67 protein-coding genes, 2 tRNA genes, 1 other RNA gene and 2 pseudogenes are annotated in these 89386 nt (G+C 43.3%); 45 read left to right on the plus strand and 27 right to left on the minus strand.

The window, feature by feature from the left end; translation table 11 throughout:
* Nucleotides 1-116: pseudogene (locus EYW48_RS12590) on the plus strand (IS630 family transposase); the annotation flags it as partial.
* A gap of 341 nt (nucleotides 117-457) precedes the next feature.
* On the opposite strand, the gene EYW48_RS12595 reads toward EYW48_RS12590, so the two are convergent.
* Nucleotides 458-3757, minus strand: a complete 3300-nt coding sequence (locus EYW48_RS12595; protein ID WP_277432496.1) for a hypothetical protein — start codon at nucleotides 3755-3757, stop codon at nucleotides 458-460.
* 231 nt (nucleotides 3758-3988) lie between these two features.
* On the opposite strand from EYW48_RS12595, the gene EYW48_RS12600 reads away from it, so the two are divergent.
* Nucleotides 3989-4291 carry a hypothetical protein gene (locus EYW48_RS12600; protein ID WP_176245789.1) on the plus strand — a complete coding sequence of 101 codons (303 nt, stop codon included), beginning with the start codon at nucleotides 3989-3991 and terminating at the stop codon, nucleotides 4289-4291.
* Between the two features lie 201 nt (nucleotides 4292-4492).
* On the opposite strand, the gene EYW48_RS12605 is transcribed toward EYW48_RS12600, so the two are convergent.
* From EYW48_RS12605 to EYW48_RS12620, 4 genes are all read right to left on the minus strand, one after another.
* A tRNA-Ser gene (locus EYW48_RS12605) sits at nucleotides 4493-4583 on the minus strand.
* 152 nt (nucleotides 4584-4735) lie between these two features.
* A tRNA-Pro gene (locus EYW48_RS12610) sits at nucleotides 4736-4812 on the minus strand.
* A gap of 62 nt (nucleotides 4813-4874) precedes the next feature.
* Entirely contained in the window at nucleotides 4875-6680 is a 1806-nt protein-coding gene (locus tag EYW48_RS12615) for a DUF3413 domain-containing protein (protein WP_171980564.1), read from the minus strand.
* A 24-nt stretch (nucleotides 6681-6704) separates the two neighbouring features.
* Nucleotides 6705-6929 carry a YejL family protein gene (locus EYW48_RS12620; RefSeq protein WP_053311775.1) on the minus strand — a complete coding sequence of 75 codons (225 nt, stop codon included), beginning with the start codon at nucleotides 6927-6929 and terminating at the stop codon, nucleotides 6705-6707.
* A gap of 84 nt (nucleotides 6930-7013) precedes the next feature.
* On the opposite strand from EYW48_RS12620, the gene yejK reads away from it, so the two are divergent.
* Both yejK and EYW48_RS12630 read left to right on the plus strand, forming a co-directional pair.
* Nucleotides 7014-8015, plus strand: a complete 1002-nt coding sequence (gene yejK / locus EYW48_RS12625) for a nucleoid-associated protein YejK (protein ID WP_053311774.1) — start codon at nucleotides 7014-7016, stop codon at nucleotides 8013-8015.
* 87 nt (nucleotides 8016-8102) lie between these two features.
* Nucleotides 8103-9377: an Hpt domain-containing protein gene (locus EYW48_RS12630; protein ID WP_277432497.1), complete on the plus strand. Its 1275-nt coding sequence runs from the start codon at nucleotides 8103-8105 to the stop codon at nucleotides 9375-9377.
* 58 nt (nucleotides 9378-9435) lie between these two features.
* Here EYW48_RS12630 and nhaC read toward each other — a convergent pair whose 3' ends face one another.
* Complete coding sequence (gene nhaC / locus EYW48_RS12635; protein WP_168521536.1) at nucleotides 9436-10878, minus strand: Na+/H+ antiporter NhaC; 1443 nt, start codon at nucleotides 10876-10878, stop codon at nucleotides 9436-9438.
* Between the two features lie 426 nt (nucleotides 10879-11304).
* Here nhaC and asd point away from each other — a divergent pair, with 426 nt between their 5' ends.
* Complete coding sequence (gene asd / locus EYW48_RS12640) at nucleotides 11305-12420, plus strand: aspartate-semialdehyde dehydrogenase (RefSeq protein ID WP_053311772.1); 1116 nt, start codon at nucleotides 11305-11307, stop codon at nucleotides 12418-12420.
* Nucleotides 12421-12458: 38 nt separating this feature from the next.
* On the opposite strand, the gene EYW48_RS12645 is transcribed toward asd, so the two are convergent.
* Both EYW48_RS12645 and EYW48_RS12650 read right to left on the minus strand, forming a co-directional pair.
* The gene (locus EYW48_RS12645; protein ID WP_192076043.1) at nucleotides 12459-13322 is read right to left on the minus strand and encodes an ion transporter; all 864 of its coding nucleotides are present in this window, start codon (nucleotides 13320-13322) and stop codon (nucleotides 12459-12461) included.
* A gap of 50 nt (nucleotides 13323-13372) precedes the next feature.
* Nucleotides 13373-14011 carry a YchE family NAAT transporter gene (locus tag EYW48_RS12650; protein WP_053311770.1) on the minus strand — a complete coding sequence of 213 codons (639 nt, stop codon included), beginning with the start codon at nucleotides 14009-14011 and terminating at the stop codon, nucleotides 13373-13375.
* Between the two features lie 625 nt (nucleotides 14012-14636).
* Here EYW48_RS12650 and adhE point away from each other — a divergent pair.
* On the plus strand, nucleotides 14637-17312 hold the full coding sequence (gene adhE / locus EYW48_RS12655; protein WP_274672051.1) for a bifunctional acetaldehyde-CoA/alcohol dehydrogenase: 2676 nt from the start codon (nucleotides 14637-14639) through the stop codon (nucleotides 17310-17312).
* A 113-nt stretch (nucleotides 17313-17425) separates the two neighbouring features.
* Here adhE and EYW48_RS12660 read toward each other — a convergent pair whose 3' ends face one another.
* The 3 genes from EYW48_RS12660 to rne all read right to left on the minus strand — a co-directional run bounded on the left by EYW48_RS12660 (nucleotide 17426) and on the right by rne (nucleotide 23173).
* On the minus strand, nucleotides 17426-18301 hold the full coding sequence (locus EYW48_RS12660) for a DMT family transporter (protein ID WP_053311768.1): 876 nt from the start codon (nucleotides 18299-18301) through the stop codon (nucleotides 17426-17428).
* A gap of 116 nt (nucleotides 18302-18417) precedes the next feature.
* Complete coding sequence (locus EYW48_RS12665) at nucleotides 18418-19977, minus strand: SulP family inorganic anion transporter (protein WP_053311767.1); 1560 nt, start codon at nucleotides 19975-19977, stop codon at nucleotides 18418-18420.
* A gap of 250 nt (nucleotides 19978-20227) precedes the next feature.
* Nucleotides 20228-23173, minus strand: coding sequence for a ribonuclease E (rne, locus tag EYW48_RS12670; protein ID WP_277432498.1), 2946 nt, complete (start codon nucleotides 23171-23173; stop codon nucleotides 20228-20230).
* Between the two features lie 614 nt (nucleotides 23174-23787).
* Here rne and rluC point away from each other — a divergent pair.
* On the plus strand, nucleotides 23788-24735 hold the full coding sequence (gene rluC, locus EYW48_RS12675; protein ID WP_053311925.1) for a 23S rRNA pseudouridine(955/2504/2580) synthase RluC: 948 nt from the start codon (nucleotides 23788-23790) through the stop codon (nucleotides 24733-24735).
* 60 nt (nucleotides 24736-24795) lie between these two features.
* Here the strand turns inward: rluC and EYW48_RS12680 are convergent, their stop codons facing one another.
* A complete protein-coding gene (locus tag EYW48_RS12680) occupies nucleotides 24796-25377 on the minus strand; it encodes a nucleoside triphosphate pyrophosphatase (RefSeq protein WP_168521545.1) in 582 nt (193 codons plus the stop codon).
* Between the two features lie 146 nt (nucleotides 25378-25523).
* Between EYW48_RS12680 and yceD the strand changes: the two genes are divergently transcribed.
* The 14 genes from yceD to ptsG all read left to right on the plus strand — a co-directional run bounded on the left by yceD (nucleotide 25524) and on the right by ptsG (nucleotide 37922).
* Nucleotides 25524-26048, plus strand: coding sequence for a 23S rRNA accumulation protein YceD (gene yceD / locus EYW48_RS12685; protein WP_168786617.1), 525 nt, complete (start codon nucleotides 25524-25526; stop codon nucleotides 26046-26048).
* A 33-nt stretch (nucleotides 26049-26081) separates the two neighbouring features.
* Nucleotides 26082-26252 (plus strand): 50S ribosomal protein L32, encoded by a 171-nt coding sequence (gene rpmF, locus EYW48_RS12690; protein ID WP_053311763.1) that lies wholly within the window; start codon nucleotides 26082-26084, stop codon nucleotides 26250-26252.
* Nucleotides 26253-26261: 9 nt separating this feature from the next.
* Nucleotides 26262-27287 carry a phosphate acyltransferase PlsX gene (gene plsX / locus EYW48_RS12695; protein ID WP_053311762.1) on the plus strand — a complete coding sequence of 342 codons (1026 nt, stop codon included), beginning with the start codon at nucleotides 26262-26264 and terminating at the stop codon, nucleotides 27285-27287.
* A gap of 5 nt (nucleotides 27288-27292) precedes the next feature.
* Nucleotides 27293-28243, plus strand: coding sequence for a beta-ketoacyl-ACP synthase III (locus EYW48_RS12700; protein WP_053311761.1), 951 nt, complete (start codon nucleotides 27293-27295; stop codon nucleotides 28241-28243).
* Between the two features lie 63 nt (nucleotides 28244-28306).
* A complete protein-coding gene (fabD, locus tag EYW48_RS12705; protein WP_274700279.1) occupies nucleotides 28307-29230 on the plus strand; it encodes an ACP S-malonyltransferase in 924 nt (307 codons plus the stop codon).
* A 19-nt stretch (nucleotides 29231-29249) separates the two neighbouring features.
* On the plus strand, nucleotides 29250-29984 hold the full coding sequence (gene fabG / locus EYW48_RS12710) for a 3-oxoacyl-ACP reductase FabG (protein ID WP_053311924.1): 735 nt from the start codon (nucleotides 29250-29252) through the stop codon (nucleotides 29982-29984).
* Nucleotides 29985-30217: 233 nt separating this feature from the next.
* On the plus strand, nucleotides 30218-30451 hold the full coding sequence (gene acpP, locus EYW48_RS12715; protein ID WP_053311759.1) for an acyl carrier protein: 234 nt from the start codon (nucleotides 30218-30220) through the stop codon (nucleotides 30449-30451).
* Between the two features lie 91 nt (nucleotides 30452-30542).
* Nucleotides 30543-31787 carry a beta-ketoacyl-ACP synthase II gene (gene fabF / locus EYW48_RS12720; protein ID WP_053311923.1) on the plus strand — a complete coding sequence of 415 codons (1245 nt, stop codon included), beginning with the start codon at nucleotides 30543-30545 and terminating at the stop codon, nucleotides 31785-31787.
* Nucleotides 31788-31866: 79 nt separating this feature from the next.
* Nucleotides 31867-32670, plus strand: a complete 804-nt coding sequence (gene pabC, locus EYW48_RS12725; protein ID WP_168780581.1) for an aminodeoxychorismate lyase — start codon at nucleotides 31867-31869, stop codon at nucleotides 32668-32670.
* Nucleotides 32667-33677, plus strand: coding sequence for an endolytic transglycosylase MltG (gene mltG, locus EYW48_RS12730; protein ID WP_053311757.1), 1011 nt, complete (start codon nucleotides 32667-32669; stop codon nucleotides 33675-33677). The genes pabC and mltG overlap by 4 nt, the downstream gene beginning before the upstream one ends.
* Nucleotides 33678-33679: 2 nt before the next feature.
* On the plus strand, nucleotides 33680-34309 hold the full coding sequence (tmk, locus tag EYW48_RS12735) for a dTMP kinase (RefSeq protein WP_168521563.1): 630 nt from the start codon (nucleotides 33680-33682) through the stop codon (nucleotides 34307-34309).
* Nucleotides 34310-34319: 10 nt separating this feature from the next.
* A complete protein-coding gene (gene holB, locus EYW48_RS12740) occupies nucleotides 34320-35288 on the plus strand; it encodes a DNA polymerase III subunit delta' (protein WP_277432499.1) in 969 nt (322 codons plus the stop codon).
* Complete coding sequence (locus tag EYW48_RS12745; protein ID WP_274700282.1) at nucleotides 35279-36046, plus strand: YchF/TatD family DNA exonuclease; 768 nt, start codon at nucleotides 35279-35281, stop codon at nucleotides 36044-36046. The genes holB and EYW48_RS12745 overlap by 10 nt, the downstream gene beginning before the upstream one ends.
* Nucleotides 36047-36491: 445 nt before the next feature.
* Nucleotides 36492-37922: a PTS glucose transporter subunit IIBC gene (ptsG, locus tag EYW48_RS12750; RefSeq protein WP_176245801.1), complete on the plus strand. Its 1431-nt coding sequence runs from the start codon at nucleotides 36492-36494 to the stop codon at nucleotides 37920-37922.
* 554 nt (nucleotides 37923-38476) lie between these two features.
* Here ptsG and EYW48_RS12755 read toward each other — a convergent pair.
* The gene (locus EYW48_RS12755; RefSeq protein ID WP_141652904.1) at nucleotides 38477-38578 is read right to left on the minus strand and encodes a MetS family NSS transporter small subunit; all 102 of its coding nucleotides are present in this window, start codon (nucleotides 38576-38578) and stop codon (nucleotides 38477-38479) included.
* A complete protein-coding gene (locus EYW48_RS12760) occupies nucleotides 38578-40038 on the minus strand; it encodes a sodium-dependent transporter (protein ID WP_053311752.1) in 1461 nt (486 codons plus the stop codon). The genes EYW48_RS12755 and EYW48_RS12760 overlap by 1 nt, the downstream gene beginning before the upstream one ends.
* A gap of 836 nt (nucleotides 40039-40874) precedes the next feature.
* On the opposite strand from EYW48_RS12760, the gene EYW48_RS12765 reads away from it, so the two are divergent.
* Complete coding sequence (locus tag EYW48_RS12765) at nucleotides 40875-40964, plus strand: YnhF family membrane protein (protein ID WP_141652903.1); 90 nt, start codon at nucleotides 40875-40877, stop codon at nucleotides 40962-40964.
* An 18-nt stretch (nucleotides 40965-40982) separates the two neighbouring features.
* Nucleotides 40983-42149, plus strand: a complete 1167-nt coding sequence (locus tag EYW48_RS12770) for a patatin-like phospholipase family protein (protein ID WP_277432500.1) — start codon at nucleotides 40983-40985, stop codon at nucleotides 42147-42149.
* 95 nt (nucleotides 42150-42244) lie between these two features.
* Here the strand turns inward: EYW48_RS12770 and pyk are convergent, their stop codons facing one another.
* Nucleotides 42245-43693 (minus strand): pyruvate kinase, encoded by a 1449-nt coding sequence (gene pyk, locus EYW48_RS12775; RefSeq protein ID WP_261917538.1) that lies wholly within the window; start codon nucleotides 43691-43693, stop codon nucleotides 42245-42247.
* A gap of 281 nt (nucleotides 43694-43974) precedes the next feature.
* On the opposite strand from pyk, the gene EYW48_RS12780 reads away from it, so the two are divergent.
* Nucleotides 43975-45192: an ROK family protein gene (locus EYW48_RS12780; RefSeq protein ID WP_053311749.1), complete on the plus strand. Its 1218-nt coding sequence runs from the start codon at nucleotides 43975-43977 to the stop codon at nucleotides 45190-45192.
* A gap of 90 nt (nucleotides 45193-45282) precedes the next feature.
* The gene (locus EYW48_RS12785; protein ID WP_176245804.1) at nucleotides 45283-46227 is read left to right on the plus strand and encodes a chemotaxis protein CheV; all 945 of its coding nucleotides are present in this window, start codon (nucleotides 45283-45285) and stop codon (nucleotides 46225-46227) included.
* A gap of 68 nt (nucleotides 46228-46295) precedes the next feature.
* On the opposite strand, the gene EYW48_RS12790 is transcribed toward EYW48_RS12785, so the two are convergent.
* Nucleotides 46296-47039, minus strand: coding sequence for a YciK family oxidoreductase (locus EYW48_RS12790; protein WP_277432501.1), 744 nt, complete (start codon nucleotides 47037-47039; stop codon nucleotides 46296-46298).
* Between the two features lie 90 nt (nucleotides 47040-47129).
* On the opposite strand from EYW48_RS12790, the gene sohB reads away from it, so the two are divergent.
* A complete protein-coding gene (gene sohB, locus EYW48_RS12795; RefSeq protein ID WP_176245806.1) occupies nucleotides 47130-48191 on the plus strand; it encodes a protease SohB in 1062 nt (353 codons plus the stop codon).
* An 82-nt stretch (nucleotides 48192-48273) separates the two neighbouring features.
* Here the strand turns inward: sohB and rrtA are convergent, their stop codons facing one another.
* Nucleotides 48274-48867 carry a rhombosortase gene (gene rrtA, locus EYW48_RS12800; protein ID WP_277432502.1) on the minus strand — a complete coding sequence of 198 codons (594 nt, stop codon included), beginning with the start codon at nucleotides 48865-48867 and terminating at the stop codon, nucleotides 48274-48276.
* Nucleotides 48868-48870: 3 nt separating this feature from the next.
* Between rrtA and EYW48_RS12805 the strand changes: the two genes are divergently transcribed.
* The gene (locus EYW48_RS12805; protein ID WP_176245808.1) at nucleotides 48871-49479 is read left to right on the plus strand and encodes a DTW domain-containing protein; all 609 of its coding nucleotides are present in this window, start codon (nucleotides 48871-48873) and stop codon (nucleotides 49477-49479) included.
* Between the two features lie 19 nt (nucleotides 49480-49498).
* Here EYW48_RS12805 and EYW48_RS12810 read toward each other — a convergent pair whose 3' ends face one another.
* From EYW48_RS12810 to EYW48_RS12820, 3 genes are all read right to left on the minus strand, one after another.
* Nucleotides 49499-50827: an anti-phage deoxyguanosine triphosphatase gene (locus EYW48_RS12810; RefSeq protein ID WP_053311743.1), complete on the minus strand. Its 1329-nt coding sequence runs from the start codon at nucleotides 50825-50827 to the stop codon at nucleotides 49499-49501.
* 58 nt (nucleotides 50828-50885) lie between these two features.
* A complete protein-coding gene (gene yfbR / locus EYW48_RS12815) occupies nucleotides 50886-51470 on the minus strand; it encodes a 5'-deoxynucleotidase (protein ID WP_247651901.1) in 585 nt (194 codons plus the stop codon).
* A 98-nt stretch (nucleotides 51471-51568) separates the two neighbouring features.
* Nucleotides 51569-52783 (minus strand): pyridoxal phosphate-dependent aminotransferase, encoded by a 1215-nt coding sequence (locus tag EYW48_RS12820; RefSeq protein WP_261917544.1) that lies wholly within the window; start codon nucleotides 52781-52783, stop codon nucleotides 51569-51571.
* A 217-nt stretch (nucleotides 52784-53000) separates the two neighbouring features.
* Here EYW48_RS12820 and EYW48_RS12825 point away from each other — a divergent pair, with 217 nt between their 5' ends.
* From EYW48_RS12825 to EYW48_RS12855, 7 genes are all read left to right on the plus strand, one after another.
* Nucleotides 53001-54308, plus strand: a complete 1308-nt coding sequence (locus EYW48_RS12825) for an isochorismate synthase MenF (protein ID WP_277432503.1) — start codon at nucleotides 53001-53003, stop codon at nucleotides 54306-54308.
* Nucleotides 54305-56020, plus strand: coding sequence for a 2-succinyl-5-enolpyruvyl-6-hydroxy-3-cyclohexene-1-carboxylic-acid synthase (gene menD / locus EYW48_RS12830; RefSeq protein ID WP_277432504.1), 1716 nt, complete (start codon nucleotides 54305-54307; stop codon nucleotides 56018-56020). The genes EYW48_RS12825 and menD overlap by 4 nt, the downstream gene beginning before the upstream one ends.
* Nucleotides 56010-56789 (plus strand): 2-succinyl-6-hydroxy-2,4-cyclohexadiene-1-carboxylate synthase, encoded by a 780-nt coding sequence (gene menH / locus EYW48_RS12835; RefSeq protein ID WP_277432505.1) that lies wholly within the window; start codon nucleotides 56010-56012, stop codon nucleotides 56787-56789. Before menD ends, menH begins: the two co-directional genes overlap by 11 nt.
* A gap of 37 nt (nucleotides 56790-56826) precedes the next feature.
* Nucleotides 56827-57693 carry a 1,4-dihydroxy-2-naphthoyl-CoA synthase gene (gene menB, locus EYW48_RS12840; protein ID WP_053312178.1) on the plus strand — a complete coding sequence of 289 codons (867 nt, stop codon included), beginning with the start codon at nucleotides 56827-56829 and terminating at the stop codon, nucleotides 57691-57693.
* Nucleotides 57694-57883: 190 nt separating this feature from the next.
* Nucleotides 57884-58870: an o-succinylbenzoate synthase gene (gene menC, locus EYW48_RS12845; RefSeq protein ID WP_053312177.1), complete on the plus strand. Its 987-nt coding sequence runs from the start codon at nucleotides 57884-57886 to the stop codon at nucleotides 58868-58870.
* The gene (gene menE / locus EYW48_RS12850; RefSeq protein ID WP_277432506.1) at nucleotides 58870-60312 is read left to right on the plus strand and encodes an o-succinylbenzoate--CoA ligase; all 1443 of its coding nucleotides are present in this window, start codon (nucleotides 58870-58872) and stop codon (nucleotides 60310-60312) included. The genes menC and menE overlap by 1 nt, the downstream gene beginning before the upstream one ends.
* Nucleotides 60313-60438: 126 nt before the next feature.
* Nucleotides 60439-60612 (plus strand): hypothetical protein, encoded by a 174-nt coding sequence (locus EYW48_RS12855; RefSeq protein ID WP_176312412.1) that lies wholly within the window; start codon nucleotides 60439-60441, stop codon nucleotides 60610-60612.
* A 57-nt stretch (nucleotides 60613-60669) separates the two neighbouring features.
* Here the strand turns inward: EYW48_RS12855 and EYW48_RS12860 are convergent, their stop codons facing one another.
* From EYW48_RS12860 to EYW48_RS12870, 3 genes are all read right to left on the minus strand, one after another.
* Complete coding sequence (locus tag EYW48_RS12860) at nucleotides 60670-61593, minus strand: putative sulfate exporter family transporter (protein WP_171981799.1); 924 nt, start codon at nucleotides 61591-61593, stop codon at nucleotides 60670-60672.
* A gap of 161 nt (nucleotides 61594-61754) precedes the next feature.
* Complete coding sequence (locus EYW48_RS12865; protein WP_176245818.1) at nucleotides 61755-63626, minus strand: MFS transporter; 1872 nt, start codon at nucleotides 63624-63626, stop codon at nucleotides 61755-61757.
* 15 nt (nucleotides 63627-63641) lie between these two features.
* Nucleotides 63642-64232 carry a TetR-like C-terminal domain-containing protein gene (locus EYW48_RS12870; RefSeq protein WP_053312173.1) on the minus strand — a complete coding sequence of 197 codons (591 nt, stop codon included), beginning with the start codon at nucleotides 64230-64232 and terminating at the stop codon, nucleotides 63642-63644.
* A gap of 178 nt (nucleotides 64233-64410) precedes the next feature.
* Here EYW48_RS12870 and EYW48_RS12875 point away from each other — a divergent pair, with 178 nt between their 5' ends.
* Both EYW48_RS12875 and EYW48_RS12880 read left to right on the plus strand, forming a co-directional pair.
* Nucleotides 64411-65283 (plus strand): Tim44 domain-containing protein, encoded by an 873-nt coding sequence (locus EYW48_RS12875; RefSeq protein ID WP_168780582.1) that lies wholly within the window; start codon nucleotides 64411-64413, stop codon nucleotides 65281-65283.
* 166 nt (nucleotides 65284-65449) lie between these two features.
* The gene (locus tag EYW48_RS12880) at nucleotides 65450-65767 is read left to right on the plus strand and encodes a DUF1244 domain-containing protein (protein WP_168521603.1); all 318 of its coding nucleotides are present in this window, start codon (nucleotides 65450-65452) and stop codon (nucleotides 65765-65767) included.
* Between the two features lie 59 nt (nucleotides 65768-65826).
* On the opposite strand, the gene EYW48_RS12885 is transcribed toward EYW48_RS12880, so the two are convergent.
* A complete protein-coding gene (locus tag EYW48_RS12885; protein WP_053312170.1) occupies nucleotides 65827-66897 on the minus strand; it encodes a PLP-dependent cysteine synthase family protein in 1071 nt (356 codons plus the stop codon).
* 118 nt (nucleotides 66898-67015) lie between these two features.
* Here EYW48_RS12885 and EYW48_RS12890 point away from each other — a divergent pair, with 118 nt between their 5' ends.
* Complete coding sequence (locus EYW48_RS12890) at nucleotides 67016-67474, plus strand: Lrp/AsnC family transcriptional regulator (protein ID WP_053312169.1); 459 nt, start codon at nucleotides 67016-67018, stop codon at nucleotides 67472-67474.
* 64 nt (nucleotides 67475-67538) lie between these two features.
* On the opposite strand, the gene tesB is transcribed toward EYW48_RS12890, so the two are convergent.
* Complete coding sequence (gene tesB / locus EYW48_RS12895) at nucleotides 67539-68399, minus strand: acyl-CoA thioesterase II (protein ID WP_277432507.1); 861 nt, start codon at nucleotides 68397-68399, stop codon at nucleotides 67539-67541.
* Nucleotides 68400-68536: 137 nt separating this feature from the next.
* Here tesB and EYW48_RS12900 point away from each other — a divergent pair, with 137 nt between their 5' ends.
* Entirely contained in the window at nucleotides 68537-68968 is a 432-nt protein-coding gene (locus EYW48_RS12900; RefSeq protein ID WP_277432508.1) for a YbaY family lipoprotein, read from the plus strand.
* Nucleotides 68969-68998: 30 nt separating this feature from the next.
* On the opposite strand, the gene EYW48_RS12905 is transcribed toward EYW48_RS12900, so the two are convergent.
* Entirely contained in the window at nucleotides 68999-69301 is a 303-nt protein-coding gene (locus tag EYW48_RS12905; RefSeq protein ID WP_171981514.1) for an MGMT family protein, read from the minus strand.
* A gap of 52 nt (nucleotides 69302-69353) precedes the next feature.
* Here EYW48_RS12905 and EYW48_RS12910 point away from each other — a divergent pair, with 52 nt between their 5' ends.
* From EYW48_RS12910 to EYW48_RS12940, 7 genes and pseudogenes are all read left to right on the plus strand, one after another.
* Nucleotides 69354-70091, plus strand: a complete 738-nt coding sequence (locus tag EYW48_RS12910; RefSeq protein ID WP_171981515.1) for a hypothetical protein — start codon at nucleotides 69354-69356, stop codon at nucleotides 70089-70091.
* Nucleotides 70092-70218: 127 nt separating this feature from the next.
* Nucleotides 70219-72240 carry a GGDEF domain-containing protein gene (locus EYW48_RS12915; RefSeq protein ID WP_277432509.1) on the plus strand — a complete coding sequence of 674 codons (2022 nt, stop codon included), beginning with the start codon at nucleotides 70219-70221 and terminating at the stop codon, nucleotides 72238-72240.
* Between the two features lie 163 nt (nucleotides 72241-72403).
* Nucleotides 72404-72500, plus strand: an RNA gene (gene ffs / locus EYW48_RS12920) — signal recognition particle sRNA small type.
* A gap of 120 nt (nucleotides 72501-72620) precedes the next feature.
* A pseudogene (locus EYW48_RS12925) lies at nucleotides 72621-72803 on the plus strand (endonuclease); the annotation flags it as partial.
* A 350-nt stretch (nucleotides 72804-73153) separates the two neighbouring features.
* A complete protein-coding gene (locus EYW48_RS12930; protein WP_277432510.1) occupies nucleotides 73154-74800 on the plus strand; it encodes an ABC transporter transmembrane domain-containing protein in 1647 nt (548 codons plus the stop codon).
* Nucleotides 74797-76941, plus strand: coding sequence for an ABC transporter transmembrane domain-containing protein (locus EYW48_RS12935; protein WP_277432511.1), 2145 nt, complete (start codon nucleotides 74797-74799; stop codon nucleotides 76939-76941). Before EYW48_RS12930 ends, EYW48_RS12935 begins: the two co-directional genes overlap by 4 nt.
* The gene (locus EYW48_RS12940; RefSeq protein WP_277432512.1) at nucleotides 76934-78247 is read left to right on the plus strand and encodes an HlyD family type I secretion periplasmic adaptor subunit; all 1314 of its coding nucleotides are present in this window, start codon (nucleotides 76934-76936) and stop codon (nucleotides 78245-78247) included. Before EYW48_RS12935 ends, EYW48_RS12940 begins: the two co-directional genes overlap by 8 nt.
* A gap of 118 nt (nucleotides 78248-78365) precedes the next feature.
* Here the strand turns inward: EYW48_RS12940 and EYW48_RS12945 are convergent, their stop codons facing one another.
* On the minus strand, nucleotides 78366-89126 hold the full coding sequence (locus EYW48_RS12945; RefSeq protein WP_277432513.1) for a VCBS domain-containing protein: 10761 nt from the start codon (nucleotides 89124-89126) through the stop codon (nucleotides 78366-78368).
* Between the last annotated feature and the right edge of the window lie 260 nt (nucleotides 89127-89386).

Consider the following 89386-nt stretch of genomic DNA (forward strand, 5'->3'; position numbering starts at 1 on the left):
ACTTCAAGGCGGCAATAGACCAATTTTTTTCTGTGACTCTTCCAGAGATCGCAGGCTCTTTGACATCTCGAATTAATGATCATTTTCAGGTTCTCAAGCCTGCATCTTCAAGTTGATTCGGTATAGTCCCTAGGGTCAAAGACAAGGCAATTAATGACTTATTAAATTTTTTATGTTTCATAATATGAAATCCAACTCCACTGTTAAAAACTAAAATGACTCATATTATTACGCTTATTTCTCTTGTTATGTAGTGAAAAAAAGTGATATGTACTTTTTTATCAGTTCATACGTTTATTATTGACTTTTTAAAGTTGCTCATGGTGTCATTCCCATGCTTAAATTTTTTAATTTACAAAAATTGTCATAGGACCACACTATTCTTGTGACCCTTGGTTTTTAAATATAATGGTTCAATGTTGATAGATTAGTGTTGAGGATAGGAAATGCAGTTTATTTATTTTTTTCTGTGCCTCCATGACTGGGCGTATTCGCCTATCTTAACATTAGCTCCAAGCTCATCTTGATTGGTGGTAAATTGAAATGCAGCATTATCCCAATCAACATCCATAAACCTCCCTTCATGAATAAGCCTAATTCGTGCATACCTAGCTAATGGGGATACTTTTTGTATTTCATTTGAAAAGCCAGAAACGCCGAATTCTTTCACTAAATACTTAGTTAAATCAGAACTACCAAACTTATTTGGAATGTGATTAGTTATTTCCTCCACAGTATCAGAGAGAACTTTCAACCCCTTTTCAGCCAATCCTAACAAAAATTCACTGCCTAAATTTGAAGTAACGATAACATCGTTATTAAATATATATTTATTAATAGACGAAGACGATTTACACAAGTTACTTGCACCAAGGAGACCACTTTCATCAATGTAACCTAGCTCATCGGACATTGTTACCACTGTATGTTTCGAGTCTATATATACCCCACCAACCCCATTTGTTCCTTGAATGGTGTATCGTGCTATATCGGATAGAAATGCTGGGTAACCATTTATTTTAGCTGCCTCATATGCTCTATTATCAACTAGGTTTTTCATAAGAGGGTCTGTTCTTATATCATGAATTTCTATTCTTTCTTTACCATCAAGCGCCAATATTTCTGATTTTACTTTATCGTAGTTTGCATCATGACTATCAAAGAAAATATGAAATTTTGTGTTCTTACTGGCTGTATTTTTGAGGCTTGCTTTCAACTGTTCTATGTGGGGGAATGGATTAGGTCCAACCCAGAACATGTTAACGCGGTTGGGAATTTTAAAGTTATAATCATCTTTAGTAATTGGGTATAAATCAGTCTCTTTTAGACCTAAATTAACTTTAAGAGAGTTTGTTTGTTCAGGGGTAAAAGTCGTACTTTCGTCATTACTAAGTGCATCTTGAAGTCTGATTTTATCATTATCAATAGGAATGATTTTGTATGCTTTTGTTAAGCTTGGCTCAGAGTTATAAGGATGGATGTATATTAATCCTGTGTTTATATCAAAATATATAAAATGTATATTTTCAGCATGAATTTGATTGAAACTAAGGGAGCGTTTACCGTCCGTAAATATACCTTCAATAGAAAATATCTTATTTAAAACATGCGGTTGAGTCAAGTCGTTGCCCACATCACCTACTGTGAAATCGCAGTCAACTCGACTATTTATAGATCTTTTCAATCGATTGCAGCCTGCTAATGAAATATCAGAATCGATGTTTACTTTTTTTCCATAATTTGTAAATCTAACAATATACTCAGTTGGTTGATTTTTTACTGGGTCTAATACTCTAATTTGATTGATATCACCAATAACAACGCGAGTAATTGGTAATTCAAAACCCGCATAGGCAATATATGGAATGATATTATCTTTGTATATCCCGAGGAATACCGGAATATCTGCAGGTATTTCATTTGCTCTTATTAGTTGATCTTCTTTATTATGCGAATTTGGATGCTCATGTAACAAAGCTGCGAAGGATTGTTTATCCGTTGCCAAAATTTTCAATGGCATAAAATTGTTGTCACCTCTAGGTGAGAGCATTGCTGCGTTATTAATTTCTCTTTGCGAAATTTCAATAGGTTTCCATTCCCCCGTGATGTGATCAAAAAGCACTCTGTGCTCTTGGTCACCAGCACTAATGCCAATAAACCCTTTATCTTCATTTTCGAACCGAATTGAATTTAATCGGATATGCTCACCATTAACCGTTATTTTCGGAGAAGATAGTTTAGCGCTAGGGTTTTCTGGGCTTGATATACCAAGTTCAACAACGATAGTTTGACCATCAACATCTTGTATTAGTGCATGAGGTATCTCCCCATAATATACCCTAGTTTTCAGAGTTGGCGCATCTGTGCTTCTTTCGTATGTTGTTCTTGCCATGCTTCCAAAGTTGCGATTGTATTTTCGAACCAATACTTTCTGATCGGTTAAATGTTCGGTAGACATGCCTACAATTTTAGTTATTTTATTTAGCTGTTCCAATGCTTCTGCTGGCAGTACACCTTCAGCTTGGCGGCCAATGATTTCCAAAAATTTAGCGGTATTATCAGCCAGGTATTTTGTGACCGATGTATAATACGGGCTACGATATAGTTTGTTGATGGCTTTAGATAGGCCTTTTCCAGCGGCGTGAAATGCAGCTAGGGTAGCTAATGATGTGAGTGTTTCTTTTGTGCTTTGTAAAAGATGATTTTTATCTACTCTCCCGACCATAAGTGAATGCCCTGTTTCCTCTAAGGCAGAACCAATAACAACGGATGCCGCATATTTCCCGAGACCGACAGATGAAGCTAATATAAAGTCTGAAGCAATACTGGCTTTATTTATACCAGGCGTTGCAGCTTTTGGTAGGCAGGGAGATCCTGATAATGTTGCCGTCAATACAGCAGTGTTTGCTATGATCTCTTTTGATGGACTCTTAATAAAACGTGCAATTTTTTGCAAAACAAACCCGACTTTGTGCTTTGTTGTTCCGTCAGTGGGAAAAAAATCTAATGGAATACACCCCTTCTTTGTTGCCCATTCTCTTGCTCCACGCTGTAGCGGCGTTTCTCCATGCAGAGCCGCACTCTCTAATCCGGGGGGAAAGTACGACCGTGTTTGATGGTCTGGGTATAACTCTAATAATACATCGATTCTCTCTAAAAGGTCGAAGATGTGTAATAAATTGGTCGAGTCATTGATAGAAATAAGATGGCTCAGTTCTGCGAGGACTTCACCCATTTCAAAATCGCGTTGGTCATTTGTTGAAGGTAAACCTTTATTGCTATTAGCCGGTAAAGGAGATGCCTCTGCTACAGGTAATAAACTCCACGGTTTGCGGCCTGTTTTACTTTCAGATGGCGGTAATTGGTGAGTTTGTATAAGGGGTAGTGATGGGACTGTTGATGGTGTCCTATATGGCAGGATATCTCTGTTAGGTTTAACTGGCGGTATACAGAGTGCTGAGCTTTCTGAGCGCTTTTGTGCTGACGGTAAAAGAGAGTTGTGTTGTGAAAGAGCTGCCAACTGCAGTAATGTAAGAACCGTCATTGTCAGCCCTGGCTTAAAGCAACCCTCAACAGGTTTATGAGCTGCTAGATTTTTATAATTACGGGAGCTTATTGGTGGTCTTTTCGTACGAAAACCCGCCCTACGTATACTTTTTATTTGTGTGCCGAAGAAATATCGCTGATGCTGACCTGTGCTTATTCTATGTTGCATGGCCGGTGTTGTATGAGATCGTGGCGGTACTGTGTATGGCATAAAATTCTCTGCAATTTAGATTGATAGTTTCGCTAGTTGTTCGCTAAATATAAATAGGCTTAATATGCTACTGGGCGCTATGCATCATTATTGTTTTTGCGTTTAAAATGTAGTGAAAAATCATGATATTTGCAGTGATTTATATGTTGGGCTGAAGGGTATGCTAATGATATATAACTATAAGCTTGAAATACGTCATTTATAATAAAATGAAGATTTTTATGGAATTAAATGGGGGACAAGAGTAACGGCCACTTACCCGGTTTTAAAGTTGCTTACGGAGCCATCGATTTCGAACTGGCTTTAGTGGCAGTGGGAGATGTTCATTTCTATGAACGCCGTTATAAAGGCCAACTCATTGATTTAGGGAAGTTTGATGCAGACATAGGGATTTCATTTTGGTACACGTCAAAAACTCTGCAGCCTTCTGATACGCTCGTGGTTGCCGGATTACTCAGACCCTCAAGCGTAATACACCCAGAAAATGGTACAACGTGCAGAGGATGTTATTTTTGCTGTTGCTCGCATGACTGAATGGGTTAATTTAAATGCGCAGACGAAAACTGCTATTGCCTACCGTTACGATCCAAATTTTTGTACTATGGTGCAGTCATCGGCAGACTGAACCTGACCAAGTGCAAGCGTGATGTTGTCATATTACCTTTCTGTGCAATATGAATCTCGAGGTTTCAGATACGAAAAAACCCACTATTTCTAGTGGGTTGTCTCTTAATATGGCGGAGAGATAGGGATTTGAACCCTAGAACCGCTATTAACGGTTGCCGGTTTTCAAGACCGGTGCTTTCGACCACTCAGCCATCTCTCCGTGTTGTTGCGCATATTAGCGATACTGTTTTCACTTGTAAAGTGCCAAAACGACCGTTTGGTTGTTTTGTGTGCGTTTAATGGTATTTTTTATCAAAAGATATATGTTCTTTATATAAAAAAAGAGAGCCGAAGCTCTCTTTTCTAGGTGTATGGTCGGACTGAGAGGATTTGAACCTCCGACCCCCGACACCCCATGACGGTGCGCTACCAAGCTGCGCTACAGTCCGATTTGCGTAATCTACTCATTTTTCTTTTTATCGTCAAGAGACAATAGTTCTAACAGCCTGATTTAATTATCTTTAGCATAAAAACGCTGCAGTTCGGTTAAGCCCTGCATCAGCACTGGTAGCGTTGGGCTGGTATTGCTCTGGCGCTGATAGTTTTCATCAAATAGCTTGAAGTTGCCAAATTTGTCGATAACCGTGGTTTGCTTTGCAGTGATGAGCGCTAATTCTCTTGAGTCTCCAGCCAAAATCCACTTTCTCTTGCTTTCATTAAACAAGTTTCTGCCACTGCTAAAATCGGTTGGGTTAGAAGAAACTCCTAGTAGATCTTGAAGCAGAGTTACTGAAAAATCGAGGTGACTTGAGCGATGTGAATATTCCCCTGCGACTTTACCAGGCCAATGGATAATCATCGGAACCTGTAATTGGTAGCGGCTGTAGTTGCTATTTGCGCCCCAACTATTGGTTTTAGTCTCATTAAATTCAGCGCCATGATTAGAAGTGATCACGACAACAGTATTTGCTTGCAGTTGTAATTCTTCTAGTTTGTTAAACAGTAGTCCGAGTTCTTTGTCAGCTGAATTGGCCGAGTTATTATAGCCAGCTCTTAAACGGTCACTGGTACTACTTTTGGTCGGTGATTTATCAAAATCATTAAAGTTATCAACCGTAGTAAGTTCCAAGTAACTAAACCAAGGTTTATTTGCCTGTTGTGGCACCCATTTCGCCCAGCGTTCAATAGTTTGTTCGTCATGACTACTGTTTTTGTTGAATGGTGCTTTTGATACATTCAGGTTTCTGAATACCGTCTCTTCATAGAGTGAGTCATCAAAATTATCACCACTGAACAGACCAAATTGGTAGTTTTGCTGCTGAAGAACATTAATCAATATTGGTGATTCACCTTGAGAGCGAATACTGCTTGCATAACTACTAGGCAGACCGTAAAAGAGGCCAAAAATACCAAACATATCATTACTTGAACTGTAATGATTATTGAATTTCAAGTTTTGGCTGGCAAATTGATAAGCACTTGGCATGATCTCTGGTGTCAATACATCGCTTCTTAAATTGTTTACGCTAACGAGTAAAATGTTCAGGTTATTGGCTCTGCGTTCAAATTTAAGTGGTTCGATAGGGTAACGAACCAGGTCAACATTATCAGGCTTGTCTTTTAAGCGTTTTAGATATTCGTCACGGTTAAATAACCCATGCTCTTCCATGAATGATTTTGCTGTCATTGGATAGGAAAGAGGAAAATTCGATTTTTGACTGGTCACAGAACTTTCTAAATAAGCGTCAGACCAAACGTATATCAAATGGCTAGTAATAAAGCTTACAAAAAAGACAGCCGCGATTGGGCGACCAACGTGCTTGTGTGATAATTTTCTTTGTTTACGCCACACCCATTCGGACAAGCCAAGCTGCAACAGAAAAATGAGCGGCATGACAACAAATAAATGTTGCAAGTCAGCGCTGATCGTACTGGCTTCATCGGTAAACAGTAACTCCCATACTATTGGGGTCAAATGGAGATTGATTGCTTGGTAGGCTTGAGTGTCGATCAATAAAGTCGTTAAGCCTAGGGTAGCAAAGCAAACCGCCACAAAACGAAATAGTTTGCGTGACGGAATGACAAATGTCAGAGGAAATAGCACGAGTAGATAGAGAGCGAAAACAAGAAACCCAAAATGCCCAACCCATGAAAACGCCAGGTAAAATTGCCCTAGCAAGGTTTCAGGCCATGGTGATTGGACAATGTATCGAGTACCAATAAGCATCGCTGCTATTATGTTGAAGAAAGCAAACCAATGCCCCCAACCAACCAAACGTGATACGCGTTCACCGTATGTATTTTCGCTATCTACCATGTGATTTCTATCTATACATTCTTATTAGTGGGTGTTGTCTTCTAGAGACGACATTAAAGCATGAGCAAATTTTTCAGCAATCGTCTTGCGTTGTGAAGCTGCAACGTTCTGGTTTAAGACATTGGTTGCAATATTTCCCGCAATCATAAGAGTGAGCTCTGGAGAGGCACTGTGTTTTTCGAGAATGGCAGCAACCTCAGTCAAAATCGTTTCAATTTTCTCGTCGCTGTATTTAGATGTAATTGGCATAAAGACTCTAATGATGATAGTAAAAGCGGCTTATGATAACCTACAATGCCTTACAACTGAAACCAGAACGATGATAATTTCACTATGAGCCTTCACCTTACCAATGTGATTTTGCACCAACTGAGCAAAAATGAACAAGACGAGCTGGTTGTTAAGTACCGCTCACAATCTTTAGATAATGATACTTCCACAGAAAACCTAGTCGCAGAGCTGCATCGCGTATTTAACTCGAAGGCAGGTAAAGGCTTTGGTTCGTTTAAATCTGACAGTGATTTTCAAACTTGGTTGCAGGAACTTCGCCAAGGTGAGCGTAATTTTTATGATTTTTCTCAAGTTAGTGCCCAGAGGCTAAAAGAAGAATTGTCAAAATATCCTTTTGCCGATGAAGGTATTTTAGTGATGGCTGAATATCAGTCTCTCGCGACCGATTACTTATTTATCGGGATCCTGCCTCTTAACCAAAGTTTGAAAGTGACAGAAGGTTTGGATATTAGTGCCACCGATTATCTCGATATTAGCAAAATGGATATTGTTGCTCGTATTGACTTATCCAGCTTTGAAACCGACAAAGAATCGAATCGTTACCTTGCTTATATCAAAGGGCGTGTAGGGCGCAAAGTATCTGATTTCTTTTTAGATTTTCTGCAAGCTGATGTAGGTTTAGATACCAAGGTTCAAAACCAAGTATTGATGCAAGCGGTGCAAGATTTCTGCTCTGATTCTAAGCTAGAAAAAGATGAAGCGATAAATTACAAAAAGCAAGTGTACGACTACTGTAACGAACAGATTAAAGCAGGCGAAGAGATTCAAGTTCGCGAGTTGTCTGGTGAGTTGTCCCCAAGCCAAGATGGAACCAGTTTCCTAGAGTATACTGCAGCGCATGGCTATGATCTTGAAGACAGTTTTCCCGGTGATCGTTCTACCGTACGTAAGCTAACTAAATTTGTTGGTGCTGGTGGGGGACTAAATGTTAGCTTTGATAGCCTGTTGCTGGGTGAGCGTATTTTTTACGACCCAGAGACGGACACGTTGACCATCAAAGGGACGCCGCCTAATCTACGTGATCAACTAACACGAAATCGCTAAAAACTGATGAGAAGGAGAGCTTGAGATGGCTCTCTTTTTTTGTCATCGTTTTAATCGGTAACAGAGCAGGCTCACTACTTTAGGTATATGCTTGTATTTAATTGTAAATTAGATGTGGTAGCGCAAGTGTTTGGTTATAGGAAATGGAATGGTATTAAAGTCAGATATTATCTGTTGATCCTTCTCGGTTGGGCAGCTTTGATTGGTACTGTTTATTGGCAGAACCATTCCAGTTACCAAACAATGTCAGCAGTAGAAGAGCTCGGCAATAGCGTTGATGAATTAAGAAGCTCACTTTATTTCAAAGAACCGTACCGTTCCGCTCGTGCTAATGACTTGGCTTTGAATATTCAGTTACTCTATTCGTTACGTTTACAGCTTGAGGTGGAACATCGGGTACACCTTTTTCAGCCTGATATTCAGCAACTGTTGCACGTAACAGATCGATATATCCAATTAACAAGATCTTATTTGTCGATTGAGTTAAAGATTCAAGAGTTAGTTGAACAGTTGAAGTTATTGCGTGATAAGCCGACTACTCCCCCAGAAGTACAACAAAAATACACAACTTTGGGTGCCTATGTATTTGAAGCGATGTTTAGCGATATGGAGCAAAATCCTCAAATATATCGCACATTAGATAGGCTCTATGTTGAAGCTCAACAGTTGCCTCCAGCGCAAAAGCAAGAATTAGAGCAGTCGTTAGCACAAGCTTCGGAACTACTGAACCAATATGCCCAAGGAGCCTATTTAGTACAGAACTTATTGCGTCATTCTATCTATCAACAAATTACCCATGTTGAGGATCAATATCATTATTTGCTCAAATCATATGGTTATGTGATCACCGCTATTAGTGCCATCGCACTGTTGTTGATGGGCTGGTTGTTAAGCATTTCGAGTCAAGTGGCGGTAGGCTCGGAAACGGTTGAGCCAGATGAAGAAGGAACCGTTGTAAAAGAACCTAAAGTGCAGAAGGCTGAGGTAAATGAAATTATTGATACGGCAGCGCTAACGCCTAAATATGCTGAGTCAAAGGTGGATGTGCAGCAGATGCTAGATGCCCTAAATGGAGATAACGATTCAGTACAAATGTTACTCGGTGTCTTTATTCAAGATCATAGTCAAGATGCAGAGCAACTTGAGTCGTTAATTCATTCCGATAGAAAAGCGGCTCGAAGGCGAGTACATAGCTTAAAAAGTGTGGCAGCAAATTTAGGTGCTGAAGGTTTAAAGCAGATCTCGTATGAGATTGAGCAGGTGTTAGATAACGGTTCAATACCTAGTGAAGAACAACTTCACCTTTTGGCTAAATATCTATCTTCTGCCATTGAGAGTGCGCGGCTTCATTTAGACAAATAACAAAAAAGCTGAGCACCAAAATGGGCTCAGCTTTTTATTTGTTAAACAGATTACTTAGCTAAACGGACTGTTTTTTTAAGCTGAGTTCGGCAAGTTCTTCATCGGTTTCTGTTGGTGTTGTAGGGTCACATTTATCAACGAACCAACCCATATATGAGGTAAATATGGTGACGATGATGCACACAAAACTTAACCACATGAAGGGCGCATAAGAAAGAGTTGCAACACCTAAAATACTCGCCATGTATATACCATTATCACTCCATGGAACCATGCCTGAAGTTAAGGTGCCACCAAATTCGGCATTACGTGATAGATTCTTGCGTTGGTAACCTAATCGGTCGTAGTTTTTCGCGCAGATTTTAGGCGTCAGTATCAAGGATACATACATTGCAGAGCCGAAAACGTTACCCATAAATGCCGTACCAATTGTGCTAGTAGCCAGAGAACCTGCGCTTGTTACACGGCGCTCGAATAGCTTAGCTATGGTTTCTAAAACTCCAACTTTATCCAGTAAACCACCAAATCCAAGACCAAATACGATCACAGCGACTGAGCCTAACATTGATGACATACCGCCACGGTTTAGTATCGAGTCGATAAAATCAACGCCAGATTCAATACTATAAGGAGCCCAAGCGGTATTGAAAGCGCGTAGGAAATCGACATCTTGGATCATCACCGCCCAAATAATACCAAGCAATGAGCCGAAGCTAATGACAGGGAAAGACGGCATACGCATAGCCAACAGGCCAAGGACAATCAATACAGGAACAAATGAATACGGCGTAATGTAGAATTGTGTCTCCATGGCTTTAATAACACCTTGAACCTGAGACATATCGACATTACCTGCGTAATGGAAGCCAAACAGTGTAAACATGATGCCAGTAATGATGTAGCTGATTAAAGCAATGGGCAGCATCCCTTTGATATGCTCCATGACTTCAACGTTCGACATTGATGAAGCAAGAATCACTGAATCTGACAACGGTGACATCTTATCGCCAAAATAGCAGCCAGATAGTACAGCACCAGCAGTTATTGGCGCAGGAACACCTAGACCTTGCCCAATACCCATCATTGCAATGCCGGCTGTACCTGCTGCGCCCCATGATGTACCAGTCGCTAACGCAGTCAGAGAGCAGATAATCATTGTGGCAAGAAGGAAAATCGAAGGATGTATTGCCTGAAGGCCATAATAAATGATGGTTGGTACGATTCCGCCAGAGATCCAAGTCCCCACTAGTGCACCAACGGCTAAAAGTATTAAAACAGCGCCTAAGCCGTTAGAAATACCATTAAGTGCTGCTTTTTCTAAATCTTTATATTGGTGACCCAATCTAACACCCAACACAATGATGATAAACCAACCAATATATAGAGCGAGTTGGATAGGTAAATCGAGTTGAGCAGTAAACGAAAATGCGAGTAATAGGAATAAGCCTAGCGCAATAATAACTTGCATTATGCTTGGCAGGCGTTGGGGGACTTGCGTCATAAAAGAGCCTCTTGTCAGATTTATGAGCCAAAGGCATCTTCATGCCCTCACTGAGTTCGCCTGCACTTTACATTACCCAGAATAATATATCGACATTAAACCTCTCGTATGTGATTCGTGTCGTTCGTTCGGTTAATTAATAGCATTAAATGTTGCTTTTGGTTAAAATTAATAGAGCGAAATGTTTTGTAACATGGTTTTATTGTGTAACAGGGGCGTGATAATTTAGCGTCTGGTTTATTATTAAATTCTGAATAACGACTTAAATGGTGATTTCCTAACTCTTGGCCATTTTTAGTGAATAAGGGGTATTTCAGAACAAAAAGTAACGATTTTTACCAAGAAAGTCTTGAGATTTTATGCTGAACCACTTATAGATGGTGGGGTACATTTTTTACTTTTTTAGATACACGGAGAGTTAGCGCGATGAGAGTAGGTTTAGTTGGTTGGCGTGGTATGGTCGGTTCTGTATTGATGCAGCGTATGGTTGAAGAAAAAGACTTCGATCTGATTGAGCCTGTTTTTTACAGTACATCCCAAATCGGTATTCCTGCCCCTTCTTTAGGAAAAGAAGCGGGTCTTCTGCAAGACGCCTACGATATTGATAGCCTAAAACAACTCGATGCGGTGATTACTTGTCAGGGTGGTAGCTATACTGAAAAGGTTTACCCGGCATTACGACAAGCGGGTTGGAAAGGGTATTGGATCGATGCGGCATCCACCCTCCGTATGGACAAAGAATCCATCATCACTTTAGATCCCGTTAACTTAGCACAAATCCAGCAAGGTATTCATTCTGGCACCAACACGTTTGTTGGCGGTAACTGTACTGTCAGCCTTATGTTAATGGGCTTAGGTGGTCTGTATGAAAAAGGTCTTGTCGAGTGGACTAGTGCCATGACTTATCAGGCGGCCTCTGGCGCAGGCGCGCAGAATATGCGCGAGCTTATTTCACAAATGGGCGTTATTAATGATTCAGTCAGCTCAGAGCTTGCAAATCCATCAAGCTCTATTTTAGACATTGATAGAAAAGTTGCGGAAACCATGCGTTCGTCTTCTTTCCCAACGGATCAATTCGGTGCGCCACTAGCTGGTTCTCTTATCCCTTGGATTGACGTTAAACGTGATAATGGTCAAAGCAAAGAAGAGTGGAAAGCGGGCGTTGAAGCGAACAAAATCCTCGGTCTTCAATCTTCACCAATCCCAATCGATGGCACCTGTGTGCGAATCGGTGCAATGCGTTGTCACTCTCAAGCATTGACGATTAAGCTAAAGCAAAATGTGCCAATGGATGAGATTGAAGAGATGATTGCTACCCACAATGATTGGGTTAAAGTGATTCCAAATGATCGTGATATTACCGCTCAAGAACTAAGCCCAGCAAAAGTGACGGGTACATTGTCAATTCCTGTTGGCCGCTTGCGTAAAATGGCAATGGGTGATGATTTCTTAAATGCCTTTACGGTTGGTGACCAACTCTTGTGGGGTGCTGCTGAGCCATTACGTCGTACTTTACGCATTATCCTGGCTGAAAAGAAATAAATATTGTTTTTCAGAAAAACGTATTCTACCGAGAGCGCCTAAAGGCGCTCTTCTTTTTGATGGCTCTCAATTGGAACGACTCTCTTCTCTGGATCTGCTAGTTGGCTACCACAATGCTTGCAAAATAAGGCGTCTGATTCATGACCGCTTTGTGAACAATTTGGGCATTTGACTAACTGGCGGTGTGAGTACATTTCATTATTCAGTTCAGCGGTAATGATGCCGGTTGGTACTGCCAGAATCGAATATCCTAATAGCATCGTCATCGCAGCAATACCTTGACCTAGTGCAGTTTTGGGAACCAAATCTCCATAACCAACGGTGGTAATAGTCACAATCGCCCAGTAAATACTTTCGGGTATGCTGTTAAATCCGTGCTCTGGCCCTTCAATCACAAAAATTAACGCGCCAAATATAGTCACAAGAATGGCAACTGCACTGAAAAATATGAATATTTTTCTTTTTGCCATCATTAATGAACGAAGCAAAATATTTGAATCTTGTAAATAACGAACCAGCTTGAGGATGCGGAAAATACGCAACACACGCAGTAGGCGAATCACACCCATAAACGAGGCGCCAGGGAAGAAAAATGCAATATACGTAGGCAAAATAGCAAGAAGGTCTACAACGCCATAAAAACTTTTTGCGTAAGCACTAGGCTTTGGTGAACAGTATAATCTAAGCAGGTATTCGAGTGTGAATAGCGTGGTAAATGCATACTCACCATATCGTAGCCATGAACCCCATACCTGAGCTACTTCGGGTATTGACTCCAGAATGAGTATCGATAGAGATATCATGATTGCAATGATCAGTGATAAATCAAAAGCCCGGCCCGCTTTGGTATGAGTACCAAAGATGATGATGTAAAGGTGATGCTTAATAGATTGCTGAGACATGATATTGCGACACAGTAGGTAGGTCGCAATATCATAGCGTTAATAGAGTGTTACGCCAATCCTGGGAACAAGTTTCTTAATCCGTTAGCGATGAACTCGATACCAAGTGCACCGAGAATTAAGCCCATAATCCGTGTGATCACGTTAATCCCTGTTTGACCTAGCAGCCTAACAATGTATGGCGCTGAGCGAAACAGCATCCATGAGCACAAACTAAACACAATAATGGTAATGGCGATCCCGACGGTATCAAACAGGCTTGGATAACGCGAACCATAAACGATGGTCGAACTGATGGCACCTGGGCCAGCCATTAATGGCATGGCAAGAGGTACTACCCCAATTTGCTCGCGGCTAATGTATTCAGATTTTTCTTGTTTGTTCTGCTTATCTTCACCTAACTTACCACTCATCATTGAAAACGCGATGCTTAACAAAAGCAGACCACCGGCAACACGGAATGAGTCGAGTGAAATACTGAACATATCTAAAAGAAGCTGCCCAGCGAGAAGCGAAACAATTAAGATCACAGCAACAGCAATATTCGCAGTAGCGGCTGTTTTGTGCTTTTCTTCTTGTGTCATGTGCCCCGTTAGGGACACAAAAATAGGCATAATACCGACAGGGTTAACTGCGGCGACTAAACCTAAGAAAAACTGTAAGAAAATGGCTAGCTCAATGGTTTGCATGGCGTCAGTCTCGGAGCGATCACTTAGATGAAATATTTCGTACGTAATGTAAGCCAAACCAGAGAATATCACGAATGAAAAAAACTAAAGTTATTGGCGTTTCATTGCTGAGAAAAACTAATTCGACACAGGTAATGTTTGTGAATTGTTTTTGACATGAGGGCTAATGGTGTTAGTTTTTACACAATTGTTAACATCTGCACATTTTTAATAAAATATAGAGCTGTCGGTGGTGCTTAAAGCGATAGTCGATATACTGTTAGTAGCACGTAAAAGGCGATGAATTTTGCCTGTATTGTTCAAAAATGAAACTTTTTTACAAAATGTTTTAGCTTTTAAATTTTTTGTTGTTCAAATGAAGCTTTTTTAATCATGTGACTCGTTGTTGTTTTGTTTTTATTTTTCAATGATTTAATTATTGTTTTTGTTGGGCTTTACCCCTAAGTGGGTAATTAATTTTTCAGAACTGATCTGAGTCAATTTTTTTCATACCCTGAAATATTATACTCAGTCCTGAAAGCAATTTACTAAGTCTACGATTACTTAAGTCATTGAGAGAATTAACCCTTAGAGACTGTGTGCTTAATAAAGAGTTTTTAATTTTTCTATTTTTAGGAGATCCACTATGCCTGTAACAAATTTGGCTGAACTTGATGCACTCGTAGCTCGCGTAAAAGCAGCTCAAGCAGAATTCGCTACTTACTCTCAAGAGCAAGTAGATAAAATTTTCCGCGCAGCATCATTAGCAGCTAACCAAGCTCGTATTCCTCTAGCGCAACAAGCGGTAGCAGAATCTGGCATGGGTATTGTTGAAGATAAAGTAATCAAGAACCACTTTGCGTCTGAGTTCATTTACAACAAATACAAAGACGAAAAAACGTGTGGCATTCTTGAAGAAAACGAAGAGTTCGGCACAATGACTATCGCTGAACCAGTTGGCATTATCTGTGGTATCGTTCCAACCACTAACCCAACTTCTACCGCTATCTTCAAATCTCTAATCTCTCTTAAAACTCGTAACGGCATCATCTTCTCACCACACCCACGTGCTAAGAACTCAACTAACGATGCAGCGAAACTTGTTTTGGATGCAGCAGTAGCAGCAGGTGCACCAAAAGACATCATTGGTTGGATTGATCAACCGTCTGTAGAGCTTTCTAATGCACTTATGAAGCACGATGGCATTGCTCTTATCCTTGCAACTGGTGGTCCAGGCATGGTTAAAGCTGCTTACTCTTCTGGTAAGCCAGCTATCGGTGTTGGTGCAGGTAACGTTCCTGTTGTTATTGATGAAACTGCGGATATTAAACGTGCAGTAGCTTCTGTTCTTATGTCAAAAACATTTGATAACGGTGTAGTTTGTGCTTCTGAGCAAGCGGTTATCGTTATGGATGAAGTTTATGATGAAGTGAAAGAGCGTTTCGCAACTCATAAAGCTCATGTATTAAGCAAAGCTGACGCTGATAAAGTACGTAAAGTACTGCTTATCGACGGCGCACTAAACGCGAAAATTGTAGGTCAACCTGCAACAGCAATCGCTGAAATGGCTGGCGTTAAAGTACCTGCTGATACTAAGATCCTTGTTGGTGAAGGTATTGGTGAAGTTTCTTATGATGACGAATTCGCTCACGAGAAACTGTCTCCAACTCTTGGTATGTTCCGCGCGTCTTCTTTCGAAAACGCAGTAGAGCAAGCTGAGAAAATGGTTGAGATTGGCGGTATCGGTCACACATCTGGTCTATACACTAATCAAGACGTTAATGCTGACCGCATCCGTTACTTCGGTGACAAAATGAAGACAGCACGTATTCTTGTAAATATCCCAACTACTCACGGTGGTATCGGTGACCTTTACAACTTTAACGTTGCACCTTCTCTAACTCTTGGTTGTGGTTCATGGGGTGGTAACTCTATCTCTGAGAACGTAGGTCCTAAGCACCTTATCAACAAGAAAACTGTAGCGAAGCGAGCTGAAAATATGTTGTGGCACAAACTACCTAAGTCTATCTACTTCCGTCGTGGTAGCCTTCCAATCGCAATGAGCGATCTTGAAGGTAAGAAACGTGCATTCCTAGTAACTGACCGTTTCCTATTCAACAACGGCTACGCAGATGAAGTCGTTAAGCTTCTTAAAGCTCAAGGTATCGAAGTTCAAACATTCTTTGATGTAGAAGCAGATCCAACTCTATCAATCGTAGAGAAAGGCGCAGAAGCAATGAAGAGCTTCCAACCAGACGTGATTCTTGCTCTAGGTGGTGGTTCACCAATGGATGCAGCTAAAATCATGTGGGTTATGTACGAGCACCCAGAAACTCACTTTGAAGAACTAGCAATGCGCTTTATGGATATCCGTAAACGTATCTACAAGTTCCCTAAAATGGGTCAAAAAGCTGAGCTTGTATGTATTACTACAACTTCAGGTACAGGTTCAGAAGTTACGCCATTCGCGGTTGTTACAGACGACAAAACTGGTGCTAAATACCCACTAGCTGACTACGAACTAACTCCTAACATGGCTATCGTTGATGCGAACCTTGTTATGAACATGCCTAAGTCTCTAACAGCGTTTGGTGGTTACGATGCAGTAACTCACGCACTAGAAGCTTATGTGTCAGTTCTAGCGAACGAATACTCAGACGGTCAAGCTCTACAAGCACTTAAGATGCTTAAAGAGTACCTACCATCTAGCTATGCAAATGGTGCAAGCGACCCAATCGCTCGTGAGAAAGTACACAATGCCGCTACTATCGCTGGTATTGCGTTTGCGAATGCTTTCCTAGGTGTGTGTCACTCAATGGCTCACAAAGTAGGTGCTGAATTCCACGTACCACACGGCCTAGCTAACGCACTACTTATCTCTAACGTTGTACGTTACAACGCGAACGATAACCCAACTAAACAAACTGCATTCTCTCAGTACGCAAGCCCACAAGCTCGCCGTCGTTATGCTGAAGTTGCTGACCACTTAGGCCTAAGCCAAGCTGGTGACCGTACTGCTCAGAAGATTGAACGTCTACTAGCATGGTTGGAAGAGCTGAAAATTGCACTAGATATCCCGCTATCAATTCAAGCTGCTGGTGTTCCAGAAGCTGACTTCCTAGCGAAACTAGACCAACTATCAGTTGAAGCGTTTGATGACCAATGTACAGGTGCTAACCCACGTTACCCACTAATCAGTGAGTTGAAAGAAGTTCTAACCGCTTCTTACTACGGTAAAGCATTTGTTGAAGGCGAAACGTTTGAAGGCACTACAGTAATTAAGAAAACTGAAGAGCCAAAAGCAAAGAAAGCTAAAAAGTAAGTAATACTTTTATGAGTTGTTTTCGCTAGCACGTAACATCTCTAGTAATCATGAGCCCTGCCATTTGGTAGGGCTTTTTTATTTCTAATTATCGTGTGGTTATGCTTATTGCTTTATCCCCACATTACCAAAATGGCAGCAAGAGCAACAAGCATGAGTCCAAACCCATCTTTTATCTTTATTTTTTGTTTTAGCCAAAACACAGAAATGAGCATCGTAAAAAATATTTCAATTTGCCCGAGTGTTTTTACGTAAGGAACTGCTTGCAATGACATGGCGCTAAACCAACCAATTGAGCCAATACAGCTGCTTGTACTGGTTAATAAAGTGAGCTTAGGACGTATCCATAACTGCGTTAAGGTGTGTTTGTCTACAATGAATAGATAAGTAGTGAGTAGCAAGGTTTGTAGTGAGATAACCAGTAACAACACCCAGGCAGCGCTGTGAGGAAATGGTAGCCCAAGTGATAAGCTTGCTTCGCGTATCCACAACGAGGTAAGAGCAAAAGCACTACCACTTCCTAGTCCTAGTAAAATGGTCATTAGCGACATTTGTCGCAGGTTGCCCTGAGTGCTCATTAAGAAAACCCCGACCCCACCGATGATGACGCCTAACCAGCCCCAAAACGATAAGTTAGTACCAAAAAATATCATGCCTAAAATTGCGGCGACTAGTGCTTCACTTTTTGCTAGACCTGCACCGACTGCATAGTTATTAAACTTAAATAATTTAACCATCAGTGCAGTTGCGACAATTTGCATCAGCGCAGCAGCGACAATAAAGGTAATGAATGTAGATGAAAAGGTAGGCATTACGGTCGGTTGTAAGCCATACAAAAAAGCAAGATAGAGTGCTGCAATTGGGCTAGCCCATAAAAAACGAGCAAGGGTGACGCCGGTGGTGCTTACTTCACCAGCGAGGCGGCTTTGGAATGCGTTACGCCAAGACTGCATAAAAGCAGCCAGAAAGGTGAAAAAAATCCAATTCATTGAATAGTCCAGTCCATGATGCAAGAACATCATGCTATGGGACGCTGGAATCTTCAGCAAGTGAAAAGTAATAAGGCTTCCATCGGAAGCCTTATTCTTAAGAGAAGATGTGTAAGTTAGCCAGCTAAAACATCGGTGGCAACTTTGTAGCTAGGATCTTCTTTTACATTAATTTCAACCAAGCTACCTGCTTTATGTAACAGAGCACGACAGTCTTGGCTTAAATGTCGTAAATGCAGCGTTTTTCCAAGAGCAGTATATCTTTCGGCGATCGTTTCAATGGCTTCAATTGCTGAATGGTCCGCTACTCGTGAGCGTGCGAAATCAACGATGACATCCTGTGGGTCGTTTTGTGCATCAAATAACTCAAGGAAGTTTGCTGCAGAGCCAAAGAAGATAGGTCCATTAATATGATAAACCTTAGAGCCTTCAGCATTGATTTGGCTACTGGCGTAAATATGTTTTGCGTGTTCCCATGCAAACATGAGTGCTGATGTAATTACACCGACTGCCACAGCGATGGCTAAATCAGTGAGTACCGTTACTACCGTTACCAATACAATGACAAAGAAGTCCTGCTTCGGTACGCGGCGAGCAAGTTTAAACGTTGCCCATTCGAAGGTTCCAATCACGACCATAAACATCACACCAACCAGTGCAGCTAGCGGGATCATCTCAATCAGTGCTGAAGCGAATAAAATAAAGCACAACAGCATCACTGCCGCCACTATACCAGATAGGCGTCCGCGACCGCCCGAGTTTACGTTGATCATCGATTGACCGATCATCGCACAACCACCCATTGCGCCAAACATTGAACAAGTGACATTAGCTAAACCTTGACCGACACATTCACGGTTTGACTGTCCGCGAGTGTTTGTCATTTCATCCAATACTGTAAGTGTAAGCAAGGATTCAATTAAACCGATCGCGGCTAAAATAATTGAATAAGGAAGAATGATTTGTAGTGTTTCCCAAGTGAACGGTACGCTTGGAATAGCGAATGTTGGTAAGGTTCCAGCAAGCGTTGCTGCTTCATTTCCAGACATTGTGCGTAAGAAATCCACCACAGTTCGTGTGTCTAAACCCAGACCTTGGACCAATAGCGTAATGGTCACAATAGCCACTAACGAAGAAGGGACGGCTGTTGTTAGTTTAGGTAAGAAATGAATAATCGCCATGGTTAGAGCAACCAGCCCCAGCATTAGGAACATTTGATCGCTTGGCAACCAACTAAGTGCCCCCGATAAATCTGGCGCTTTAAATTGACCAAGTTGAGCTAAGAAGATCACAATTGCCAAGCCATTGACGAAGCCAATCATCACAGGGTGAGGCACCATGCGAATAAACTTACCTAACTTGAAGATACCAGCGGTAATTTGCAGCAGCCCTGCAAATAAGATTGCCGCAAAAAGATATTGGACACCATGGGTTGCAACTAGGCTTACCATTACCACGGCCATAGCGCCAGTTGCGCCAGAAATCATACCAGGGCGGCCGCCAAAAATAGAAGTGATCAGACCAACAATAAAGGCGGCATATAGTCCCACCATTGGGTCAACACCAGCGACAAAGGCAAAAGCTACAGCTTCTGGAACCAGAGCAAGGGCAACGGTTAAACCAGAAAGCACATCATTTTTTACAGAGTGCTTAGAAAATTTTGGAAATTCGAACATGAGTACTCAGTGTTTGCGAATAATGAATGTAGTCCAACCGTCCACTCTTAAATGTAACCCAAGCAAAATGTATTAAAAAAGAGCAATGGAGTAAGAGAAACGTCGTCGGCTCGAAGCGGGGAATGCTACAGAAAACTGTGATTAAGTTCAATAATGAAGCAAGTATTGAATCATATTTGTGGTAAATAGTTTCCTCGAGATAAATAAAAAGGGCCGCAATAAAGCAGCCCTTTCGATGGTATAGCTAATGCTAAATGCTTTGAGGTTTACTCATTGCTGAGCCTGCTTGGCTACGGGCAACTTGACTGCCTGCACCACGAGCTTCATAGCGTTCTGAACGCAATGGAGCCGAAACCACTTCAATCTCTTTTAGTTCGTTTGAACCTGGCGCTTTTGCCATCGGTGCACAAGCATGAGCTTTAATGGTTTTAGGTAGTGAAATGTTTGAAGTTGCCGCTGGTTTTTCAACCAGTTCTGGAGTTTTAACTTCTTTTACCGTCGTTATTTCAGTTACTTCCACTGGTTGTGGTGTTTCAACAACAACCTCAACAGGTGCTTGTACTGGCGTTTCAGCTTTTGGTTCTGCGGCGCTGCGAATAATCACTTTGCCCATTGCCATTTCTGGACATGCGAAGCCACCGATGACCTTAGTGGTAGTATCTGCTACAACTGTTGCTACGGTTTCAACAACCGGAGCTTCAACTTTCTCTTCTTGGCGAGGTGCTTGAGCTGGAGCTTTAGCTAAGTCATAACGAGGCATCACTTTACCCATCGCCATTTCTGGTGATGCAACTCCACCTTTACGAAGGCGGAATGGGTTAGGGCGACGGTCACGACCGCGACGACGGCGTTGACCACTTGCACGTAAGTGACGAGGTGAACGACGATTACGGCGCTGATTTTGCTCATCTTTGTTATTGGCATCATCAGACACAACCGTTGTTGGCTCAGTGGCTTTGACTGACTCGGCTTTCACAGTCTCGATGGCTTCAGCAACAGTCGCTGTATCTTGTGAAGCGATGGCTACTACTGCTTCTTTTGCAGCGGCTTGATCTTTCACTCGAACTTGTTTATTCAGTTTACGGCGCTGACGGCGTTCTTTAACCTTGGCCGTTTTTTCTTCGGTCTTAACATCTTTTTGTTCAGCTTGTTGTGCTTCTACTGCAAGTTGCTGACCTTGTTCTGCAAGTTTTTCTGTTTTTAGGTCATCGCGCTTATTACGACGATCTTGTCGTGGTTTACGAGTTTGCGGTTTGCTCTGTTCAGCCGGAGTTACTTCTTTTTCAGAAGTACTTTCAGCAGCAACAGGCTTGCGCTTATTCTTGTCACGATTAGCATTATCGCGGTTATTGCGGCGACGTTGGTCGTTGCGGTCACGACGTTGACGTGGTTGCTGGCTACGTTTGTTTTCTGGTTTTTCTTGCTCTTTTTCTGTGCTCTTTTCTTCAATAGGTGCAGAGAATAGGCTGCCGATAGCTTTAAATATACGACTGAATAAACCAGGTTTAGCACTTTCTTCAACCACATTTTCTTTTACAACAGGTTGAGCCGCTTTTGGTGCTGGAGCTGGGGCTGCTTGCGCTTGAGCTGGTGCAGCAAAGCCTTTCAGAGCTGGCTCTTCAATGCGTTTTGGTCTGAAATCTGCCTCTGAAGGTTCTTTACTTTCGGCTTCTTTTAGAGCTTCAAGCTTTTTAGGTACCATATAAGACAGGATGTCTTGCTCTTCACCTTCACGAACACGGATAACCTCGAAATGAGGAGTTTCCATATCAGAATTTGGAACAATAGTGATATTAACTTCTTGGATACGTTCGATATGACTGATAGAGCGGCGTTTCTCATTCAGCAAGTAAGAGGCGATAGGAACTGGTACCACCGCTAAAACTTGCGCAGTGTTATCTTTTAACGCTTCTTCTTCGATCAAACGTAGTACAGATAGCGCTAGAGATTCATTATCACGAACAACACCAGTGCCAGAACAACGAGGACAGATATGATGGCTTGCCTCTGCTAGCGATGGGCTTAGACGTTGGCGAGACATTTCAAGCAGACCAAAGCGAGAAATACGACCAATTTGAACTCGAGCTCTGTCAAGACGAACTGCATCGCGTAAGCGGTTTTCAACTTCACGCTGATGGCGCACTGGTGTCATATCAATGAAGTCAATAACGACTAGACCACCTAAATCACGTAGGCGCAATTGGCGAGCAATTTCGTCTGCAGCTTCTAAGTTGGTATTGAGAGCCGTTTCTTCAATATCTCCGCCTTTAGTAGCGCGAGCAGAGTTGATATCAATAGAGGTTAGTGCTTCAGTCGGGTCGATGACGATCGAACCACCAGATGGTAGACGAACTTCTCGTTGGAAAGCCGACTCAATTTGGCTTTCGATTTGGTAATGACTAAACAGTGGCACTTCACCATCGTATTTTTTAACACGGCTGACAAAATCTGGGCGCACTAACTGAATATGCTCAAGAGCACGTTCATAAATAGTATTGCTATCAATGAGGATTTCGCCGATGTCGCGGCGTAAATAGTCGCGAATGGCACGTACAATAACGTTACTTTCTTGGTGGATAAGTAATGGTGCAGGGTGCAGTTCTGAGGCTTGTTTAATTGCACTCCAGTGGTTAAGTAGAACGTTTAGATCCCACTCAAGTTCTTCTGCACTTTTACCTACACCTGCCGTACGAACAATTAAACCCATACCTTGAGGTAATTCAAGAGTACTTAGTGCTGCTTTTAGTTCGGTACGCTCGTCGCCTTCGATACGGCGTGAAATACCGCCAGCACGAGGGTTATTCGGCATCAGAACTAAGTAACTGCCAGCAAGAGAAACAAAAGTAGTTAGCGCAGCGCCTTTACTGCCTCGCTCTTCTTTTTCTACTTGAACAATGACTTCTTGACCTTCTCTAAGCACTTCTTTAATGCTTGGGCGGCCTTGATAGGTATAACCTTCTGGGAAGTATTCGCGAGCAATTTCTTTGAGAGGAAGGAAGCCGTGACGTTCAGCGCCGTAATCTACAAAAGCAGCTTCTAAACTTGGTTCAACACGGGTGATACGTCCTTTATAGATATTCGCTTTTTTGGATTCATGTCCTGGACTCTCGATGTCTAGATCAAAAAGTCGCTGGCCATCTACCAACGCAACACGCAACTCTTCTTTTTGAGTGGCGTTAATTAACATTCTTTTCATTTAAAAATCTCGTTATCTTTCTTTAGTTTTGATTATTGATCTTGTTGCTTCGGTTCGTTTTCACGGTGCCAGATCCCATGACTTAAAGGTGCAGCCTCCCGGCTGGAGGGGATGCTCTAGGGCACTTCAGTTATCACACGCACACGATTGCCTGCGATCCGCATATATGGCGGAAATTACTCAACATGAAATGACGATGAGTAGAGCAACAAGATAGCTTCGCTCAATAGTGTCTTACGCCATATGCAGCACACTGACGCTTAGCTGTCTACTCACTATTTTGCTCTAAAATGAACGGTAAAGAATAAAAAATCACCAATTCATCCATTGCAGCTGTGAACTATAGCAGTGACAGGTAAACACAGCAATCTGCTTTGTTATGAACAGGTCAAAAAAAAGGAAATAGGCGTAAAAGTGATATTGTTAGTTGTCTGTTTTAAAAGAGTTTTATCTACTTTAAGTGGGAAATCTTACGGAGTAATTATTAATTTTATCCACAGTCACATTTTGATTGATGCAATTATCATCAATTTAAGGGTGAATAAGCGATGAAAATATATTTCTCTTGCTAAGAAAATATGAATTTACGCGATTCACAGTGTTACAATACCGCTATGAGCGAAATTAGAACCCAAGTCCAACTCATCGACATAGATGAAGATATGGCTGGTCAGCGCATTGATAACTTCTTGCGCAACCAATTAAAAACAATTCCTAAAAGTATGATTTATCGCATCCTGCGTAAAGGGGAGGTGCGTGTAAACAAAAAACGGATCAAAGCAGAGTATAAACTGTGCGCTGGCGATGTGGTGCGTATTCCACCGGTCAATATTGAGCAGTCAGCCAACGAAACCACAGCTCCTAACACTAAACTGAACAAAGTGGCTGAGTTAGAGCATTGCATTATCTTTGAAGATGACCATGTTTTGATCCTCAATAAACCGTCTGGCACGGCAGTACATGGTGGGAGCGGCTTGAAATTTGGCGCAATAGAAGCGCTGCGTGCGCTGCGCCCTGAGGCTCGTTTCTTAGAGTTGGTGCATCGTATTGATAGAGATACGTCTGGTATTTTGTTGGTAGCGAAAAAGCGTTCGGCTTTACGCCATCTTCAAGCTCAATTTCGAGAAAAAACAGTTCAAAAATACTATTTCGCATTGGTGATGGGGCAATGGAAGCGTAGCTGTAAAGTGGTCAATGCACCATTACTAAAAAATGAAATAAATAGTATCGTGCGCGTTAATCCAAATGGTAAGCCATCTGAGACTCGCTTTAAAATCCTAGAGCAATTTGAGCAAGCAACCTTGCTACAGGCGAGCCCAATTACTGGCCGAACACATCAAATTCGTGTCCACACTCAATATACTGGGCATCCAATTGCGTGGGATGATCGTTATGGCGATCGTCGATTTGACGCTTATACAGGACAAGTTGGTCTAGATAGGCTGTTTTTACACGCGGCCAATATTCGTTTTATCCATCCTGCAACTGAAGAGCAAATGGACATTAACGCCCCACTAGATAATCAGTTAGAACAAGTCTTAGCTAAACTGCGAAATGCTTAAAAATACCCGTGTTGACTCGGCAATGGAGTGAACACGGATTTTTTGCTAAAAACAGCGCGCTTACAATATATTCACACCTTGCGACTCAAGCAATTTGACCAGTTTTATGAGTGGTAATCCGACCAATGTATTTGGGTCATCACCTTCTAAACGTTCAAATAAAGCAATACCAAGACCTTCACTCATAAAGCTGCCAGCACATTGCAGGGGCTGTTCTTTTTCAACGTAAGCTGTTGCCATTTCCAGCGAAAGGTTTCTAAAATGAACGATAAACGTATCAATGTCTACCAAGCATGTATTACTACACGAATTGTATAGAGCAAGCCCAGTATAAAAGGTTATTGCCTTACCACTTTGTTTAAGAAGCTGGGCGATGGCTTGTTCTTTGGTATGAGGTTTACCTACGATTTCGCCGTTAATGACGCAGACTTGATCTGAACCGATAACTAAACTGGCTTGGTCTATTGTGCAAGAGCGTGCTTTTTCTTCAGCTAATCGAGTAACTAAGGCTTGCGGAGATTCCCCCTGATGCGCTGTTTCATCACATTGAGGAGAAGCGGTGACAAATGGCAAACCGAGCTTTTTAAGTAATTGCTGCCGAAAAGGGGATGTTGACGCTAAAACTAGTTGGTAATTTTGCATTTTGATTTAGAATCGCTGGGAGTTTTGTAGCAGCATATATCAACAACGGTTGCTATACATAATTCTCGCTGTGGAAAGGGTAAAAAAGCTAACTTTTTTGTCTTTTTCTTTGACTAAAATAGATTTGGAAGATATATTCGCGCCCTATGCAAAAGGTAAAAATACCGCGCTCGGTTGATCCGGCTAAAGCTGCTCAGAAACGACTCGACTATGATGGCATCATCCAATCTAGTCTTTTCAAGCGTTTAGAAGAATCGGTTGCAAGCGTAAAACGCGACGCTCAAGTTTCATTGTCATTTGGGCTTGATGAACAGCGACTCGTTGTTATCTCTGGTAAAGCTAACATCGAAGTTGATTTAGAATGTCAACGCTGTAATGAGGTTTTCGCACATGAGTGCGAAGTTGAATTCATTTATACTCCTTATTTAGGTAGTAAAACTGATGAAGACGCACCGGAAGAGTACGATTTGGTAGATCTGAATGAGTACGGTGAAGTCGACCTTGTACAGTTAGTTGAAGATGAGTTCATCATTAACTTGCCTCAAGTAGCAATGCACGATGACGCGGATTGTAGCGTTAACTCAAATAATTTGGTATTTGGTGAACTTCCGGAAGATATTGTGGAAGAGAAACCGAATCCATTTGATGTTTTAAAAAACTTAAAACGATAATTCGTTGTAAGTTAAGACAAAGGAGTAGGGTCAATGGCCGTACAAAAGAGCAAAAAATCACGCGCACGTCGTGGCATGCGTCGTTCACACGATGCACTAACTACAGCTTCACTTTCTGTAGATGCAACATCAGGTGAAACTCACCTACGTCACAACGTGACTGCTGACGGTTACTACCGTGGCAAAAAGGTTATCAACAAGTAAGGTTGACCTTTGCAATATTTAACCGTTGCACTTGATGCAATGGGCGGGGACTTCGGTCTTCGCGTTACAGTGCCTGCCGCCGTGCAGGCACTGTCGCATTTCCCAGAGCTCAAAGTGATCCTCGTTGGTGATAAGCCTGCGATAGCACGTCAATTATCTCAAATAGGTTACGAACCTAATGCTCGTTTGAGTATTTCGCATAGTGACCGAGTCATCTCTAACTCTGAAAAACCGTCGTTAGCATTAAGAAATAGTGCGGGTAGCTCAATGGGTATTGCCATTGATCTCGTCGCTGACGGTCAAGCGGATGCTTGTGTTAGTGGTGGTAATACTGGCGCTTTAATGGCGCTTTCTCGTTTCCGTTTGAAGCTTCTCCCCGGAATTGATAGACCTGCATTGGTTTCTGCGTTACCCACGACATCGGGTAATCGTACTTGGATGCTTGATCTCGGTGCTAATGTATCGAGTGATGCGGATTCTTTGTTTCAATTTGCAGTGATGGGGAGTGCATTAGCTGAGCAGCACTTAGGCCGCCCAGCTCGCGTCGCAATTCTTAATATCGGTGCGGAAGAAATCAAAGGCAATGACTTGGTGAAACGTTGTGCTGAAATGCTCAACCAAACCCAAGCGGTAAACTATATTGGATATATTGAAGGTAACCAATTATTAGATGATGTCGCTGACGTCATCGTATGCGATGGTTTTGTTGGAAACGTATGTTTAAAAGCGTGTGAAGGTACTGCACAACTCTTTATTGATAAGTTAAAAGCCAAGTTATTGGCCTCATCCATAAAGGGTTGGATTGCACGAATACTGTTTTCTGAACTATTTACTGAACTAAAAACATTGAACCCCGACCAGTATAACGGTGCAAGTTTGCTAGGATTGCGCGGCATTGTCATAAAAAGTCATGGAAGTGCTGATGTATCCGCTGTCGTAAATGCAATTTCCGAAGCGGTACACGAGGTCAAACGACAAGTACCCAGCCGTATAAGCGATCGTTTGGAAGCGGTTTTACTCGAGAGGCATTATTAGTCTTCATGTATAGCAAAATTTTAGGTACTGGCAGCTACTTGCCATCTCAGGTGCGTACTAACGCAGACTTAGAGAAAATGGTAGAGACAAGTGACGAGTGGATCGTAGCACGCACAGGTATTCGCGAACGACGCATTGCAGCTGACGACGAAACCGTGGCTGATATGGCTTTCTATGCTGCACAAAACGCCATCCAAATGGCGGGCATTGATAAAAACGATATCGATTTGATTATTGTTGCCACTACCAGTAGCAGCCATACTTTCCCTTCATCTGCTTGTCAGGTGCAAGGAAAACTTGGCATCAAAGGTTGTCCTGCTTTTGACTTAGCGGCTGCGTGTTCTGGTTTTGTCTATGCTTTGTCGGTTGCAGACCAACATATTAAATCCGGCATGTGTAAAAATGTTCTGGTTATCGGCGCTGATGCATTGTCAAAAGCGTGTGATCCAACAGACCGCTCTACCATTATTTTATTTGGTGATGGTGCGGGCGCTGTGGTCGTTGGTGCGAGTGAAGAGCCGGGCATCATTTCGACTCATATATACTCAGATGGCGCGTTTGGTGACTTATTGAGTTTGCCAGTTCCAGAGCGTACTGGTGATGTCGATAAGTGGTTGTATATGGCCGGTAATGAAGTCTTCAAGGTTGCAGTTACTCAGCTATCTAAGTTAGTGAAAGATACCCTAGAAGCCAATAATATGCATAAGTCAGAGCTAGACTGGTTGGTTCCTCACCAAGCTAATTACCGCATTATTTCCGCGACGGCGAAGAAGTTGTCGATGTCTCTGGACCAGGTGGTTATCACACTGGATCGTCATGGTAATACTTCGGCGGCGACAGTACCAACGGCACTTGATGAAGCGGTGCGTGATGGCCGAATTAAGCGTGGTCAGACACTGTTATTAGAAGCGTTTGGTGGTGGTTTCACCTGGGGCTCGGCACTCGTTAAATTTTAACGTAACGAATATCTATTTTAAGGAGTTGCTATAACTCCTTATTTTTACTTAAGGAAACAAACAATGAGCAAGTTTGCTATCGTATTTCCAGGTCAAGGCTCACAAACAGTGGGTATGCTTGCTGAACTTGGGCAGCAATATGATGTTGTTCAACAAACATTTGCTGAAGCCTCTGAAGTGCTAGGTTATGACTTATGGGCATTGGTGCAAAATGGTCCTGCTGAAGACCTCAATCAAACGTTCCGTACACAACCTGCGTTGCTGGCATCATCAGTAGCGATTTGGCGCGTATGGCAAAGTTTGGGTTTGGCGCAGCCAACACTGCTTGCTGGACACAGTTTAGGCGAGTATTCGGCTTTAGTTTGTGCAGGTGTGATTGACTTTAAGCAAGCAATCAAATTGGTTGAACTACGTGGTCAACTGATGCAAGAAGCTGTTCCTGCGGGTGTCGGCGCAATGTCAGCTATCATTGGTCTTGATGATGAAGCCATTGCCAAAGCGTGTGAAGCAGCAGCGCAAGGTGAAGTGGTTTCTCCAGTTAACTTCAACTCTCCAGGCCAAGTAGTCATTGCGGGCAATAAAGATGCGGTTGAACGTGCGGGTGCATTGTGTAAAGAAGCGGGTGCTAAACGCGCTTTACCACTTCCAGTATCGGTGCCTTCTCACTGTGCCTTGATGAAGCCAGCCGCTGAGAAACTTGCTGTAGCACTTGAATCTATTGAATTTAACGCTCCGCAAATCCCCGTGATCAATAATGTTGATGTTGCGACAGAGACGGCGCCTGAAAAAATCAAAGATGCATTAGTTCGTCAACTGCATAGCCCAGTACGTTGGACTGAAGGCGTGCAATTGATGAGCGAGCAAGGCATTGAAAAATTACTTGAAGTTGGCCCAGGGAAAGTCTTGACCGGCTTAACAAAACGTATCGTGAAGACGCTTGAAGCTGCGGCAGTGAATGACACTGCTTCGCTTGATGCAGCGAAGTAATCGAAGGAAATAAAACATGATGAATCTAGAGGGTAAAATTGCCCTAGTGACAGGTGCAAGCCGTGGTATTGGCCGTGCAATCGCAGAGCTGCTTGTTGAACGCGGTGCAACGGTTATTGGTACTGCAACCAGTGAAAGTGGCGCGGCTGCAATCAGTGATTATTTAGGTGATAAAGGCAAAGGTTTAGCGCTAAATGTCACCGATGTTGAGTCGATCGAATCTGTATTAAAAGCGATTAATGAAGAGTTTGGTGCGTTAGATATTTTGGTCAACAATGCTGGTATTACTCGCGATAATCTGCTCATGCGTATGAAAGATGACGAGTGGACCGATATTCTTGATACTAACTTGACGTCTATTTTCCGTTTATCTAAAGCGGTACTTCGTGGCATGATGAAAAAGCGTAATGGTCGTATCATCAATGTCGGTTCAGTTGTTGGCACTATGGGTAATGCAGGTCAAACTAACTATGCAGCTGCAAAAGCGGGTGTGATTGGCTTTACTAAGTCGATGGCACGAGAAGTTGCATCTCGTGGTGTGACGGTTAACACAGTTGCGCCAGGTTTTATTGAAACTGATATGACAAAAGCACTGAATGATGACCAACGTGCTGCTACACTAGCGCAAGTACCATCAGGTCGTTTAGGTGACCCGCGTGAAATAGCATCAGCAGTTGTATTTTTAGCTTCTCCTGAAGCTGCGTACATTACGGGCGAAACTTTGCACGTAAATGGCGGGATGTACATGGTTTAAGCTTGTTTTTTACTGTTTTGGCAAAAATAGGCATCTATCATTGTCAATATCGTGTAAAACTTGCTGGTGATATGCGCAACATTTGTGCATGATTTAAGTCAAAAATGGTCTGAATTTCGGTTAAAATCGCTAAATTTGTGGTTTGACCAGCAATGACCCACTTGCAACTTTCCCTAGTTAGAATAAACTACGGAATCATCGCATTAGGCGAAATCTGTAAAGGAAAAGAAAAAATGAGCAACATCGAAGAACGCGTAAAGAAAATCATCGTTGAACAGCTAGGTGTAGACGAAGCAGAAGTTAAAAACGAAGCTTCTTTCGTAGAAGATCTAGGTGCAGATTCTCTAGACACTGTTGAGCTAGTAATGGCTCTAGAAGAAGAATTCGACACTGAGATCCCAGATGACGAAGCTGAGAAGATCACTACTGTTCAAGCTGCAATCGACTACGTAAACAGCGCTCAGTAATATCTCTCCCCAGGCGGCCTTCTGGCCGCCTGAGTTTTTTCTAACTCTTCTATACCTCTCATAGAATCTTTCAATCCCGGAGAATATGATCGTGTCCAAGCGTCGTGTCGTTGTCACTGGCATGGGGATGTTGTCACCGGTAGGCAACACTGTAGAATCCTCTTGGAAAGCCCTGCTAGCTGGTCAAAGTGGTATCGTTGATATCGAACATTTTGATGCAACCAATTTTTCAACTCGTTTCGCTGGTCTAGTTAAAGACTTTGACTGCGAAGCGTATATGTCTAAAAAAGATGCCCGTAAGATGGATTTATTCATCCAGTATGGTATTGCGGCGGGTATTCAAGCCCTTGATGATTCAGGCCTCACTGTTACCGAAGAAAACGCCCCAAGAATTGGCGTGGCAATTGGTTCTGGTATCGGTGGTCTTGACCTTATTGAAAAAGGTCATCAATCGTTAGTAGAAAAAGGCCCACGCAAAGTTAGCCCATTTTTTGTACCATCGACCATCGTCAACATGGTTGCGGGTAACTTGTCGATTATGCGTGGTCTGCGTGGCCCGAATATTGCCATCTCTACAGCGTGTACGACAGGTTTACACAACCTAGGCCACGCCGCTCGTATGATTGCATACGGTGACGCAGATGCGATGGTGGCTGGTGGTGCAGAAAAAGCATCAACTCCACTGGGTATGGCAGGGTTTGGCGCTGCGAAAGCACTGTCAACGCGCAACGATGAGCCGCAAAAGGCTTCTCGCCCTTGGGATAAAGGCCGTGATGGTTTTGTTCTTGGTGATGGTGCTGGTGTGATGGTACTGGAAGAGTACGAACACGCTAAAGCTCGTGGTGCAAAGATTTACGCTGAACTTGTTGGTTTTGGTATGTCTGGTGATGCTTATCACATGACATCACCAAGTGAAGATGGTTCAGGTGGCGCCCTTGCGATGGAAGCGGCGATGCGTGATGCTGGCGTAACGGGTACTCAAATCGGTTATGTGAATGCGCATGGTACATCAACACCAGCTGGCGATGTTGCTGAAATTAAAGGCGTTAAACGAGCCCTTGGTGAAGAAGGTTCAAAGCAAGTTTTGGTTTCTTCAACTAAATCGATGACAGGCCATTTACTTGGTGCCGCGGGTTCAGTCGAGGCTATCATCACGGTGATGTCACTGGTTGATCAAATTGTTCCACCAACTATTAACCTTGATGATCCTGAAGAAGGTTTAGGCATTGATCTGGTGCCACATACTGCTCGTAAAGTCGAAGGTATGGAGTATGCGATCTGTAACTCCTTTGGTTTCGGTGGCACAAACGGTTCGTTGATTTTCAAAAAAATCTAACGACGTTGTGATGTGAAACTTGAGTTCAAACGGCTTGATGCTTTAGCATTGAGCCGTTTCTTTTTATAGGGTAGTGAATATGTTTTGGGTTAACGGACAGCCGAGTCAGACGGTTTCCCTCTCCGATCGTTCATTCCAGTATGGAGATGGTTGTTTTACTACCATTTTATCTTGTCATGGAAAGCTCCAATACTGGCATTGGCATGTTGAACGTATGGACGCCTGTTTATTGTTGTTAGGTATTCCCTCTCCAGACTGGTCGCTAGTCGCCTCGTGGGTTGAGCAAGTTGTGCTTCCAGCCGACAACGCAGGTGTTAAAATTCATGTTAGTCGTGGTGAAGGGGGAAGGGGTTATAGCCCAACGCAGAACCCAGATCCGAAGGTGACGATCACGGTTTTCGACTATCCGTCGCACTACATTGACTGGAAAGATAGTGGAGTTGAGATAGGGCTTTGTCGGCAAAGACTCGGTCTTAACCCATTATTGGCTGGCCACAAACACAATAATCGTCTTGAACAGATATTGTTAAAGGCCGAGATGGATGCACAAGGTTATGTTGAAGGTGTGGCATTAGACATTTTAGGGCATGTGATAGAGACAACATCTGCAAATATATTTTGGGTCACTAATGATAGACTCTGTACACCTAATTTAGACCAAGCGGGTGTTGCGGGTGTTGCTCGTCGTAGAGTGCTATCGATCGCGCAGGACTTAAATCTGCCGATCTCAATTGATAAGTTTTCATTAGATGATCTGCTTAGTGCTGATGAAGTATTTATCACTAACTCCATTTTAGGTGTCGCACCTGTGACCAAAATTGCAGCGACCACTTTTTCCTTTGGCAACCACACACGATGTTTTCAGGAGTGTTTCACCTCGTGATAAAAAAACTTACCTTATTGCTTTTACTCGTAATCGCCATTACCAGTGCTGGCTATTTCTATATTAAACAGCAAGTGGATGGATATCTGCACCAAGCGGTAGCTATCCATTCCTCTGAAATAATTACCATCCCATCTGGCACTAGTTTGAACGGTGTTTTGACAATATTGTCTGAAAAAAACTGGATTGCAGACTCACCGTTGAGCAAGTTAGTTAGAAGACTACATCCTGAACTCACCAAAATTAAAGCGGGGACTTATCAAATCTTAGCATCAGAGGCTTTGATTGATGTCTTAAATAAGGCCGTGGATGGTAAAGAGCACCAGTTCGCGATTACGTTTGTCGAAGGAAGTCGTTTCAATGAGTGGAGAGCACTACTTGCACAGACTCAAGGTTTAACTAGCACTTTAAATGCACTTTCAGAGGCTGAAATTGCAAAACAGTTGGGTATTGACCGAGATAAATTAGAAGGTCTTTTCCTCGCTGAAACCTATCATTTTACGTTTGGCACCACTGATTTAGAGATTTTGCAGCGTGCACATGCAAAATTACAAACATTACTTGATAAGTATTGGGCATCTCGACAAGCAAGCCTACCGCTCAAAACGCCTTATGAGGCGTTAATTCTTGCTTCGATTATCGAGAAAGAAACCGCAATTGCTTCAGAACGAGAGCGAATTGCTTCGGTTTTCGTCAACCGCCTCAACAAACGTATGCGCCTGCAAACTGATCCCACCGTTATTTACGGTATGGGCGATAGCTATGATGGTAATATTCGTAAGAAAGACTTGCGCACACCAACTCCTTACAACACGTATACTATTTTTGGTTTACCACCGACACCGATAGCGATGGCTGGTGAAGATTCCATTAAAGCGGCATTAAACCCAGAGCAAAGTAACTACCTGTATTTTGTAGCCAGTGGTACTGGTGGCCACGTTTTCTCGAAAACATTAACCGAACATAATCGCGCAGTTCGCGCCTATTTAAAACAATTAAGAAAATAATTATGAATGCTAAATTTATTGTTGTAGAAGGCCTTGAAGGCGCTGGAAAAAGTACTGCTATTCAAGCGATCACGGAAACATTAAAAGAGTTCGGTATTAATAATATCACCAATACGCGAGAGCCTGGCGGCACGGCTCTCGCTGAAAAAATGCGCGCACTAGTAAAAGAAGAACATGACGGTGAAGTATTACAGGATATGACTGAGCTGTTGCTAATGTACGCAGCACGAGTTCAATTGGTTGAGAATGTCATTAAGCCAGCATTATCTGCAGGTAACTGGGTTGTGGGTGATCGCCATGATATGTCTTCCCAAGCGTACCAAGGTGGTGGGAGACAAATCCCTCTCGATACCATGCGTAATTTAAAAGCGGTAACTTTAGGTGATTTTAAACCCGATTTTACACTGTATTTAGACCTTGATCCTCGTATAGGACTTGAGCGAGCAAAAGGTCGTGGTGAGTTAGATCGTATTGAAAAAATGGATATCAGCTTTTTTGAGCGCACTCGAAGTCGTTATCTTGAACTGGCAGAGTCGGAGACAAATGTTGCTATTATTGATGCAGAGCAGCCAATAGAAAGCGTTGCAGCAGCAATTAAAGCGGCGTTAATTCAATGGTTGAAAATGCAATAGGATAGTGCATATGAACTCCCTATATCCTTGGTTGACAAGCTACTGGCAGCAGTGGCAAGACAACCTTGCCAATCAGCGCTTCCCGGCGGCGACGTTACTCGTTTCTCCTAAAGGACTAGGTGCTGAACAATTAGTTGATCGTCTTAGTGGTGCGTTGATGTGTTCACATCAGCCTATAGAAGCTTGTGGTTTTTGCCACAGTTGCGATCTGATGAAATCTGGCAGTCATCCTGATTTTCATCGAATTTTCCCAGAGAAAGAAGGAAAATCGATCACGGTCGACCAAATACGTCAGTGTAATAAATTGGCGCAAGAATCAGCTCAACTGTCTGGTGCTCGGGTTATTATCATTGAACCTGCTGACGCAATGAATGAATCAGCAGCGAATGCACTCTTAAAGACGTTGGAGTCTCCAGGCAAAAACTGTTTTTTCATATTGGTCGCTTCACGCATTAACCACTTGCTACCGACCATTACTAGCCGTTGTCAAAAAACGCTATTGACTTCGCCAAGTTCGTTCGATGTATCGCAGTGGCTGAGTTCGCAAACCTCGCAAGTAATTCCTGCGTATGTGGCGCATCTTAACCAAAATTCGCCGCTTAACACATTAGCCTTTGTCAATTCTGGTGAATTAGATAAATATCAAGCCTTTGAAAAGAGTTTTTTAGATGTTTTCGCGAATTCCAACGCTGATGTATCCGCTTGGGCAAAACAAATCGCTAATGAACCTGCTAAGCATTTAGCTTGGCTTTGGACTATCCTCACTGATACGCAGAAGGTTCAGTTTGGTTTGACACAAGATGATTTTGTTCCAGTGAGCTTTTCTTTGGCTAAGCAAATCTCTTATCCGGTGCTTTTTCAACAAACGAATGCACTAATACGCTTAATGGAAAAGCTAACAACCTTTAGTGGTCTCAATTGTGAACTGCTAGCAATGAATTGGTTATTTGATTTTAATAATGAGGAATTATGTTCGTAGATTCACATTGCCACTTAGATAAGCTTGATTATGAAGGACTCCATACCAGTGTGGCTGATGTAGTTGAGAAAGCATCTCAAGCCAATGTAAAACAGCTTCTTTCCGTTGGTGTCACATTGGATTCTTTCGACAATATGCTTGAGATGATCGAGCCGTTTGACAATGTTCACGCATCTTGTGGGGTTCATCCATTAGATGTTGAAAGTGAATTTGAGCTCGATCGTTTCCATAGGTATGCTAAAAATCCGAAAGTTGTGGCGATCGGTGAGACGGGACTTGATTACCATTACCAACCAGAAACAGCTGACCTACAGAAGTTACGTTTTGCCCAGCATATCGAAACCGCTGTTTCACTGAATAAGCCGCTAATTATTCATACTCGCAATGCTCGCGCTGATACATTAGATATGCTGCGAAATGGGAGAGCAGAAAAGTGTGGTGGGGTGATTCACTGTTTTACTGAAGATCTCGCTTTTGCACAGGCAGCCATGGACTTAGGTTTTTATATTTCTATTTCTGGAATTGTCACTTTCCGGCAGGCTACAGAATTAAAAGAAGTTGTTAAAGCTTTGCCTCTTGAACGGCTGCTTATTGAAACTGATTCGCCTTATCTTGCGCCTGTTCCTCATCGAGGAAAGCAGAACCAACCAGCCTATGTTGTCGAGGTTGCTGCCTATATTGCACAGTTAAAAGGTGTATCCTTGAAAGATGTTGGACAAAAAACCACCAAAAACTACCAAGATCTTTTTTTGCGATAGAAACTAAACTTTGTATGGTAAAGGAGTGTAAGCTCCTTTTTTTTGTGCTTAATGTCATGATTATGGATAAAAATCTCATTGTTTACTAAAACTGTTGAAAGTTTGTCCTTTAAAGGTGAAATTGTAATTTTGTTACTAAAAATAACAACCGAGTGAATTTTATTTACGCAGTAAAATTAATATTATTATTAATAAAGACTATATAAAACATGTGGTTAAACTTGATGTAAAGCTTTTCATTAACGGTGATACATTGTGATCCGCCTAATGTTTTGAAACTAAATTTCGTTACTAACTAGAAAGTTTGAGGGGCATCAATATATATTTAGAGGCGAAAAATATAATGCCACATGTGGTTACATTTTCATTGGGTGCTAACATTTAGGCTACGGGGGTGTGCCGTTAGAACCCGAACAATTCTAATAACTTAATCAGGAGCATAAACATGTTTAAAAACCTTTTTGCAAACCTGCAGAAAGTTGGTAAGGCTTTGATGCTACCAGTATCAGTTTTACCAGTTGCAGGTATTTTGCTGGGTGTAGGTGCAGCAAACTTTAGCTGGCTACCAGAAGTTGTTTCACATTTGATGGAACAAGCGGGCGGTTCAGTCTTTGGTCAAATGGCACTACTATTTGCTGTCGGCGTAGCACTTGGTTTCACTAATAATGATGGTGTATCAGGTCTATCTGCTATTGTCGGTTACGGCATCATGGTTGCGACGCTAAAAGTAATGGCGAGCGTAATGGGTGTTGATGGTATCGAGACTGGTGTTCTCGGTGGTATCCTAGCTGGTGGTGTTGCGGCTTGGTCATTCAACCGTTTCTACAAAATCCAGTTACCTGAATACTTAGGTTTCTTCGCGGGTAAACGTGCAGTACCAATCATTACAGGTTTCCTAGCGATTGGTTTGGGTGTAATCCTATCTGTAATTTGGCCACCAGTGGGTTCTGCTATCGCAGCATTCTCTGATTGGGCTGCAAACCAAAACCCAGTAACGGCATTTGGTATCTACGGTGTAGTTGAGCGTTCATTAATTCCATTTGGTCTTCATCATATCTGGAACGTACCTTTCTTCTACGAAGCTGGTAGCTGTGTAAACAACGCTGGTGAACAAGTTAATGGTATCATGACTTGTTTCTTGACTGCTGATGACGCATCTCGTGCTGCGGGTAACGGTTTTGGTCAGCTTGCTGGTGGTTACCTATTCAAAATGTTCGGTCTTCCTGCTGCTGCTATCGCAATTGCGCACAGTGCTAAGCCTGAAAACCGTGCTAAAGTTATGGGTATCATGGCATCTGCTGCTTTGACTTCATTCCTAACCGGTATTACTGAACCAATTGAATTCTCTTTCCTATTCATTGCTCCAGTACTTTACGGAATTCACGCAGTACTTTCTGGTCTTGCATATGTATTGACTAACTCACTAGGTGTTGTTCACGGTCACACGTTCTCTAACGGTTTCATTGACTTTGTTGTTCAATCGCCTCGTGCTGAAAACATGCTTCTTCTGGTTGGTCTTGGCATTGCTTACGCTGTTCTATACTACGTAGTATTTACTTTTGTTATCCGTACCATGGACCTTAAAACTCCTGGTCGCGAAGATGAAACAGAAGCTTCTTCTACTGCTACAGGTACAGAGCTTGCTGGTGAACTTGTTGCTGCATTCGGTGGTAAAGAGAACATCACTAACTTAGATGCTTGTATCACTCGTCTACGTGTTTCTGTTGCGAAAACAGAAGCGGTTAACCAAGAGAAGTTAAAACAACTTGGTGCTGCAGGTGTAGTTGTAGTATCTGGTGGTGTTCAAGCTATCTTCGGTACTAAATCTGACAACCTTAAAACAGAAATGGATGAGTGGATCCGTAACCACGGTTAATCACTATCTATCCCCTATAAGGTAATAAAGGAGACTTCGGTCTCCTTTTTCTTTTCTTTAATTATTTCAATCTATTAACGTAATTCTTCAGGCTCAAATTCGGTATTTGGTGTGATGATGGCAAGCATTGCTAAGTATCACTGTGTGAGCGCATGAGGAAGTTAACGTTTTCCATCGCATCATTCAGCCTTACATCATGTTTGCACTGTGGGAGATTCTTGACTGAGCTTTGCCGAGAGCTGAGCTACTATCCCAAGGCAAGAACAGAGGTGGTGCATTTAACGCTATACCAAGGGTGAGCAAACAGCGGCGACTTTTGTTTTACTTGTTGCAAGGGTATTGGCTGCAATGACTTAGTTGAGCGAGCGTAAAAATACCTCTAGGCTTGGCTAGTGGTAAGGTAAGGCAACGTTTAGATATAGGCCTAGAGTGGCATGCAGGGGCTTTTATGGTGTAATTAGTAGCACTTTCCTTGCAGCATGGTATTTGTTTTTTTAAATACAAAAATGCCGACATTGACTGTCGGCATTTATATTCTTTAAAGATATATCGGTTTATGAGTCTTGCTTATTCATAGCCTTTTTAATGCAAATGGCGGCGCCACCCCATGTAATACCCAAACCAATAACCATCATAATAATCGCGCTTGTTGTCATTAGTTGTGCTCCTTACTACTTGTTACGTTGATCGCTACACCGGTAGCAAATAACAGTGCGATCATCACCCAACCTAAGGTTAGGTCATAGCCACCGTAACCTTCAGTGAATAATGTTTGTAGCTTAGTGGCTACGATAATGGCAAGAATAACTGGCGAAACAAAACGTAGGCAGATATCAAACCAAACACCAATACTAAAGTCTGAGATACTATTGACGTATTTACGTACATCTGAAATTTTGAATAGCCAAGTCATCAGTACAATTTCAACCAAGCAACTCACCATAATACCTACGTTGTTGGCAAAGTGATCAACAAGGTCAAGTAACAGTAAACCACCATTAGTAGCAAATGCCATTGAAACGACTAATCCAGTACCGATAACAATGTTTGCTGCTTTTTTACGATTCCATTTTAGCTTATCCATTACCGCCGAGGTTACCGCTTCCATAATAGAGATATGAGAGCTTAGGCCAGCGACTACTAAAGCAAAGAAGAATAGTGGCCCTAAAATATAAGGCGCAGGAAGTAGGTTGATTGCCGCAGGTAGAGTCACAAATGCAAGACCGACACCAGCAGAAACGACTTCTGTTAATGGCTTACCTTGTTCTTGAGCCATATAGCCAAGAACAGAGAAAATCATAATACCCGCTAGAATTGAGAAACCACAGTTGATCAACACGGTCATAAATGCGTTGTTAGTGATATCTGATTTTTCAGGCAGGTAGCTAGAATAGGCAAGCATGATGGCAAAGCCAATACTTAGAGTGAAGAAAATTTGTCCATATGCAGCCGCCCAAACTTTCACATCCCAAATCTTGCTAAAATCAGGCTCAAACATATAGTTAACGCCGTCTAATGCGCCTGGAAGAAAAATCATACGACCAATCAGCAGTAAAACCATAATGAAAAGCACTGGCATCATGATCTTAGAGGCGCGTTCAATTCCAGCTTTTACACCACCTACAATAGCGGCATAAGTAATCGCCCAAGCAATGAGCATTGCAATGGCGATCTTCCACTGAATACTACCTAGATTAGTTGGTGAATTGTCACCCAAGCCTAAATAAGTACTAAAGAAGAAGGCATTGGTATCCGTGCCCCAACTTTGAGTAAATGACATGCCGAAATAAGAGATAGCCCAGCCAATAACTGCAACATAGTAAACAGCAATGACGGCAGCAACGCCAACTTGGAACCAACCTAACCATTCAAATTTAGCGTGAATTTTCGCTAACGTTGTTGGTGCAGAACCACGATGTTTTTGACCCATACTGAACTCTAGGATCATGAATGGAATTCCGGCGGTAATCATGGCAAAAAGGTAAGGGATGAAGAATGCACCACCACCATTTTCATAGGCCATATAAGGAAAACGCCAAATGTTTCCTAAACCGATTGCTGAACCCACTGCGGCTAAAATGAATCCGGCTCGGGATCCCCATTGTTCTCGCTTCATAATTTACTCCTTTACGACTCCCTGAGGTATGAAGCTTCTCTTTGGCTAGAGCCAGTTTTAGAATGATGAATACAGTAGGTGTGCTAAAGCGATCCTAAATATTTGTGCCTTCATCCATGAACTGGCAAAAAGTTAGTTTTATATGTTGTTAGCCTTGAGATTTCTCAGAATATTGTTCTTAATTGTACGATGTGTGTTTGCGAAAACTGAAACAATCAGCTACGCATGGCATTGAGACTACAGACTAAAGTTGGTTAAGGCAATAGATTGTAAATGTTATTTTCTGGTTTTTTGATGGTTTATTAGTTGTTAAATTGTCATTTTTTTAGGGTAATGAGTAGGAAGAAGTCACAGTGGGTGGTTGATAAGGCTGTAATTTTTGGTTTTTTTAAATGATAAAACTATTTTTATTGCTAGGGTGTCTGACTGAAAAATAGACACTCACTAGTGGATATCACCGAAAATAGGATGAGATACAAAAATTCTCAGTTTAGGTAAGTGATTAAAAAACGTTTATTGAGGATACGAAGTTGGTATACCCAGTTGCATCTGTGTTGACTACATTCGCTCACCCCAATCACATAGTTAATCTATGCTCATGGGGATGAAATGACTTGCCACCTACCTGCAACTTCAAGTTGTTTGGGTATATATGTATATTTTGCAGGCAACGAAAATAATTTGATTATGTGTTTTCATTAACATAACTACATTAACCAGTACCTTTATGATTGAGTTATTGTGATGATAACTCCATAATTGTATTTAGAAAATTACCAACACTTGAAGCGTTTTTATCCAGATGTTATTACTTTGTTGTATAGCAGGAGGTTTTTATGGAACACGAACTCAAATACGCTTTAGTTATCACAGCAACAATTTTTGCTATTCTCATTGGTTATGGGCTAATCGTTATTACTCATTAATGACGGAGGGTTCTGCTGATGAACAATAGTGGAACTGTCTCTGACAAAGAGAACAATGTCGATGTCGATCAATTTTCCAAATACATTGGTGGTAAAAATGCATTAGTTGCTCAAGGTGGTGGGCAGAGAGGTATTTTTACTGCTGGTGTGTTGGATGCCTTCCTTTTGTCTAATTTTGACCCCTTTCATGAATTCTATGGTACCTCTGCAGGTGCACTCAACTTATGCGCTTATCTCTGCCGCCAGCGTGGTTTAGGTAAAGCGTTTATTTTAGACCTCACTACTGACACCAACTTCTTTAACCTCTTTGGTTATGTACGGCGCAAACAATATTTAAATCTAGACTGGGCTTTGGACAGAATCTCTGAATTTCCGTACCGCTTAGATATTGATATGGGTAGAAAAGTACTTGAGAAGCGACAGGCTTACGCTGCGACAACCTCTGCAAGTACATTACATGATCATTATTTTCCTCTGCTTGGAGAGCGGTGGCGTGATGTATTAACCGCGACCTGCGCTATCCCACGTTTATATCCGCATGAAGTAAAATTAGATGATAGTGCGTATATTGATGGGGGAGTATCCGCTTCGATACCGGTTCAGGAAGCGTGGAGGAAAGGCTCTCGTTTCGTTGCTGTTATCCGTACTGAGTGTGCTGACTACGACCCCCAAGCCAACACAACGCAACCGAAGCTTTCTTTTACTGGCGAAGCTCATTGGCTTTCTGAACCTTTGAATAATATTCAAGGGCAGTGGCAACAAAAGTTATCGCAATGGAAGCAAGGTTGGAATGGTTTCGTACAACAGAAAATTGAGCGAGCCAAAGAACAAAAAAAAGAACAAATCCATTTACAGTTACTTAACGGAGGTCGATGGCTTTTTGGTGCCGATGATATTTATCGGTTAAGCCATCTGATTGGCGATAAATTTGATTCTGGTCTTGCTGACATGCTTATGGTGCACTATCAAACTTATTCGCTCACTCAAGATTTTTTGCATAAACCACCTGATGATGTTTTTGTTCTGCAAATCGTTCCCAGTGAGCCTTTAAAATCGAATTCACTGTTAAGCAACAAAGATGACTTGCTTTATGACTATGCATTAGGAGTAAAAGCAGGTTATGAATTTATTAAGCAGTTTGATAAAGCGCAGTCAGCGTATAAAGAGCGTATTAAACAACGTTAATTTGGACGTGTTGGTGTTTCACTATAACAGCAACCTCGAAATTTCAACACGCCCTGATAACTCCGCTAGCGAGTAAAGTGATATCAGACAGTCATTTACTCAAGAACTGGTAAAATACGCATACAGTTGGTTGAGCCTTCTACATCCATAATGTCACCTTGTGTGATGATTACTAAGTCGCCAAATTTTAATAATTTTCGTTCTTTTAGTGTATTTAAAGCCGCCGCCGCGACGTCAAACCCGGAATCTGCTTTGGTGTTAAAATAGACGGGAGTCACTCCTCGGTATAAAGCACAACGGTTTAATGTTCGTTCGTTGGGCGACATGGCGAATATCGGGAGCACAGAGTTGAGACGGGATGTCATCAGTGCCGTTCGCCCCGACTCGGTGAGTGTAACCATCGCTTTGACCCCTTCCATGTGATTAGCCGCATAAATTGTCGACATTGCGATGGTTTCTTCCGCGGTGACGAACGATGTATCAATACGATAATTTTGTTGGTTTGCTTCAATCATTTTTTCAGCCCCAACACAGACCTCAGCCATTGAGCGGACGGTTTCTATAGGATATTTCCCTGCCGCTGTTTCGCCTGACAGCATCACAGCATCAGTGCCATCGAGTACCGCATTGGCTACATCCATCACCTCAGCGCGCGTCGGCATTGGATTTTCAACCATCGATTCCATCATTTGTGTTGCCGTAATGACAACCCGATTAAGTTCTTTGGCACGACGGATGAGCTTTTTTTGAACTCCAACCAATTCTGGGTCGCCAATTTCAACACCTAAGTCTCCACGTGCAACCATGATCACGTCAGATGCCATAATAATGTCATCAATATTTGCATCATTCGCTACCGTTTCCGCTCTTTCTACTTTTGCTACTAATTTCGTTTCTAGTCCAGCATCGCGCGCCAAACGGCGTGCATATTTCATATCTTCTCCATTGCGAGGGAAGGATATGGCTAGATACTCAACTTTGATTTCTGCGGCCAGTAAGATGTCACGCTTATCCTTTTCTGTTAAAGCATTAGCAGACAAGCCACCGCCTTTTTTATTGATCCCTTTATTGTTAGATAGAGGGCCTCCTACGGTGACGATGGTGTGAATTTTCGCACCATCAACACTTGTGACTTGAAGCTGCACTCGACCATCATCTAACAGTAATAAGTCATTACATTGCACGTCTTGAGGAAGCTTTTTATAGTCAATTCCGACCGAATCTTGATCACCTTCACCCGTTGGGAGGTCGGCATCAAGAATAAATTTGTCACCGTCATTTAACAGAATTTTACCTTCTTTAAATGTAGATACTCGAATTTTCGGGCCTTGCAAGTCACCGAGTATGGCAACATGGCGACCTAATTTTGCGGCAATGGCGCGTACTTTTTGAGCGCGTAATATATGGTCTTCAGCACTACCGTGTGAAAAATTCATACGAACGACATTTGCACCAGCTCTGATGATGGCTTCTAATACTTCACCTTTGTCTGTCGATGGCCCTAATGTGGTGACAATTTTTGTTCTTCTTAATGCAGGGATCATTGTGCTCTCCGTTAATAGCATGGTGATACTGAGATAAGTATATGCAAGATCTCGCAAAATGAAGCGCATCAATGAGTATTTATTGTGTTAGAAATGATATTTTCCGAGGAAAAATAAGACTTACATCGCATTTGAATTATGTAAAAAATCAGTGATGGCTTGACTTAATTCGCAAAGATCCATGTATATCCGTGATGCTTGTCACGGCAATATACCAAAGCGCTTCACAATTACTTCGCAAAGTAAAAAAATTAGCATGTTATTGATTTCTGGAGCTCCCAATGTACATGGCTCAACCAGGCCATATTGATCATATCAAACAGGTCAATGCTGGTCGTGTATATAAACTCATCGACCAAAAAGGTCCCATTTCTCGTATTGATTTATCAAAGGAGAGTGAGCTTGCACCTGCAAGTATTACAAAAATTACCCGTGAGTTGATTGAAGCTCATTTGATCCATGAGACAACAGTACAAGAAGCCATTAGTCGTGGTCGTCCTGCAGTAGGTTTACAGACGAACAATGAAGGTTGGCAGTTTTTATCGATGCGTTTAGGTCGAGGCTACTTGACGATTGCGTTGCATGAACTTGGTGGTGATGTGCTGATCGATACCAAGATAGAAATTCATGAACTGGACCAAGACGACGTACTTGCACGGTTACTTTATGAAATAGAAGAGTTTTTTCAAACTTACTCTTCTCAATTAGACCGAGTGACCAGTATCGCAATTACTTTGCCTGGTTTAGTCAATTCTGAACAAGGCATCGTGTTGCAAATGCCACATTACAATGTGGAGAATTTAGCGTTAGGTCCAGAGATTTATAAGGCAACTGGCCTGCCCGTTTTCATTGCCAATGATACTCGAGCTTGGGCGCTAGCTGAAAAGCTGTTTGGTCACTCACAAGACAACGACAACTCTGTTCTTATCTCGATTCACCATGGTTTAGGGGCTGGTATCATTCTAGATGGTCGGGTATTGCAAGGGCGGCATGGTAATATTGGTGAATTAGGTCATATCCAAATCGATTCTAACGGCAAACGATGTCACTGTGGAAATATTGGTTGCTTAGAAACAGTGGCAAGTTCGCAAGCTATTCGTGAAGAAGTGGCACAGCGTATTGCCGCAGGTGAAGCGTCGTCTTTAACGGCTCAAAGTGAAATTACGATTGAGGATATTTGCGCCGCAGCGGCGGATGGTGACCCACTTGCCGTTGATGTAATTGAAAAGCTTGGTCGTTATCTTGGTGCGGCTATTGCTATTGTCATTAACTTATTTAACCCTGAAAAAATATTAATTGGTGGGGTCATTAATCAAGCAAAGAGTGTGCTATATCCTGCCATTCAAACATGCATTGAAGAGCAAAGTTTACCGGTTTACCATCAAGACCTCGAATTAGTAGAGTCTCGCTTTTATAAACAGGCGACGATGCCAGGGGCGGCGTTAATCAAACAAGCACTTTATGATGGGCTTTTATTGATGAAGGTGGTCGAAGGCTAGTTTTTGCGTCTTTATTGATTTATATTTTTTACAATGAACCCATATAGCTATACTGTTATATGGGTTTACTTTTTTATTTCGGGATTTCGTATGTCAGGTGTTTTAAATACGGTTGATCAACGTACTAATCTGGTTGGTGAAAACCGCCTTGAGTTGTTGTTGTTTAGCCTAAATAGTCGACAAATTTTTGCGATTAACGTGTTTAAGGTTAAAGAGGTGATAAAAGTCCCTCAACTGACTAAAATGCCGGGATCTCACCACAATATTACGGGGGTTGCTTCACTACGCGGCGAACCTGTACCTATTATTGATTTACGAAGCGCTATCGGCTTTCCACCTTCTCGCTTGGATAACCAAGAGCAGAACCTCATCGTGACCGAATATAACCGTACGGTTCAGGGTTTTTTGGTTGGGCAAGTGCGTAACATCATCAATACCGCTTGGACTGAAATTCAGCCGCCGCCTAAATCAGCAGGGCGTTCAAATTATTTAACGGCGATTACTCAAGTTAAAGACAATGAACAGTCATTTATTGTTGAGATCATTGATGTCGAAAAAGTGTTGGCTGAAATTATCTATTACGACGTATCGATTTCAGAAGATGTTCTGGATCGTGATCTTGTTAACCAAATGATTGGCCGTAAAGTTTTGATTGTTGATGACTCTTCAACAGCCCGCAACCAGGTTAAAGGCACGCTTTCTCAGCTAGGTATTGAAATAATTGAATGCCGAGATGGCCTAGAGGCGTTGACTTTGCTGAAATCTTGGTGTGATGAAGGACGTGAGGTGAGCAAAGAGTTACTGATGATGATCACCGATGCTGAAATGCCAGAAATGGATGGTTATAAACTAACTCATGAAGTTCGCAGTGATAAACGGATGAAAGATCTGTATGTCACACTCAATACCTCACTTAGTGGTAGTTTTAATGAAGCGATGGTGCAGAAAGTAGGTTGTGACCGTTTTATCTCTAAATTTCAACCCGATTTATTGGTACAAGTTGCCCAAGATAGATTACGTGACGTGCTTGGTTAAATGATATTTTAAGATGACATAAAAATGCCCCGCAGTGAGCAGGGCATTGAAAGTGGTGAGCTGAAGCTTTACTTTTTAGGTTGGGCGTCGATACACTGGCCGTTAATATCTTTACCTTCAGCAGCCATTAAATACACATACAATGGCATGATATCTTTTGGCGTTTTCAGTAAATCAGTATCTTCTGCAGGAAAAGCTTTTGCACGCATACCTGTGCGAGTACCACTAGGGTTAATCGCGTTGACGCGGATGTGGGTATTACTGAGTTCATCGGCTAATACTTGCATCATGCCTTCGGTGGCAAATTTCGAGATAGCGTATGTGCCCCAGAATGCACGGCCACTATGCCCCACGGTTGATGAAGTAAAAATAATACGAGCATCTTCAGATTTATGCAGCAGTGGCAGTACGGCTTGAGTGAGTAAAAACTGAGCTTTGACATTCACTTGCATCACGTCATCGTATGAGTCTTCGCCAATTTGATCAAATGGGCTTATTACGCCCAGCATACCAGCATTGTGTAGTACGCCATCTAAACGACCAAATTGTTCCTCAATCGTATCAACCATATCAAGGTAGTGCTGCTTTGTGGCACCTTTCATATCTAGTGGAACAATAGCTGGTAGTGGGTAACCAGCGGCTTCGATTTCATCGTAAGTCTGTTCCAATTTCTTTACTGTGCGGCCCAATAAAATAACGGTCGCGCCGTGTGCGGCATAGCTAATGGCGGCTTGTTTGCCAATGCCATCACCAGAACCAGTAATTAGAATGACTTTATCCTTGAGGGCATCTGCAGAAACTGAATAATCCACGTTGTGCTTCCTTATTCTTATGATTTACTTTAAGTCTTTGTGACAAGGTGGGTACAATACACCAATTCGCACATTAAGAGGATTATGACTGTGGAATTTTTGTTGGACTACGGCCTGTTTTTGGCCAAGATTGCGACTGTCGTCGTCGCTCTCGTTGTATTGTTAGTCATTGTGAAATCCGTGGGTGGAAAAAACAGTGCGATAAAAGGTGAATTGGAAGTGGTGAATTTGACTGATCGCCATAAAGATATCGTCGAACAGCTTGAGCACCATTTACATGATGATGCATTTATAAAAGCACGAGATAAAGCTGAGAAAAAAAGCGAGAAAGAGAAAACAAAAGCGCGTGATAAGGCGATCAAACAGGCGGCAAAAGATGGCGAGCTAGATACTAAACGCGAACCGCATCTCTTCGTATTAGATTTTAACGGCAGTATTGATGCCAAAGAAGTCGCCTCCTTACGTGAAGAAGTAACGGCCGTACTGGCTGTTGCTCGAGAAGGTGATGAAGTACTGCTACGCTTGGAAACGGGTGGTGGTATGGTTCATGGTTATGGTTTGGCTTCTTCGCAATTGGATCGCCTTAAAGCTGCTGGCTTACCATTGACGATTGCCGTTGACAAAGTGGCGGCCAGTGGCGGCTACATGATGGCGTGTATTGCTGATAAAATTGTGTCAGCACCGTTTGCTATTGTGGGTTCTATCGGTGTGATTGCGCAGCTACCAAACTTTAACAAACTGCTTAAAAAGCATGACATCGAGTATGAGCAGTTAACTGCAGGTGAATACAAACGTACCTTGACCATGTTTGGCGAAAATAGCGATAAAGCGCGCGAAAAGTTCAAGCAAGAACTGGAAGAAACGCATGAACTGTTTAAGGACTTTATTCGTGAGCATCGCCCAGCGCTTGATCTTGAAAAAGTGGCGACAGGTGAGCACTGGTTTGGTACGCAAGCGAAAGCGTTAGGTTTGGTCGATGAAATTAAAACCTCTGATGATTTAGTGGTTGAAGCGTGCAAAGACAAAACGGTATTGGCTATTCATTACGTGCAAAAGAAAAAACTGGCCGATAAATTGGCCGGTGTGGCAGGTGAAGCCGCTGATAACGTGTTGATGAAGCTAATTAGCCGTGGCCAACGTCCGATAGTTTAATCTGCGCTGTTTTTTTGGTTGAAGTGCGTTGCATTTCAATTGAAAGAGAATAAGCAAAAGAATCATTAAGCGGGGAAGCGTGTTATTTCTCCGCTTTTTTTGACCTTAACCATTCACACAGCCCGATGATAAATCCTGCCAGCATACCTGCTAAGTGTGCTTCAATGGCCACGCGCGCATTGATCAGTTCACTGGTACTGACTGAGGCTCCAAACACTTGTTCCCAGACGACTTTAACGATAACACCTACCACTAAAAGCCAACTGCTACGCCGTCCTTGTAACGCTTCTTGTAGAGCCAAATAGGCAAACACCCCGTGTAGAGCACCAGACAAACCGACGTAAATCTGCATACTACTAAAAAAAAGGCTAACGCCAACCGTAAAGCTGGTCATAAGAAGGCTAAGTAGCAATCTTTTATTGCTAGGTTGAAACACAAAATGGATGACCCACAGTCCAGCGAGGTTCATGCCAAGATGTGCAAAGTTGGTATGAGTAAAATTTCCTGTTAGGATTCGCCACCATTGACCCGTTTTGATTGCGGATAAGTTCCATTCGCTGAATGTAGCAAGGGGTTCAAATTGCAAAACGAAGCAAATCAAACTGATGGTCATTAGCGTTAAATAGCTTTTTTTTATGATACTCATTTTTAGAAAATTCAGGCGGAAGTGGTTCACGTTATGTCTCGTTATTGTTCTCAATGTGGTAAATCGCTTAAGGCGTGTATTTGTGCATCTATTGTACCGCTTGCATCGTCGGTAGAGCTTATCATCCTTCAACATCCGACAGAAGAACATCGCCCGATGGGAACTGCGCGTATTTTGGATTTATCTTTGGCGAACAGTATGCGTTTGGTAGGAGAAGATTTCAGCCAACATGCGCAGCTCAATGCGCTACTTTCTGAGCCTGATGTCGCTCACTATGTGCTGTATCCCAGTGATGTTTCTCGCTGTGCATCTGAGCTGTCGACGTTATCTCCAGCCAAAAAAATTCGTATCATTTTACTCGATGGTACATGGAAGAAAGCATATAAAATGTGGCAACTTTCCGGCAACTTGCACGCGTTGCCAAGTGTACATTTACCTAAAGACCTCGTCGGTAATTACCGTATTCGTAAAGCGCCGAGTGAAAACAGTTTATCGACGGTTGAAGCGGGATATCATATTTTATCGCTGCTTGAGCCAACGCGAAATTTTCAACCACTAATGACAGCTTTTGAACAGATGATAGAGTTTCAAATTGCCCAGATGCCCCCGGGCGTATTTGAGCGTAACTATTTGTCCAAATAAATAGTCTTTGCGCGGCACATCAGCAGTGGTGATGCGCTGAGAACAATTGTTGATGCATTCTTTGTGCATAGCCATCGGTCATGGCAGAAATGTAATCGCATATCACCCGCATTCCATCTCCAGAGCCATCTTCTGCTTGTTGCCATTTACCGCGAGTTGTTTCTGGCAGTAGCCGTTCAGGGTCAGCACTGAGCGCCTCGAATAGATCCATGATGATCTGTTGTCCTTTGTATTCCACACGTTGAACTTGTGGAATTTGAATGACGTATTGGCTAACGAAATTCTTCAAAACTTCAAGCGCATTAGCCATATTGGGTTCGAGAAAGGCATTAAAAGCGAGGAGTTCATTGTGAAACGGAGCGTCCACTGGTTTAACATTAATGCTAGTGAGTAAAGCGTTGACCATGCCACCGATAGCATCTTTGCGGCGATAGTGTTTGCCAGCAAATAACATTTCACTGATTGAAGCAATGTGTTCTTCAAACCAAGCATCGCCACATTCGGCTAATTGAGAGGCTGCCGCCTCTTGCCACTGCTGGCGTGTGACCATGCCAAGTACGATAGCATCTTCCAAGTCATGCACCCCATAGGCAATGTCATCCGCTAGCTCCATTATGGAGCAATCGAGTGATTTAAAGCGCGTCTTTTTGTGCTGATAAGGCGTTGCTGGTAGGTCACGCATTTGGCTTAATAAGTCTTTATCTTGTGCTGATAACGGTTCAAAAACCCAAGTCAAAATCGATTGGTCGCAATCATAAATACCCTTGGCAGGAGACCAATCTTTTGCTTTGAGTTGACGTTGATGTGAGACCGCCTCGGGAAGTTTTTCAGCTCGAGTTTGGCTAAGTAAAGCGGGATATTTTAGTAGTCCTAACGCCGTTCGCCGAGAAAGATTCATGCCATGGTGTTCGGTGTAGGGTTCAAGGCTTGTCACAATGCGAAAGGTTTGGGCATTGCCTTCAAAACCGCCATGTTCACGCATCATGTAGTTCAAAGCGACTTCGCCTCCGTGCCCGTAAGGGGGGTGGCCAATATCATGCGCCAAGCACAATGAGTCGATTAAACTATCTGAAGGCAATAGATCGCGAAATTCTGGTTGTTTTAGCTTTATCTGAGCAACAATACCAGTACCTAATTGAGCCGCTTCCAGTGAATGTGTTAAACGAGTGCGGTGGAAATCATTAAGGCTGGTACCGTGTACCTGAGTTTTTGCTTGCAAGCGGCGAAAGGCAGCTGAGTGCAGAATACGCGCGCGATCACGTTGGTATGGGCTGCGGTGATCATCTCGACGAATTTTATGCTCATCATCTTTGCGCTCAAGCCATTTAGGGCTAATGGAAATTTCCATACCATCTCCTGCAATACATTGCTAACTTTTAAATACTTAACTGGTAACTTATCGCTAATTAGCTGATTTCGTCTAGCGTTAATTCAAAACTTGGGGCAAAGGTATTCAGGAAATACTCCATTTCAGGTGTGCGCCGCTCTTTAAGTGTAATATCAAGGCGCTTTTTCGCGAGAGCATACTCGTGGTTTCCAGCACTCAGCTCTTCTAAGCACTTGAGATAGGCGCAGATAGAGTCAGCTTGTTTCACTATAGCGGCATCTTCAGGATGTGCTGCTTGCGTCACCAGATAGGGTGCGAAGTCTTCTTGCAGTTCCTCAGGAAGCATAGAAAGCAGTTTTTGCTCAGCAGCTGCTTCAATCTTTTTATACTCTTTGGCTATATCTGGGTTGTAGTATTTGACTGGTGTTGGTAAATCGCCAGTTAATACTTCGCTGGTATCATGATACATCCCCAAAATTGCAATCCGTTCAGGGTTCACCTTTCCACCGAATTTTTTGTTTTTGATCACCGCTAATGCGTGAGCGACAAAAGCAACTTGTAGGCTATGTTCTGAAATATTTTCACTGGAAACCGAACGCATTAAAGGCCAACGTTGAATTAGCTGCATTCGAGCGAGATGGGCAAAAAAATGACTCTCTTTCATCGCAATAAACATCCTTGCTTTGAGTGGAAAAGAAAACGGGCGCTCTTTCCGTTTAGGAAAGTGCGCCCGTTTAGCATATGAAACTTTACGTTAAAATTCTACTGGCTGTAGGTTGATAAGAAACGTTCAAACCGACCAATAGCAATTTCTAAATCTTCAATGTGTGGCAATGTTACGATACGGAAATGGTCCGGTTTTGGCCAGTTAAAGCCCGTGCCTTGCACAAGCAGAACCTTTTCCTGTTTTAGAAAATCGAGGACCATTTTTTGGTCATCTTTAATGCTGTACATCTTGGTGTCGATTTTCGGGAACAGATACATTGCTCCTTTCGGTTTCACGCAGGAAACGCCAGGGATTTGGTTGATCAATTCCCAAGCCCGATCACGCTGTTCGAGCAAGCGTCCACCCGGTAAAATCAACTCATTGATACTTTGATAGCCACCTAGTGCCGTTTGGATGGCATGTTGCATCGGCACGTTGGCGCACAAGCGCATTGACGCAAGCATTTCCAAGCCAGCTACATAGCCTTTAGCGATATGTTTTGGTCCGGTGATGAACATCCATCCACCGCGGAAACCACATACTCGATAAGCTTTCGATAGACCATTAAAGGTGAGCATTAAGACATCATCAGCCAGTGTCGAAATCGGCGTGTGAGTCGCACCGTCATAGAGAATTTTATCGTAGATTTCATCAGCGAAGATAATCAGCTTATGTTTACGAGCAATTTCGATAATTTCTAGTAAAAAGTCGCGGCTATAAACTGCACCAGTTGGGTTGTTCGGGTTGATCAACACAATGCCACGCGTTTTAGGCGTGATTTTGTTTTTGATGTCGTCAAGGTCAGGATACCAATCGGCTTCTTCATCACATAGGTAATGTACCGCTTTACCACCAGAAAGTGCGACAGAAGCCGTCCATAGTGGGTAATCAGGTGCTGGAACCAGCATTTCATCGCCATTATTGAGCAAGGCTTGCATTGCCATCACGATAAGTTCAGAGGCGCCATTACCAATATAAACGTCTTCGACATCTAAGCTGCGTAAGCCTTTTTTCTGGTAATGTTGCACTACGGCTTTACGTGCCGAATAGATACCTTTCGAGTCACAATAACCTTGAGATGTTGGTAGGTTACGGATCACATCAACAAGGATTTCGTCTGGGGCGTCAAAGCCAAATGGGGCGGGGTTACCGATATTTAGCTTCAGTATTTTATGCCCCTCTTCTTCCATGCGCTTAGCATGTTTGAGTACAGGTCCCCTAATGTCGTAGCAGACATTATCGAGTTTTGACGACATCCCGATATTTTGCATTGTGTGATTCCTGAAAATTAAATGATTTCTTTATTAAAATACACCAAATTGATTTTTGATAGAATAAAAATCTACAATAGGGTGCTTTTTCGGAAGTGATAGCCTAGCTCTTTATCACAGGAATTTGCAAAAGATGGGAGGCAACCTTGATTTACGTTGCCTGTCTAAATAGAGTAGCCATCAGTAAAGCCCGTCTCTCAATATTTACGAGGTCGATTTGTCGCATTTTCATCAAGCCATTGCTCTGTTGATAGAGCAAATAAACGACGCGAAGGATGATGACGTTCGTTTTGTACAAAATTTGCAAGAAGCTCCACTTTTCGCGTCTATTGATTGGCTTGAAGCCCAACCAATTTTCCCTAAGTTTTACTGGCAATCACGTGACACGCGTGAAGAAGTGGTCGCATTAGGTCAGTTGTATACGTTCTCTGAACCAGAACCTGCTTATACTATTTTAGGTGCTGAGCAACGTGTCTGGGGTGGTCGTTCGTTTGATGGTAATACCGATAAAAACAGGCGTTGCATGTCGTCATTCTTTTTTCTGCCACAAATTGAATTGATTCGGTTTGATGAACAATGGTCAATTGCTGTTAACGTGACCGCAGAACGCCACCGTACTTTAGCGGCGCTGAATAAACTACAAATGGATGTAAGCACATTACGTTCAATCTCTTCACATATTGAATGCATAAAGCATGAGCCAAATGAGAATCAATGGCAGCAGCTTGTCGATCAGGTACTTGATGGGATTGAGGCAAATGCATTTAAGAAAGTGGTGCTAGCAAGAAAAACAACACTGAATTTAGATTCGCCACTCAGTGCTGCGCAATTGTTGAAAGCTAGCTCTACGCAAAACCATCACAGTTTTCATTTTTTGTTAGCACTGGACCAAAAACACAGCTTTATGGGCTCAACCCCTGAGCGTTTGTATGCGCGTCAAGGAAATGAGCTTTATACGGAAGCTCTGGCTGGAACCATTGGTCGTGGCATGAATGCGAGCCAAGATATGGAATTGGCAAATTGGCTCTCTCAAGATAGTAAAAATCTCAATGAGAACCAATATGTGGTGGATGATATTGTTGAGCGTTTAACGCCACATTCTGAATGTGTTGAGGTAGAACAGGAAGCGCGCTTAGTGCGGTTACGTAAAGTGCAGCATTTAAAACGTAGTATCCATGCTCAGCTTAAAAAAGGCATTAATGGTGTGCAACTGCTCAGTGCATTGCAACCTACGGCTGCGGTTGCAGGTTTACCGCGCAAAGAGGCGATGGATTTCATTCTCGCCCGTGAACCTTTTGCTCGTGGGTGGTATGCAGGTTCGGTAGGCTATATCAGCCATCAAAAAGCGGAGTTTTGTGTGGCCATTCGCAGTGCGTTATTAGTGGATAAACAAGTGCAGCTATTTGCTGGGGCTGGGATTGTCCCCGGTTCAGTAGCGGAATATGAATGGCAAGAACTAGATAAAAAGATGTCAACATTGTTGAGTTTGATTAGTGACCACTTGCCACTAGGAGTCGCATCATGAAACAAGATCAAGCAGTATTGAATCGAATTTGGAGCCAGACCCTTCTTGAAGAGCTGACACGCTTGGATGTTGAAGAGGTTTGTATTGCACCGGGTTCGCGCTCGACTCCTTTGACCCTTGAAGCGGATGCCAATCAAAAACTCACACTGCATACGCATTTTGATGAACGTGGTTTAGGCTTTTTAGCTTTGGGATTAGCCAAGGCAAGTCAAAAGCCAGTCGCGGTAATCGTGACCTCTGGCACCGCGGTGGCTAATCTGTTGCCAGCGATTGCTGAATCTAAACTCACCGGCGAAAAATTGGTGGTTTTAAGCGCAGATCGCCCACTTGAGTTAGTAGGGTGTGGTGCCAATCAAGCCATCAATCAAGTTGGCATCTATTCTTCACATGTGACTCAACCCCTTAACTTACCGAGCCCAAATACCGCAGTACCATTAACCTGGCTGCTTACTAGCCTTGATGAAATGATGGCAAACCAAGCTCGACAAGGTGGAACGGTACACATTAACTGCCCATTTCCCGAACCTTTATATTCGCAAGGGGATAAAACCCAGTTTGCTGGCTATCTAGCATCTATCGATTCATGGCAGTCAAGCTCTCAGCCATACAGTTCAAGCTTTGGGCAATGGTGCACTGAAAGCATGGATTGTGGTGAGCTATTTAATAAAAAAGGTTTAGTCATTATTGGTTCATTGAACCTAGCAAACGCAAAGAAAGCCAAGCAGTTTGCAAATAAACTCGGTTGGCCAGTATTGTGTGATCCACAATCTGGGGTGAACAGCGACTGGGCACATTTTGATTTATGGCTGCAAAATAGCGTAGCGAAAGAGCAGCTCAGCGAATGTGAGGTGATTGTTCAATTTGGATCTCGTTTAGTGTCGAAAAGGCTTCATCAATGGTTAAGTGAACAGGTTACGCAGCGCGCAGCGCAGTATATATATGTTTCATCTCAAGCTGAGCGTAATAACCCTTCCCACTTACCTCAATGGCACTTTGTTGCTGATATTGAACAGTGGGTCGAAACGCACATTAGCAAGTGGACGGCATTAGGTGCGACTCAGGCAGGTTGGGCTGACCAATTAAAAAGCAAAGCTAGCGAGCTTGAGCAACTGGCACAACTGCATTTGTGTGGTGATGAGTCATTAAGTGAAATTGCGGTTGCGTTGGATCTTGCTGAGCGTAGCCAAAATGCTGATCTTTTTCTTGGTAACAGCCTAATTGTGCGCCTAGTTGATATGTTTGCTACGCTCGACAATCGCCATGTCTATTCCAACCGAGGTGCTTCTGGCATTGATGGCTTAGTGGCAACCATGGCTGGTGTGCAACGCATTAACCAACAGCCGATGCTTATGCTTATCGGTGATACCGCCTTGTTATATGATCTCAACTCTCTTGCACTAGTCACTCATACTTGTGCGCCATTAGTGATTGTGGTCACCAATAACGATGGCGGGGCGATTTTTGATTTATTGCCAGTACCTGCCGCTCAAAAGTCAGCGCTTTATCAAATGCCTCATGGCTATCAGTTTAAGTTTGCGGCCAAGCAATTTGGTTTGTCCTATGTTCGTCCTCAAACATTCTCCGCGTATCAATCTGCCGTGAGTGAGCACTTACAGCAGGGACAAGGAACATTAATCGTTGAAGTGATCACACCTCCTGAGCAAGCTTCAACTCAACTTAAACAATTTACTCAGCAAATTGATGCCAGCTAGTCGACGTCAACAGCCAATAGCGATCAACAGCGAACCCGTGTTGGTGTTTGTTCATGGTTTATTGGGGTGTGGTGATGATTGGCTAGAGAGTATTCATTACCTCACAGACTATCGTTGTGTGACGATTGACCTACCTGGGCATGGCATAAGCCAATCAAGCCCAAGCGGTGGCTTTGAAGCTGACTGTAATCACATTTCTAATATCATTAATCGGCACATAGCGCCGAATACTCCTATTGTTCTGATCGGCTATTCTTTAGGCGGACGAATGGTGATGTATGGTGTTGCGATGCAATGTTTCAATACATTTAATATTCAAGGTGTCGTGATCGAAGGCGGTAATTTTGGTTTACAGAATGACGCACTCAGAAGTGAGCGACTTGTCAGTGACATGGCTTGGTCAGAACGCTTCAAAAGTGAGCCAATTGAACAAGTGTTGGGCGATTGGTATCAGCAAGCGGTATTTTCTTCATTAAATCATGAGCAAAGACAAACCTTAATCACAAAACGTAGTGCTAACCTTGGCGCTGCGGTTGCTCAGACGCTAGTTTCTACCTCGCTTGCCAAACAGCCTTATTTACTTGATAAGTTAAAGTCGTCACAGATACCAATGTGCTATGTCTGTGGCGACAACGACACCAAGTTTACCCGATTGGCAAAGCAAAGTGGCTTATTGTATTACCCTGTGTCAGACGCTGGGCATAATGTTCACCAAGAGCAGCCACAGGCTTTTGCTGAAATTATTCGAGAATTTATACGTCGATGCTAAATAAGCATCGAATTTAGAACAACAATGGAAAATCATCATGGCTAAAACTGTTGGTATTACTGAAGAAGAATTGTACGCGCCCGTTGTGTGGAATGACTGCGGCGCAGCATATGAAGATATTCACTATCACAAATCCCCAGATGGCATCGCAAAAATCACCATCGCTCGTCCACAAGTGCGCAATGCATTTCGCCCTCAAACTGTAAAAGAGATGATCAATGCGCTGGCGGACGCACGCTATGACGAACAAGTTGGTGTGATCATTCTTACTGGTTTGGGCGAAGATGCTTTCTGCTCTGGGGGAGATCAAAAAATTCGTGGTGATTACGGCGGCTACCGTGACGATTCAGGTACGCACCACCTTAATGTACTTGATTTCCAACGCCAAATTCGCACTTGTCCAAAACCTGTCATTGCTTCTGTTGCTGGGTGGGCAGTAGGTGGTGGTCATGTATTACACATGATGTGTGACTTAACCATCGCGGCTGAAAACGCACAGTTTGGTCAAACAGGTCCAAAAGTGGGGTCATTTGACGGCGGTTGGGGGGCTTCTTACATGGCCCGTATCGTTGGTCAGAAAAAAGCGCGTGAAATTTGGTTCTTATGCCGTTTTTATGACGCGAAAGAAGCGTTGGATATGGGCTTAGTGAATACCGTCGTTGCGGTTGATGAGCTAGAAAAAGAGACGGTACGTTGGTGTCGTGAAGTTCTCCAGCATAGCCCTATGGCGCTGCGCTGTCTGAAAGCAGCATTAAATGCTGACTGTGATGGTCAAGCCGGTCTACAAGAACTGGCGGGTAACGCAACCATGATGTTCTATATGACAGAAGAAGGCCAAGAAGGTCGTAATGCGTTTAATGAAAAAAGACGCCCAGAGTTTAATAAATTTCCTCGCAACCCTTAATTGAATCTCATCAGTCGTTTCTGGTTATATTGGAGGTGCTTATTGGTAGTACTAAGCATCTCTTATCGCCTTTGATGGCTGTTTTTATTCACGGTACATTGATATACCCAAACAACTTCAAGTAGGAAAAGTATAGCTAGAGAAGATTTATTACTCTCTAGAGAACGTCATTAAGAAAGAGATGAAATTTATGCGCAGTGCCAAACTATATCGTTACTGTCTACCGATGGATAGCGGCGTAATTCTTCGTGATCAAAAGCTGGTGGAGCGCGAAGGCTTCATAATTGAGTTGTGCGAAGGCGAAAATAAAGGCTTAGGTGAAGTTGCACCGCTGATCGGTTTTAGTGTGGAGTCAGCCGAAGAAGCACAACAGCAAGCCGCGCAACAACTTGAGCTTTGGGTTGGTGGTGAGCAAATTGCCTATGATGATCTTTTCCCTTCGGTTGCCTTTGGCCTCTCGATGGCAGAGCTTGAGCTGAATGGTGAATTGCCACCAATGGGTAACTATCACGCAGCACCGTTATGCACTGGTGACCCTGATGAGTTGATCCCATTATTAAATGCCATGCCGGGTAAGAAAGTGGCGAAAGTAAAAGTGGGTCTTTATGAGGCGATCCGTGATGGGATGCTAGTGAACCTATTTTTAGAATCGATGCCTGATTTACAACTTCGTCTGGATGCGAATCGCGCTTGGACGCCAGCTAAAGCGGAACAGTTTGCCAAGTATGTTTCTCCTTCGGTACGTCAACGCATTGCTTTTTTAGAAGAGCCATGTCAGTCGCCAAGTCACAGTCTCGCGTTTGCGATCAATAGTGGTATCGCCATTGCATGGGACGAAACACTACAACATGCCGTGCGTCGAGATGATTTTCGTTTAGAAGATTTAACGGGTGCAAAAGCCATTGTGATTAAACCGACATTGATTGGTTCTGTTGCGCGTTGCGTGGCCTTGATTGAAAAAGCCAAAGCGATGGGCATTCAGGCGGTGATAAGTTCAAGCATTGAATCCAGTTTGGGACTGTGCCAATTAGCCCGTTTGGCACAGTGGCAATTGCCTGACGAAGTGCCAGGGCTAGACACCATTGGTTTATTTAAAGCCCAATTAGAAGTGAGTTGGCCGGGGTGCGATTTACCACTGCAATCTTTGACTGACCAGTGCATTGTTTGGCAGTCATAATGCGACAAGCTCGGCACACATTCTCTTCTCTCCCTTGGGAGCAGAAAGCGCAACAGGCGGCCAATTCACTGGCTTTAATTACCCCATCAGGTGATTACACGTGGTCAGCGTTAACACAGTTAGTGAATAGCTATGCTGATGTGCTTAGGCAGCAAGGGCTTAAAGCCAATGACGTATTAACGTTGGTGGGTAAAAATAGCCCTGAATTGCTGTTTTTGTATTTGGCGAGCCTTAAACTTGGCGTGATCTGCGCGATAACCATGCCGCAGCCTTACGAACTGCTTCAAAAAAAGCTGAAGACCCTATATAAGCCCGATCAAAGCGCGTGGTTGTGGCTCGGGTGTGGTGCGGCGTTGAGCATTGCTGAAATCGCTGCATTAACACCAAAAACAGTGATCGTTAAGATTGATGATAGCCAGATACTAGCCAGTAGCACTCCCATTGCGGAAGGTTTTGATGCAAAGCAATTGAGCTCGATCGTGTTTACTTCCGGTTCAACGGGGGAGCCCAAAGCGGTCGTCCATACTTCTGCACAGCATTTTGCTTCTGCAACTGGGTTATTGGCGCACTTTTCCTATACAGAGCAGGATACATGGCTATTGAGTTTGCCTATGTATCATGTTTCTGGCTTGGCAATTATCTACCGCTGGCTTAGTGCTGGGGCGTGTTTAAAAGTTGGGTGTGGAGAATTGAGTCAAGATATCCAGCAAGTCACTCATGCTTCTTTGGTTGCTACGCAATTAAAACGTCTGCTTGAAAGCGGGAAGGCACTTACTTTAACTCATGTTTTGCTCGGTGGTAGTCATATTCCACATAGTCTTAGCCAACAAGCGGCACAACTTGGTATTGAAACTTGGTTAGGTTATGGCATGACCGAAGCTGCGTCGACAGTCACCGCCAAGCGGGTAGATACTCAAAATAGTGCGGGTTATTTATTACCGAATCGCCAGTTGAAAGTAGAGCAAAAGCGTATATGGATTGGTGGTGATACTCTGGCCAGTGGTTACTATCGCCAGGGGATTGTTATTCCTTTTGTCGATGCTATGGGGTGGTTTGACAGTAAAGATCTCGGCGAATGGTTAGGTGATGAACTGCGTATTATCGGACGAGCCGATAACCAATTTATTTCCGGCGGAGAGAATATTCACTGTGAAGAAATTGAAGCGGTGCTCAATCGCCACCCTGATATTGAACAAGCGATGGTTGTAGCGGTTAAAGATGCTGAATTCGGCTGCCGAGCGATTGCCGTGGTACGTGGGAATTTACCACTTAATCAGCAAGAAATAGAGCTGTGGTTGACGGGTAAATTAGATAAGTTTAAATGGCCAGTGGCTTATTTTTTGATGCCAGAAGCATTGACAGACTCAGGCATCAAAGTCTCTCGTAGTGCGCTTAAAGCGTGGTTGTCCAACCACCAACCCCAGTACCGAATCGCGGATTAACTCGCACTCACCTCACGAGTACAACACGCCTTAGTTATTAGATAGTCCAAAACTGAATTTCTCAAGCTTATAACTCAACCTCATAATGAAGTTATTAAAAAGCAGAGTTTGGAATAGCGAGAAATAATGAAAGGCGTATTTATCATCATCATCGCGCTACTTGTTGGAATATCGATAAGCAGTGAGGGCGTGATTCGCTCAGTTGCAGAGTTATTTGCTTTTGTTGCTATTGTCGCTTGGTTGTTTAAATATCGAATCGATAAGTCTCAGCAAGCCACTTTCAAAGCTGAAGATTTTTAGGCTTTTCCTTTCTCAATATCACCTGGTACATCGTTGTTCTATTTCCCCATTTCGGTATTAAGTGAACATTAACCACGCCAATGATGAAACTGAAATAGCAAACCATAGGGTGATGCCAAGAATCAGGGGTTTCGGTCCTGATGCTTTAATTTTTTCTACTGAAATACCACAACCAATCAAAAATAGACAAACGACGAGTGCTTTTTTCGCCACAGTAAAGATTGCGTTATATATCGCATCAAACTGCGGAAAAAAATCACTGACTAAAATTGCGATGCAATAAAAGACAATGAAGTAAGGGATAGTGACTTTCTTGGATTGGCTGCGAAAAATCATCGCACTGATTAAAGCAACAGGTACTATCCACAAGGCTCGCGCGAGTTTTAGTGTTGTCGCGGTTTTAAGTGCTTCTTCGCCATAAGCAGAAGCTGCACCGACAACAGAAGAGGTGTCATGGATAGCGATGGCTGCCCAAGTACCAAAAGTGTGTTGATCGAGCTGCAAAGCGTGGCCAATGAGTGGAAATATAAACAGAGCAACCGAGTTTAAGACAAAAACGGTGGCCAGCGCTAAACCGATTTCATCATCGTCAGCATTGATGGCTGGGGCGACCGCAGCAATGGCGCTACCACCACAAATTGCGGTGCCTGAAGCAATAAGATAGCCAGTTTTTCGTGCCAATCCTAGCCGTTTAGTTAATATCCAACCTATACATAACGTGGCTGTAATCGAAGCAATAATAAGTCCTATCCCATTGCTGGTCACCGTTAACGCTTCTTGCAAAGGTATACCAAACCCCAAGCCGACGATTGAATAGGCGAGCAATTTCTTAGTCATTTTGGCAATCGGTAGATTGCCTGGCACTAAACCTACACTCACCATAAAAAAGCCAATTACCAAAGCGGTAGGAGAGGTGATGTAAGGTGTTAAACAAGCAATAGTGGCCAGTAAAAATGCAATGTGCTTAAAAGAGATGTTCATCGTATTAATCGAAAGATAAGAAGAGTGTCATTGTATAGGATACACACGCGGTTGTAGTTTCGATGTTTTGAACTGGCGTTCAGTTTTATTGAACGCCAGTTCAAAATGATGGCAATGAGAGTAGAGTATTACGCAAAGACAAAGCGCAATTCGTAAGCGTGTTAACGCCAGTCTCCACGTAGTTGAATGACTTTTTCTTGCATCACTTGCGTTGTGGCTTGTAACGGAGCAACAGGTTCTCCGGCTTCTATTTCGAGACGAGACCAGAATCGAGTCGGTAAGCCACGACACGCTTGCCCTTTTACTCGGCTAAAGTAGCTGCCCCATAGCCCTTTTAAAGCCATCGGTATGACAGGGACGGGGCTGCGTTTTAAGATGATATCCATTCCGCGCATAAATTCATGGATTTTACCATCGGCAGTTAATTGTCCTTCAGGGAAAATACACACGATATGACCTTCGGCTAATGCTTGTTCTACCTCACTAAAAGCGCGACGAATAGAGCTTCTGTTACTTGCCGAAATAGGAATAACGCCAGCACGCTTTAGGAATCGGCGTAAAGTCGGCAAGTTTGCATAATCTTCTTCCATCACAAATCGGATTAATCGTGGGCATACGGCGCTGAGTAGTAATGCATCCATATAGCTGACATGGTTACATACGATCAATGCTCCGCCTTTTTCGGGGAGATGATGCAGGTTTTTATGGTTCACTCGGTACATAGTGTGAGTCAAAATCCACACCAAAAAACGAACTAAAAAAATGGGTACCTGTAAGCACAAATAGAGCGTAACGCATAGATTGAGTAACGCTAAAATAACAAACAATTGAGGGATGGATAGTTCCAGTATAGTTAAACAAACAATACCTAAAATGGCACTACCGACCATAAATAGTGAATTATAAATATTGAGTGCGGCAATCACTTGTGCTCGCTGTGTCACTTTAGCTTGTTGCTGCATTAAGGCGTATAAAGGCACAATAAAGATACCACCAGAGACACCAATCATCAGCAAATAGAAGAATAATGGCCACAGTGGTTGGTAGCTTAAAAAGCTATTAAAGTCGGTAAATATCGGCAAGTTATCAGGAACCGCTTGTGCCATCAAATAACCAAAAATAGTAATACCAAAACTACCAATAGGAATGATACCGACTTCGATGCGATGGTTAGAGAGCCTATCGCATGTCATTGAACCGGTGGCAATTCCAATCGAAAAGAGCGCCAGCAAAAAGGAGACAGCGCTTTCGTTACCATTTAAATAATGGTGAGTGAAATTAGGAAATTGAGTTAAATAGGCAGCGCCCAAAAACCAAAACCAGCTGATGGCCATTATCGATTGAAAAATTGTGCGATCACTTTTTGCTATGGCAATGGTTTGCTTGGTTTGTTTGATTGGCTGCCAACGAAACTTCAAATCAGGTGCGCAAGCAGGAGCATTAGGGATATGGCGACTGGCTAAGTAACCCACAATAGCGAACACGACAACCGCCGCAGCGGCAACGTATTTTGCATTTTCTGCTGACGCAATTAACCCAGCACCTAACGTACCTAATAAAATCGCCAGAAAAGTTCCCGTTTCTACCAACGCATTGCCAGGAACCAGCTCTTCAGATTTAAGCTGTTGAGGGAGTAACGCGTATTTGACTGGGCCAAAAAATGCCGATTGCGTGCCCATTAAAAAGAGTAACAACAGTAAAATAGAGTAACTTTCAGTAATAAAGCCTATTGCCCCAAGGCACATAATGCCAATTTCGGCCAGTTTGACTTTACGAATAAAGGCGGATTTCTCGTACTTGTCTGCAAGCACACCCGCAGAGGCTGAAAAGAGGAAGAAAGGCAGAATGAATAACCCAGCAGCGAGGTTTATAAAAAGGTTGCTTGATATAGGTAAAACATTTGCACCGGCAAAAGCGACGAAAAGCAGCAGTACATTTTTGAAAATATTATCGTTAAAAGCCCCAAAAAACTGGGTGATAAAGTAAGGTAGAAAACGTCGTTGAGTAAGCAGCGAGGGTTGATGCTGAGGCATTGCCATTCCTTATTTTTACCAGTTAGTGAGATAATTGGAGAGTAAGTTTTCGATCAGCTTCTTACCATCAATCGGTTCGGCTGCGAAAAACTTGTCATCTACACTTAATAAGGTAATACCATGCACGCCAGACCATAATACGCGACTTGCTTGCAAAATTTCTTGTTTGGTGCGCTGGGGTGCGATTATTTGTAACAAACCTTCAAGCATGGTTGTCATGGTATCTATACGCTCAGCTTGCCAGTCAGGTAGGGCTTCGCCATTCATATTGTGTTCGAAAATAAGCTGCCAACGATTAGGATGCTGCAAAGCAAAGTCATGATAGCAGTAGGCTAACAGATAGAGCGCTTGTCTTGGGTCATCACATTGATTGACGGCTTTTTTAGCTTGCGCTGATAATTCATCAAGCGTTTGTGCTACGGCATGCAAAAGCAGCAAATTGTAGTTACCAAACACATTGACTAACGTACTTGGTACATAGCCAATCATGGTGGCGATTTTGCGTAAACTTAACTCATGATAGGTATGGTCCTCAAGAAAGCGTTTTACTACCTTGAGTGTCAATTTAATCAGCTCTTCTCGGGTGTGATCGTTTCGTCTTGCCATGGTTATGTTTTAATAATGAACAATGTTCGATATTCTAGATAGGTGGTGTATAAGCGTCAACTGATACACACTTTATTTGCAATATTCTGATACATGTCCACTTAAAGCAGAGGTTTTCTTGTATATCCGAAGTGGTTATGATGGTGGTGCCTCAATAAAAATAACCCTAAGGAAAAACATGAAACGTCTTTTTTCCCTTGTTGCGCTACTGATGGTCGCTGTTGCGGTCACTCCAATAGCCGAAGCAAAGAAATTTGGTGGCGGTAAGTCATTTGGTAAAAGTTTTAAAACGGCACCCGCGCCAAAACAACAAACACCAAAAAATGACACAATTAAACAAGATCAAACAGGTAAAGCTGGTTCGAGCAAAAAAGGTCTAATGGGTGGCTTACTTGGCGGTTTGTTAGCGGGCGGCCTTCTTGCTGCCTTCTTTGGTGGTGCGTTTGAAGGTATCCAGTTTATGGATATTCTTATCATGGGCCTTATCGCGTTTGTCTTATTCAAGCTTATGCGCGGCATGCTTGGAGCCAAGCAAGGCAGTATGAATCGACAACAGCCAGCTTTTGGTGGTGCGAACAGCAATCAACATCAATTTGAACAACCTAACGTTCACAACTTCGAACAGCAACCACAAGCAACGGGTGGATTTGGTGCCAATGCACACAGTGATATCCCGCATAACTATCCTGCTGGTTTTGATAAAGTCTCCTTTGTAAATGGTGCACGTGAGCACTACCGTATTTTACAAGGTGCGTGGAACCACAACCAACTTGAAACGGTTGAAGAGTATGTGTCTCCAAGCTTGTTTGAAGACCTAAAGCAAGAGCGTGCTAAGTTAGAGGGTGAACAACATACCGATGTGATGTACGTTGATGCTGAAATCGTTCGTGCTGACTACGATGCTAACAAAGCGCAGCTTAGCTTGCAGTTTAGCGGTCGTTATCGTGATGCTGTAGAAGGTATTGAAGAAGATATTGAAGATGTGTGGCATTTAGAACGAGATCTCACTCAGCCTAATGCGCCATGGTTAATTGTCGGTATTCAAGGCTAACCGCTGTTATTTAAGGTTATACATTAATCTAATGATCATATTAAACGCTCAAGTCTTCTTGGGCGTTTTGTCTTTCTTATCTCCCACAATCTTGTAAGACGTTGGCAAGGGGTGATAGTTAAGACATACTCATGTCTGTCTTCAATAAAAATAAAAAGGAAATAAAGTGGCTGAATTTAAATACAAAAACCTTGAACAAGCAGAGCAAGATAAGCTAGATGCTGCGGTTTTTCGTCGCCTGCTAGCACATTTAGATGATAATAAAGATGTGCAAAATATAGATTTAATGATTCTTGCGGGTTTTTGTCGTAACTGCTTTAGTAAATGGTATAAAGCGGAAGCGGATAACCAAGGGATTGAACTGGATATCGATGACGCCCGCGAGCGCGTATATGGCATGACTTATGATGAGTGGAAGCAGAATCATCAACCGCCGGCTACTCCAGAGCAACTTGCGGCTTTTGAAGCAAAACAGAATAAATAAACGAGAACGCCCTCATCACTGAGGGCGTTTTGCTTAAAGGCTTTTGAATTTGAGAATAGTTAATTGATTATATGACCGGTTTGCTCGAACAGGTTCAGTTTATCTAAATAAGGTTGTAAATCACTGATGTTGCTGGCAACCCACTCTGGGTTATAGTACGTGTCTAAATAGCGTTCACCGCTATCGCACAATAGTGTCACAATTGACCCTTTCTCACCGCGTTGTTTCATTTCACTGGCGAGTTGCAATACACCGTACAAGTTAGTGCCTGTCGATGGGCCTGCTTTTCTTCCAAGTAATTTTTCTAGCCAATAGGCGGTTGCAAGGCTTGCTGCATCTGGGATTTTGCGCATATCATCGACTACGCCAGGAATAAAACTAGGTTCAACACGCGGGCGACCAATCCCTTCAATTTTACTGCCGCAGACCAGAGTAAGGTTAGGATCACGGCTTTGGAAGTAGTCGTAAAATACTGAGTTTTCAGGATCAACGACACACAGTTTTGTGTCGTATTTTTGGTAGCGGATAAAGCGACCAATCGTTGCTGAAGTACCACCAGTACCAGGACTCATGACAATCCAAGTAGGAACGGGGTGGTCTTCCATTTTCATTTGGCTAAAAATGCTGTCGGCAATGTTGCTGTTACCACGCCAGTCTGTTGCGCGTTCTGCATAAGTAAATTGGTCCATATAGTGACCATTGAGCTCTTGTGCTAAGCGGTGAGATTCAGCATAAATTTGGTCTGAACGATCAACAAGATGCGCCTGACCACCGTACATTTCAATCTGCTCAATTTTCTTGCGAGCCGTACATTTCGGCATCACCGCGATAAAAGGCAAACCAAGCAAGCGGGCGAAGTACGCTTCAGAAACCGCAGTGCTACCAGATGATGATTCAATAATGGTGGTTTCAGGGCCAACCCAGCCATTACAAATAGCGTAAAGGAAAAGAGAACGCGCCAAACGATGCTTTAACGAGCCTGTCGGGTGTGTGCTTTCATCTTTCAAATAGATGTCAATGCCATCGACACAAGGCAGATCTAATTTGATCAAGTGTGTGTCGGCTGAGCGTTGATAGTCAGCTTCTATTTTTTTTATTGCATTATTAATCCACTGATGATCAGTACACATGAGTCTATCTCCGTTGTTATTATAAGTGTAATTTACCCTTAGTTGAGGAGAAAAACTTTGCTATTTTGACTGTGGTTTTGTATTTTTGGAGAAAATAATCCTCCTTTTTGGTAAAAATATGGAACTCGATAAAATTGATAGGATGATTCTCTCATTACTGCAACAAAACAGTACATTATCACTCAATGATTTGGCTGAAGCGGTAAACCTGACGACAACTCCTTGCTGGAAGCGATTGAAAAAATTAGAAGAATCCGGTGTGATCGCCAAGAAAGTGGCGTTGTTAGACCCTGAGAAGCTGGACCTAAGTTTTACGGCGTTTGTACTCATAAAAACCAGTGACCATTCACATGAATGGTATAGCCGTTTTGTTGCGACAGTTTCGGAATACCCAGAAATCATGGAATTTTATCGAATGGCCGGAGAATATGATTACATGATGAAAGTGCTGGTAAAAGACATGAAGTGTTTTGATCAGTTTTACAAAAAACTGGTCAATAGCGTTGAAGGTATCAGTAATGTTACGTCAACATTTGCTATGGAGTCGTTGAAATATACCACTCAATTACCTTTATGAGCGGAGCCGGTTACTCAAAACACCAAGGCTTTACCCTAGGTTAAGGTAAAGCCTTGGTGGGTCGTTATTTAGTAAAGCGCATTACACCTTCTTGAACGGCTGTTGCGACCAAGTCACCTTGACGGTTATAGATTTCCCCTCGAACTAAGCCGCGTGTGTTGCTGGCTGTTGGGCTTTCTATAGCGTAGAGCAACCACTCATCCATTTTGAAGGGGCGATGGAACCAGATGGAATGATCGATGGTCGCAACCTGAAAATTAGGTGTCATCAAAGAGACTTCATGCGGGTGCAGTGCAGTCACTAAAAATCCCCAGTCTGAGGCATAACCCATCAGGTATTGGTGGATCAATTGGTTGTCGGGCAATGCGCCATTGGCTCTAATCCAAAGGTATTGTTTTGGCTCTGCTTTTTTGGGTTTCAATGGATTAATCACAGTGACAGGGCGTATTTCTATCGCTTTTTCACCGCAGAACATTTTCTTTATCTTCTCTGGTAAAAATTGAGCGATTTGCTCGACTAATTCTGATTCGGATGCAAAATTTTCCGGCCCTGGGATATCGGGCATGGTGTTTTGATGCTCAAATCCAGGGGCTTCACCATGGTACGAAGCGGTGAGATAAAAAATAGGGCGGCCATTTTGAATCGCTTTGACTCGGCGTGTACTAAAGCTACGGCCATCTCTGAGATTCTCTACATCGTATACAATTGGCTTTTCAGGATCACCAGGGTAGAGAAAATAACTGTGAAACGAGTGAACGGTTCGGTCTGACTCTACGGTGTAACGAGCGGCAGAGAGAGCCTGACCAATGACCTGCCCACCATAAACTTGTGGCAAGCCTAAATTTTCACTTTCACCCCGATATAGCCCTTCTTCTAATTTTTCGAGTTGTAGTAAATCTAATAGTTCATTTAGTGGCTTACTCATAGATCCTCACCTAATTATCAATATCTTTATTGTATTTTTTACTGAGTCATTATTTTGTCAATATCTAAAAGCTTACATGACAGAAAAGTGAACCATGCCTATACTCACCGACAATTCAATACAATAAGTGAGGTTTTATGAAAAAGGCATTGTTGTTTATCGTATCAGCAGCTCTAGGTTTGTTTCTAGCTGGTTGTCAGTCATCACCAAAACTATCTTCCGCGAAACCAATCCAAACTATCACTGGAATGGTAGCGTATCGTGAGCGAATCGCATTACCGGACCACGCATTAGTTACCGTGACGTTGCAAGATGTGTCATTAGCGGATGCACCAGCCCAAATCATTGCTAAGCACCGCTTTGAAACCAATGGTATGCAAGTGCCGCTTGAATTTGATTTAGCTTTTGACAGCAGAAAAATTGATGCACGTCATACCTATAGCGTAAGCGCTCGTATTGAAATTGACGGAAAACTTCGCTTTATCACGGATACACATTATGCCGTAATTACTGATGAGAATAACACTAAACATGTCAATTTGCGTTTGATTGGTGTCGGCAGCAAATAAAAAAGGTTAACGAATAATAAATGGCAGCATTTATGGCTGCCATTTGTAGAGCCGTAATTTAACCTTACCACTTTCCGTAACCGCGACCCCTTCTGCGATAAGCTTTTGTTTTTGACGTTCCAAATCATCACCTTTCAAGGATATTTCCCCTTTACTATTAATAACCCTATACCAAGGTAATTTACTGCCTTCTGGTAAGCGACTTAAAGCCTTGCCGACATGGCGAGCATAGCCGGGGTAGCCTGCTAAATGTGCAATTTCACCATAGGTTGTTACTCTTCCTTCTGGAATTTGGTGAATCACCGCAAAGATCTGTGCTAAAAATTGGTCCATACTAATAATGTCCTAGTTCGATTGTTACCAAGGAACGGTATAAGGAGAGGGCATGCTATTTTCAACATTTCAATTTCTGATCACAACAGCGTTAGCTGTAGTTTGCGCGCGCGCCATCGGTTTAAGTGACGGCGACATTCCCGTTTTGGCCGTTGTCATTCCTGCTTTGTGGATTTTGCCACAAGGTGGAGTGGCAGGTTTAGTGCTTCTTGCAGCGATGACAATATACGGCTTTACGTTGTCTTATCAACCGATTGCTTTATCCGTTAGTATTTGGGTGCTGCTGCCATTGCTGATGGTGGCATTTTCCAAGCGAAGTCGGCTTGGAGTTGTATTAATCAGCGCGCTTATTGTTGTCACTCTGCAAGTGGGTATTATTGTTACGCAGTCGGCAGGAAAACTGGGCGGTACTGGTTGGTTAACCATCATTCAAACCTTGTCGGTGATACTGGTCTGGTGGGCAGCTTCACATTGGAAACCCTCAAATAAACATCGCTGGTGGGCTCTATGTCTGTTATTACCCTTGTGGATGGCGGACTTTTCTTATGCGGTGCTGGTTGCACTCAGCATCATTGGCATCATGGCATCGATGGAAAGTTTAACTAAACTTACCACGTTTAGTTGGAACCCTTTACTGTGTTGGACACTGCCTACTGTCGGCTTTGCAACTTTGGTTGTGTCACCAACGAACGAGGTACCTAGCTCGGTGTTTGTCGTTTGGATCTGCCTATTGTGTACGGCATGGATGACGGATTATTTGCTCAAAAGCACAGAAGAGCAAATAGAATAAAAGTGAATGCACAATCACATTTAGTGCAAAATTATAGATATTAATGTTAGTTCATGCTTATGCATATCAACGGCATTGGTATATGATGTTTTTATCAAAAAAACAGATAAAAATAATGTTACACGTCATGGCTAAAGTTTTTTTACATCTTTGTCTTCTCGGATCGATATTAGCGGCCAATACCGCGGTGTCAGCCCCGATAGTGACTGATAAAACTTACCGCGTTGCCACAGAGGCTGACGATGTCGTTACTCGCGTTTTGTTTGATGCCGTTGCTTACCAATTCCATCTTGATATTGACTATGTCAATTACCCCAGTTTTGATGCGATTTTAAAATCGGTTGAGTCTGGTGAAAGTGATTTTGCCGCTAACGTTACCTATACCAATGAGCGTGCCGAACGATTCGACTTTTCTAGCCCAACCAATATTGAATACACTTACGTATTCAGTCATATCAATGTTAAGTTGAATGAAATGAGAACAGTAGGCGTGCCGAAAGGGACTATTTATGGATCATTGATCCGCGATCATTACCCTCACATTGAATTAATTGAATATGATGGTGCCATTGAAGCAAAAGCATTACTCAAAGCGGCAAAAGTGGATGGTGTAGTTGATGCGATTAATCAGCTAAAACCAATGTTGATGGAAGGTCTTGATGCACAGTTGCTTAATGATCAATTACCTATTCAACCCGTTTCAATTATTACACCTAAACAACACAATGCTCTGCTGTTGAAGCAAACTGAGTCGTATGTACATTCTGCTGCTGTGCAAAAGTTATTACGTGAGTCGGTACAGAAGTACCAATTTGATATTCGTAAACAAGCATTGCGTCAGTCGGTTATCGACAGCGGGCTCAATGTACAGCGACCATTAAAAATAAAGTTAGAAAATGTCAGTCAATTTGCGCAATATCAACGTAACGGTGAGGTCGAAGGGATCAGTGCAGATATTGTATTTCAAGCGTGTGATATCTTACTGCTTAAGTGTCAATTAGTTAGTACGGCTGATGAAACATGGGAAAGCATGTATGGTGATTTGCTCGATAAACAGATTGATATTCTTGCCCCGGTCACGATTTCTCAACAACGGAAAAGTTTGATTTACTTCAGCGATAGTTACTATCGACCAGAGGCTATTTTGGTCAAGCGTGAAAACTACAAAGACAATGTCTATAGCAATGTATCTGAACTGGTGGTAGAGCGTATAGGTGTGATTAAAGATGATTTTTTTGAAGAACTACTTAACGGAATGTTACCGCATAAAACATTAAACGTTTATCAAACGCAAGATCAACAGATCAAAGCGCTGTTAAATAAAGAAGTCGATTATGTCGTTTTAGGCCGAGCCAACTTCAACCAGGTTCTGCGTGAAGCGGATAACTTATTACCTTTGGTCGAAGATACTTTGATCGGTAGTTTTTATTCTTCTGATATTGCTATTGGTTTTCCTAAAAATAGCATGGGAGCCTCGCTTGCTCCGCTGTTTTCTCGTGCTATTAAGATGATTGATACCCCTAAAATCATTAACAGCTATGACTATCAACCAGACTGGCGTGCTACGCTGGCCGCAGAGCAAGCATTTTCACGACAAACTCAATGGTTGTTTATGTTGGTGCTCGGTTTTCTATCCATTGTCGCTCTGTACCTTCATTCGCAATCAAACACGGATAACTTAACCAAACTGCGTAACCGCCGAGCGCTGTATAGCCGCTACTCCGGAGGATTAAATAGCTACGTAACACTGATCTATTTAGACGTGAACAACTTTAAACCGATTAACGACAATTATGGGCATGAAGTGGGAGATGAAGTTCTTAAATCACTAGCCAGTCGTATCAATAATATCTGGCGCGGTCGCAGCTATCGCATTGGTGGTGATGAGTTTATCCTTATCGGCCAATATAATAATGACTCGCTCTCTTCCATTCTAAAGCAGTTAGAATCATTCCTATTTATTGATGAGAAGAGAGGTTTAAGCATTGAAGTGAATGTGGCGATTGGTGTATCAAACCAACGTGATCATTTCATGAGTTTGCAAGATGTACTTCATGAAACCGATATTGCGATGTACCAAGCAAAACATCGGCATGCAGAGCCAAAATCTACCCCAAAACTAAAAGTGATAGGTACATCAACTCGTTAATAAAGGGTAAATATGTCTTTTTGCCTCCCGAATTGTTTAAATGGTAGTCACTTAAAGCCAAATGACGAAATCTGTCAGGATTTCGGCTTGCATTAGTCAGAGTGATGCTTGATAATCCTCGCACTCTTTGGTGATTCAAGCCAAGATAAAAAATCTATGGAGGCCCTGGTCCTCCCGCAACAATAGCTCGTGAACTCGGTCAGGTCCGGAAGGAAGCAGCCGCAGCGAGTGACTTGTGTGCCGGGATGTGGCTGGGGCTTCCACCCTTCTGATGTTTGCAAAATAACTTAGCATAAATTGCAAAATATTTAGCAAATTCGCACTATAAGTCAGCATAGTCTATTTTTTGTTGTAGGTTTACAACAAAAGTGAAGCGCACTATGTTCGACCAAACCAAAAAATCCTCTCACGTCCACAACATCTGCAAGTTTATGAGCTTGAAAAATGATGCTGTCGTTCGCACTCTCTCTGTTTTAGAGTTCGATTTTTGTTTCCATCTCGAATATAACCCTGATGTTAAAAGGTACATATCTCAACCACACGGTTTTTATTACTACTTTAATGGTTTAGGGTTTCAATCCTAAGCCTCCATTGAGCTAGCTTCCGTGGCTAGCCCAGTCCCAATATCATTTAGGATCAAAGCTCATTCGCAATCTGTTAATATGAGTCTTACATACATTTTCTAATCTAAACGAAGTTCTAATATTAAAAACCTTGATTTGAACAGAACGACCTAAAGTTAAATGTTTCTTGTTGTAACTTACTCACTGATAGCGTGCAGTTTAGGTTATATGGTTTGATAGAAATTATTGTTTTTACCAGTGTCTTAAAATCAAATTAAATCAGCCCTTTACCTTGCATAACCTAATAGTCTGTACCAATATTATTTCATAAGCATGGATAAGGATTGTATATGCCCGTAAGTTCAATGAAAAACAAAGGGGTGGTGGGGAAAGTCCTACTGCCTTCTTTGCTCATAAATCTTCTTTCTCTCGCTGTTCCGCTAACGGTTTTACAAATTTACGATCGTATCTTACCTAACCAGAGTTACGGGACTGCCACTCTGTTATTAGCGGGTGCGACGTTGGCTGTCGCTATGGAAGCATTAATCCGGTTTGTGCGAACTTGGCTTTTGTCTGCTGCGGCCAGTAACACCGAGAAAGCGACCTATCAAACCTTGGTTGAAAGGGTGACGACCGCGTCTTCTGGCCATCTTCGCCATATTGGTGTTGGCGGAGTGGAAGAGGGGCTGGGCTCCGTATCCAAAGTTAAAGATTGGTATTCCGGTGGGGTGATCGCCGGCTTTATTGATTTGCCTTTTGCATTGATCTTCTTGGGGTTGGTGGCTTACATCGGTGGTGAGTTAGTGGCGATACCTTTGGCAGTTTGGCTTATTACTCTCGGAATTGTCTGGTTATCTTCTATTCGCGTAAAAAGCTTAAGTGAAGAAGCTTCTCAAGATGAGCAGGAGCGCAAAGCGTTCTTGATTTTACTGAGCCAAACCATTCAGGGAATCAAACGCCAGGCCGTTGAATCTCGAATCTTCAATCAGTTTAAATCCCTCAATAATGTTCGCTCTCAGTCTAAAGCGAGAGAAGAAGAACAGAACGCCTTCGCTCAAGAGTGTATTCAACTTGCCGCATTAGCGACGTCAGTTTTACTTGTGATTACGGGCAGCTTGTGGGTGTTAGATGGTCAGTTAACCACAGGTGGGCTGGCAGCATGTTCTATTTTATCTGGCCGAGCGGTTGCACCGTTAAGTGCTTTAGTGGGAGTTCGAATCAAGCTTAATTCAATACACAGTGCCAATCAGGCAATAGAAAAATTGAGTGACTTGTCACTATCGGACTCTTCAGATTCTGAGCAAGCCGAGAGCCACTTATCTGACTTTGAGGTGTTGGAAATCAAGCAAGCGACCGTTGAAAGATACGGTGAACTCGCTCATGCAGATGTCACATTGAATAAAGGCGAGTTGGTATTGCTAGAGAGTGAGGATCGCCACACCAACAGTCATTTATTGTCATCGATTGCAGGTATTGACGATCTAAAAGCGGGGGAGTGCTCCATTAACGGAGTTACCGTTTCGATCGCATCCGTAACCAACATTGCGGCCTACTGCGGTGTTAAAGGGCAGTTGGTGTCAGGTACTATTCTCGACAACTTGTGCGGGTTTGATCCTGAGAGAACACATAGCGCCAGTGACTATGCTAAGCGTTTGGGTTTAACCAAGGAAATCACTCGATTACCCGATGGACTAGAGACACAAATTGGCCATACGAGTGCGTCTCTGCTGAGTATGGGCAACGTGAAAATGCTCAATATCGCGACTCAACTGGCAAGTGATAAACCCATTATCATGTTAGAAAGGCCAGATTCCTCGCTTGATTTAGATGCCCTCGGAAACCTAGCTAAGGTTCTGGAAGAAGAAGTGACGGCAGGACGCACGATACTGATGGTGAGCTACCATTCTAAACTTCGCGAATTGGCTAATCGAATCATTACAGTGGAAAGTCGAACTATTGCGGTCGACAGTGAGAACAACCAGGAGGCTATTGTATGAATCGTTTAGATACTGGTAACCCTTCAGGTACGAACAACCGTGCAGATACGAATGGTCGACAAGAGGTGATGAATCATTTAGAAAATGAAAGCCTTTCTGTCCTTAAACAGTTGGAAGTGAATACGAATATCCAGTTGTTTGCACGTCAATGGGTCGATGAAAATGGGATTGAATCAATCGACGATATGTTTGCCTTGTTCGATAGGCTTGCATTGCCATATCGCTTGGTTGCCAACCTAGACGAAGTTGGCGAGCATAAATTGGTTTTACTGGTGCTTGGTGAAAATGAGCTGGTCTCTGGTCATTTAGAATCCAAACAATTTGTTTCTTTTAACGCCAATGACGACATCACCGATGTCCCGCAGTTTTGCATCGTTATCGAAGGTCCGCCATTAGAGAAAGCCTCTCCTGATTGGGTTGGCGAAAGGTTACATGCGTTTCGTCCCATCATTCCTAAATTGTTGTTGGTCAGCTTTATCACCAACTTGTTTGCACTTGCCGTCCCCTTCATCACGATGTCGATTTATGACCATGTGATTGGTGGTGATGCAGGACATGAGCTGCAAGGTATCGCCATTGGTGCGGCTTTGTTGTTTGTGATGATGGGGTGGTTAAGAACATTGCGCAGCCGAGTGTTTGCTTCAGTTTCGAACCGAGTAAGCCGTGAAATCTCTCAATCCCTCGTGCAGCGTCTGCTTCGTAATAGCTATGCTCAAAATCAGCAAACAGCTTCTTCTAGTCAGCAAAACCAAGTGATGTTGTCGGAGCGTATTTCAGGTGTGTTATCGGGGCCATTAGGAAATGCGCTGTTTGATCTGCCATTCATTCTTATTTTTGTACTAGCGATAGGTGTGTTAGGTGGGTGGTTAGTACTGGTTCCAGTCGTCTCTTTAATCCTTTATTACTTGCTAGCAAAACGTTCGATACGCTCGAGCAGCAAGCGCTCAATGCAATCGACGGTAGCTGGTACGAATCGTCAAAACATGACCAATGAGCTTTCATCCAAACTCGCCTTTATTCGCAGTGCTGGATTCTCAGAGCACTGGATTCAACGTTTTAAAAAGGCCAACCTTCTTGCGTCAACCGTGACGTTTAATCAGTCGGTTTTACAGAGCCGATACACCTCCATGTACTATTTTATTGGTGTGGGGTCGACGCTCGCTGTGATGGGGTTAGGAATAGGCCTTATTTTTGAAGAGGTTATGACGCCAGGTGGTCTTATCGCATCCATGATGTTGATATCCAAAGTGACGGGGCCAGCACAAGCGTTGGCGAACAGTTCGATGCGTTTCAGTAGCTTCAATCAATCCAAGTTACAGGTGAATCGTGTTATGTCTCAACCGTCTGAGCGTGAATTTAGCTATCAGCATCACCCCTTGCCGTCGACAGCCCCTAACTTGAAATTAGACCAAGTGACACTGCGTTATCCCAAGCAGAGTCGCCCCGCATTGAGTGGTGTGAGTTTTGACATTGAAGCCGGCGAAATTGTAGCGATCACAGGACCTTCTGGTAGTGGTAAGTCAACGCTGATAGAAGTTTTCTCCGGATTACAACCTATTCAAAATGGTATCGTTGAGCTTAATCGGGTTAACCTTGCTCAATATGACCCGCAGCTATATCGCCATTGGTGTTTCATTCGAGCTGCTTATCCAGACTTACTGACATTAAGTATACGAGAGTGGTTAAACGATGGGCACAAAATTGAAGACCAGAAAATGATCTCTGCGATTGAAATGGTGGGCGGAAAGCGTTGGTTCGAGACATTGTCAGGTGGGCTCGATACGTCGATCAGTAGCATTCAACCGGATAGCCTTTTTGACATGCTGTCTGGCAGCGTCGCGCAGATCCTCATTGACGCGAAAGCGCTGGTTTATGACTACCCAATGTTCTTAATGGATAATCCTGTGCCTGATGCTTATCCAAATGCTAAACGTATATTTGGTGAGTTTGTGCAGTCGAAAAAAGGAAAAGCAACCGTGATTTACACATCCCACGATCCGGATTTAATCAAGCTTGCTGATAAAGTTGTGGTGTTAAATGAAGGAGCAGTGGTTTATGCCGGGCCAATAGAACCTGCACAGCCCCAAGCTGATCAACAGACAGGCCAACAAGAGTTTATGCAAGGAGTCACTAATGGCTAAACAACCTATTGAGACAGGCAAGCGCTATGGTGAACTTGTTGAATCACAAAATACGGCTCGTACATTGGCGCTGGCGACATGGTCTGTTGCATTGTGTGTTATCGCATTTGTCACTTGGTCTTTGGTCACTCAAGTGGATGAAATTGCTAAAGCAAAAGGTGCAGTGATACCTGAAGGAGAGAAGCAGGTACTGCAAAGCGACATCGGCGGAAAATTGAAACGTATTCTTGTGAAAGAGGGGCAGTTGGTGGAGGTTGGTCAGCCGTTGGTGGAGTTTGATGCCACCTTCCAACAAACGGCGCTCGAAGAGTTGCAGTCACAACAAGTCACGCTTCAGATGAGTGTTGAGCGAATGAATGCGCTGCTTGAGCAACGAGAGCCAAACTTTGCTGAGTTTGAAGTGGATTTCCCCGAGATTGTCAGCCAACAAAAAGCCCAGCTGAATGCCCAAAAAGCTTTGTATTTCCAAAAAAGAATTGTACTGGAAAAAGAGAGCGAGCAAATATCAGAGCAGCTAAGAAGTGTTGAAAAGACGTTGCCCAGCTATGAAAAAGAACTCACCGCCACTAAGCAAGAATTAGTGATACTTGAAAAAGGTTTCAAAGCGGGAAATATATCCCGTTTGCGTGTACTCGAAATGCGTCAGAAACTAGCCTCCATCGAACAAAAGATAGAAGAAGCACGAGGCAAGAAATCCGTGTTGATTCGTCAAGGTGAAAGTAATGATCAAAAAATAGAGCAGTTACTCGCTGAGGCTAAAGTGGAAGTGAGCGATCAACGCTCCAAAGCGGTTTCAGACTTGTCCGCATTGAACGCAAGAGTGCGATCCAGTCAAGCTAAGTTAGTCAATACGGTTATGGAATCCCCAGTGCAAGGCTTGGTTCAAAGTATTCCTAGCACAAGAAATGGTGGCGTGATTCAACCGGGAGGTACTGTTGTTGAAATTGTCCCTGTTGGTGGAAAAGCCGCATTCAAAGCGCGTTTATCTCCACGAGATATCGGCTTTGTGAGCGTTGGTCAGCCAACCCGTATCAAGGTAGATGCCTTTGACTACAGCCGATTTGGTGCATTGAAGGGGTTAGTTGAAAGTATCTCGCCGACGACGAGCCAAAGTGAAAGAGGCGAGATTTTCTACGAGGTGATCGTGTCGGTAGACAAGCCGTATTTTAGAGATAACCCTGAACAGTTTGTTATTTTACCGGGGATGACCGGTGAAGTTGACATTACCACGGGTGAGAAATCGGTTTTTCAGTACCTATGGAAACCGATTTATACCAATGTGAGTGTCGCGTTTGGGGAACGTTAGTTTATTTTATAGTTAAAGTTATAACTATAATTTATAACTGAAATGTAAAATAGAATAGAAATAAAAAGGAACGCTCAATAGCGTTCCTTTTTTGGTTTTAGTGATTCCATTTTATGAGCTAACTATTGGGATCAATGTCTGGTAAATCATCGACTTGATTATGATGTTGCGTGTCATCGTGATCCTGTTGGTTAGTATCATGTTCATGTCCTTGGTGTTCAAGCGCGTCCGATAAATCTATATGTGAAACATCATCATGCCCTAATGCAGCATGATTCGCTTCCGCCATCACAATATCCATATCAGCAGGTAGTTGATGTTCAGGTGCATCTGCTACAGGCGCTGCAGGTGTAATCCCCAATGCATCAAGATAAGCAGCTGCGCCAGTAACAGGGTGATCATTTACTGCTTGATGTTGGCTATCGGGGACAACGAGACCAACATCATCAAGGGTGACAGAGAGATCTTCACTCGTTTCAGCACTAAAGTCAGGTTCATCATGTTGTACTGGCGGAGGTGGGGCTGGTGACGTAACAGCAGTTAATGGATCATCAACCCCATTCACATTAATTGTTATTGTATGAGAAGCAGTATTATCTGGTGAGTTTATTGTAAAGGTTTCTGTTCCACCCTGCGCAGCGCTTAATGAGTTTGTAGTCGCCAAACTATTATCAAGATGATATACCCAGTCTCCATTGGCTGCTAATTCTAGATGTCCATAAGTTCCTGCAATGTGTGGATCTGGTATGAACTGATCTTCACCATGATCGGCATCGACTAAATTCAAGTGGCCTGCTAAGGTATCCTTCGCAGCATCTTCTGTAATTGTACTTACGCTTTTACTTGTCATAGTACCATTAATAGTCGCACCATCATTTTTACCCGTAACCGCGATAATAACTTGTTCGGTAGCGACCTCTTTACCATTCTGTAAGCCATGGATAGTGAAGTGCTCCTGCTCTACCTGACCTGCTTTTAGGGCATTAAGATCTTTATTGGCCCAATGTTGATCGCCATCATGATCAAGGTAATAAATCCATGTACCACCTGTTGATATTTGCAAGTGGCCATATTTACCTTGAATCATATTAGGGGTGCTATCTTGCCCTGTAGCTTGTTCATGCCAGATAATATGTTGACCATTATGATACGCATCTAACTGGCCATTCGCTGAATGTTGACCCGTTGCTCTGTCATCTTCATTTACATTCGCGTGTGCAATGCCTTTTGCATCAACATCAGTAACTGCGATATGAAAGTCATAGGTACCTTTTGCACCGTTAGCATCCGTTGCCGTGACCGTGATATCTAAGTCACCGTCTGCGCTATGTGGAGGTGTCCCCCATATTCGACCGGTTTTCTCATCAAAATGAAGCCAAGTAGGCATACCTAAAGCTGTATCTTTGCCTTGCCAACCTGGGTTGACGCTATCAGGGTTGACTGCTTCCTCAGTATGTTGCGAAACAGCTAAACTTAAAGTAAAGCTATCCCCCTCTACATCGGTAAATAAATTTGATGGGAGCGTCATGTCGATTGCATGACCTTCGCTATCGTCGGTATTCGCCACTGCGCCCGTCACTTCAGGAGCATCGTTTGTACCTCTTATACTAATGACAATATCTTGTGTGGTGCCATCACTGGCGGTCACCGTTATTTTATCCTGAACTGATTCACTCGCATTTAGCTTTTGAACTGTCGTTTGATCAATCTCATAAGTCCATTGATTATTGACCATTGAAAAATGTCCGTAACCATTGACTCCATTTTTATCATGAAAATCTGCAATTATCGGATTTTGCCCTGTATCAACATCCACAATATTAAGGGTGCCATGTGCAGACACCGTATCACCGATATCTCCCTCTTTGAGGTTGGCAGAAATATCACCTTTAAACTCAGCCTTGGTATCGCTACCTGTAAGGTTAACGGTCACCTGATGTGTCACACCATCGGAGGTATTAAATGTAAAGGTCTCGGTCGCTTTTTCGCCATCCGCTAGCGCAGTGGTTTTGTCACCACCAACAAACGACCAGTGCCCATTATGCATTGAAAAATTGCCATAACCGTTATCACCCAAACTATCGGTTACATCAATAAAGGTTGCTGGTACTGTGTCTGGGTCATTAATGAGTAAATCTCCCTCGACACGGTCTACTGCATTATAGGAAGCAGTGGCACTATTGGTATTACGGGTAAATGTCATATAGCCATTATGACCGTAATTTGGGTCTCCCATGTTCATGACCCATTGTGTTGTTTCAATTTTCATACCATGGGCTGCGCCTCCCGCTACACCGGCCCCCGTTATTGCATACCAACGCCCTGCATTAGGGTCATTAGCTACGACCTCTGGGAAGTCAAAATGGCCATCAACATTCGCTAGCCATGCTCCTTTGGCGACGGTTAAGTCTGCATGGGTATTGGCGGCACTCCCTTCTGTCATTGACAACGTATCAGTACCACTAACCGTAGAAATATCATCGACCGGTATGATTTCGAAATTACCTATTTTAGGAAAGGAATCGGTATGTCCATCATTTACGGTAAAGCCAAATTGCACGCCGCCGTTATAATCTTGAGCAGGTACAAAGGTTAATTTACTGATATCAGCCGTCAACACATCCAAAGGAATAGTGATAGGGTGGCCGTCATACTCAAATTGCCCTTTAAAAGCATCTGGCAGTGCGGTAATCGTTATATGGTCAAGCTGGTCGCCGTGATCTTTATCGATAAAACCAAAATCTTTAGCGCTAAAGTGTTGTGTTGTATCTTCATCAATCGAATGAATATGCTGAGCAAGTGACGAACCAACCGTTGGTCTGTCGTTGGTGCCAGTGATTGTAATGATTAAATCTTTTTGATCCGTAGCGCCTGCGCCATCAGTTACCGTTACAGAAACGCTTACTTGTTCAGTTTTACCTAATGCTAAATGATCGTAACCCGCATCGGTGGCATCAAACTCATAACTACCATCTGCATTAAGTGTAAAGCCTGGAACATGCTGACCCGTTGTTGGCGTAATTACCGTGTAAGTAGCGCTATCACCCGTATCAACATCTGTTGTTGTGATTTGCCCTTTATGCGCAGTATGGCCACCTTCAATAGCAGTAACGGCTGAAGTAGCATCAATGACAGGTTGGTCGTTAGTACCATGAATCGTCGACGTTAGTTGGTGTGTTGTACCATCCTTAGTTTGAACGGTTAAGGTTTCGGTAAAGGTATCACCATCGCCGAGACTATTAATATGAGTGTTATCGTTGTCAACCTTGTAGAGCCAACGTCCGTCAGCATGCAGAATGAACTGCCCTATACCCTTATCACCTGCAACCCAGCTACCCGTTGCTGTGCTACCCGACCCCGATGGACTGCCCGTAGGCGTAAACAGGGCTTCACCTGCGTCTGGGTCCTGTACATTGAGCTGATTCTGGTTGGTCATAATGACACCCGACGACTGTACGTGAATATCTTCTGTGATATTCGCGCTATCGGTGCCTGAAATTACCGCGGTATCTGGGGTGTCCGTAATGCTACCGACTACGTCAACACTGTGACTATGACCGGCACTCGACGTTGCTGTAATGTGGGGCGTCACACTGCCAGAGAAGTCCTTCGGCAGAGTAATCTGCAACCCATTCGTCTCACTTGGTGAAATTGTCCAGGTTTTGGTGTGCGTATCGTAGCTACCTGCGCTGAGTGTTGCGCCAGCTGGTAAGCCTGAAACAACGAAAGTTATAGCAGCGTGGGGATCTGAGGGATCAAGAGCCGTTAAACTTAAATCGTAGGGTCCTTTATCCTCAATTCCGCTGATAGGCGGAGCAGACACAATCACATCGCCCGCGTGAGCAGGGTCGAGTATTACCGGCGCAGATGAAGCGCTATGCGCGTGGGTTCCATCCGGATTTTGAGTGGTTGCCTCCACGGTGATAATAGCATTGTGATTTACACCAGCCGGGATTCGAACCTCGATAGAGCTTCGTGTCCAGCCCAAAATATCTAAGCCATCTTTTTGGTCCGTCGCATCGATGGTGTGCGTATGCGCTCCATCAGTGACAACTGAGCCAACGGGCAAGCCGTGCAGATGAACAGCTTGAAGAGCATCGTCTTTATCGTGTGGTGTCACATCGGCATTGATGACTAAGTGGTGTGGGTCATTGGTAACATTGATTCCTGCCGTGTTTATCACGTGCGAATGGTCTGACCCAGAAGGAACTACGGTGCTGTGGAGCCCGGTATGGTCAACAATACCTGCCCCGTTCACCCCTAGATCGATCAACACATGTTTTGGATCTAGACCCTGCTCACCGAGTGGCCCTTGAGCTACCTGAGACGCTGCAACTGCTTCTTTTACTACCGTTACGTGTTCGATCGTTGCGACGATGGGTGTAATGGGAGGTACGTTTCCGCCGTCGTGATTCGAACCGTGACTCCAGACAATATGGCCATGATCATATCCAGTAGCATAACGCCCATCTCCAAGTGATATAGGGCTTCGACCCGTTCCGATAACAAGCTCGGTCGAGCCTGCACGCTCGGTAAGAGACGTGGGCACATTCGCGTGGCCACCGCCGTAAGGGATCGAGATAGTTGAAGCCTCAAGAAAGCCATTTTCCGTTATTGTAAAGCCAGCTTTCGGTGCTGTTAAATAATGCTCACTCGAACCGCTGTCGCCTAGATAATGCGTTGGCATACTTTCAGAGTTTGAACCATCAGGGTAATCAACAGGCTTACCATTATCGAATATCGACATGGTGGGCGCTTTATTGCCTTGCCCTTCATCCACAACCACCGTTAATCGGTGGAGTTTGCCATCGGTAATATCAATGTGGGTTTCAATAGGATCCATGCCCGAAATCCAGACGGTAACACTGTGGGGGTTTGTAAGGGTTACTCCGCCGTTCCCTATTCTCGAACCATCCGAATAATAATGCATTTGAGCATAATCCAATTTACCTGGACTACTAATATGCCCACCGTACTGCGCAATCACATCACCATTGTGGTACGTCTCGCTCTTATCAAGCGTGATCCCCATTTCAAAGGTCAGCGAATTTCCGTCGTCTCTGGCTGTGTGGTCACCACCGCCATCAGGATTAAGTATCGCATCGATTGAAAGATGATGGGCAGAATCCGTCTGAAAGCCTTTTGGCGGTGCAACAGAAAGGTTTATATCCGCAGCGTCGGTAACCGATGTCACCGCCACGGTCATGTGATTATCGACATCCGCGGTGCCATCGTTGACCTTGTAGCCTAAAGTGATGTCACCCTTGTAATTTTCTTCAGGATGTAGCGTCCACGTACCATCGTGATTATCAGTTACTGTGCCGTGGCCACCATTAACCGTTACGCTGTTGATATCCAGGGTGTCGCCATCTACGTCGGTCGCTCCAGCCAAAAGCTGCGATTTAGTCAGGACGATATCGGTGTCTTCTGTGGTGCTAGCGCTCGTCGCTACGACCTTTGTTGCATCGTTGGTTGCTGTTACATCAAGTGTCGCCGTGCCAGCAACTGTTGAGTGCCCGTCAGTGGCTGTAAACGTAATAGCGATGTCTGTGCCATGATAGTTAGCGTCGGGGGTGAAGACAAAGCCATGCACAGCATCGCCCGATAGTGTGCCATGCTCAGCGGTTACAGAACCATCGACGATGGAAAGGGCATCACCATCTGCGTCTGTGGTGTTCGCCAATAAGTCAGCCGCGCTAAAATGTTTGGTGGTGTCTTCTGCCGTGCTACCCAAGTCAACGGCTCCGCTGACGACAGGTTTATCGTCCGTGCCCACAATATCTACAGTGATGGTATGCGCAGTGCCGTCTTTAGAATGCACAGTGAAGGTTTCTTGAATGGTCTGATGTTCAGCCAATGCCTGTATCTTTAAGTTCGTATTATCAGCAATAAACGTCCATGTACCGTTCGCATGTACGACAAACTGCCCGAGACCATGGTCACCTGCGACCGGTGTGCCACGCTCATGAAGTCCTGCCTGATGATTAGACTGACCAGTCACTGTAAACATACCCTCACCAGAATCCACATCTGCGACGCGAAGCTGCCCACTGACAATCAAATTATTGGAACCATGAGAGACGCTGTCTTCAGTCGCAGTCCCAGTATCAACCCCAGAAATACGAGCGACGTCATTGGTGCCGGTCATCGTGATCGTCAGCTTCTGGGTATCGGTCGCGCCGGCCGAGTCGGTGACCGTGACAGGGATAGTCACGGTTTGTGTCTGACCATCAGGCAGTGACTGATAGGCTGCATTGGACGGATCAAAGCTATAGGAACCGTCGGCATTGAGGGTTAAACCAGCCACCGGCGAGGCCACGCTATAGGTCAGACTGTCACCTGTATCGGGATCCGTCGCGCTTAGCTGACCTGTCGCCTGTTGTCCGTCTTCATCGACACTCACAGAAGCAATCGGGTTTAAGGTCGGTGCGTCATTGGTGTTGTTCACGACGAGATCAAAGGCCGTGCTGACGGTCGCGCCATGTGCGTCAGTCGCAGTGACCGTCACTTGTGTGGTGCCGACATCCGAGTTCGTCGGTGTGCCGGTAAAAGTGCCGGTTGTGGGATCGAAGCTTAACCAGCCAGGCAATGAGCCTGCACTCAGTGTGAGTGAGTCTTTCGCGTCGATATCATCAAACGTGCCCGCAGGAACGGAGAAGGCAAATGCCCCATCTTCTGTCGCTGTTTGACCTGAAATCACCGAGGCGACTATGGGCACATCATTGGTGCCATGAACGGTCACTGTGATATCTTTTTTAGCACTGCCATCAATAGATTCAACGGTAAAGGTTTGCTGGAAGCTTTCCCCAGCGCCTAAATGTTGGACTTTATCATTATCAATGTTGTATGACCAATGGCCCTGTGCGTTGATATTGAACCGACCACCTTCGGTGGTGGTGATGGTTTGTGCGATAAAACCGGCTTGATCATGATCAGGGTCAATCACGTGTAACGTGCCACCACTGCTGAGCTGATGGGTGGTATTGCCGAAGGAAGTGTGATCTTCATAAACATGATTATTGAGGCTGGAGTAGGGCGTCACTACAATTTTTGCTTGGTTATCTTCGCCTGTCACTTTCACCATAATGGTGAGCTTCTGACCATCACTGGTTTCGACTTCGTAGGGGAACTCCTTCGACTCGCCAGCATGTAGGCTACCAATGAGATCGTCCGCATGACGATTGGTACCAGCATCTAATCTGAATTGATAAGTGCCATTAGGCCAAACATCAAGGTGACCAGGCTCAAAACCTTGACCTAAATACTTCCCGCTAAAAACAAACTGAGTGTTATCACCACTATCAGGGTCAATTAGCTGAAGCAGGCCTCTATAGGATTTAAATTCACTATCCAGCGCTTGTGTTTCTGTAAGCTGAATGACATTAGAAACCAGTGTGGCTTTATCATCTGTCCCGGCAATCGTAAGCGTGGCGGTTTGTTGCGTACTTCCACCATGGCCATCTTCTACTTGATAAGTGATAGCGATTTGTTGCGACTGACCATTTGCCAAATGATTAAATGCGGGATCAGTGGCATCAACAATCAATGTATGTCCATCAGCATCTAAGGTGATACCTGCGGGGATTTTCCCTGCCTGAGGTTGACCATCGATGGCATATTCAAGGTGACTGATGGTTAAAGCGTCGCCCTCTTTATCTGTGGCACCTAATAGCAGATTGAGGGTGTGATGATTATCGGCCCCCTCACTGACACTGTCTGTTAAAGGCGTCACATCAGGGTTGTCGTTAACCGCAGCTAAGTTGGTGGTTGCGCCGGTGTGGGTCACACCACCGTGTGCATCCTTAACGTCATAGCTGAAGTGTACATCGCCGTTGTAGTCTTTTTCTGGCGTGAAGGTGAAGGTACCATCTTTATTGTCGATAACGATGCCATGATTAGAGACTAAATTGGCAATACTTAATTGGCCTAAATCATTATGATCAACATCCGTTGCGTTAGCGAGTAACTCTGCCGTAGATAGCTGAATGCTAGTATCTTCTGTACCATTTGTTAATACCACTTCTGCGCTAACAACAGGGGCATCGTTGCTACCATAAACCCAGACTTTTATATCATGTGGAGTACCGTCGGCAGCGTTTACTGTAAGTGTTTCACTGAGTTTATCTCCGTCTCCCAGTGCTTGCACTGTGCTGTTGTCTAGGTCATAGGTCCAGAGACCATCGGTATCGATATGCAGACTACCGTAAGCCCCTTTAATATCGGTGCTTTGGAAATGGTCTTGCCCACTGTCTAAATCTGAAATGGAGAGTTGGCCACTAGCATGAAGCTTACTCTCTTCCGTTACTGAGCCAGAAGTAGTACCCGCAATCAATGCGCTGTCATTAGTACCATTCACGGTAATCGTGACTTGATGTGGCGTGCCATCTGCCGAGTGAACAGTGATGGTATCGGTGGCGGTTTTCCCTTGTGCAAGTGCCTGAACTTTAGGATTGCTGTTATCTAAATCGTAACTCCAATCACCATTATCTTTGAGGTGAAGCGTACCTAATGAACCAATAATATCGGTATCAGAGAAGTGCGCTTCACCTGCGTCGGTATCCGTAACGGTTAACGTACCAGTAGTTTGTAACTGTGTTTCTTCCGTTACCGCACCTGAATTAGTGCCAGCAATAACCGCGCTATCATTGGTGCCGTTTACTGTGATCGTAATTTGATGTGGCGTACCATCGGCTGAATGAACCGTGATGGTATCGGTGGCGGTTTTGCCCTGTGCGAGTACTTGAACTTTAGGATTGCTATTATCTAAATCGTAACTCCAATCACCATTATCTTTGAGGTGAAGCGTACCTAATGAACCAATAATATCGGTATCAGAGAAGTGCGCTTCACCTGCGTCGGTATCCGTAACGGTTAACGTACCGATAGTTTGTAACTGAGATTCTTCCGTTACCGCACCTGAATTAGTGCCAGCAATAACCGCGCTATCATTGGTGCCGTTTACTGTGATCGTAATTTGATGTGGCGTACCATCGGTTGAATGAACCGTGATGATGTCGGTGGCGGTTTTCCCCTGTGCGAGTGTTTGAACTTTGGGGTTAGTGTTATCTAAATCATACGTCCAATCACCAGAGTCGGTTAAATGTAGGGTACCTAACGTGCCAACGATATCGGTATCAGAGAAGTGCGCTTCGCCTGCGTCGGTATCCGTAACGGTTAACGTACCGATAGTTTGTAACTGAGATTCTTCCGTTACCGCACCTGAATTAGTGCCAGCAATAACCGCGCTATCATTGGTGCCGTTTACTGTGATCGTAATTTGGTGTGGCGTACCATCAGCAGAGTGAACGGTGATGGTATCGGTGGCGGTTTTCCCTTGTGCAAGTGCCTGAACTTTAGGATTGCTGTTATCTAAATCATACGTCCAATCACCAGAGTCGGTTAAATGTAGGGTACCTAACGTGCCAACGATATCGGTATCAGAGAAGTGCGCTTCGCCTGTATCGGTATCCGTAACGGTTAACGTACCAGTAGTTTGAAGCTGTGTTTCTTCAGTTACTACACCTGAATTGGAGCCAGCAATAACCGCGCTATCATTAGTGCCGTTTACTGTGATCGTAATTTGGTGTGGCGTACCATCAGCAGAGTGAACGGTGATGGTATCGGTGGCGGTTTTCCCTTGTGCAAGTGCCTGAACTTTAGGATTGCTGTTATCTAAATCATACGTCCAATCACCATTATCTTTGAGGTGTAGGGTGCCTAACGTGCCAACGATATCGGTATTAGAGAAGTGCGCTTCACCTGCGTCGGTATCCGAAACGGTTAACGTACCGATAGTTTGTAACTGAGATTCTTCCGTTACCGCACCTGTATCGATACCCGTTACAACGGCATTATCATCGTTGCCACCAATGGTCATATCGAGTGTTTGCGGTGTGCCATCTTGAGTGTGAATGACGAAACTTTCGTGCAGCGAAGTGGCAGAAGTTAACGCTTGAATATTAGAGAGAGAATTATCTACGTGATATTGCCAGTGTCCATCAGCGTCTATGGATAGTGAACCATATTTACCTGCGAGCACTTCGGGTTTCATCGAACTTTCATTTTGGTCAGGGTCAATGACATCAATTTTGCCGTTCGCATGTAGCAAACCGTGTGAATCAACTTTGTGATCTTCCGTTACCACACCTGCTAAATCACCAGAAATGGTCGGCGTGTCTTGCTTACCTGTCACTGGGATCTGAACAACAATCTTAGAACCGTCAGATAGGTTTAAAACAAAATGGTCTGTGCCATGTTTGTTCTGATTTAACAGAATATATTGAGGAGAGTTAGGGTTCAGGACAAATGTGTATTGACCATTTGCATCAACATGGAGTTCTCCGTACGCACCTTTTATTACCTCTGACACAAAGGTGACTGGCGAAGCGGGAGTTGTCGGAGGCGTATTATTTGAATGAGTGGGCTGGCCGTTACTTTCTAAGGATATGGTTGGCATCGATATCGAAGGAATGTAATGGACTTGCGGGTGAGAAAACGTCGACAAATGATGAGAAGGGACCAAGTGAGAATTCGAACCATGGGGAGCATGACTTACACTTAAGGTTGATCCTACGTGGTTTTCACTCGTTGGAGACTCTTGATGAGTAACCGCCGATGAGTTTGCTTTACCATGGTCATCGGTGACGTCTTTTTCTGCCACGCTATTTTCCGTTGCTCGATTTGCCTCATTGCTGTAATTGTCTACCCCCTCGGCAGATGCGTGTTTAGCCAATGACGGCAATATCATAATGAGTGATTGAAAAAGAGGGATATTAACCTTTAGATGCGAATGCAGTCTGAGCTTCTTTTTTTGTGTTGCTTTCTTTTGTTCTAGCTCGTTACTTTTCTTGTTTGTTTCGATGTTTTTTTTGTTAGCCATTTTTCTCATCCGTGAATCGTGGTTGCACTATTTTAAGTAAAATACACAGATAGAGATTTTTCTAGTTAATTAAATAATTTTTAAAGAAAAAACCGGAAATTGAGATGGTTCTCCATTTTAGGCATCAATGCACCTATACCCGTGATCATTGAAGATGCTTGATTTTCAATAGAATCAGGATCATGCTACAAACCATGAAAATCACACTGACTCCTCAACAGAAACTGCAACTCGAACAGATGCACGACATTGAGCGTGAT

This window comes from Vibrio sp. 1180_3 (genome assembly GCF_029478545.1).
In the GTDB taxonomy this organism is placed as follows: domain Bacteria; phylum Pseudomonadota; class Gammaproteobacteria; order Enterobacterales; family Vibrionaceae; genus Vibrio; species Vibrio aestuarianus.

Bases quoted from the DNA above. Each gene is read 5' to 3' on its own strand.
- EYW48_RS12595 (WP_277432496.1), bottom strand. From the start codon at position 3,757: ATGCCATACACAGTACCGCCACGATCTCATACAACACCGGCCATGCAA.
- EYW48_RS12600 (WP_176245789.1), top strand. From the start codon at position 3,989: ATGGGGGACAAGAGTAACGGCCACTTACCCGGTTTTAAAGTTGCTTAC.
- EYW48_RS12615 (WP_171980564.1), bottom strand. From the start codon at position 6,680: ATGGTAGATAGCGAAAATACATACGGTGAACGCGTATCACGTTTGGTT.
- EYW48_RS12620 (WP_053311775.1), bottom strand. From the start codon at position 6,929: ATGCCAATTACATCTAAATACAGCGACGAGAAAATTGAAACGATTTTG.
- yejK (WP_053311774.1), top strand. From the start codon at position 7,014: ATGAGCCTTCACCTTACCAATGTGATTTTGCACCAACTGAGCAAAAAT.
- EYW48_RS12630 (WP_277432497.1), top strand. From the start codon at position 8,103: ATGCTTGTATTTAATTGTAAATTAGATGTGGTAGCGCAAGTGTTTGGT.
- nhaC (WP_168521536.1), bottom strand. From the start codon at position 10,878: ATGACGCAAGTCCCCCAACGCCTGCCAAGCATAATGCAAGTTATTATT.
- asd (WP_053311772.1), top strand. From the start codon at position 11,305: ATGAGAGTAGGTTTAGTTGGTTGGCGTGGTATGGTCGGTTCTGTATTG.
- EYW48_RS12645 (WP_192076043.1), bottom strand. From the start codon at position 13,322: ATGTCTCAGCAATCTATTAAGCATCACCTTTACATCATCATCTTTGGT.
- EYW48_RS12650 (WP_053311770.1), bottom strand. From the start codon at position 14,011: ATGCAAACCATTGAGCTAGCCATTTTCTTACAGTTTTTCTTAGGTTTA.
- adhE (WP_274672051.1), top strand. From the start codon at position 14,637: ATGCCTGTAACAAATTTGGCTGAACTTGATGCACTCGTAGCTCGCGTA.
- EYW48_RS12660 (WP_053311768.1), bottom strand. From the start codon at position 18,301: ATGAATTGGATTTTTTTCACCTTTCTGGCTGCTTTTATGCAGTCTTGG.
- EYW48_RS12665 (WP_053311767.1), bottom strand. From the start codon at position 19,977: ATGTTCGAATTTCCAAAATTTTCTAAGCACTCTGTAAAAAATGATGTG.
- rne (WP_277432498.1), bottom strand. From the start codon at position 23,173: ATGAAAAGAATGTTAATTAACGCCACTCAAAAAGAAGAGTTGCGTGTT.
- rluC (WP_053311925.1), top strand. From the start codon at position 23,788: ATGAGCGAAATTAGAACCCAAGTCCAACTCATCGACATAGATGAAGAT.
- EYW48_RS12680 (WP_168521545.1), bottom strand. From the start codon at position 25,377: ATGCAAAATTACCAACTAGTTTTAGCGTCAACATCCCCTTTTCGGCAG.
- yceD (WP_168786617.1), top strand. From the start codon at position 25,524: ATGCAAAAGGTAAAAATACCGCGCTCGGTTGATCCGGCTAAAGCTGCT.
- rpmF (WP_053311763.1), top strand. From the start codon at position 26,082: ATGGCCGTACAAAAGAGCAAAAAATCACGCGCACGTCGTGGCATGCGT.
- EYW48_RS12700 (WP_053311761.1), top strand. From the start codon at position 27,293: ATGTATAGCAAAATTTTAGGTACTGGCAGCTACTTGCCATCTCAGGTG.
- fabD (WP_274700279.1), top strand. From the start codon at position 28,307: ATGAGCAAGTTTGCTATCGTATTTCCAGGTCAAGGCTCACAAACAGTG.
- fabG (WP_053311924.1), top strand. From the start codon at position 29,250: ATGAATCTAGAGGGTAAAATTGCCCTAGTGACAGGTGCAAGCCGTGGT.
- acpP (WP_053311759.1), top strand. From the start codon at position 30,218: ATGAGCAACATCGAAGAACGCGTAAAGAAAATCATCGTTGAACAGCTA.
- pabC (WP_168780581.1), top strand. From the start codon at position 31,867: ATGTTTTGGGTTAACGGACAGCCGAGTCAGACGGTTTCCCTCTCCGAT.
- tmk (WP_168521563.1), top strand. From the start codon at position 33,680: ATGAATGCTAAATTTATTGTTGTAGAAGGCCTTGAAGGCGCTGGAAAA.
- holB (WP_277432499.1), top strand. From the start codon at position 34,320: ATGAACTCCCTATATCCTTGGTTGACAAGCTACTGGCAGCAGTGGCAA.
- EYW48_RS12745 (WP_274700282.1), top strand. From the start codon at position 35,279: ATGTTCGTAGATTCACATTGCCACTTAGATAAGCTTGATTATGAAGGA.
- ptsG (WP_176245801.1), top strand. From the start codon at position 36,492: ATGTTTAAAAACCTTTTTGCAAACCTGCAGAAAGTTGGTAAGGCTTTG.
- EYW48_RS12755 (WP_141652904.1), bottom strand. From the start codon at position 38,578: ATGACAACAAGCGCGATTATTATGATGGTTATTGGTTTGGGTATTACA.
- EYW48_RS12760 (WP_053311752.1), bottom strand. From the start codon at position 40,038: ATGAAGCGAGAACAATGGGGATCCCGAGCCGGATTCATTTTAGCCGCA.
- EYW48_RS12765 (WP_141652903.1), top strand. From the start codon at position 40,875: ATGGAACACGAACTCAAATACGCTTTAGTTATCACAGCAACAATTTTT.
- EYW48_RS12770 (WP_277432500.1), top strand. From the start codon at position 40,983: ATGAACAATAGTGGAACTGTCTCTGACAAAGAGAACAATGTCGATGTC.
- pyk (WP_261917538.1), bottom strand. From the start codon at position 43,693: ATGATCCCTGCATTAAGAAGAACAAAAATTGTCACCACATTAGGGCCA.
- EYW48_RS12780 (WP_053311749.1), top strand. From the start codon at position 43,975: ATGTACATGGCTCAACCAGGCCATATTGATCATATCAAACAGGTCAAT.
- EYW48_RS12785 (WP_176245804.1), top strand. From the start codon at position 45,283: ATGTCAGGTGTTTTAAATACGGTTGATCAACGTACTAATCTGGTTGGT.
- EYW48_RS12805 (WP_176245808.1), top strand. From the start codon at position 48,871: ATGTCTCGTTATTGTTCTCAATGTGGTAAATCGCTTAAGGCGTGTATT.
- EYW48_RS12810 (WP_053311743.1), bottom strand. From the start codon at position 50,827: ATGGAAATTTCCATTAGCCCTAAATGGCTTGAGCGCAAAGATGATGAG.
- yfbR (WP_247651901.1), bottom strand. From the start codon at position 51,470: ATGAAAGAGAGTCATTTTTTTGCCCATCTCGCTCGAATGCAGCTAATT.
- EYW48_RS12820 (WP_261917544.1), bottom strand. From the start codon at position 52,783: ATGCAAAATATCGGGATGTCGTCAAAACTCGATAATGTCTGCTACGAC.
- menD (WP_277432504.1), top strand. From the start codon at position 54,305: ATGAAACAAGATCAAGCAGTATTGAATCGAATTTGGAGCCAGACCCTT.
- menH (WP_277432505.1), top strand. From the start codon at position 56,010: ATGCCAGCTAGTCGACGTCAACAGCCAATAGCGATCAACAGCGAACCC.
- menB (WP_053312178.1), top strand. From the start codon at position 56,827: ATGGCTAAAACTGTTGGTATTACTGAAGAAGAATTGTACGCGCCCGTT.
- menC (WP_053312177.1), top strand. From the start codon at position 57,884: ATGCGCAGTGCCAAACTATATCGTTACTGTCTACCGATGGATAGCGGC.
- menE (WP_277432506.1), top strand. From the start codon at position 58,870: ATGCGACAAGCTCGGCACACATTCTCTTCTCTCCCTTGGGAGCAGAAA.
- EYW48_RS12855 (WP_176312412.1), top strand. From the start codon at position 60,439: ATGAAAGGCGTATTTATCATCATCATCGCGCTACTTGTTGGAATATCG.
- EYW48_RS12860 (WP_171981799.1), bottom strand. From the start codon at position 61,593: ATGAACATCTCTTTTAAGCACATTGCATTTTTACTGGCCACTATTGCT.
- EYW48_RS12865 (WP_176245818.1), bottom strand. From the start codon at position 63,626: ATGCCTCAGCATCAACCCTCGCTGCTTACTCAACGACGTTTTCTACCT.
- EYW48_RS12870 (WP_053312173.1), bottom strand. From the start codon at position 64,232: ATGGCAAGACGAAACGATCACACCCGAGAAGAGCTGATTAAATTGACA.
- EYW48_RS12875 (WP_168780582.1), top strand. From the start codon at position 64,411: ATGAAACGTCTTTTTTCCCTTGTTGCGCTACTGATGGTCGCTGTTGCG.
- EYW48_RS12885 (WP_053312170.1), bottom strand. From the start codon at position 66,897: ATGTGTACTGATCATCAGTGGATTAATAATGCAATAAAAAAAATAGAA.
- EYW48_RS12890 (WP_053312169.1), top strand. From the start codon at position 67,016: ATGGAACTCGATAAAATTGATAGGATGATTCTCTCATTACTGCAACAA.
- tesB (WP_277432507.1), bottom strand. From the start codon at position 68,399: ATGAGTAAGCCACTAAATGAACTATTAGATTTACTACAACTCGAAAAA.
- EYW48_RS12900 (WP_277432508.1), top strand. From the start codon at position 68,537: ATGAAAAAGGCATTGTTGTTTATCGTATCAGCAGCTCTAGGTTTGTTT.
- EYW48_RS12905 (WP_171981514.1), bottom strand. From the start codon at position 69,301: ATGGACCAATTTTTAGCACAGATCTTTGCGGTGATTCACCAAATTCCA.
- EYW48_RS12910 (WP_171981515.1), top strand. From the start codon at position 69,354: ATGCTATTTTCAACATTTCAATTTCTGATCACAACAGCGTTAGCTGTA.
- EYW48_RS12915 (WP_277432509.1), top strand. From the start codon at position 70,219: ATGGCTAAAGTTTTTTTACATCTTTGTCTTCTCGGATCGATATTAGCG.
- EYW48_RS12930 (WP_277432510.1), top strand. From the start codon at position 73,154: ATGCCCGTAAGTTCAATGAAAAACAAAGGGGTGGTGGGGAAAGTCCTA.
- EYW48_RS12935 (WP_277432511.1), top strand. From the start codon at position 74,797: ATGAATCGTTTAGATACTGGTAACCCTTCAGGTACGAACAACCGTGCA.
- EYW48_RS12940 (WP_277432512.1), top strand. From the start codon at position 76,934: ATGGCTAAACAACCTATTGAGACAGGCAAGCGCTATGGTGAACTTGTT.
- EYW48_RS12945 (WP_277432513.1), bottom strand. From the start codon at position 89,126: ATGGCTAACAAAAAAAACATCGAAACAAACAAGAAAAGTAACGAGCTA.